Below are 105615 nucleotides of genomic sequence, written 5' to 3'. Positions count from 1 at the left end.
CGACGTGGTAATCGCCGAACTTCACGTGCATCAGGCCCGGGACCCGTACGTCCGGGTCGGCGTCCTTGTAATAGTGAACGCCCTGGACCAGCGACGACGCGCAGTTGCCGACACCGACAATGGCCACACGAACCGAACCCATGCGGTTCCTCCCATCAATGAACCGGAATGGTGACCATCCAAGTGCAGCGCAAAGGAGAATCGCCACACGCGTGTCGGGTATCCGACATTTCCCACCCTCTGCGTTCGGCGGTCAGGTATCTCTCCATCAGATCCATCAATGTCCGGGGACAGGTTGACTTGTGCGGGGCGTGAAATGCGCACGGCTGCGCGGCGAGAAAGACCGCACCCCTTTCGCGCCCGCCGGAGCGGCGTACGGACGGACCGGGCGGATGACAACATTCGTGGTGGCCGGTTGGTCTCGCGGCGACGGGAGCGGGTCAGCGGCCGAGCCGGGCGTCCAGCGTTCCCACGCCGTCCTCGTGCGAGATCCCGTGGAACAGTTCGCGAGCCTCTTCCCAGATGGCCTTGGCCGTGCGGTGGTCGCCGGCGGCGTCGTGGGCGTCGCCGAGGGCGCGCAGCGTCCGCGCCAGGTAGGGGATCGAGCCGCGGGTCCGCCAGACCCGGACCGAGCGTTCGAGGGCGGCGATGGCGGCGGGCAGGTCTCCTTCGGCCAGGTTCACCTGCCCGAGAACGCTGAGCGCGTCGGCGAGGTAATGTCCGAAGTTGCCGTCCTCGCTGTGGGCCAGCGTCAGCTCGGCGGTCGCCCTGGCCCGCTCGTCCCCGGTGACGAGGAACAACTTCGAGAGGTAGAGCAGCGAGAACGTCTCCAGATAGCGGTAGTTCAACCGCCGCGCCATGTCCAGGGACCTCTCCAGCAGTTCCTGGCCGCCCGCGAAGTCACCGCTGAACGCTTTCGCCGCCCCGAGGAACTGGGTGATCGTCGTGGTGTAGTGGGGGTTGCCGAGCGCCTCGGCGACCTTCGTCGCCTGCTCCAGGACCGTGTGCGCCGCCCGCGGGTCGTCCTCGCCGTAGATGATCGCCATCACGTGGTAGGCCCGCGCCTGGCCGCCGAGGTAGCCCGCGTCGGCGGCCGTCCGCAGGGCGCGCTCCGCCAGGGCGAGCGCCTGCGCACCGCCGTTCCCGTCGGCCGTCATGCTCCAGGCCAGGGTCGCCAGGGCGTCGGCCATTCCCACCGGATCGTCCAGCATGGTGAACAGGTCGAGGAGTTGCGAGGCGCCGGCCCGCATCCGCGTCATCGCCGGTCCGGGGCCCGCCGGCGAACTCCAGGTGGTGACCTCCAGGAGGCCGCGCATCAGCACGGCCTCGCCGCGCCTGTCGCCGGTCTCACGGCAGAGCGCGAGCGCCTGCTCGTGCATGCGCAGCCAGCCGTCGTACAGGCCGCGCACGTTGAGGTACGTCTCGGTGGACCCCGCGAGGTCCCACGCGAGCTGGCCCAGGCGCGCCTCGCACGCCTGGGCCACCCCCGCCATCAGCGCGGCGTGCTCCGCGCCGAACCAGGCCATCGGGTCGGCCAGCAGCGGGCGGGACACCGCCGCGGGCAGCCGCCAGCGCGGCGCACTGCTGTGCATGAGTGCGAAGCAGGGGCCCGGGACGTGCTCCGCCGCGACCTCCGCCAGGGCCAGCCACGCGCCCAGGGCCCGCCGGAGCGCGGCCTGGCGCTCGGGTTCGGAATCCTCGCGCTGCGCCCGCTCGCGCGCGTACAACCGGATCAGGTCGTGGAACCGGTACCTGAGCCTGCCCGTCTCGTCCGTCCCTGTGAGGTTCAGCAGATGGGCGTCGACCAGGGTCTCGATCTCGCGTTCCGCCTGCCGTACCGGCACGTCCAGGAGGGCGGCCACCGCCCAGGAGGCGAAGTCGGGCGCGTCGAGCAGCCCGGCAAGCCGGAAGGCCCGCTGCCCGCCCGCGGGAAGCGTCCGGTAGGTCATCTCGAATCCCGCGCGGATGTCGAGGTCGCCCGCCACGAGTTCGTCCAGCCGGTGGCGTTCCTCCCCGAGGACGCCGGCGAGGTGGGCCAGGCTCCACTGCCTCCTGCCGAGGAGCCTGGCCGCCGAGATGCGGACCGCCAGCGGGACGCGACCGCACAGCCGGGTGATCTCCAGAGCCGCGTCCGGATCGTCCTGGACGCGTTCGTCACCGATGATCCTTCTCAGCAGGTCCATGGCCTGGGCCGACGGCAGGACGTCGAGTTCCAGCAGGCTCGTGCCCTCGAGGCCGACCAGCCGGACACGCCCGGTGAGCAGCACGGCCGTGCCGGGGGCCCCGGGCAGGAGCGGCCGCACCTGCTCCTCCCCCGCGACGTTGTCCAGCAGGATGAGAGTTCTCCGTCCGGCCAGGCAGCTCCGGTAGAGCGCCACGCGTTCTTCCAGGGATTCGGGTATGCCGGTGGCGCTGATGCCCAGGGCGAACAGGAAGCGGCTGAGGACGTCCTCCGGGCGGGCGGGGTCGGCGGAGGCGCCGCGCAGGTCCGCGTAGAGCTGACCGTCGGGGAAGCGACCCGCGATCCGGTGCGCGACGTGCACGGCGAGCGTGGTCTTACCCAGGCCTCCCATACCCGCGACGCCGGCCATGGCGACGGTGCCCGGCCGCGGCTTGGTGAGGGCCTCGGTCAGCTCCGCCACCTCGCCGTCCCTGCCCGTGAACTCCGCGATGTCCGGGGGCAGCTCCGCGGGGATGGGGGCCGTTCGAAGCTCGGGCGTCAGGGCCGTGGCATGGACGCGACGGTAGGCGGGCAGGACACGCCCGGGCGCGTGCCGCGCCTTCTCGCCCGGCTCGGTGCTCACTCCGTCCGGCCGGCGCGCGGCCCGTTCACGGTGGGGCCGGGCCTCCGCCGGCCTGTACGGGCCCGGCCCTCCAGGCGAGCGCGTGATCTTCGCCTGGGCGCGAGGAACGAGGTCGAGTGACGGGTCCTCCGTGAGGATCCTCTGGTGCATGTCGTGCAGCTCTTCCGCCGGGTCCAGGCCGGTCTCCTCGACCAGGGTCCTGCGGGCACGCGTGTATTCGGCGAGCGCGTCCGCCCTCCGGCCGCAGCGGTACAGCGCCAGCATCAGCTGCGCGCGCAGCCGCTCCCGCAGGGGGTACTCGCCGGTGAGCGCGGTCAGCTCGCCCAGCAGCGCGGCGTGGCGACCCAGGCTCAGGTCCACGGCGATCCGCGACTGCAGGACCGACATGCGCACCTCGTCCAGCCGCGCGGCCTCCGTGGCCAGCATCGGGACATCGGCCATGCCGGCGAACGCGGGCCCGCGCCAGAGATCCAGCGCCTCCTGCAGAAGGCGGGTCGCCGCCTCCGGCTCACCGGCGGCCTCCGCCGCCTGCCCCGAGCTCGCCAGGTTCTCGAACCGCCCCGCATCGAGCTCGTCCGCGGAGACCGTCACCAGATAGCCGTAGCCCTGCCGCACGACGCGAGCCGGGTCGTCCAGGTGCCGCCGGAGCCGGTGGACGTAGGTCTGCACGTTCTTGGTGGCGCTCTTCGGAGGGGTGTCCCCCCACAGCGCCACAAGCAGTTGGTCTTCCGAAACAGGGTTGCCCGCCTGGCACAGCAAGACCGCCAACAGCACGCGCGCCTTGGGCGTGCCGAGATCGAGCGGCTCCTCCTCGCGCCACACCGTCAGTGGACCTAATATCCCAAACCTCATCGTGCTCCCTTGGATGGACGCACTGTAAACCTGGACGGCCCGTTCCGGCGGTCCACTGGGTGAAGAAACGGTTGCGAACTCTTCGATCCCCGGCGGCATTGGCGAGTTGGACGTCGGATGCCGGGGCGATGTCAAGAACGCTCCGGGCGCTCCGACCTTTCCGGTGAGGACGGCGTGACGCCCCCTTGAAGTGCGATATCCGACGTGAAGGAGCAGACATGTCACGGAACATCGAGACCGTCAACACCTATCTGGACGGTTTCCGCAAGAACGATCACGAGCAGATCCTGTCCTGCCTGACGGACGACATCGAGTGGACCGTCTTCGGCGCCTTCCATCTGACCGGCAAGGACGCCTACGACCGGGCCATCGACGGCCCGCCCGAGTTCGTCAACCCTCCTCACCTGGAGGTCGTGCGCATGGTCGAGCAGGGCGACGTCGTCATGGCGGAACTCACCGGGACGGTGAAGCGAGTCGCGGGCGGCGAGATGCGCATGTCCATGGCGGAGGTGTTCGTCATGCGCGACGGCAGGATCGCCGAGCGTCGTGCCTGGGTCATCGAACTGAAGGAGAACGGCCACCGCTGACGGCAGCCACCGGGGCGAGGGCCGGTCTGTCGAGGGCCGGCCCTCAGTCCTCGGCCAGGCACCGCTGCAGCAGCACGAAACCGGGCATGGTCTGCGCCGGCCGGATGGCGACGTCGAAGACCTCCGGGTCCGAGAACACCGGCTCCCCGTTCGGGCGGCGCACGTACGCGACCCGCCCGTAGTCCACGCCGTCGTCGCGGTCGAAGCTCATCCAGGTGATGGCCTCCTGCTCTCCCTCCTGGAGCGGCTGGGAGGAGACGGGCCGGACGGCGATCGTGCCCGGAGGCTTGAACAACCACACCTGCGGAACGCCCAGCACCCAGCGGACGACGTCGATCTCCAGGCCCTTCTCCGCCGCCCTGATCTCGAACGCCTCCGCCGTGACGGGATCGCGCAGGTAGTCGTACTCGCTCAGGACGACCTTGTCCGTGCCCTCCATGGCGACGATGGCCGGGCACTCCCGGGCCACGATGTTCTTCTCCAAGCGCTCCACCGCATCGAACAGCAGATGCGCGGTCGCCTCGTTCATGTCGCCTCCGAACCACCTCGCCCGCAGCGTCCTCCGCCACCAGCGTTCCAGAAACGACCGGGCACAGGCGCACAACGCGCGGAACCCCTCCGGCGGTGTGTCGTCAGGGACCGCAGGTCGGGCAGTCGGATCGCCGCGGGACGGGACGCGAACGGATCTCCAGCGGCCAGAAGTCCACCTCGCTCCACTTGCCGCTCAGCGCCGGCTCCAGCCCCGCCAGGACCCGGATCGCCTCCCAACCCAGAATGGTGCCGATCAGCCCGCACAACGCCCCGATGGCGCCCGCCCTCTGCCTCTTGCCGATCAGCGACTCCATCCGATGACGCCCGTGATCTGCGAACGTCTCGGCCCGCACACACGCCCAGCAGGCCGTTCTGCCCGGAAGAACCGTCGCGCCGAGCACCCCGATATGGTACGCGTAGCCGGTGCCCAGGATGTGCGGCACATCCGGCCAGCAGGCCTCGCTCACCCAGGCCGCCGTGTCATTGGGCGTGGGCAAATCCATCGCGTTGACCACGACACCCGCCCCGTCCACCAGGTCAGCCAGATCGGCGGACGACGTCACACGCCGGTCGAAGGTCTCGACCATGACATAAGGATTGGCCGCCCGCAGCCTGGCAGCGGCCGCCTCCACCTTGGACGCCCCCACGTCGGCGACGGCGAACAGGCTCTGCCGGGTCAAATTGGACGGCTCGACCCGGTCGAAATCGCACAGGCGGATCGTGCCCACACCCGCGCTCGCCAGACAGAGCGCGACCCAGCCCCCGAGCCCGCCAACGCCGCACACCACCGCCGTCGAGCGGTCCACACGCTCCTGCAACCGCACGCCGGAAACGACGTCGGCACGGCCCTGGTCACAGAAATCCTGGAGCAACCGCAACTGGCGGTCGTAGAACTCGGCACGCTCCTCCCCGAGCTTCGAAAAGGACGACGCCAAATCCCCGACACGACTCAGCAGCCTTTCTTCCGTGAGAATCTGCAGCACCTCACCGAGCGCCTGCGCATCACCGACGGAACGCTCGATCTCGGCATACGTGCGCGTGCCGTCGAGGAGCTTTATCACGTGTCTCACGAAATCGTCGGCGGCGAATCTCTTCACGGTCCTGTCCGCCGTGCACAGAAAGAGCAGCTCCCGGCCCTCGGCCTGGACGATCACGCTTTCCCGCAGCCGGGGGCGCCACTCCGTCACGCGCTCCTCCTCGCCGGGCTCCCTCGGGTGCATTCTGCCCAGCAGAGGTTTGTTCCACAAGCCGGCCGGTTCCTGATCGCCGGCTACGCCACGGTCGAACAGCCTGTCGCGAAGCTCGCCAGGGCTGCGGGGTCAGTCCTTGTCCGACAACCTGGAGACGTCGTCGGCCGTCAGCTTGATGGAGTTCGCCGGCAGCGCGACGTAGTCGCCCGTGCCGCTCACCGCGTACTGGGCCTGGTCGGAGTTGAGCATCGCGGCCGGGGAGTCCGCGTACGTCTCCAGGAAGAGCAGGTAGCTGCCGCCGCCCTTCAGCGGCGTGGCGTGCTCCACCTCGTACTTCACGCCGTCGATGGTGCCGCCGAGTTCCTTGACCTCGACGGTCTGCCCGGGCTTCGCCGACCCCTTGAACACCTTCAGCACCTTCGCGTCGTGGACGGTCACGACGTCGCCGGGCGGCGCGGCGGCCGAGGGATCCGCCTGCTGCGGGGCGCCCGCCATCGGGTTCGACAACGGGTCGGTGTCCGACGGATCAGGAACGGGCTCCGCCTCGCGCCGAACGCGTGACGTCGTCGACAACGTGGCCTCGACCACCAGCGTCGCCCGCGCGAAAAGCTCCTCCGCGCTTTTGTACTCGGGATATTCGGCCTCGATGACCATCGTGGCCGGTTCGGCCCCGGAGCATCCCGTCACGAGAAGGGCCGCCGTCGCGGAGGCCGCCAGCAGCCGGGTCAACGCCTTCATGTGATCTGCCTTTCCCACGCATCCGGTCATCAGTAATAGGCGTTGACGTCGCTGACGTCATGGGGCCGGGGTTTGGTGTAGGTCGTGGAGTTCCGGTTCCGGCTGCGGTTCATGATGGACGTCACTGTGTTGTGCGCCAGGTTCAGGGCATGGCCGAGCTCGTGCACGAGAACGCTGGTGATGAAGTTGGAGGTGTTGGACGCGTCCCTGGCGATGGTGCGGGAGTTGAGCTTGATGTAGAAGCAGCTGGGGCCGCACCGGGTGTAGGTGCCGTACCAGGTGTTGCTGTAGCTCTTCGCGGTGATCGTCGACCCGGAGTCGCTGTCCTTGTAGACCCGCACCGGGGTGCTGGTCGCGTTCCAGTTGGATCCCGCCTTGTTCATCGCGGGCTGCCAGACGTCGTTGTAGTTGTAGGGATAGACGCTGAGCTGGGGGGTCTGCAGGCCGTTGCCGCTCCTGTGGGCGATGACCGGGGTGGTGCTCACCGCCACCGCGACGATCCCGGTCGCTGCCACCGCCATGGTCCGGAGAACGCCTCTGCGCATGGTCATCCGGTTCCTCCTGTCCTGGTCCACGAACGATGATCGGTGGCCGGCGTACGAATGTCGTTACCACCGGATGCAGACCTTCTGTACCGCGCATCCGGGCCCTGTCACGGAGCCGGGACCCGTGATGACACAAGGGAAGGGCCGGACCCGTGACGGGCCCGGCCCTTCCCCTGTGAGAACGTGATGGACAGCGCGGAGATCGCCTTGAACGCGGTGTCAGTCCGCTCGAAGCACGATCACCGAGGGTGGCGTGACGTCAGGTGGTGCTGCGGGCCGACGCGGCCCAGGTGTTGCAGGCTCCGGGAGAGCCGCTGTTGTAGCCACGCGTCATCCAGGTCGCCTGCGTGGGCCCCCTGCCGTGGTCGTTCTGCGGCCACGCCTTGGCGCCGTTCTTCCTGAACCAGTCCACCGTGTAGTCCCACTGCCGGTCCGAGAACTGCGAACCGTCCCGCAGCGTCGACATGAAGGCGCCGGAGAAGCACTCGGCCTGGAGCTCGGACCTGCGCGACAGCGCCAGGCGCTGGGAGCGGCCGGCCGAGTTGCGGGCCGTCCAGTAGTAGCTCCAGATCCGCGAGGTCTGCTGCACGTGGTGGCCGTACTCGTGAGCCATGAGCCGCGCGATGCCCAGCGGGAACGGCTGGCGGAGCTGCTTCTTGGTGATCAGCATGTACATCGTGCGGTTGGCGGAGCAGTAGTAGCCGTCGGCGCCGGTGCTCCACCTGCCGCAGGGCGTGTTCACCTTGCTGGTGATGATGCGCAGCCGCGGCTTGGAGAAGGGCATCCGCGCCTTGCGGAACTGCGCGCCCCACGCCTTGTTCAGGCAGTTGGTCACGCGGGTCAGGAAGCGCTTGTACGCTGCCGTGCTCCCGGACGGCAGCGCACCGGGCCTGCAGTTCACGTCGGTGAGGCGGCCGGTCCGGTAGATCCGGTTCTTGGTGGCCAGCGACTTGTTCGCACTGGCGCTCCGGCTCAGCGTGCTCGCCGCGGCTCCCCCGAGCGGCTGGGCGGCCTGCTGGATCTGGTTGCTGGGTGCCACGGCCGCCGAAGCCACGCCGGGCGAGACGAACACCTGCGAGGTCACGGCCATCGTGAGGGCCACACCGGTGGATGCGAGCGCTGCGAATCTGTGAGAAACGTTCATAGACTGCACAAGACTAGGTCAAGATCGGGCATATTGCGTCGCAATTGGCACGATTGCTTCATGTGACGCGTGTGACGAGGGATACGAACACGCGTGAATCACGCGGCGCCGCCGGAGCGGTCATGATCGGCAGGACGTCCGTCGTGGGGCCGTCGAGAACGCGGGGACCCGGACAAGGCGATCGCGGCATGGCGGGATGTTTACCGTCGTCCCGTGTTGAAGGCGGCACTCCCGGTAAGGAGCTCAGCATCCGACTACCGGCTTCGGGGGGATCAGTGCCGGATACGCCGCACGGGCGCGCCCATGCCCGGAACGCGTCCGCTACGGGAAGCCGCCGGGCCGGACGGCCGAAGGCGACCGCGCCCCCCGGGCCGTTCCGCCCGGGTTTCTGGCGGAGCCCGCTGCGCGGTCCCTGGCTCACGTCGGTGCTCGGTCTCGTCCTGCTCGTCGGGCTCGCCGTCGTCGCGGTCACCGGGTTGGTGTCGTACGCCGCCTACGAGCCCCGGCTGCCGGGCAACGACACGACGCCGGGCAAGGGTCTGCTGGGTTTCTATCTCTTCGACTGGCCGACGCACCCGGCCTGGCTGTACCGGGTCACCCAGGGCACCCATGTCATCCTGGGGCTGACGCTGGTACCGGTGCTGCTGGCCAAGTTGTGGTCGGTGATCCCCAAGCTGTTCCAGTGGCCGCCGGTGCGCTCGATCGCGCAGGCCGTCGACCGCGCCAGCCTGGTGCTGCTGGTCGGCGGTGCGGGGTTCCAGTTCGCTACCGGGATCCTCAACATCCAGCTCTTCTACGTCTTCCCCTTCTCCTTCTATCCGGCGCATCTGTACGGTGCGTGGATCTTTCTGGCGGCGCTGGCCGTCCACGTCGCCATGCGGCTGCCCCGGGCGGTCCGCGCGGTGCGGTCCCGGGACCTGCGGCGCGAGCTGCGTACGCGCCTGGCCGACACGCGACCGGAACCTCCCGACCCCGACGGCCTGGTCCCGGCTGATCCGGCGCCGCCCACCATGTCCCGGCGCGGTCTGCTGGCGTTCGTCGGCGGTGGCTCGGCGCTGATGTTCGGCCTGTCGGCCGGCCAGACGCTGGACGGGCCGCTGCGCCGAACGGCCTTGCTGGCGCCGCACGGGCGCGAGTACGGGACGGGGCCCAACGACTTCCAGGTCAACAAGACGGCGGCCAGCCTCGGCGTCACCGCGGCGGAGACGGGCGATGGGTGGCGGCTGGCGGTCGTGGGGGCGAGCCCGGTGCACCTGTCCCGTGCGGACCTGCTGGCGATGCCGCTGCACACCTACGCGCTGCCGATCGCCTGCGTGGAGGGGTGGTCGACCGAGCAGGTCTGGACGGGTGTGCGGCTGGCGGACCTGGCCCGCCTGGCCGGCGTCCCGCCCGGCGCGGCGGCGGTCACGGCCAGATCGCTGCAACGCGTGGGCTATTTCGGCCAGGCCTCGCTCAGCGCCGGGCAGGTGGCCGACCCGCGTTCGCTGCTGGCGCTGCGGGTCAACGGCGCCGATCTCTCCCTCGACCACGGATTCCCCGCGCGCGTCATCGTGCCGAACGCCCCGGGCGTGCACAACACCAAGTGGGTGCGCGAACTCGAGTTCCGCCGGGAGGGACGGTGAACCGCCGCGGTCGCGGCGCGAGCCGGTGGGCGAGCGCCTACGGTGCCGGCCCGTGGCACCTTCTCGGGCTGGCGGCCTGCTTCGCGGTGGCCGGTTACGCCGCCACCCGGGTGGTGGAGGCCGGCATCTGGATGGGGTTCGCCGTGTGGTTCGTCGGCGCCGTCATCTTCCACGACCTGGTGTTGTGGCCGCTGTACTCGGCGGCCGACACCGCGATCCGATCCCTGCCGAAGCTTCCTGCGCGCCCCGGCCCGGCTCGGCCGGCCGGGCGGCGGCCCGCGGTGGTCAATCACGTACGGGTGCCGGCCGGGCTGTCCTGCCTGCTGCTGCTCGTGTGGTTCCCCCTCGTCCTGCGCGGTGCCGAGCGCAACTACCAGGCAGCGGTCGGGCTGAGCACCTCCCCCTACCTCGGGCGGTGGTTGTCGATCACCCTGGTGCTCTTCGGCGTCTCGGGCCTGCTCTACGCGGTGCGGCGCCGGGCCGCGGGACGGTCGAAGCGCTGACCGGCCCCGATCGGCGGTGACGCGGCGGCGGGCGCGCTTGTCCCCCGTGCGAGCTACCGGCGAATGTCCACCGTGCGGGGACGCTTCGGGGACGGCCTGATCCATAACGTTGAGGCGTGGTTACGGCGCTCCGCCGCTTTCCCACCACACCACCCTGCGAGTCACCGGAGGACCCCCATGTCCCGCAAGATCAAGGCAACCGTTCTCGCCGCGCTGTGCGGCACCGTGATCGGCGCGGGCGCCACCGGTTGCAACGGCGACGCGCTGGAGAACTGGGACCCCATCGCCTCCGCCGAGCAGCAGATCGAGGCCGACCTGATCTACGGGACCAAGAAGATCGAGGTCGCGGGCAGGTCGGTGAACGTGTCCTGCTCGGGTGCGGCGGCCGACGGTGCGCCGGTGATCGTGCTGATGCACGGCGGCGGTGACGACCTGACCAAGATGGCCGCGCTGCAGAAGACGCTGAGCGGGAAGAACCGGGTCTGCTCCTACGACCGGCTCGGCGCGGGCGCCAGCGACAAGCCGCAGGGCCCGCAGGACTTCGCGAGCACCGGCAAGATCCTCACCGGCGTGCTCGACCAGGTCGCCGGTGACCGCCCGGTCGTGCTGGCCGGCCACTCGCTCGGCGGGCTCATCGCCGCCCGCTACGCCCCCGACCACCAGGACCGCGTCAAGGGGCTGGTGCTGATGGACGCCACCCCCTCGACCATGGCCGGCGACGTCGCCAAGGTCATCCCGGCCTCGGCCAAGGGCCCGGCGGCCGAGGTGCGCGCGCAGAACCTGGCGATCTTCAAGGGGCAGAACCCGGAGCAGCTCGTCATGGCCGACGGCAAGGTCCGCTCCGCCGGCAAGATCCCGGTCGAGGTGATCAAGCACGGGCAGCCGTACCTGGCGGCCATCCCCACCTACGGCAAGCGCCTGGAGAAGGCGTGGAGCGCCGGCCAGCGCAAGTGGCTCGCGATCTCCAGCAGGAGCAGGCTGAGCACGGCCGCCAAGAGCGGCCACTACATCTACACCGACCAGCCCGACGCCGCCGTCAAGGCCGTCCAGCATGTCACCACGCAGGTCGCCGGCTAGTGCGGGCGTCCACCACGAGCACGCGCGTCAGCTGACCCCTACAGGCCGAAGGCGCCGCCCTCCACGAGAATGAGCACCCCGAGGCCGATCAGCACGGTCGGCAACAGGAGGTGACCCCACCGGCTCAGCGCGCGAGCGACGACCGGGCGGGTGGCACAAAATCGTCCCGCGACGCACCGGCTAGCGGTCGCGTACGCGCCCCCGGTCAGGGTGCCGAGACGAGCGTCTCAGTAAACTTCGAGACGCGTCACCGGTACGAATCAGACCTGAGCACACCCGTCAACCCGCCCCTTCGCGGGGTATGACGCCGACCCGCCGCGCCCAGCGGCGGTACGCGGCGGCCAGCTCGGCGACGCGGCCGGGGTGGCGTCCGGCGAGATCGGCCAGCTCGGAGCGGTCGGTGTCCATGTCGTAGAGCTCCCATGGCCCCGCGTGCTCGCGGACCAGCTTCCACCGCCCCCGGCGTACGGCGGCGTTGCCCAGGTGCTCCCAGAACAGCCACGTGTCCGGGACCGGCTCGCCGCGCAGGGCGGGCACCATGCTGCGCCCCTCCAGGGGCGGCGTATCCCGCCCCTGGAACTCGCGCGGGTACTCGACGCCGGCGGCGGCGAGCAGGGTGGGCAGCACGTCGGTGAGCTGGAAGGGGGTCCGGACGATCCGGCCCGCGGCCAGGCCTCCCGCGGGCCAGTGCACGATGAACGGGGTGGCGATGCCTCCCTCGTGGACCCACCGCTTGTAGAGACGGAACGGGGTGTTGGACAGGTTGGCCCACGCGGGGCCGTAACTTGCGTAGGTGTCCTCCGGGCCGGGATCGACACCCGGGAGGTTGCCGACACGCAACTCGGCGCCGTCCCGGGTGGCCGCCGGCACGATGTGCCGCCTGGCCCGGAATTCCTCCGGGTCGCCGAGCGGCAGGATCTCGGCGCAGCCGCCGTTGTCCGACAGGAACGCCACGACGGTGTCGTCGTAGACCCCGGAGGTCGCCAACTGGTCGAGGATCCGGCCGATGCCCCGGTCCATCCGCTCCACCTGGGCGGCGTACACCTGCATGCGGCGGGCCTCCCACGCCTGGTCCGGTGCCGCCGCCCACGGTGGTTGCGCCGGGTCGGGCCGGGACAGTGCCGACTCGGCGCCGAGCAGGCCCTCGGCGCGCAGCCGGTCGAGCCGGCGGGCGCGCAGTTCGTCCCAGCCCGCGGTGTAGACGCCGTCGTACCCGGCGACGTCCTCCTCGGGCGCGTGCAGCGGCCAGTGCGGCGCGGTGTAGGCCACGTACGCGAAGAACGGACGGCCGGCGGCGGCCTCCCGGCCGATGAACTCCACCGCGTGGTCGGTGATCGCATCGGTGTAGAAGAACCGCGGATCGCGGGTTTCGGCGCTCGCGTCCGCCTCGCCCCGGTACAGGGTCGCCGGGTCGTAGTAGCTCCCGCATCCGCTGAGGGTTCCGAAGAAGTCGCCGAATCCTCGCCGGGTGGGCCACGAGCCGACCGGCTCCCACAACGGCCCGCTCAGGTGCCATTTGCCCGACATGGCGGTGGCGTACCCGGCGGCTCCGAGCAGCTCGGCGACGGTCACGCAGCGGTCGTCGAGGCTGCCCGGATATCCTCCGGGTGCGCCGTTGCCGGCCAGGACGCCGACACCGGTCTGGTGCGGATGCAGCCCGGTCAGCAGGGACGCGCGCGACGGGCTGCACCGTGCCGTGTTGGCGAACTGCGACAGCCGCACCCCGGCCCGGCCGATCCGGTCGAGATTCGGCGTGCGGATCTCGCCGCCGTAACAGCCGATGTCCGAGTAGCCCAGGTCGTCGGCGAGGATCAGCACGATGTTGGGTCGGCTCATGTCGTACCGTCGCCCCGCACCCGCAGCCAGGCGGCGGTGTCCGGTCCGAGCGGGTCGCCCGCGGCGGCGTGGGCGTCGCTGCGCAGGAGGGTGACCGTGCCGGCGGGCAGCGGCACCTCCGTGTCACCGAGATTGACGACGCACTCGAAGTCCGGTCCGCGACGGAAGCGCAGGACCGAGCCGCCTCGGTCCACCCACTCGAGCTCCTGGGGGACGTCCAGCTCCCGCCGGATCCGCAGCGCCCGCGCCACGAGGTGGTAGGTGGAGGCCGGGTCGTCCACCTGGTTCGCCACCGAGAGCCGCCCCCATCCGGAAGGCTGCGGAAGCCACGGGTCCGCCGAACCGAACCCGGCGCCGTCCGGCGCCGGCGTCCAGGGCAGCGGTACGCGGCAGCCGTCGCGTCCCCGGCGGCGCCCGCCCGAACGGGTCCAGATCGGGTCCCGGAGACGATCGTCGGGGATGTCCATGTGGTCGGGCAGCCCGAGTTCCTCGCCCTGGTAGAGGTAGGCGACGCCGGGCAGCGCCAGCATCAGCAGCAGCGCGGCCCTGGCGCGACGGCGGCCCAGATCCTCGTCGACCGGGCCCAGCTCGTGACCGGATTTCCCCTGGTGCTTGCGGGTGTCGGCACGGCCGTAACGGGTCACCGTGCGTTCGACGTCGTGGTTGGACAGCACCCAGGTGGGCGGCGCGCCGGAGGGGGACCCGGAGAGAGACATCGTGCGGAGCGTGGAGTCGATCACCGTGAAGAGGTCGCCGGCGTCCCACGCGGACTGCAGGAAGGGGAAGTTGAAGGCGGTGTGGAGCTGGGCCGGCGCCACGTACCTGGCCAGCCGCTCGGGGTCCGCCACCCACGCCTCGGCCACGAAGATCCTCGGAGGGTCGTAGGCGTCGGCCACCTCGCGCCACTCCCGGTAGACGGCGTGCACCTCGTCGCGGTCCCGGTGCGGATGGTCGGGCACGTCGGTGAGAACGAGCAGGTCCTCCTCCCGGTAGCCGAGATCGGGGTAACCGGGGTGCTTGATCAGGCCGGTGGCGACGTCGACGCGGAACCCGTCGACCCCGCGGTCGAACCAGAAGCGCAGCAGGTCCAGGAACTCCGCGCGGACCTCGGGATGGGACCAGTTGAGGTCGGCCTGGGTGGGATCGAAGAGGTGCAGGTACCACTGCCCGTCGGGCACCCGGGTCCAGGCCGGGCCGCCGAACGTGCTGCGCCAGTCGTTGGGGACGACGTGCCCGTCCATGAAGTGGTACCGGGCGCGTTCCGGGGAGCCGGGCGGGGCGGCGAGCGCGGCCTGGAACCAGGGGTGATCGGTGGACGTGTGGTTCGGCACGATGTCCAGGATCACCTTCAGGCCATGCCGGTGCGCCTCCGCGACGAGTTGCTCGGCCCCGCGCACGTCGCCGTACTCGCGGGCGATGGCACGGTAGTCGGCCACGTCGTAGCCCCCGTCGTTGTTCGGCGACTCGTACCACGGCGTGATCCAGATGGCGTCGACACCGAGCCCGGCCAGGTAGCCCAGGCGGCTGCGGATCCCGGCGATGTCGCCGATCCCGTCGCCGTCGCCGTCCGCGAAGGACCGGATGTAGATCTGGTAGATCACCGCGGTACGCCACCACTCGACGTCAGCCATCGGCGGCTCCGATCAGATCAGGCTCGAATTCCGTCAGGAACTCGCGCAGTGCCGCCAGTTCGCCGTCGTCGAGGGTCCGCAGCGGTGGGGCGACCGTGGGGGCGCACAGGCCTCGCATGGCCAGGCTCGCCTTGACGACCGGGACTCCGGCCCGGATCCCGTGCACCCCGAGCAACGAGACGACCCGTTTCTGGGCCAGGGCGGCACGCTCCTGATCGCCTGCGTGGTGCGCGGCGACGAGTTCGAGCGCGACGCGCGGGGCGAGGTTGGCGATTCCGGGGGTGATCCCGTCCGCGCCCGCGGACAGCGCGTCGAGCATCTTGCCCTCCGCTCCCTGGCTCACGCCGAAGCCCGGCCGGTGGCGCTTGACGTCGAGCCACTGCCGCAGGATGTCCGAGTCGCCGGAGCTGTCCTTGACGCCGGCGACGTGCTCCATGTCGGCGACGGCTGCGATCGAGCCCGCCGAGAACGGCGGCGCGTACCGCGGGATGTTGTACGCGATCACCGGCACGGCCGCGGCACGGCTCGCCCGGTAGTGCTCGACGATGTCGTGCTCGTCATGGTGGAAGTAGCAGGGCGGGCTGAGGGCGACCGCGTCGCACCCGGCCGCCGCGGCGAGCTCGGCCCGCCTGAGCGATTCGCGGGTGCCGGCGGCGGAGACGTTGACGACGACGGTGCCGCCCGGCACCAGCCACCGCCAGCGGCCGACGGCATCGGCGAGGAACGCGCCGATCTCCGCCGTCTGGTGCAGCGGCCCTTCGCCGTTCGTGCCCAGGAGCATGATCTTCGTGATGCCCGCGGCGGCGAGCGCGCCGAAATATCCCAGGCCGGCCGCGAGGTCCGGACGCCCGCTCTCGCCGATCGGGGTCACGGCGGGGACGATCACACCTGACACAGGCATCAGTACCCCCGGATCTCCGGCCAGGACAGCTCGACGCCGTCGGCCTTCAGCGCGCCCTGGAACGCTCGCAGGTGCCCTTCCTTGCGCCGGACATCGTGCGGCTCCACCGTCTCCCCCAGGCAGTAGGCCACCAGTGAGGCGGCGGCCTCGCCGATGTTCCACTCCACGGGGTGCAGCCGGTAGCAGCCGTTGGTGATGTGCGTGCTGCCGATGTTCTTGCCGGCCGGCAACACGTTCCGCACGCGTACGGGCAGCAGGGCGCCGAGCGGGATCTGGAACGGGCAGCTGGGAACGTCGATGTAGTTGTCGCCGCCCGTCGAGGGGTGCAGGTCGATCCGGTACATGCCGATGCCGACCGTGTCGTCGTACGGCTTCGCGCCCGCCTCACCGCGTACGGCGAGGGACACGTCCTGTTCGACGACGGTGTACTCGGCCCTGATCCGCCGGGACTCGCGGATGTAGGGGGCGGCGGCGAAGCCGTCGGGGGTGTCCATGACGTCCGGCCGCAGCCGTAGTCCCGGCCAGCCGCGGCCGCCGTCCGGCCGTGGCGCCTCGGTCTGCAGCCAGTAGAGCATGCTCGCGGAGAGCTCACGCGCTCCGGCTAGGTGGCGTGCCTTCTCCTCCTCGCTCACGCCGATGAGGGCCCCCGCCACGTAGTCGATCATGGGCCAGTTCACCAGGGTGACGTCGCTGGTCACGAAGCCGGGTTCGTACAGCTCGCGGGCGACGGCCCGGCGGAACTCCCACAGCTCGCGATCCCCCGGGTCCTGGCTCTGGTCGGCGAGCACGGGCCCCGAGCGGATGTTCGGGGTGAACGTCCGCGTCAGCGGCTCCCTCGTCCGCGGGTCCGGCGCGGTCAGCCCGACCTGCGGTCCCGGCCAGTAGTCGGGACGGTACGCGCGCCAGTGGTCGTAGTTCGCCGGCCGGTCGATCACGTGGTCCTCGCCCTCGCGGTGATCGACGGCGAACACCCAGGAGAATGCCTGCATGTTGCCGGGCTGCGCCGCCTCCGGCGCGCTCGGCTCACCGGTCTCGTGCCTGGACTCGAACCCGGTGACGTGTTCCACGCCCGCGAGCGGCAGCAGGTCACCGAGCTCGGTGGCGTCCAGATAGTACGGGCTCGCGATGTGCACCAGGCCGGCGTCCGCGCGGTCCACTGTCACGCTGCTGACCCGGTCGCCGTCGGTCTCCGCCGCGACCGGCCGCGCACGGAGCAGGATGCGCAGCCGGCCGCTGCTCAGGTAGGGGTCGACGAGCGCGCGCAGCACCGCACCGCTGACCCGCGGCTCGTGGCACAGTGCACCGACCCGGCCCAGGCCGGGGTTGAGGTGTGGCTGGCTCCTGGCGGCCACGGTGAGGGGGTACCACGTCCGGTAGTGATCGCGGACCGCGTTGCGGTACCGGCGGTAGGAGGCGGTGCAGCCGAACTGCTCGATCCACCGGTGCTCGTCCGGGGGCACGCCCTGGCTGGTGAACTGCCCGCCGATGCGGTCGCCCTCCTCGGTCAGCACCACCCGCAGCCCGCGGCGCAGAGCTGCGAGCGCGGCGGCGACTCCGCCGACGCCACCGCCGATGATGGCCAGATCCGCATCAGTGATCCGCGATTCCAACGTTCCCCCTGGTTGCATGTGAATTCAGGCGCCCTCGAGGTCAAGGGCGGCGTCGAAAAGTTTCCTGGTGTACGGATGGCCGGGCCGCTCGAACAGGTCGTCGGCGGTCGCCGTCTCGACCAGGCTGCCCTGGTGCATGACCGCCACCCGGTCCGCGATCTGCCGGACCACCCCGAGGTCGTGGGTGATGAAGAGGATGGCGAGCCCGCGGGCGGCGCGCAGGCCGGCCAGCAGCCGCAGGATCTGCGACTGCACCGAGACGTCGAGCGCCGAGACGGCTTCGTCGCAGACGAGCAGCCGAGGACGCAGGGCGAGCGCGCGGGCGATGCTGACCCGCTGGCACTGCCCGCCGGACAGGGCCGTGGCCCGCCGGGTGGCGACGTCGGCGTCGAGGCCGACGTCCGCGAGCAGCTCGCCGATCGCGGCATCCCATGAGCGGCCGTCCGGAGCGGCCGATGGGTGGGTCCGCCAGGTCTCGGCGATGATGGACCGGACGCTCATCCTGGGATTGAGCGAGGCGGCGGGGTCCTGGAAGACCATCTGGATCGCCCGCCGGGTCGCCGGTGACCGCTTCGCCACCGGGCCGACCGGAGCCCCGTCGAACAGGACCGCGCCTTCCTGGTGTGCCTGGAGCCCGACGACGCAGCGGGCGACCGTGGTCTTGCCCGAGCCGGACTCCCCGACGATCGCCAGGGTCTCGTCAGGGCGGAGGGCGAAGGAGACGCCGTCGACGGCGTTCGGCGCGGTGCCGCGCCTGCGCTCTCGCCGGGTGTGGAAGTTGACCACGAGGTCGCTGACCTCGACCAGAGCCGATGCGCTCATGTCTCCTCCGGGAAGTGACAGGCGACCTGCCGGCCGGCGGCGACCTGCCGCATCCGCGGCACCTCGCTCGCGCACCGGGCCTGCGCCTTGGCGCACCGCGGGTGGAAGGGGCATCCGCTCGGGCGTTCCGCCGGGCTCGCCGGGCTGCCCGGCAGCGGCTCGGCGATGGCCGTCTTGCTGCGTACGGCCGGGACGCTCACCACGAGCGCCCGCGTGTACGGGTGCGCCGGGCTGTTGAGCACTTCCCGGCCGCTGCCGACCTCGCAGATGCGGCCGGCGTACATGACGACGACCTCGTCCGCCACGTGTGCCATCACCCGCAGGTCGTGGCTGACCAGCAGCATGGACATGCCCTCCTCGTCGCGGACGCGCCTCAGCAGGGCGAGGATGCGGGCCTGCACGGTGACGTCGAGCGCCGTCGTCGGTTCGTCGGCGAGGATGAGCTCCGGCGAGCCGGCGAGCGCCGTCGCCACCATGGCCCGCTGTCGCAGCCCGCCCGAATACTGGTGGGGATATTGCGCGTGCCGCTTCTCCGGGTCCGGGACGCCCACCCGGTCGAGCAGGTCGATCACGGTTCTGCGCACCTCCTTCGCGGGCATCCCGCCGCGCCGCAGGATCTCTCCGACCTGCCGGCCGATCGTCTGCGTCGGGTCCAGCGCCGCCTGGGGGTCCTGGAAGATCATGGCGATGCCGCGCCCGCGCAGCCGGCGGCGGTCCTGCTCCGCCATGGCGGCCATGTCCTCGCCGTGCCACAGCAGCCGGCCGGAGACCGCCGCGCCGGCCGGCAGCAGGCCGATGATCGCGCTCGCCGTCATCGTCTTGCCGCTGCCCGACTCGCCGATCAGGCCGGTGGTCCGGCCCGCGGCGACGGTGAACGAGACGTCGTCCACCACGCGGACCGGCCCGGACGGGCCGGGCAGGTCGATGGACAGGTGCTCGACCTGGAGCAGCGGCGCCTGCTCCGGGTCGAGCTCCGCCGGCACCGGATCGGTGACGTTCGAGGAGCGGTTCATGATGCGCCGTTGCCGATCCTGACGGTGGAGAAGTCCGGCGTGAGGTCCGGGGGAATGGCGAGGCCCTGCACGGACTTGTTCCGGACGTACAGGTTCCGCACGAACATGGGGTACATACCGACCGCGTCATCCCAGATGACCTTGTTGGCCTGCGCGTACAGCTCCTGGCGCTTGGCGGTGTCGCTGGTCGAGCCCGCCTGGGCCAGCAGCTTGTCGAGGTCGGGGTTGCAGTAGCCCGTGCGCTTGGCCGCGCAGGTGTACAACCGGCCGAGGCTGGTCGCCGCGTCGAAGCCGGCGGTGCCGAGCTGCTGGATGTTCAGGTCCCACTTCAGCGCCAGCAGATCCTGCAGGAAGACCGCCGCCTCCTTCTGGGTGGGCTCGGCCTTGACCCCGATCTTCGCGAGGTCGCTCGCCACCGCGTCGGCGAACTGCTGGAACTGCGGCTGGGAGAACTGCATCTGAATCGTCTGGTCGTAGTCCCAGCCGGCGTCGTCCAGCGCCTTCTTGGCCGCGGCCGGGTCGTACGTCACCGGAGTCTGCGGCGCGTAGCCGAGCACGTTGGGGGTCACCACGGAGTTCGCCGGCGAACCCGTCTCGGGGAAGAGCGACTTGATGATGGTGGCGAAGTCGACCGCCTGCCACAGCGCGCGCCGGACAGCGGCCTCCTTGAGGCCCTTCTCCGAGCCGTTCATCCACATGGTGATGACGCCGCTGCCCGAGTCCTTCTCGACCACGAGATCGGAGTCGCCCTTCAGACCGGGCAACTGGTCGTCGGGGACCGCCCACGTCAGGTCCACCTCGCCGGTCTTCAGCGCGGTCATCCGCGCCGCCATCTCCTGGATGCTGCGCAGCTCCAGGCGGTTCAGCGCCGGCTTGCCGCGCCAGTGGCCGGGGTTGGGGGCGAGCACCAGGCTCTGGCCCGGCGTGAACTTCTCGACGACGAACGGGCCGGAGCCGATCGGCTTGGCCCAATCGCCGTCCTGGTGCGCGGCGGGGGTGACGTAGAAGGTGATGAGCTTGCCGAGCAGCGCGGGATCAGGGTCCTCGGCCGTGATGACGACCTTGTTCGCACCGCTCTCCTTGGCCTTGTGGCCGGCATAGTTACTGGCCATCGCGCCTTTGAGCGCCAGCAGCCGCTCGAACGAGGCGACGACGTCGGCGCTGGTGACCGGCGTGCCGTCGGAGAACTTGACGTTGTTCCGCAGCGTGAACGTCCATTCCGTGGCGTCCTCGTTGGCCTGCCACGACTCGGCGAGCACGCCCTCGAACGAGCCCTTCCCCGCCGTGCGGACCAGCGCGCTGAAGATCGCCTTGGCCGCCACCTGGGTGCCGTTGTCCATCGCGGACGCGCCGTGCGGGTCGAGATTCTCGATCGGCGTCCAGACGGCGACGGCCAGATCCTGCTGCACGGCGCCACCGGTCGGCGAGCCGCCGGTGGTGGTGCTGCAAGCCACCAGCCCGACGATGGATGTTGTCGCGGCGGCGAGGGCCACCGCACGACGAAGCCGAACGGGCCTCATGGGAATCCTTCCTGACATTGGCTGAGCCGTCAGCGGCTGGCGCCGAGACGCTGGGTGAGATGGTCGCCGAGCAGGCCCGTGCTCACCACGAGGCCGGTCAGCGCCAGCCCCGGTAGCGCGGAGATCCACCAGGCGGTGTCCAGATAGTCCTTGCCGTGAGCGATGACCTGGCCCCAGGAGACCGTGGCCGAGGGCAGGCCGAGGCCCAGGAAGCTGAGTCCGGCCTCGGACAGCACCGCGCCGGCGAACTCCGTGGTCGCCAACGCGGTCACCGGGCCGATGACGAACGGGATGACGTGCCGGATGATCACGACCGGGGTGGCGACCCCGATCAGCCGCGCCGCGTCGACATAGGGCCGTTCGCGCAGCGAGAGGGTGAGGCCACGGGCGAGCCTGGCGAAGCCGACCCAGCCGGCCACCGACAACGCCAGGACCACGACCAGCATGCTGCGCTCGAAGAGGCCGGCGATCACGATCGCCAGCAGGATGCCGGGGAAGGCCATCAGGACGTCGATCAGCCGGGAGATCGCGACGTCGGTCCAGCCGGCGAGGTAACCGGCGAGCGTCCCGAAGGCCAGCCCCACCACCAGGCAGGCGGCCACCACGGAGATCCCGATGATGATCGACGTCCTGGCGCCGTAGACGAGCTGGCCGAGCATGTCGCGGCCGGCGCCGTCGGTGCCCAGCAGGGCGACCGTGCCATCCGCTCGCGCCGCCCCGATCGGCAGCAGCCGGTCCGCCACGCTGGTCGCCACCGGGTCGTACGCGATCAGCAACGGGCCGATCAGGCCGACGAGCAGGTAGCCGGCGAGCACCACGGTGGCGATCGTGGCGACGGTCGGCGTGGACCTCAGGCGGACGGGCCACAACCGCGGCCGGACGGTTATCGCACTCATGCGCGTGCCCCCAGCCGGACTCGCGGATCGAGCCGGGCGGCGATCAGGTCCGCCGCGACGTTGCAGCAGACCACGATGACCGCGATGAGGAGCACGGCGGCCTGCACGATCGAGTAGTCGCGGTTGGTGACCGCCGTCACCAGCAACGAGCCGAGACCGGGCCAGGTGAAGACGCTCTCCACGATCACCGCGCCGCCCAGCAGCGTGCTCACGTGCAGCGCCCCCACGGTCACCACGGGGGTCGCCGCGTTGCGTACCACGTGTCCGGTCACCACTTCGCGTGTGCTGAGCCCTTTGGCGTACGCCCGCTGCACGTAGGGCTCCGCCATGGTGTCGGCGACGCTGCTCCGGGTGATCCGGGTGAGGAGCGCGGTGAAGGGAGCCGCGAGCGTGAGCGCCGGGAGCACGATGTGCGCCGGGGTGCCGACGCCGGCGCTGGGGAGCAGCCGGAGCTGCAACGCCATCACCAGGATCAGCATGATCCCGATCCAGAACGGCGGCATGGAGTAGAGGGTCAGGGCGAAACCGGAGATCCCGCGGTCGATCCACCGGCCGCGATGGGCGCCGGCCAGGGCGCCGAGCACGACGCCCGCCATCGCTATGACGGTCGCGGTCAGGGTGAGCTCCACCGAGGCGGGCAGCCGGGACAGCACCAGCTCGACCGCCGGCTGCCCGAAGCGGTAGGACTCTCCGAAGTCGAGCGTCGCCAGCTGGGTCAGGTAATGCCAGTACTGGATCGGCAGCGGCTGGTCCAGGCCGAGCCGGGTCCGAGCGGCCGCCACCTCGGCCGCCGTGGCGTCCGGTCCGAGCAGCACCAGAGCCTGGTCCCCGGGGGCGGCCCGCATGATGAAGAACACCAGGGTGGCGGCCCCGAAGATGATCAGGACGCCGGTCGCCGCCGTGCGCAACGCGTACCTGGTCATCGCCGCACCACCCGGCTGATCGAGTTGCCGCGCACGTCCGTGCACGGCACGACCAGCTGGAGGGGCGGCTGCTCCGCGCCTTCGAGCAGGTTGACCAGCAGCTGCACCGCGGCCCGGCCGATCTCCACCCGTGGTATCTCGAACGACGTCCAGATCCTGGTCGCGGTCGGCGGCGGTGCGGAGCCGAGGAAGGCGACCGACAGGTGGTCCGGGATGCGCAGGCCGGCCGCCTCGGCGACGTCGGCCAGGGCGAGGCCGGTGGCGTTGTCCTCGGAGGGCTCGACCACGACCGCCGTGATCCCCTCCCGGACCCAGCCGGCGACCCGGTCCGTGCCGATGTCCTCGGCGCCGGAGGAGAACTCGACGACGAGGTCATCGGGGCGCAGGCCCGCGGCCTGCGCCCCCTGCCGCAGGCCGAGCTCGCGATCGTCGCCCGGTTCGGCGCCGTCGGTCTGCCGCAGGAGCAGGATCCGCTGGTGTCCGAGGGCGGCCAGCTCCTCCACGAGGGCCGCGGTCGGGGTGACGTAGTCGGGGGCGACGTAGGACAGCTCCGTCCCCTCTATGTCGCGCCGGCCGATGAAGACGAACGGGAAGTTCTCCTTGGCCAGGTTCGCCAGGTCGTCACGCGAGATGTGCCGGCCCAGCAGGACGCAGCCGTCGGCCTTCAGCAGCGCGTTGCGTCCTCTGGCGTAGACCCCGCCCTGAGCGGTGTTGGCCGAGGTGAACAGCAGCAGGTCGTAGCCGAGCCGCGCCGCCTCCTCCTCCACTCCGAGCAGGAACGGGTGGTAGAAGTCTCGCTGGTCGACCGGGAACACCGATTCGAACGTGTAGAGCCCGATGGTCTTGACGGTCATCCCGCGCAGCGCGCGGGCGGCGGGGTTGACGGCGTACCCCAGGTCTTCGATCGCCTGCTGGACCCGTCGGCGGGTCTCCTCGGCCACGGGCCCGCCCGGGCCCCCGTTGAGCACGAGGGAGACCGTGGCCTGGGAGACTCCGGCCCGCTGGGCGATCTCGACTTGGGTGGGGCGACGGGGCCCCGCTCGTTTGCGCATGGCGATCCACTTGACTAATACGTAACGACTCCGAGGCACTCTAGGGACCAAAAGGCGGTGTACACAAGGGGCAAATTTCCCCAAGATTACGTCGAGGTGTCGCAAAGCAGGCGTAGAACGGGCATCTTCCGCCTCTTGTAAGCCGCATATGACGTCTGTACGATCCACGATCTATACGTATCGACTCGCATCACAGGAGGTAGAGGCCATGCCCGAGGGCACCGATCGTCGAGCGCTTTTACGGATCGGCGGTGCGGCACTGGGCGCGGCCGCGGCCACCGCGTCATGGAGGGCCTCCCCCGTGGCCGCCGCGACCGCGGACCCGCCGGAGATCGTCACGCCCCAGCAGTTCGGCGCGCTGGCCGACGGGAAGCACGACGACACCGAGGCCATCGAGCAGGCCATCAACGCCCAGCGCACGCAGTACCGGATCGTCGTCTTCCCGCCGGGCACCTATCGGATCACCCGGACCATCGTCATCCCCGACCAGCCCGGCGAGAACTACAACCGCATCCAGCTGCGCGGTTACAGCACCATGACGAACCGCGCGTCCATCATCCAGGTGGAGCACGACGGCGTGGGCATCGACGTGCGGTGCTCGCTCGCCGCAATTCACGGCCTTGCCTTCGTCGCCCCCGCCAAGACCGAGAACAACCGGGCGCTGCGCTTCGCCGGCGAGGTCAACACCGACGACACCGACGCCGCCATCCTGGAGTGCACGTTCATCTCGTTCAAGCTCGCCGTCGAACACGTCGGCCGCGGGCTGTACTTCTCGCACAACCTCGTCGCCCTCTGCACCACCGGCATCAGCCTCGCCTGGCCCACCGAGGGCGTCGACGGCGGCGGCGTGCACGTCCCGCCGTACGGGTTGCGCAAGTGGCTCATCACCAACAACCACTTCCACAGCCCGTTCCAGGCCATCGTCACCGAGGGAGCCGAGGACGCCGACTTCCGCGGCGCGATCATCCAGGGCAACCTGCTCGACATCGGCCGGCGCCTGCTGATCGGCAGCCTCACCAACTCCACCATCAGCGGCAACATGGTGGAGAAGGGCGACAACGGGCCGATCATCGAGATCACCAGCGGGGGCCACAACCTGACCATCGCCGACAACGTCCTCGGCGGGCTCGAACCGCCGCTGAACGACGGCCCGAGCGCCATCCAGTTCTCCAGCGGCGTCAAGGCGCAGAACGTCACCATCAGCGGGAACACCTTCAACTGGCTCAACCACTCCCCGATCCGGTTCGAGAACGACGCCAGCAAGATCACCATCGCGAACAACTCGTTCGACCACTGGAACCTCGACGGCAAATCCGATGCCGCCGCGATCAGGGTGGCCGGGAAGGCGAGCGCGTTCAGCGTCATCGGCAACGTCATCTCGGCCGACCCCGCCGACCGCCCGCCGATCATGACCACGGGCGGGCTGCACGAGTCACACGTCATCGGCAACGCCTCCGCGCACGTGCCGCTGGTCGCGGGCCCGGTGGCGGCCGACTCGTTCGTGCAGGCCGAACCGGGCCGGTTCAACCGGATGGAGGTCGCCCAGCCGCTGGGAGCGGCGGCGAAGGTGGTCAGCACCTCGACCGAGAAGCCCACGGTGGGCGAGGACCACTACGGCTCGTTCGTCGTGGAGGGCAACAACGCCAACCCGGGCGTCAAGGGCGGGCTGCGGGTGGTCCCGGTCAACCAGTCGGGATCGGCCGCCACCGAGTTGCTCTGCTCGACCACGAACACCAACGGGCTGGTCTCCATGACCTCCAGCGCCACCGGGCTGGTCCCGCCCGCCGACAACGCACGCGATCTGGGCAGCGCGGACCGGCGGATGCGAACCGTGTACGCGCACCAGGTGGCCCTGGCCGAGCAGGCGCCCGACACGCTGCCGGACGCGGCCGGCCACACCGGAGGAATCATCATGATCCGCGATCCCAAGACCGGCAAGCGCGGCCTCGCACTCTCCGACGGTGAATCCTGGCGGAACGTCGTGCTCGGCGCCGAGGTCTGACCCGGCTCGCGTGGAGGCGATCCGGCTCGCTCCCGACGCCCGGCCGGACGTCTGGCGGGGCTGCCTGGCCTGGACCGAGGAGGGCGGCTCATGGCAACCATGGCGGCTGCCACCGGACCGGATCGCCACCGCCCACGCTCCAGGCCTGGTCACGCGTGCGCGGATGCCCGCCGGCGTCCGCGCGGTCGTCCGAACCGACGCGACCGCACTGGAACTGCGTACCCACGCGGTGGACGACGATGTGACGTCGCTGGACGTCGTCGTGGACGGCGCGCTGTGGCGGCGGACGGCGCTGACGGCGGGGGCGGCGACGAGCCACGTCGCGTTGCCGCCCGGACCCAAGGCCGTCGAGGTGTGGTTGCCCCAGTTCGGCGAGATCCGGACCGGGCCCCTCGTCCTGCACGGCGCGACGTACGCCACCGCCGCCGACGAGGGGTTGCGCTGGGTCACGTACGGAAGCTCGATCACGCAGTGCCGCTCGGCCGCCGGCCCCGGCGAGACATGGCCGGCTCTCGTCGCCCGGCGCCTCGGCTGGGACCTCACCTGCCTCGGCTTCGCCGGGGAGTGCCACCTCGATCCCATCGCCGCCAGGGCCATCGCGCGTACGCCCGCGGACCTGATCTCGCTGTGTCTTGGCATCAACGTCTACGGCAGCGCCGGTCTCGGCCCGCGGACGCTCACCGGCCAGGTGTCGGGGTTCATCCAGGCGGTTCGCGACGCGCATCCGCGGGCGCCCGTCGCCGTGATCTCGCCGATCGTCTCGCCGAGTCGTGAGCGGCTGCCCAACCAGGCGATGATGACCCTGGACGATGTCCGCGGCGCCGTCACGGACGCCGTGACCACGCTGCGCCGATGCGGCGAGAGCGACCTCCACCTCGTCGACGGGCCCGCCGTCTTCGGAGCCGGCGACGCTCACCTCCTGCTCCCCGACGGCCTGCATCCCAGCGCCGACGGATACCGCCTCATGGCCGGGCGGCTCGCCCCCCGCCTGGCGGCCCTCGCGCCCGAGCCCTAGCCGCCTGCCCGTCCCGGCTGCGCGCAGACGGCGAGGCTGTGGTGGGCGAACCGGCGTACGGACCGCACCTGGGAGTGGTCGCGGAGCCAGGCCAGGCGTAGCGGCACCGGCGGCCCGTCGCTGAGCGGGACGGCCCTGACGTCCGCCGATCCCGTCGCCGCCGCCGCGCGGGGCGTGCACAGGACGACGGCCTGCCCCAGGCGGACGACCGACAGCATCTGCATGCCGTCGCTCACCACCGGCCCCGGACGCCCCGGCAGCCCGTCCGGCCAGAGCTCGGCGGCCATGCGCTGGAGGTTGTTCCCCCGCCAGCGCACCACCTGCTCGTCCGCCAGGTCCGCCGTGACGATCGATTCCCTGCCGGCCAGCGGATGTGACGCCGCAAGCAGCACGTGCACCTGTTCCATGTGCAGGACCACGTTCTCCAGCGTCTCGTCGTCGAGCGACGCGCGCAGCAGCGCGAGGTCGGCCGCGCCGGAGCGCAACTGGTCGAACTGGTCGTCCGCGTTGCCGACCACCACACGTCCGGGCATCAGCGGCAGGGTCTCGTTGTACGCGTGCACGAGCTCGTCGAGCAGCCAGGCGTCGCAGCCGGGCCCTGTCACCGTCAGCGGAGACTGCGTCCCCGCCGCCCTGCGCGCCCGTGACATGGCGTGCCCGGCCTGGGAGACCAGGCCCCTGGCCTCGCCCAGCAGGACCTCCCCCGCGGAGGTCAGGCTCACGTCGCCGGGGGCTCGGACGAGCAGTGGAGCTCCGACGTCCCGCTCCAGGGCGCGGATGGCGCGTGAGAGCGCGGGCTGGGTCATGGCGAGCCGGGCGGCGGCTCTGGTGAAGTTGCGTTCCTCGGCCACCGCGATGAAGTAACGCAACTGGCGAATCTCCACATCAGCCACGCGCGCAGTCTCTCACGTGCGGCTATGCCGCTGCGACATGGCGGTCTGCCGCATCGGACCTTCCTTTCCCCGGCTGGCCGGTGTGTGCTGGACAGGCGCCGCGGCGCGGAGCCCCTTCGACCCGCGACCTCACCCGCGGCACCCGTTCACCCTCTTGATTGGATGACGCATGTCTGAGCATGCCCGCAAGGCGATCGTGACCGCGGGAACCGGCGGGATCGGCCTGGAGACGGCCGCAGGGCTGGCGGCACGGGGCTGGGACGTCACCGTCGTGGGCCGCGACGCCGACCGCGGCGCCGCCGCGACGGCCCGGCTGGAGGCGGCAGCGGGGCGCCCCGCGGGCCGTTTCCTCCGCGCCGACCTCTCCTCCCTGTCCGGCACCCGCGCGCTCGCGGATCGGCTGGCCGCGGAAGGACTCCTGCACCTGCTGGTCAACAACGTGGGCGGCATGTGGACCCGGCGCTGGGAGGGCGCCGACGGCATCGAGGCGAGCCTGATGCTCAACCACCTGTCGCCGTACGTGCTGACCGAGGCCCTTCTGGACGCGCTCAAGGCCGGCGCGCCCAGCCGCATCGTGAACGTGACCTCCTCCGCCATCATGGCCGCGGTGCCGGTGTTCGAGGAGGCGGAGCCGCCGGGGCCCTACTACGGCATGGCCGCGACGGGCCGGGCGAAGCTCGCCCACCTCGCCTACACGATGGACCTCGCCGAGCGGCTGGACGGCCAGGGCACGCAGGTCGTGGCCGTCGACCCGGGACCCGCCGCGACGCCCAACGCGGCGCAGATGACGATCGACATCCTGCCGCCTCAGATGCGACCACTCTGGGACCAGGTCCAGGAGTGGGTCACCCGCCCGGTGGCGGAGGCCGCGGCCGCCGTTCTCGCCGCCTGCACCGGCCCCTCGCACGGTACGGGTGCGCTGATCGGCCCGTCAGGCGCTCCCGACGACAGCCTGCGCCAGCACCTGACGGAGGACGTGGCGGCGGCCGTACGCCGGTGGACTCCCGGGCTCCTCGCCGGCTGACGACACCGTCGGCGGCTGAGCCGCTTCTCCCGGGTTGCGACGGGCCGCGCACCCTCCGTGGGTCACCGGGCCGAGGCGCGAAGGGCCGAGGCGATCCACGTGAAGATCGCCGGATCGTCCTCGCCCGTGCTTGGCGGGGTGTCGTTGATCAGCTCCACCAGGGACAGGTACCTGCCGTGGGTGGCGTCGTACCGCTCCTCCTCCTGGGAGTCCTCGCGCCGCAGTTGCTCGACGAGGAGGAAAGCCCTGGCGAGCCGCTCACGCTGCTCGGTCGTGGACTGCGCGTCCATGGCCTCGGCGGCGGCGCTCGCCATGCGGACGGCCAGCTCCCGCGCCCGTGGCGAGTCCGGCGCCATCCCCGATCGGTACGCCGCCACGAGCTCCTCCCCTATCTTCGCGCCGTCCTTGTGGATGAAGTCCCACACCGGCGCGGCGGCCAGGCTTCTCCCCGGGAAGGCGCCGTACGTGTCCTGGAGGTAGGAGCGGACCGCGCGGCGGAACTCCTCGCCCTGGACCAGGTCGGCCAGCTCGATCCAGGCTTCGAGCTGGGCGGCGCTGGGATCCTCCGGCAGCCGCGGCCGCATCGTCCGCAGGCGGTCGACGAAGCCGGACGGCACGTCGAGGCCCTCGCCGACCTCGTTCCAGAAGTCGTCGACGAGCCGCTCGCGCTCCTCGTCGGGCATCGAGACGAGCTTGTGCATCAGAGCCGCCTGCGCGGCCGTGCCGCCCTGCTTGACCAGCGTCCTCAACACCGCCCTTCTCGCCCGCAGGTCCCGCTCCTGGCGCTCGACCAGCTCCAGGTGCGTCACGACGAGGTCGTGCAGCGACGTCTCACCGCCGAGCAGCCGGCGGATGTCGTCCAGCCCGGCGTCCAGGTCGCGAAGGGTGCGGATGAGTTCCAGCCGCGCGATGGCGCGGACGTCGTAGAGGCGGTAGCCCGCCTCGCTCACACGTGTCGGGTCGATGACGCCGGCGTCGGAGTAGTAGCGGATGGTGCTGACGTTCAGCCCGGTCCTGCGGGCCACGTCCCCGATGGCGTACAGCTCGTCGTCGTCCATGCCGCAACTATGGAGTCTCAAGCGGCTTGAGACTCAAGCCCCGCCCTGCAGGCTCGTACGCGGGAGCGAAGCGCGGAGGGCCGCCGAGATCCAAGCGAAGGGCATGGCCTGCTCGTCCGTGGCGGAAGGTGTCCCGTTGATCGCGGACACCAGGGACAGGTACCTGCCATGGGTGTGGTCGAATCGGGAATCGTCGAGCGGCGGTTCCTCGCGGAGGAACTCGTCGATCTCGATGAACTTCGCGGCCATCTCGCGCCGGAGCTCGGCGGTGGCCTGGCGGCCGCCGAGCGGGGCGGCCGCCTCCACGAGGCGGACGGCCAGCTCCTGCGAACGCGGCGCGTCCGCGGGCAGCCCGGAACGGTACGCGTCCATGATCTCTCGCATGATCGTCGTCCCCGACCCGTAGATGAAGTCCTGCACCGGTGTGGCGGCCATCAGCCGTCCCGGGGGCGTGGAGAACGCGTCCTGGAGGTAGGAGCGGACCGCGCGGCGGAACTCCTCGTCCCGGACCAGGTCGGCCAGCTCGATCCAGGCTTCGAGCTGGGCGGCGCTGGGGTCCTCCGGCAGATGGGGCCGCACCTCCCGCAACCGGTCGACGAAGTCGGGGTTGACGTCGAGACCGTCGCCGACCTCGTTCCAGAAGTCGTCGACGAGCCGCTCGCGCTCCTCGTCGGGCATCGAGACGAGCTTGTGCATCAGAGCCGCCTGCGCGGCCGTGCCGCCCTGCTTGACCAGCGTCCTCAACACCGCCCTTCTCGCCCGCAGGTCCCGCTCCTGGCGCTCGACCAGCTCCAGGTGCGTCACGACGAGGTCGTGCAGGGTTGTCTCACCGCCGAGCAGCCGGCGGGCGTCGTCCAGCCCGGTGCCCAGGTCGCGGAGGGTGCGGACGAGTTCCAGCTGCGCGATGGCGCGGATGTCGTACAGCCGGTGGCCCGCCTCGGTCACGCGGGTGGGCGCGAGGATCCCGGCGTCGGAGTAGTAGCGGATGGCGCTGACGCTCAGCCCGGTCCTGCGGGCCACGTCCCCGATCGGGTACAGCTCGTTGTCGTCCATGCCGCCACTATGGGAGCTCAAGCGACTTGAGATGCAAGACCGCCGGAAAACCTGGTTGCCGTGCCGGTCCGACATGCGCAACCGTGAACAGATGGCCACATGTACGAAGTGCGGCGCCGCCGGCGACCGGTGTGAGGAGCTGTTCCACCGGCTGCTGATCCTCGACTTCTCGCGGCGCGAGCCGTGGTCGCCCCTCCACGCCGTCTCGGTGAGCTGCTACTTCTTCCAGCATCCCGGGCGGGCCGTGGACGGAGGCCCGTCGTTCTACTGGGCCCTGCTGCACATGTACCTGCGTGACGGGGTCGAGGCGATGCACCGCAGCACCCAGCGGGCCCGGCGGCTCAACTCGCACCGGTACGGAGGGCGCAAACCCGTCGTCGCGGACTTCCCGGGGGCGCCGCCGTTCCCCGAGGCCGGAGCGCCGCCCACGGGCTACGCCGTCACCATCGAGGACGTCGCCGTGGACGGCACCTTGATCGAAGTCGCGCGCCCGCTCGCCGCCTCCCCGGAAGGTGACAGGCACTGAGGGTGCTCCCCCGCCGCTACCCTCTCGATGTATGTCATCGTGGCGGATATACGCGGCGGCGGGCCTGCTGCTGCTGACCACCGGCTGCTCGCTCCTCGGCGAGGACGCCGAGGACGTCCCCGACGTCAGGCGGGAGCGGACGTTCGCCACGGCGGGCCCCCGGCAGCTCACCGGCGCGGGCCCGGCTCCCGGCGTCATGCGGGAGGCCTGGCGCGTCAAAGGGCTCGGGCAGGGGGATGATCGCCAGATCAGGCTGGAGGGCGGCCAGCTCTTCGTCGCCGGCGCCGACGGCTTCGACGTCTACGACGCGGGCACCGGCCGGAAGAGGTGGCACTACCGCGAGCCGGGCCGCGAGCTGACCGGGTTCGCCGTCACCAAGGATGACCTGGTCGTCGCCTCGCGATCCGAAGAAGGCAGCCACCTGACCGGGCTGGCGGCGGGCACCGGCCGGCTGCGGTGGGAGCGCGGCGATGACGAGGGCAAGCCGTTCACCGGCGGGCCCGGCCGGCGGCTGGCCGTGGGCGAGGGAGTCGTACCACTCCTGGTCAGAGCCGAGCCCTCCGGACGTGACGAGGAGGAGAAGCCGGACGAGTTCCTGGCCCTCGACGCCGCCACGGGCGAGGAACGCTGGCGCCGGCCGCACCACGCGCCGAACGGCTGTGACGTCGGCACCCGGTCGGCGGCCACCGACACCGACGGCAGCGTCCTGGTGTTCAGGGAGTCCTGCCGCGACGACCACTACCTGTACGCCTTCAACCCCTCGGACGGGAAGCCGCTCTGGTCGCGCACCGGCACGTCCGACGACTCCCTGGTGGGGATCTCCGTACGCGCCGGCGCCACCCTGATCGAACTCGACGAGCACACGCGCACCCTGGTCGGCCGCGACGACCGCGAGATCGCCAACCTGAACGGGATCGGCCGGTGCCTTGCTCCCTGCTCGCTGCGGAGCGTGGGAGACGACCTGGGGCTGATGCATCTCGACGAGTCGCGCGACGTGACCCTGTCGGTGATCGACGTGGCCGGCGGACAGCTACGCACCCTGACCACGCCCCACGACACCATGTCCGTCACGGCCGGCGGGCGGCTGTACGGCGTCAGCGCCAAACTCGGGGGCACCCTGCTGCCCGCCCGCCTGACCGTCCTCGACGCGGCGACGGAACAGGTCACCACGATGCCCCTGCCCCTCAGCCTCGACTCGGACGTCGGCGGCCTGCGGTGGCTCGGGACCGCCGGCGGTCACCTGCTGGTGGCCACGTCGAAGGGGGACGACCTCGTCGCGTACGCCTCCACCCCCACGGACGGCCCGCTGGAGCTGGGCGGCGTGGCCAAGGACGAGTGGCCTCAGGCGTGCGACCTGCTGAAGGACGTGCCGGGCAGGACGACAGCGCGCACGCCCATGGTGGAGGGGCCGGTCAGGATCGGCTCCCAGGAGCTGGCCAGGAGCCGGTGCCACGTGAACTACTCCGCGCACGGAAAGGACGGGCAGGCCATCGCCGAGGTGCTGTGGGTGGCCGCGACCGCCGCCGAGGCCGACGGCCTGGTCAACGGCGAGACGGGCCTCCACGGCGCCGACGAGGTGCAGAAGAGCAGCGACGAGGTCGTCCTCGTGCGCAAGGGCCGCTTCGTCGTCAAGGTGCAGTCGCGGCAGGAAGACGATCTCCAGCGGATCGTCGCGGGGGTGGTCAGCGGGTTGGGCTGAACGTCAGCCGGTACGGCTGAGGCTGAACGTCGTGGTCGTGCCGGAGGTCTCCCGGGTGGCGACCCAGCCGTCGCCGGCGCCGGCGTACTCACCGGCGGGCGCGGTGTCGAGAGGGCCCTTGGACAGGTCGTAGACGCGGACGTAGCAGTTGTCGCGGTAGCAGTCGGCGGGACGGACGAGGAGCCGGTCTCCGAGGAGAACGGCGCCGAGCCTGCCCCAGACCTTGAGCGGCTCGCCGTCGCTCCAGCGGGCCTTGCCCGAGGAGAGGTCGTAGAGGGTGAGCGTCTCCTTCTCGCCGACCAGTTCCTTGACCAGCACCGTCCTGGCGTCGCCGGTCAGGATCGTGCCCGGTTTGCCGCCCGTCCAGCGGGTCCGACCGGTGGCCAGGTCCACGACCCGCGGGTGGCCGCGCTCGTCGACCCCGAAGAGGCCGCCGCCGTCGGCCGAGACGTCGGGCAGGCCGTACCTGCACTGCCTGTCCCGCTCGGCGTCGGCCAGCCTGACGCGTCCCTTCCACTTCCTGGCCCCGGTTTTTGCGTTCAGCGCGACCAGGTCCAGCCGGCACATCTCCTTGAACGTCTTGACCTGGTCCTTCTTGCTGCTCATGATCAACAAACCGCCGGTGAGGTAGGTGGGCCCGGAGACCCGCTGCTGGCCGCGGGGGTAGAGCAGCTCTCCGCCGAACCGCTCCTTCTCGACGCGTACGCCGAGCCGCCCGCCCGACGAGGCGTCGAGTGTCATGAGCCAGTGTTTGCCCCGGTAGCCCTTCGGCCGGGTGGTCATGGTGAGCACGCCGCCGGCTCTGCCGGTCACGGTGGCGACGTGCTCGGCGAGGATCGTCCAGCGGACCTGCCCGGTGCGCGCGTCCCTGGCGCTGAGCCGGCAGTCGTCGTGCCGCTCGGTCTGCTCCCCGCGGCAGACAGGGGTGTACACCATCTCGCCGACCACCGACTCGTACGGCGAGGAGGTGGCCTTCCACAACGTCCTGCCGTTCGCGGGATCGAGGCCCATGACCACGTTGGGCGGCGGCCACGTGGACGCGCCGCCCTGCCGGTGGGTGACGATCACCACGCCGTCGGCGACCGAGACCTCCGCGTCACCGCGGAAGGTGCGCTTCCAGGCCTGCTTGCCCTTGTCCGTGATCGCGCGCAGCTGGGTGCCGGCGGCCACCATGAAGCGGCCACCCGCGGCGAAGAGCTGGGCGTCCCGCCATCGCGCCTCCCCGTCGTCCTCCATGGTGATCGACCAGTCGGTGTCGGTCGCGGGCGGGGGTGTGGGCGACGGTGGCGGGGTGCCGGGGACGATCGTGCGTACGGGGGCGCTGGGCGCCGTCTCCGCGGGAGTGCCGCCCCCGCTGCAGGCCGTCGCGAGGAGCGCGAGCATCCCACACGCGAGTTGCCGATGTGGTCGTCGATGCACCGTGCCTCCCCGGAATTTCGCACACCATATCGCCCGAAACCCGAAAGGAGACCTGGCAGGTTTCAGGGTGGTCGCACCGGGTTCATCACCATGAAACGACGGCGTCGTCACGCGCGCGGTAGGCGCTCGGCGGCGCTCCGAGCAGGCGGAGGAACGAGCGCCGCATGGTCTCGCCCGTGAGGAAGCCGTGGCGGCGCGCGATCACCTCCAGCGGATCGTTCCCCTCCTCGATGGCCGCCCGTGCCGCCTCGACCCGCGCGCGTTCCACGAACCGTCCCGGGCTCATTCCGACCTCGCGGGAGAAGCGGCGGCTGAAGTGCCGCACGCTCATCGACAGGCGGTCCGCCATGGCGGGCACGGTGAACTCGCCTTCCGGGCGCATCACGATGTCGCCGAGCAGGCTCCGCAGCGCGGGGTCACGCGCCAGGCGCGGCAGGCGCGCGACGCTGTCGGGCCGGCCGTCGGGGCGGCGTACGAGCCATTGGGCCACCCGGTGGGCGACGTCCCCGCCGTGGTCGTCCTCGACGAACGTGAGCGCGAGGTCGACGGCCGAGGCGATTCCCTGCGCGCTCCGCACCCTGCCGTCGCGGATCGGGTGCGGCACCACCTTGACGACCTGCCGGGATCCGCCCGGTTCCGCGGGCCGGCCGCCCTGGAGCGGGACGCCGTCGAGTGCCGGCGCCCCGGCGCCGATGGAGGCGACCCGGCGGGCCAGCCTGGCCAGGCGCCGTACGTGGCGGGCCGCGCCGGGTTCACCGGTCGCGGCTCCGGAACAGCCGATGAGCAGCAGCGTGTCGAACTCGTGCCGGATGTCCGCCGGATCGACGTCCGTACCCAGCCGTACGCCGCAGGACGTGCGGACGTACGTCCCGCCAGGAGAGGCGAGGCGTACGTGGTAACCGCCGGCCGTCAGCCGTGTCACCCCCTCGAACACGTCCATGGGACCTGCCACGTCCAGCAAACGAACCCCGTCGCCGACGGCCACCAGGACCTCCGCTGGTCCGGGCACGGCGGCGCCTCCGCGCGATCTCATCGAGCCTCCCCCGTTGATGACACCTTCGCGGCCAAGTGCAGCGCCAGCAGACGCTAGCCGTGCCGGTCCTCGAACCGTCCTCGAACGGTCCTTGCTCGACGGCGTCGCCGGCAGGTGCGGGGACCGGTGAGGTGTGCGTCCCCGCGGCGTGGGCAGCGGAGAACGGGAACGATCATCGATGGCGAGAATTCAAACCAATAGCACGCCATCTGTTATCACGATGAAACGTAGGGTGTGACTAATCTCTCAATAGTTTTCACCCAAATTGCACCGAACAAGCGGTACAAGCGATGTCCCCGGCGCTCCGGCGGGCGCCGGCGGCGTTCCTCACGAAGGCGCGCGAAAGGGTGCACTCGCTGCTCGGTTGCGACGATGGCGGAGCCGCCGGCCGGGCTTCCGCCACCCCGCCGACCAGCCAAAACGGGAAAGTCAACTGGTGTACCCCGGAACCTGGAGCTCAAACTGTCAGGCTGTGGCGGCCTGGTAATCCGTGTTACCTCTTCGCGTAAATTCGGAGTCCATGTCGTCAGCACACCCACGACCGCAAGCGGATTCTCCGCCCTCCACGGAGGAACTGGGACCACCCCGCCTCGAGGACGGCCGGGAGTTGTGGCGCATCACCCGTGAATCAAAGATCCTTGACCTCAATTCCCCTTACAGCTACGTCCTCTGGTGCCGGGACTTCGCGGACACCTCGGTCGTGGCGCGCGGCGAGAACGGCGTGCGGGGCTTCATCACCGGGTTCACCCGCCCCCAGGAGCCGCAGACGCTCTTCGTGTGGCAGGTCGCGGTGGACGAGAAGTGGCGAGGCCGCTCCTTGGCCAGCCGCATGCTCGGCTACCTGGCTGGCAGCGGGTGCCGGTTCATGGAGGCCACCGTCACGCCGGACAACCTCGCCTCGGACCGGCTGTTCACCGCCTTCGCCCGTGACCGAGGGGCGGATCTGGAGAGACGGCCGCTCCTCGGCGAGGAGTTGTTCCCCCTGGATCACCAAGCAGAGGTGCTCTATCGAATCGGGCCCCTCGATCAGCAAGCCCATTAGGAGACAGCTGAAATAATGGACGTTTTCGAAAGCACCGAGTCAGAGGTCCGCAGCTACTGCCGGGGCTGGCCCGCCACGTTCCGCAAGGCCACGGGAAGCCACCTCTACGACGAGGATGGGCGTCCGTTCCTCGACTTCTTCGCGGGTGCCGGCACGCTCAACTACGGCCACAACAACCCGCAGCTGAAAGAGGACCTGCTCCAGTACCTGAGCGGCGACAACATCGTCCACAGCCTCGACATGTACACCGTGGCCAAACGGGAGTTCCTGGAGACGTTCCGGGATGTGATCCTGAAACCTCGCGGCCTCGACTACCGCGTCCAGTTCCCCGGGCCCGGTGGCGCCAACGCCGTCGAGGCGGCGCTGAAGCTGGCCAGGAAATACACCGGCCGCAACACCATCGTGAGCTTCACCAACGCCTTCCACGGCATGTCGCTCGGGGCGCTGGCGGTGACGGGCAACTCGATGAAGCGCAAGAGCGCGGGGATCCCCCTGCAGACCCTCACGATGCCGTTCGACAACTATCTCGACGGCCGGACGCCCGACTTCCTGCTCTTCGAGCGGCTGCTCGCCGACAGCGGCAGCGGGCTGGACACCCCGGCCGCGGTCATCGTCGAGACCGTGCAAGGAGAGGGCGGCCTGAACGCGGCCAGCCCGGAATGGCTGGGTGGCCTCGCCGAACTCTGCAAGCAGCACGAGATCCTGCTCATCGTGGACGACATCCAGATGGGATGCGGGCGCACCGGGCCGTTCTTCAGTTTCGAGCAGGCCGGGATCACGCCCGACATCGTCTGCCTGTCGAAGTCCCTGAGCGGCTACGGGCTGCCGTTCGCCGTCACCCTGCTCAAGCCCGAGCTGGACGTATGGGACCCGGGCGAGCACAACGGAACGTTCCGCGGCCCGAACCCGGCCTTCGTCACGGCGACCGCTGCGATGCGGCACTTCTGGGCCGACGAGGGGATGGAGAAGGAGACCATCACCAAGGGCGAGCAGGTGCAGGAGTCGCTGGATCGGCTCGCGGCGGCCTACCCCGAGGGAGTGAGCGGCACCCGGGGCCGCGGGCTGGCGCAGGGGATCGCCTTCACCGAACCCGCGCACGCCTCCGCGGTCTGCGCGGCGGCCTTCGAGCGGAAACTCCTGCTGGAGACCTCCGGCCCGGAGAGCGAAGTGGTGAAGCTTCTGCCGCCGCTCACCTCGACCCCCGACGAACTCGCGCAAGGTCTGGACATCATCGCCGACTCGGTCGAAGCCGTCCTGGTCTGAGAATCCGAAACCGGCTGAAAGGAGAGAATATGATCGTTCGCTCGCTGAAGGACATCACCGGGACCGAACGCGACGTGGAGGCGCCGACCTGGCGCAGCAAGCGGCTGGTGCTGGCCCGGGAGAAGGTCGGCTTCTCGCTGCACGAGACCGTTCTGTACGCCGGCACCGAAACCTCGATGTGGTACGCGAACCACATCGAAGCCGTCTTCTGCGTCGAGGGCGAGGGCGAGCTCACCAACGAGGAGACGGGTGAGAAGCACCGGATCGAACCGGGCACCATGTACCTCCTCGACGGCCACGAGCGTCACACCCTCCGCGCGCACACCGACGTACGCACTGTCTGCGTCTTCAACCCGCCCTGCACCGGCAGGGAAGTGCACGACGAGAACGGCGTCTACCCATTGATCAAGGAGGAAGCATGACCTTGACCGAAGGACTCAACCCGACCCAGCGCGACCCGTACCCCACCAGGAGCGCCAAGGAGCCCGCCCTGCTGTACCGGCAGGACCCGGTGGTGTACGGCGGACCGGACGACGGGCCCATCGACGCCGAGACGCTGAACTCCTACGGGGAGAACGGCTTCCTGTCCGTCGACCGGCTCCTCGAGCCCGACGAGGTCGAGCTCTACCGCGCCGAGCTGCGCCGGCTGTCGGAGGACCAGAAGATCCTCTCGGACGAGCGCACGATCACCGAGCCCGGGTCGAACGAGATCCGGTCGATCTTCGAGGTGCACAAGACCAGTCAGGTCTTCGCCGACCTGGTGGCCAACCCGCGCGTGGTGGGCCGGGCCCGGCAGATCCTCGGCTCCGACGTCTACGTGCACCAGAGCCGGGTGAACTTCAAGCCCGGATTCAACGGCAAGGACTTCTACTGGCACTCCGACTTCGAGACCTGGCACGCCGAGGACGGCATGCCCAGGATGCGCGCGGTGAGCATCTCCATCGCGTTGACGGAGAACTTCCTGCACAACGGCGCGCTGATGATCATGCCGGGGTCGCACAAGAGCTTCGTGTCCTGCGTGGGGCAGACTCCTGACGACCACTACAAGGCGTCGCTGAAGCAGCAGGAGATCGGCACGCCCGACCCCAGCAGCCTGTCCGTCCTCGCCGACAAGCACGGCATCGAGGTGTTCACCGGAGCCGCCGGTTCGGCGACCATGTTCGACTGCAACTGCATGCACGGCTCCAACAGCAACATCACGCCGTTCCCGCGCTCGAACATCTTCGTCGTGTTCAACAGCGTCGAGAACACCTGCGTGGAGCCGTACGCAGCGTCCTCGCGCCGGCCCGACTTCATCGCCGCGCGCGACTTCACGCCCGTCGGCTGACAGCCGCGGCGCGACTCGTACGAGTCGGACGCCCAGGCCAGGCCCCCGCGCCGGCCTGGGCGTCCGCGCGTCGGGCGGCCCGTCAGGAAGCGGCCAGCGCCTTGCGCAGCGTCTGCGCGAACTCCCCCGGCTGGTACGTGAAGCCGCCGTGGTCGCCGGGGAAGACGACGGGCGCCGTGCCCAGCAGGCCGGCCAGCGCCACGGAGGTGCGGTAGGTGAGCAGCCGGCCCGAGTCGGCGCCGACGCCCACCACGACCCGGAGCGGGCCGGCCCTGAGCGCGCCGGCGTCGGGCACGTAACGGGTGGTGCCGCGCAGCTCGTGGGCGAAGAAGCGGGCGCTGTCGGCCAGGTCCTGCTCGCTCGGCTCCTCCGGAGCCCCGTCGGGAACCTCGTCGCCGTCGAAGCCGGCAGTGGCCATGAACTTCGCGAACGCCGGCCCGACACCCTCGCGGTGGAAGGTCTCGATGATGTCCTCGGTCGCGGCCCGCCGCTCGGCGGCGTCGGGCAGCAGTTCCAGGCAGGGAGGCTCGTGCGCGACAAGGGTGCGCACCCTCTTCGGGAGCCGGGCGGCCAGGGCCAGCCCCGTCACCGCGCCGCCGCTGCTGCCGAACACGTCGGCCGACTCGGCGCCGAGCACGTCCATGAGGGCAGCGGCGTCGTCGGCGCGCAGCTCGGGAGTGGAGTCCTCGGCGGGGTCGTCGAGCACGCTGCCCGCGATGCCGCGCGGATCGTGGGTGACCACGGTGTGGTCGCCGGCCAGCGCGTCGGCCAGCGGGGCGAAGTACGCGGCGGCCATCGGCGCACCCAGCAGGAGCAGCAGCGGTCCGGTGCCGCGCACCTCGTAACGCAGCCGCACGCCGGGGACTTCGAGGATGTGCGTGGTCGTCATGGCGAAGGTCCTTCCTCGGATGTCACGGTGACGGAGGGAAGACCGCCGCCGGCGGCGGAACTCATCGCCCGCCGGTCAGGTTCCCGACCTGATCGGCACCACGTTGCCGGGCGCGCCCTGGCGCGGCAGCGCGAACCAGGTGGCCTTGCCGACGAGGTCGGGATGGGTGATGTAGCGCTGAGGGTGGCAACCGTAGAAGCCGTCGGAGAGCCTGGCCACGATCCGCAGCCCGCGGCCGTGCTCGGCCGACACGTCGTCCGGCGACGGGGAGGGCAACAACGGGCTGCCGTCCACGACCACGATCATGATCTCTCTGGCGTCCACGTGCAGCGCGAGTTCGTAGGGGCCGTCGCCGTACATGAACGCATTGGTGATCAATTCGCTCACCATGAGAACGGCGTCGTCGATAAGATCGTCGGAAAGCGTCAGGGAGATTAATTCATCGCGAATGATCGACCGCGCCTGGCCGACCGTGCGCACGTCTTCGACCAGCGGCCACACGTACTGCACACGGCTCCGGCGAGCTGATCGCAGCGAGGTCATGACATCTCTTTCCGGTGCGGCGGGGCAACGAATGCACGTTTCACTCGACACGAGGGCCTGCCTATGGGTGGACGTTCGGCGCCGTCGAAACGTGTACGCACGAGAAGGCCGTTCGGGTCGAATCCTCGGCGATAAATCAGAATTCTTTTTCCGCCCGAGCGGAAACGGTGCGTGCGACACGGGGTACGGACTGTGCCATGAGCAGTCCAGACGAGAACGCACCGAAGACCGACACCGAACCGCGCCTCGACGCCGCCGAGCGGCCCGGCAGGCGCGCGGCGCGGCCGGAGGCGCCCAAGCCCGCCGGCCGGAAGGCCCTGGAGCAGGCACTTCTCGAAGCGGGCAAGGAGTTGAAAGACCTCACCTAAAGGCAGCGCCTACCACAACGACCACAGAGCGGCGGGCGTCAGGGGAACGTCCGTGATCTTGTCTGCGATCTCCGGCAGGGCGGCCGCGACGGCGTTGGCGATGGCGGCGGGCGGGCCGATCGTGCCCGACTCGCCCACGCCCTTCATGCCGCCGGGTGTCAGCGGCGACGGCGTCTGGGTCATCACGACCTCGATGTCCGGCACCTCGCGCGTGGTCGGCAGCAGATAGTCGGTGATCGGCTGGCCGTCCTCGGAGTAGACGATCTCCTCGGTCAGCGCCATGCCGATGCCCTGCGCCACGCCGCCCCTGATCTGCCCCTCCACCAGGGTGGGGTTGACCAGCACGCCGGAGTCGTTGACCACCCAGTAGCCTTCCAGCTCGACCTTCCCGGTCTCGGGGTCGACGGCCACCGCCGCGGCGTGCGCGCCGTACGCGAAGGTGTACGCCTTCGGGTCGTAGCTGACGCGCTCCTCGAGCCCGGGCGTGACGCCGTCCGGCAGGTCCCAGCCGCGCCAGGCCGCCGTGGCCAGCTCGCGCAGCGTCACCGACGACTGCGGGTCGCCCTTCACGCGCACCGCCTCGCCGGCGAGCTCCAGGTCGTCGGGCGCCGCCTCCAGCCGGTGCGCGGCGATGGCGACGAGTTTGTCGCGCAGGCGGGCGGCGGCCTGGGTGAGCGCCCCGCCGCCGATCGCCATCGACCGGCTGGCGACCGACCCGACCGACGAGTACGGTGTCGCCGCCGTGTCGCCCAGCACCACCCGCACCCGGTCGATGGGCACGCCCACGCGGTCGGCGGCGACCTGGGCCAGCGCCGTCTCGATGCCCTGGCCGATCGAGACCACCCCCGACGACACGACGACGGACGCGTCCTGTTCCATGCGTAGGATCGCCGTCTCGTAGCCGCCCGCCTGGATGCCGCTGGCCTTGAGATCCATCGAAGGGCCCATGCCGGTGGACTCGACGTGGCAGGAGAAGCCGATGCCGCGCCGCCGCCCGTCGTCCTTCTCCACCGGTGTGACCAGGTCGCGCAGGGTCGTCAGGGCGAGCGGGTAGTCGCCGGAGTCGTACGGCTGGTGGACGCGCGACGTGTACGGCAGCTCGTCCGGCCCCACCATGTTGCGCAACCGCAGCTCGACCCGGTCGATGCCCAGCCTGCGGGCGGCCTCGTCGATCAGGCGTTCCCTGGTGAGGGTGCCTTCCGGCTGGCCGAAGCCGCGGTAGGAGCCGGTCGGCGTGGTGTTGGTGACGACGCCGCGCACGCGCACCGCGGCCCGGTCGAACCGGTACGGGCCCGGCAGCGTCGTGGCCGTCACCGCGAACGTCGAGGCGCCGACGTTCGACGGGTGCGCGCCGATGTCGCCGAGCACGTCGACATAAAGGGCCACGAACCGCCCGTCGCCGTCGAGCGCCAGCCGCCCCCGGTGCACGGCCGCCCGCGCGGGCAGGGTGGCGAGCACCCGGTCGCCCGGTGTCTCCGACCAGCTCACGGGGCGGCCCAGGCGCATCGCGGCCAGGCAGACGATCGCCTCGTCGGGGTAGACGTGCTCCTTGCCGCCGAACCCGCCGCCCGTGTCGCCGCTGACGACGCGCACCCGATCGTGCGTGAGCCCGAACGCGTCCGCCAGGTGCTCGCGCACGTGGTGTGGGGCCTGGGAGGAGGTGTGCACGGTCAGCTCGTCGTCGGCGTACACCGCGACCACGCCACGCGGTTCGAGCGGGTACGGCGAGAGGCGGCCCATCCTGAAGGTCATCTCGACGACGTGCTCGGCCTGCTCGACGGCGGCGGCGCAGTCGTCGTCGCCGAGCGTGAAGTCGGTGAAGAGGTTGGTGCCCCAGTCGGGGTAGAGCAGAGGTGCGGGGTCCTCCAGGGCATGTTCGATCCCGACCGTCGCGGGCAGCTCGTCCAGCTCCAGGTCGATGAGGTCGGCGGCGTCCCTGGCGGCTTCCGCGGTGCGGGCGACGACGACGGCGAGGGGTTGTCCCGCGTATCGGATCGTGTCGTCCAGCGCCCGGTAGGACAGGAGGCGCTGGCCGGGCGACAGGCTCACGCAGGGAAGACGAAGATCGGGGGCGTCGGCGGGGGTGATGATGTCGAGCACGTCGTCGGCCGCCCAGGCCGCCTTCGCGTCGCAGCCGAGCAGCCTGCCGTGGGCGATGGGGCTGCGGATCACGTGGGCGTGGGCCATGCCGGGCAGACGAACCGCGCCGACGTACTTTCCTCTTCCGGTGAGCAGCCTGGCGTCTTCCCGTCGCGGCGTGCTGGCGCCGACATACGCGTCTCCCATGCCCCGATTGTGCGCGCCGCCCGCCGGACGGTCCATACCATCCGCGAGAAGGCGCACGTCAGCGGGGGTATAGATGCAAACGTTCCTGCCTTATGCGGACTTCTCCGCGACAGCGACGGTCCTCGACCCGCTCCGGCTCGGCAAGCAGCGCGTGGAGGCGCTCCAGGTCCTGCGCGCCCTCACCGTCCCCGGCTACGGCTGGCGCCACCACCCGGTCGTGAAGATGTGGTCCGGCTACGAGGAGGCGCTCGTCAGGTACGGCCTCGAGGTGTGCGCGCGCTGGTGCGCTCTCGGCCGGTCCGACACCTGCGCGGCCACCATCCAGGACGACCTGGCCCGGTCCCGCGGCACGACGACCGTACGCGGGCAGGACGAGCTCGGCGCGGCGGGCGAGTTGCCGCCCTGGCTGGGCGACCCGTCGCTGCACCTCAGCCACCGCTCCGCGCTCCTGCGCAAGGACCCGGGCTTCTACCGGCCCGTCTTCGGCGACGAGGAGCCCGACGACCTCGACTATGTCTGGCCGCGTTCGGACCGCCTGCCACCCTGATCACGCGACGGCCGAGTCCGGTCGCCTTCCAAAGTCCCGCCGGCCCCGAACGGCGAGGGTGCGGGACGCGGTCAACGACCCTCCCTGAGTGCGGGTGTGACGGTGATGAGGGCCTCGGCGCGTTCCGTGGCCGTCATGGCGCCGAACGCGCAGAGCCGTACCAGGTCCTCGTCCGTCGCCGAACCGCGCCAGGCGGCGACGTCGGCGTCGGTCACCCGGTACGGCGCGAGCGCGACGAGCAGCGCGAGCCTGGCCCCGGCCCGTTCCCCGGCGGGAAGACCGGCCAGCGGCCCGGCCAGCCAGGCGCCGCCCATCGGCGGATGTTCGCCGTCCCAGGCGGCGACGGCCCGGGTCACGGCGGAGCGGGCGGGCGGCCCGAGCAGCTCGCCGCCCGCCTGCGCCGCGGCGCGCAGCGCGGCGTACGCGGCGCCGACGGGCGTGCCCGCCGCCCAGGCCGGCTCGGGCCCCACGGGCAGGTCCGCCACCAGCGGCAGGCCTCCGCCCGCGGCCGGCGTGCGGCGCACCGCGCCGGACATCATCCGGCCGCCCATGCTCCGCACCAGGCGCGACCTCTGCAGATTCGCGGGCAGCAGGTTCTCGGTGAGCAGCGCCGAGGCGATGCGGTTGACGAAGTGGAACGTCAGCGCGGTGCCGATGTACTCGTGCGCGAGCACGACGGGGAAGGGCCCCGGGCCCCGGCTCCTGGTCCAGGCCAGCAGTCCGGCGAGTTCGGGATCGCGGGGCGTGCCACCGGCGGCGACGGTCTCAGCGAGGTGGTGGTCGCCGGTCGCGTGCAGCAGGGTCGTGTGCGCGGCCACGCAGAACGGGCATCGGTTGGCCAGCGACACCCCCAGCGCCACAACCTCCTTGGCGGTCCTCGGCGCGTCGCCCGCAAGCAGCGACTCGCGCAGCAGGGCCCAGGTCGCGGCGAGCACCTCCGGAGACGGCGACAACGTCAGGAACACCGCCATGCGGGCCATGCCGAAGTCCTCCGCGAGCTGCGCGTAGACCTCACCCACCCGCCCGGTGGCGCCCTTCGGCTCCACCGGGGTGACGTAACGGAACGAGCCGGCCATCATCAGCTCCTGTCTCTGATGGGATCCATGACACCCCATGGTGGTATCCGGCCGGTCATCGGTCGTCGTGGCTGCGGAGACTCCTGCGGCTACGCCCCGGGAAGCAGGATCGACGCCCCTACTTCCCCGGCAGTAGCGTCGAAGTGCGACCAGGCGCCGACGAACCGGCCGCGGCGAGGCCCTACTGTGCAGGAGTGAGCTCTGTGCCCCGATGGCGCCCCATGGCCATGGACGGCGCGCTCGCCGTGACCGTGGCCGCCATCCTGACGCCCACCGCACTGGTCGCCCCCGGCACCGGCGCGCTCGAACTGGCCGCGGTCCTGGCCGGCTCGCTGGCGCTGGTCGCCTGGCGCCGCGCGCCGCTGGTCGCGCTGCCCCTGACCACGGTCTGCATGCTCGTCTTCTCCGAGTACGCCGACCCGGGGCCGTCGGCCGCCTTCCCCGTGCTCGTGTCGGTCTTCGGTGCGGTCAGGGCCGGCCACCGGCTGCTCGCGGCGCTGGCCGGCGCGCTCTACCTGGGCGTCGACCTGGCTGCGAACCTGGCCACCGCCGCCCCGCAGGACGCCCAGGCCATCACCCAGTCGACGACGCTGCTGCTCGGCTGGTTCCTGGCGGCCGGGGTGGCGGCGACCGTGGCCAGGCACCGGCAGGCGTACCTGAAGCAGGTGGAGGAGCGCGCCGCCGAGGCCGAGCGGACCCGCGAGGAGGTGGCGCTCCGCCGCGCGAGCGAGGAGCGGCTGCGCATCGCCAGAGAGCTGCACGACTCGCTCACCCACAGCATCTCGATCATCAAGGTGCAGGCGGGCGTGGCCATCCACCTGGCGCGCAAGCGGGGCGAGGAGGTGCCCGCGGCGCTGCTGGCCATCCAGGAGGCGGGCGGCGACGCCATGCGCGAGCTGCGCGCCACGCTGGAAGTGTTGCGCGACGCCGGCGGCGAGCCCGCGGCCAGCGGCCTCGACCGGCTCGGAGACCTGGTGGAGCGGGCCCGCTCGACCGGCCTGCGCACCACGGTGACGATCTCCGGCGAGCGGCACGAGCTGCCCCGCGAGGTCGACAGGGCGGCGTACCGGATCGTGCAGGAGGCGCTGACGAACGTCTCACGGCACGCGGGCGGGGCCGCGGCGGCGGTGCGCATCGACTACGGCGGCGGCGAGCTGGTCGTGCAGGTGGACGACGACGGCACGGCCGGCCCCGGCACGGCGCCCACGCCCGGCGTGGGGCTGCGCGGCATGCGCGAGCGCGTCACGGCGCTCGGCGGCCGGCTGCGGGCAGGCCCGCGCCCCGAGGGCGGATTCACCGTACGCGCAGAACTACCGCTGGGGGAACCATCGTGATCCGCGTGCTGCTCGTGGACGACCAGGCGCTCATCAGGGGCGGCTTCCGGGCCCTGCTGGAGGCGGAGGACGACATCGAGGTGGTGGCCGAGGCCGCAGACGGCCGGCAGGCCGTGGCCCTGGCCCTGGAGCACCGGCCGGACGTCGCGCTCATCGACATCCAGATGCCGGTCATGGACGGCATCGAGGCGACCCGCCAGATCGCCTCCGACGAGCGGCTGAGCGACGTCCACGTCGTGATCCTCACCAACTACGGCCTCGACGAGTACGTCTACGACGCGCTCAGGGCGGGTGCCGGCGGCTTCCTGGTCAAGGACACCGAGCCCGCCGACCTGCTGCAGGGTGTCAGGGTGGCGGCCCGCGGCGACGCCCTGCTCTCCCCCGCCATCACCCGCCGGCTGATCGGCGAGTACGTCGCCCGCCGCCCCGAGCCGCGGCCGGAGGGCCTCGGCGCGCTCACCAACCGCGAGCGCGAGGTGACCGCCCTGGTGGCCCGCGGCCTGTCCAACGACGAGATCGCCGCCCACATGGTGATCAGCCCGACCACCGCCAAGACGCACGTCAGCAGGGCGATGACCAAGTTGCGCGCCCGCGACCGCGCCCAGCTCGTGGTGTTCGCCTACGAGTCGGGGCTGGTGACCCCGCGAAGGAACGTTCCCGACTGAGCCCCGGAGCGTGTTCGTCTGAGTACACTCAGGCACGTCCAACCGGCCGAGATCTGAACGGCGAGGTTCTTGGCCATGGGCGGCGCCCCTCGGCCCCGTCCCTCTGGAGTCACGTGAGCGATGTGCCGCCCTCCCACCGGAGCAAACGATCGCACCGCCGGCGGCGCCGTCCCTGGCTGCGCGGGGCGATCACCATCACCGCGGCGGTCGTCCTGCTGGTGGTCGGCGTGGTCGTGGGCGTCTGGGCCAGGCTGACCGGCAACGTCAAGCACGTCGACGTGACCGCCGACGACCTCGGCACCGCCCGGCCGGCCAAGGTGGCCGGCACCGCGCTCAACGTCCTGGTCGTCGGCTCGGACCAGCGCGACGGCGCCAACGCGAAATACGGCCGCGTCGCGGGTGAGCGCACCGACACGATCATGCTGGTTCACGTGTCGTCCCGGCGCGACCAGGCGATGGTCGTCAGCTTCCCGCGCGACTCGCTCGTGCAGCTGCCCGCCTGCCGGGCCACCGGCGACCTGCCGGGGCAGCGGCCGCACCTCGGCATGATCAACGAGTCGTTCAACTCCGGCGGCATCGGCTGCACCTGGAAGACGATCGAGGCGCTCACCCGCATCCACATCGACCACTTCGTGAAGGTCGACTTCTCCGGCTTCAAGAGCCTGGTCGACGCCGTCGGCGGCGTGGAGGTGTGCCTGCCCGAGCCCGTGCGCGACAAGAAGGCCCTTCTGCACCTGCCCGCGGGCCGGCAGACCCTCAACGGCGAGCAGGCGCTCGGCTACGTGCGCGCCCGCTACAGCATGGGTGACGGCTCCGACATCGGACGGATCCAGCGGCAGCAGATGTTCATCGCCTCGATGGTCAAGAAGGTGATGAGCGGCGAGACGCTGACCGACCCGGCCAGGTTGTTCGCCGTCCTCGACGCCGGCACCAGGGCGGTGACGACGGACCGCGGCCTGACCCCGTCCGTCATGAAGGATCTCGCGCTCAGCCTGCGCGGGCTGGACGCCGGGCGCATCCGTTTCATCACCACGCCGTGGCACTACTCCGTCACCCAGCCGGGCCGGGTCGAGTGGGTGCAGCCCCAGGCCGACAGCTTGTTCCGGGTGGTGGCCAGAGACCAGAGCGTGGAGGGCGTCAAGGGCGGCCAGGCCAAGGTCGCCCGGTCGAAGGTGCAGGTCGAGCTCCGCAACGGCACCTGGCGCAGCGGGCTGGCCCGTGAGGTGGCAGCCTCCCTCGAACAGCGCGGCTACCACATCGCCAAGATCGGCGACACGGCCCGCAAGCCGCAGGCGAGGACCACGATCCTCTACGGCCCGAACGGCGAGACCCGCGTGCCCACCCTCGCCCGCGACCTCGTGACGGCCGCGCCCAGGCACGTGCCCGCCGCCGAGACCAACCGGCTGGTGCTGGTGATCGGCGACGACTGGAAGGGGGTCAAGCCGCTGCGCGTCGACGACCACGAGGCGATCAAGGGCTTCGACGCGACCCACGACTCCTGCGCCGCCTGATTGTCACGCCACGCTAGCCGGTCCGCGCGGGCCGCCGGAACCAGTGCCGGTGACTGCGAAGGAACGTCACCAGGTACAACAGCTGCAGGCCGCCCTCGACGAGGAGGAACATGGCCGCGTCCACCGCCGTCAGCAGAGGACCGCCCTGGAAACCGGCGGCGAGCGCCGTGACCGCCCGCACAAGCGAGGAGACCACGATCGGTACGCCGTAGAACGCGTACATGGCCAGAGCCACGCCGGCGCCCCCGGCGAGGAAGACGCTGTACAGCCGGGTTGCCCGCCGCTCGTGAGGGGGCAGGACGGTCGACGGGTCCGCCGGGCGGCCTCTCCCTCGCACCGCGGACACGGCCCGGGCAAGCAGGTACCGCGCGTACGCCAACCCCTGGTCGAACAGGTTGCGGCAGCGAAGCAGATCGCGCAGCACGAAATACAGGTCCGATCGCATGTACACGTGCGCCTGGAGGGCGACGCTCAGCAGCACGGCCAGCATGAGCGCGCGCAGCAGGGCGGCCACCGGCTCGGGTGGCGGGGCGTGCGCGAGGAGCAGGACCAGCGCGGCGATGAGCAGGACGTCCCACGCCATGCCGGCGAGGTACACGCGGTAGCGCGCCCGCCGCGGCACGCCCCAGATCGCCGTGACGTCCGTCTGCATGACCAGATGGTGCAGCCGGGTGCCGAAGCTGATGCGCGCCGGCGCGTCGAGCGAGCGCGCCGCGAAAAGATGCATGAGCTCGTGGACGGTGACGACGACCGAGAACATCGCGGTGTTGACCAGCACCACAAATCCCACGTGCTCGTTCCAGAAGAAGTCCTCGTAGCCGGGGAACACATCAGGACGGGTGAGCAGGGTGAGCACGGCCGCGGCGACGATCGCCCACCACAGCAGCACGACCGGCCTGCTGAACAGCCAGGACACGCTCGTCCGGGAGAGCGAGCCAAGATGAGGGCGTGGCGCACCCTGCGCCGGGTCGGGCAGCGGCTGCCCGTCGATCGACGCGACGAATCCCATCTCCCGCATGGTGTCCACGACGCCGGCCACGCCCACGCCGACCCCGTGTCTCCTGGCGATCTCCTCCTCCACGGCGGCGACCGTCAACCCGTCGCCGAGCAACCGGATGATCTCACCACACAGGGCGGGCATCTCGGCGAACTCACCGATCTCGGGCCGTCCGGCCACGATGTACTGAGGGTCGTCGTCATCGGGCCGGACAAGCAGGGGATGCAGTCCGACGACGCTCCGATCACCGACGGCGGCCGCCGGTGTCACCTCGCCGACCCGCAGTCAGGGCAATCCGCGTCGAAAGGGACTTCGATGGCGTAGGAGTGGTCCCAGCGAGCGTAGTTCCAGTGGAAAACCTGCCCACGGGTTTGGCGGGGCAGCCCACCGAGGTGATACAGCACGTCAAGGGCGCAGAGGTGCCCGCCGATATTGGCGCTGGCAGCGACCACCGCGTTGGGCTGGTCCTCCCGCATCAGAGAACGGCCGTCGCGTTTGTGCTCACGCTGCGCCTCGCTGCGGTCCAGGCACGTCCAGCAGCCGGTCTCGCCGGGGTGGAAGGAGCCGACCACGGCCATCGGTCCTGCGTACAAGCTGAAGAACCACGGCGTGCCTGTCCGGAGCGCGGCCACGTTGGTCCACCGCATGATGTCGGGGAACGGCTTGTCGGCGCAGAGCACGAACACGTCGCGGCCTGTCATCAGCTCGGCGATGTCGTCGGGGCCGGTCGCCTTCACGTCGCTTCCCGTGACTTCGACCAGCCGGTTCATCGAGGATAGGGAGGCGACCGCGGTGTCCACCTTGGAGCGGCCGATGTCGCTCTCGGAGTAGAGCAGCTGGCGGGTGAGGTTGGACTCCTCGATCAGGTCGTAGTCGGCGAGATGCAGCGCTCCGACACCGCCCGCGACCAGCCCGGAAGCCACCGCCGACCCCGTGCCGCCGACGCCGAGCAGGGCGATTTCCGCTTCCTTGATGGCGGACTGCACCGCGTACGGCGACTCGCGCGGGACGAGATCGATCCAGGAGAAGAAGTCGCGGGCCGTCCTGTAGCGCGCCGCTTCCTCGACGGTGAGGTTGGCCGGCAGCGGCGCGTCGGCCTCCTCTGCGAAGCCGCCGTCGATGACGGAGTTGATGACGTCGCCGACGCTCTGCCGATCCATGGAGGGAAACGCCGCGGTGAACTCGTCGATGATCTCCTCGACGGTTCTCGTGCCGTCCATCAGAGCGAGTAGCCGCTCGATCCGGCCATCCGCATGATCCTGTATCTCCGCGCCCACGCCGAACTGCTTGGTCCCGATGAGAATCCGGTTGCCGGGCAGCGCCATCGGCCGGTGAACCTGTTTGATCGCTGGCATCCGCATCGTGACGTCCTTTCTTCGGCGTTACGGAGACGAGGGAGCCGGCCGGACAATTCCGGTCGGCTCCCGTAGCGCTCAGATTCAGCCGCCGCTGATGTCACGCCAGATCGTGGTCTCAAGCTTCTCGAGCCGGCGGATGCGCAGCTCGAGCTTCTCGCCCTCGGCCTCCGGTCGTACCTCTTCGGGCATTTCCTTCTTCATTCGTCCTCCAAGATCACCATGAGTGCGTGTGCGCCCTGGCAACGCGCTTCGGCCTGTTGCCTGCGGCCACCGGCCAGAACGAACCGTCAGCACACGCTAGCCACGCCGGTCCTCGAACCGTCCTCTAACCGTCCTTATGCGGTGCAACCGGGCCAGCAGGTCATCCCAGGCCCTGGCCCCGGAACGGAACGTTCGGGACGTCAAGGCCGGCCAGGCCAAGGCGGGCCGGCCGGCGCCCCCCAAGCGGTGGAGCGATCCGCGCCACACGCGGCTCCCGCGCCGTCCGAGCGCCACGGGCACGGACGGCGCGGGCGTCAGGTGATGATGGTGGAGAGCGCGGCGAGGGCGTCGACGACCTGGTGGGCGTCGGGGGTGGCCGATGGGTCGAGCAGCCACTGGAGCATCAGCCCGTCGGCGATCGCCACCACCACCGACACGAATACCTCGGGGTTCATCGGCAGCTCGACCCCGAGCTCGCCGGCGGCCCTGCGCAGCATGCCGGCCCCGGCGGTGCGGGCGCGGGCGTAGGCCTGGGCCAGCTTCTCCCGCAGCACGGGCTCGCGCAGCGCCGCGGGATAGCCCTCGACGAGGAGCACGAGCTGCGGCCCGAGCTCCTCGAAGACGTCGATCAGCTCCCTCATGGCGCGTTCGAGCATCTCCCTGCCGGTGCCGGGCTCGGTGCCGAACATGGATCGCTCGACCCGCTCCGTCCACTGCTCGAAGATCTCGGCGATGGCCTCGTTGAGCAGCGCGTCCTTGCCGCCGAAGTGGTAGCCGATGGAGGCCAGGTTGGTGCCGGAGGCGGCGACCAGGTCTCGTGCGGTCGTGCGGGCGTAGCCCTTCTCCTGCAGGCAGCTCACGGCTCCCGCCAGCAGTCTCTCCCGGTATCCACCGGCCTCTGTTCGCGCCACGCGATCCATGGTATCCAGATATACGTTCGTATATGACGTACGTATATCTAGATGGAGGACGAACAGTGATCCCTCCGGGACCGAGAGTTCCCGCGCTGGCGCAGACCGCGCGTTTCATGGCCGCGGCGCCGAGCGCGTTCGAGGCCTATCACCGCAGGTACGGCCCGATCTTCACGGTTCGCTACGCCGGCTTCCCCCCGGAGGTCTACGTGACGACCGCGGAGCTGGCGGAGCAGGTCTACCGGACCGACCAGGGCGGCGGGCACGCCGGCGCGGCGCGCCGCGACTTCCTCGCGCATCTGGTCGGCGAGCATTCCGTGCTCACGCTGGACGGTGACCCGTGGTGGCGGCACCGCAAGACGCTCAACCCGCCGCTCCGCGCCAGGCAGGTCGCCGGCTACCACGACGACATCGCCACGATCGCGGCGGAGAAGATCGCGACGTGGCCGCTGGGCAGGCCCTTCGCGCTGCGCGATCGCATGCAGGAGATCACGCTGGAGATCATCATCCGGCTGATCTTCGGGATCAGCGACGCCGAGCGCGTCGGCAGGCTGCGGGCGCTGCTGCCGGCGCTGATCCAGACCGGCGGCTCCATGCAGGTGGCGATGCTGCCCGACCGGTTGCGCGGCCCCGCCGCACGGGTGCCGATCACGCCGTACGCGCGCTTCCTGCGGCTGCGCGCCGCCGTGGACACGATCCTGTTCGACGAGATCGGCCGCCGGCGCGGCACTTCCGGCGGCACCGACGTGCTCGGCCGGCTGCTGGACACCGGGCTGGACGACCAGGAGATCCGCGACGAGCTGATCACCATGCTGATCGCCGGTCATGAGACGACCGCGACCGGCCTGGCCTGGGCGTTCGAGCGGATCCTGCGGATGCCCGAGGTGCTGGAACGCCTGCCGGACGACGAGCCCTACCTCGACGCGGTGGTCAAGGAGGTGCTGCGCGTCCGGCCCGTCGTCTATGAGGCGCCACGGCTGCTCGACTCACCCCTGCGGCTGGGCGACTACGAGATCCCGGCCGGGTGGTACGCGGGACCGTACATCCCGCTCGTGCACCGCGATCCCGCCGCCTTCGCCGAGCCCGGGGCGTTTCGCCCGGAACGTTTCCTGGCGGGGCACCAGAACAGGGGCTGGATGCCCTTCGGCGGCGGGCGGCGCTTTTGCGTTGGAGCGCAGCTGGCGCTCCTGGAGATGCGCGTCATCATCCGGGAGGTGCTGCGCCGCCTGGAACTCGCGGCGCCCGATCAGGCGCCGGAGGCCAGGCGGCTGGCGAACGTGACGCTCGCGCCCGCGCGGCTGACCCGGGTCATCGCCCGCGCTCGGACTCCTGCTCGGACGGAGTAGGAGAGTCCTCGCGTCGCGGGTCGGCGCCCAGCTCCTCGCGGAGCCGGTCGTAGTCGATGTGATGGTTGGTGTACTTCAGCTGGCGAGCGACCTTCGTCTGCTTCGCCTTGGCTCTACCTCGGCCCATGGCTACTCTCCCTCGTCCCCGCTGCCATGCTATCCAACAACGTTACGACTTGAAGAATTATGCAACTGAACTCGATTACTCTGGCAACATGCACGTGGAGGTCCATCAGGCCAAGGCCGACTTCTTCCGAACGCTCGGCCACCCCGCTCGCATCCGAGTGTTGGAGCTGCTCCAGGAAGGGCCACTTCCCGTCAGGGACCTGCTGGCCCAGATCGACATCGAGGCTTCGAGCCTCTCACAACAGCTCGCTGTCCTGCGCCGGGCGGGGATCGTGAGCGCCATCCGCGAAGGCAGCACGGTGGTCTACACCCTGGCCACTCCAGAGCTCGCCGACCTGCTCGGCGCCGCCCGGCGCATCCTCACCGACATGCTGGCCGACCAGGGCGAGCTCCTCGCGGAGCTGAGAGCCGAGGTCACCTAGCCGGCCCAGGATCGACAAGGCGGGCGGAAAGGACAGATCCGTTAGGCTGCGGGCATGGTCTCCGAGCTGTTCGATCCCAAGGCGTGGCAGGCGGTCGAGGGATTCGAGTTCACCGACATCACCTACCACCGAGCCGTCGACCAGGGCACCGTGCGCATCGCGTTCGACCGCCCCGACGTGCGCAACGCCTTCCGCCCGCAGACGGTCGACGAGCTCTACCGCGCGCTCGATCACGCCCGGCAGACCACCGACGTCGGCTGCGTGCTGCTCACCGGCAACGGCCCGTCGCCCAAGGACGGCGGCTGGGCCTTCTGCTCGGGCGGCGACCAGCGCATCAGGGGCAAGGACGGCTACCAGTACGCCGACGGCACGCCGGCCACCGGGCGCCTGCACATCCTCGAGGTGCAGCGGCTGATCCGCTTCATGCCCAAGGTCGTGATCTGCGTGGTGCCTGGCTGGGCCGCGGGCGGCGGCCACAGCCTGCACGTTGTGGCCGATCTCACACTGGCCAGCGCTGAGCACGCCCGGTTCAAGCAGACCGACGCCGACGTGGCCAGCTTCGACGGCGGATTCGGCTCGGCCTACCTCGCGAGGCAGGTCGGACAGAAGTTCGCCCGCGAGATCTTCTTCCTCGGCGACACCTACTCCGCGGCCGACGCCCACCGCATGGGCATGGTCAACGCCGTGGTCCCGCACGCCGAGCTGGAGGCCACGGCCCTGGAGTGGGGCCGGAAGATCAACGGAAAGTCGCCGACGGCGCAGCGGATGCTCAAGTTCGCCTTCAACGCGATCGACGACGGCATGGTGGGGCAGCAGGTGTTCGCCGGCGAGGCCACGCGGCTGGCCTACATGACGGACGAGGCGGCCGAGGGGCGCGACTCGTTCCTGCAGAAGCGCGAGCCCGACTGGTCGCCGTTCCCCTGGCACTACTGAGCCGATGCGGATCACGGTGCCGGAGGCGCTGACCGCCTCTCATGTGAAGTACGACGGGGAGGCCGGGCGTGCCTGGTCGGCCGGGCTGCCCGCGCTCGCCGATCGTTACCTGGAGGAGTGGCGGCTGCGGCTCGACGGCGGGCCCAGGCACGGCGTGGTGTCGCTCGTGCTGCCCGTCGTCCGTGACGACGGCACGAAGGCAGCCCTCAAGCTGCAGCCCGTCACCGACGAGAACGCCACCGAAGCCATGGGGCTGGCCGCGTGGGCGGGCGACGCGTCGGTGTTGCTGCTCGAATCCGACCCGGCGACCGGCACCATGCTGCTCGAACGGCTGGAGGCCGACCGGTCGTTGTCCGCGGTGCCGGACGACATGGAGGCGCTGGGCATCCTCACCGACCTGCTGGCCCGTCTGGTGGCCCATCCCGCCCCCGCGGGGATGCGCCGGCTGGGCGACATCGCGCAGGCCATGCTCGACGACGTGGACAAGGCGCTCACGCGGCTGACGGACGAGCACCACCGCCACTGGATGACGTGGTGCGCCTCGGCGGTCGCCGAGCTCGTCCACGAGCCCGGCGACCGCCTGCTGCACTGGGACCTGCACTACGACAACGTGCTGGCGGCCGGGCGGGAGCCGTGGCTGAGCATCGACCCCAAGCCGCTGGCCGGCGACCCCGGGTTCGACCTGATGCCCGCCCTGGACAACCGGTGGGACGACGTGGTCGCGTCGGGTGACGTGACGCGGACGGTGCTCAGGCGCTTCGACCTGATGGTCGACCGGCTCGGGCTCGACCCCCGGCGGGCGGCGGGCTGGACCCTGGGCCGGGTGCTGCAGAACTTCCTCTGGGAGGTCGAGGACGGCACCCATGCCGAGAGCGAGTGGATGCGCATCCAGCTCGCGGTGGCCGAGGCCGTACGGCACCGGCAGTGACTCACAGGGTCAGCACGACCTTCCCGCGGCCGTGGCCGGTCTCGATCTCCCGGTGGGCGTCCGCGGCCTCCTCCAGCCGGTACGCCCGCCGCACCGGGAACGCGAACTCGCCCGCGGCGTACAGCGCGGCGTAGCGCCCGAGCCGTTCGGCCGTGCGCTCCCCCTGGACGACCTGCACTCCCAGCTCGGCAGCCTTGCCGTGCTCGACCAGCGTGACGATGCGGGTGCGGTCTTCGACCAGCTCGATCGACACCTCCAGCGCGTGGCCTCCTGCCCCGTCCAGGCCGGCGTCGATCCCGCCGGGCGCGAGCTCGCGCACCCGATCGAACAGCCCCTCCCCGTAGGCGACGGGGATGGCGCCGACTTCGCGTAGATGGTCGTGGTTGACCTCGCGGGCGGTGCCGATCACGGTGGCCCCGCGCCTCCTGGCGATCTGCACGGCCGCGGTGCCCACCGATCCGGCCGCGCCGTGCACGAGCAGCGTCTCGCCCGCCGTGACACGCAGGCCGTCGAGGGCCAGCTCGGCGGTCTGCACGCCCGCGGTCATCCCGCCGGCCACCTCCCAGGGCACTTTCGCGGGTTTGGGGGCCACGTCCGCGGCGGGCACGACGATGTATTCGGCGTAGGCGTGCAGCCGCGAGAACCCGAGCACCTCGCTGCCCGGCGCCACCCCCGTCACGCCGGGTCCCACCTGGTCCACCACGCCGGCGAACTCGTTGCCGGGGATGCGGGGGTAGCCGACGTCCGCACGTCAGGGCCGCCGGGCTCGGCGAAGGCCGCGGCCCTCATCAGTTCGCTCACGGGACAGAGCCTGCTACCTCAACCGAAGTTGAGGTCAAGTCACATACTGTTATGGGAACTTTTCCATTTACTCGGTCTTTATCTAGATATAGTGCGACAGGGACACACACGGGGACGGGGCACCTAGGTGGGATGACCGAGTTCACAGACGCCGCATTCAGCTTTCCAACTGTCATTTTCAGCATCCTTCTCATCGTGGTCGTGGGGTATTGGCTGGCTGTCATCACCGGCCTGTTCCACGTGGACGACGACGCGGCCTGGCTGGGGCTCGGGGGAGTTCCCGCAGGGATCACGCTCTCGGTGCTGATCGCGGTGGCATGGACGCTGTGCTTGATCGGCAGCCAGACGGTGGAGGGCGACCTGCTGTTCGCCGTGCCGGTCGTCGCCGTGGCCGGCGGCTGGTTCGCCGCCCGTGGCCTGCTGCTTCCGCTGCGGCCGCTCTTCCGCGAAGGGGACAGGTCCTCGCGGAAGGACTTCATCGGCCAGATGTGCGTGATCCGCACCGGCGAGGCCACGCCCGACTTCGGCCAGGCCGAGGTCAGCGCCGCGGACGGCGCGTCCGCGATCGTGCAGGTGCGCACGACCGGGCTGGACCGCCTCGACCGCGGCGCCACCGCACTCATCTTCGACTACGACAAAGACGGCGAATTCTTCTTGGTCATGCCGTATGAAAGTGAGCATTGATGGACGTCATCTCTACCGGACTCGGCATACTCATAGCGGTTATCGCGATCATTGCCATCGGGCTGCTCGTCCTCATCGGCCGCCTTTTCCGTAAGGTCGAACAGGGCAAGGCACTGATCGTTTCCAAGATCAACAAGGTCGACGTGACGTTCACCGGCAAGATCGTCCTGCCCGTCGTCCACAAGGCCGAGGTCATGGACATCTCGGTGAAGACGATCGAGATCCACCGCACCGGTCGCGAGGGCCTGATCTGCCGCGACAACATCAGGGCCGACATCAAGATCACGTTCTTCGTACGCGTGAACAAGACCACGGAAGACGTCATCAAGGTCGCCCAGGCCATCGGCACGGCCAGGGCCAGCGACGAGCAGACGCTGCAGGAGCTGTTCAACGCGAAGTTCTCAGAAGCGCTGAAGACGGCCGGCAAGCACCTGGACTTCGTCGACCTCTACACCAAGCGCGACGAATTCCGCGACGAGATCATCCGGCTCATCGGCACGGACCTCAACGGCTACAGCCTCGAAGACGCCGCCATCGACTACCTGGAGCAGACCTCCCTGGCCCAGCTCGACAAGAGCAACATCCTCGACGCGCAGGGCATCCGCAAGATCACCGAGCTGACGGCCCTCGAGCACGTGCGGACGAACGAGTTCCGGCGCAACGAGGAGAAGGAGATCACCCGCCAGAACGTGGACGCCCGCGAGGCCATCCTCGAACTGGAGCGCCGCCAGGCCGACGCCGAGCTCAAGCAGCACCGCGAGATCGAGACCGTCAAGGCCCGCGAGGAGGCGGAGATCGCCCGCGTGCAGGCCGAGGAGCGGCTGCGCGCCCAGACCGCCGGCATCAAGACCGACGAGCAGATCGGCGTGCAGCGGGAGAACCAGCACCGCGAGATCGCGGTCGCCGAGAAGAACCGCGAGCGCGTGATCGCCATCGAGACCGAGCGGATCGAGAAGGACCGCCTGCTCGAGGTCATCGCCAAGGAGCGTGAGACCGAGCTGTCCCGCATCGCGAAGGACAAGGAGGTCGAGACCGAGAAGCGCTCGATCGCCGAGGTCATCCGCGAGCGCATCGCGGTCGACAGGACCGTGGCCGAGCAGGAGGAGAGCATCAAGCGGCTGCGCGTGGTCGAGGAGGCCGAGCGCACCCGCCAGCAGGTGATCATCGCCGCCGAGGCCGAGGCGCAGGAGAACCTGGTCAAGGACATCAAGGCCGCCGAGGCCGCGGAGGCCGCCAGCAAGTTCAAGGCCCGCGAGGAGCTCGTGCTGGCCGAGGCCAGGCAGCAGGCCGCCGATCTGGACGCGCGGGCCAAGATCCGGCTGGCCGAGGGCATCCAGGCCGAGTCCGCCGCCGACGGCCTGGCGCAGGTCCAGGTCAAGGAGCGCGACGCGGACGCCATCGAGAAGATCGGCCGCGCCGAGGCGCTGGCGCTGAAGGAGAAGCTGGCCGCCGAGGCCGACGGCGCCAGGGCCATGGCGCTGGTCGAGGGCGACCGGCTCAAGGCGCGGGCAGAGGGCGAGCAGGCGATGGCGCTGGCCGGCGCCGCCGCGGTCGGCGAGAAGCTCAAGGCCGAGGCCGAGGGTCTCACCGAGAAGGCGGCCGCGATGGCCGCGCTCGACGAGGCCAGCAGGGAGCACGAGGAGTACCGCCTGCGTCTGGAGGCCGACAAGGAGATCCGTCTCAAGCACATCGACGTGTCGCGGCACGTGGCCGAGTCGCAGGCGAGCGTCCTGGCCGCCGGGCTGGCCAAGGCCAACATCGACATCGTCGGCGGCGACACGATGTTCTTCGACAAGGTGGTCGGCTCGATCACCGCGGGCAAGGCGGTCGACGGGTTCATCGGGCACTCCCAGGTCGCGGGCGCCCTGGCCGAGCCGTACGTCAACGGGACGGCCAGCCTGGCGGCCGACCTCGCCGACGTGGTGAGGGGCGTGCGTACCGAGGATCTGAAGAACCTGACCGTGTCCGCACTGCTCATGCAGCTCATCAACAACGGCGGCCCGCAGTCGTCGGCGCTCGGCGAGTTGCTGGAGACGGCCCGCCGGCTGGGGGTGGCCGACTCGCCGGTGGCCGCGCTCGCCGGGGCGAGGGGCTGACCGTCTGTGACTGCGCTCGAAGCCGGGCCTGAGCTGGAGGCGGGGACCTACGAAGTCCTCAGGAACCGGCTCCAGGCCCAGGCCAAGGCCCTCGCGGCGAAGGCCGAGGCGGTCAACCAGGAGCGGCTGCGCGTGTTCGGCGGCGCGGAGCTGCGCCTGCTGGGCACCGAGCGGATCCGTACGGAGAACAACTGCGTCCCCAGGGACATCGTCTCCCTGGGTGACGTGATGTTGTTCGGCTACAACGTCTTCATCGGGCTCAAGCCGGAGACGACGGTGGCCGACGTGTTCGCGGTGCACCGGTTCTCCAGGGACGGCGACGCCTTCCGGTTCGACGCCGACAAGCTGGAGGCGCTGGAGGATCCGGCATTCAGGAAGGACTTCGCCGAGCTCTACCGCTACTACAAGGAGACGCGGCTGCAGCAGCTGCGGCGGGTGGAGGGCAAGCTGCTGGCGGTGTTCCAGACGGGTCCCGCGGATCTGCGGGTGCTCCGCTGGGCAGTCAGCACCGGCGGAGCCCCGAAATATCTGGACAACAGGGGTGAGCGTGACCACGTCTTCCCCCCGTCCCACGACTTCGAGTGGACCCCCACCACCCGCGACGACCACGTGCTCGGCCGCCACCCGCACATCGCCATCGACGGCGAGGTGTTCGTCGAGACCGTCGGCGGCGACCTCACCATCAAGATCGAGGACAACACGGAGACCGGCGCGGGCATCTACTCCGAGCCGGTCACCGAACCCCTGCAGAGTCTCGCCGACGCCGACGTCGAGTACTCCCGGGTCGGGCCCCTCATCCTCATGCGGATCAAGCCGTACAAGGAGACCGACTGGCGGCACCTCGTCTTCAACGTGCGCACCAGATCCGTCGTGCGGCTCGACGGCATCGGGCAGGCCTGCCAGCGGCTGCCCGAGGACCAGGGACTGATCTTCCCCGGCGGCTACTACCTGGCGACCGGGGTCAGCAAGACGTTCGACACGGACGTGACCGACCTGGAGTTCGAGCGGGTGGTCCGCTCCCCCAACGGCGAGGACGTCCTGTACGTCTTCCACGCCAGGGGCGACGGGCGCTCGCTGCTGCTGCCGTACAACGTGATCAGGAAGGAGGTGGCCACGCCCATCGTCTGCCACGGATACTCGTTGTTCGAGGACGGCACGATGGTGGTCTTCCGCGCCACCTCCGAGGAGCCGACCCGGGTCCACCCCATGCAGGTCTGGCAGACCCCGTACGTCTCCGACACCTACGCCGCCGCCCAGCCCGCCGGCACCGGGCCGCTGGAGCGCATCGGCAACGCCGAGCTGGTGCGCGGCATCTCCGACTGCCTGTCGGTGTCCCGCATGGTCGAGGAGATGGCGCCGTCCGCCGGGACGTTCGAGGGGCTCATCGCCGCGTGCACGCGGGCGTTCGACTCCTACCACTGGCTCGGCGACCACGGCCTGCGCGGCCCGCTCTCCGACGTACGCGCCACCGCCGAGCAGGTCCTCGACGAGTACGAGAACGTCGAGCAGCTCACCAGGCAGGCCGAGCAGACGCTCGCCACCGCGACGGAGGAGACCACCCGCCTGGTCCGCCGTGCCCAGGCCGACGACCCGGTCACCGCCGACGCCTGGGTGAGCCTGCTGGCCACGTTGCGCAGGGCCCAAGGCCACCTGGTGACGCTGCGCGAGGTCCGCTACGTCGACCTGGCCGCGCTCGACACGCTGGCCACGTCGGTGGCGGAGGAACTGGACTCGGTGGGCCGGCGGGCGGTCGCGTTCCTGGAGGGCGCGGACGCGTTCACCGCCTACCACGCCGCCGTCGAGCAGCTGGCCGCCGAAGCCGCCGCGATCACCACGGCCGCCGAGGCCGAGCCCGTCGCCGACCGGCTGGCCGAGCAGTCGGAGGGGCTGGAGGTGGTGACGGAGGTCGTCGGCTCGCTGGAGATCGCCGACGCCACCGTGCGCACCTCCATCCTGGGCCGCATCGCCGAGGTCCTCGGCGGTGTCAACCGCGCCAGGGCCGTGCTGGACGGCCGCCGCCGCGAGCTGCTGGGGGCCGAGGGGCGGGCCGCGTTCGCCGCCGAGTTCGCCCTGCTGGGGCAGGCCATCACGGGTGCGCTGGCGATCGCCGACAACCCGGAGAAGTGCGACGAGCAGCTCGGCCGGCTGATGCTCCAGCTGGAGAACCTGGAGTCGCGCTTCGGCGAGTTCGACGACTTCGCCGCGCAGCTGTCGGCCAAGCGGGACGACGTCTATGAGGCGTTCTCGTCCCGCAAGCAGGCGCAGCTGGACGAGCTGGCCCGGCGCGCCGACCGCATCTTCGCCTCCGCCGAGCGGGTCCTCGCCAGCGTCACCCGCCGCCTCGGCTCGTTGTCGTCGCTCGACGAGGTGAACACCTACTTCGCGACCGACCCGATGGTGGCCAAGATCCGCTCGGCCGCCGGCGAGCTGCGCGCGCTGGGGGACGCCGTACGCGCGGAGGAGCTGGACGGGCGGATCAAGTCGGCCCAGCAGGAGGCCGCGCGTTCCCTGCGGGACCGGCTGGACCTGTTCTCGGACGGCGGCGAGACCCTGCGACTCGGCCACCACCGGTTCGCCGTCAACACCCAGCCGATCGATCTGACGCTGGTGCCGCACGTGGAGCGCGACGACGACCGCACCTCCATGTACTTCGCGATCACCGGCACCGACTACCGCGCGCCCGTACCCGAGTCGTTCGCCGACACCCGGCCCTTCTGGGACCAGTTGCTGGTCTCGGAGACTCCCGACGTCTACCGGGCCGAGCACCTGGCCGCCTCGCTGCTCGACTCGGTCACGGCCGGCGCGCCCCTGGCCGACCTGGTCAGGCAGGCGGCCGAGTCGCGGTACGACGAGGGCTACGAGCGGGGCGTGCACGACCACGACGCCACGATCATCCTGGACGCGCTCGTACGGCTGCGCGACGGAGCCGGGCTGCTGCGCTACCCGGCCGACGTCCGCGCGGCCGCCCAGCTGTTCTGGGCGTTCGGGCTGGACGAGGTTTCACGTAAAACATCGACGACCCGGGCGCTGTCGCTGGTGCGGGCGCGCACGGTCTTCGGCGACACCTCCGCCCTGGGCGCGCTGGCCGCCGAGCTGGGCGCCGCGATCGCGGAGTTCATGTCCGGTCTCCGTACGGACGCCGCGCCGGATGCGGGCCTGGCCGGCGAATATCTCGTCGAGGAGCTGGGCGGCGGCCCGGCCGGGTTCGTGACCAGCAAGGGCGCGCGTGACCTGCTCGACGCGTTCCGCCACGAGCTGGGCCCGGCCAAGGCGCGCGAGTTCGACGAGGACCTCCAGGCGGTCGCCCTGCCCGAACGCCTCCAGCTCGCGCAGGCGTGGATGTCCGCCTTCCGCGATGGCCCCGAGGTCACCGAGGCCATCGCCGTACAGCTGTGCGACCTGCCCCGCCATGACTCGAGCGCCGCCACGACCGAGACCGTGAACGGGCTGCTGGGATCCCACCCCCGCGTCGCCGGGCGCAGGCTGGAGATCAGGCTCGACGAGCTGCTCACCAGGGCGCGCCGGTTCCGGCAGGAGCGGGTGCCCGCCTACCGCGCCTTCCAGCGCCGCAGGAGCGAGCTGGTCGAGGCGGAACGGCGGCGGCTGCGCCTGGACGAGTACCGCCCCAAGGTCATGAGCGCCTTCGTCCGCAACCGCCTGCTGGACGAGGTGTACCTCCCGCTGATCGGCGACAACCTGGCCAAGCAGCTCGGCGCGACCGGCGCGGGCAGGCGCACCGACCAGATGGGCCTGCTGCTGCTCATCTCGCCGCCCGGCTACGGCAAGACCACCCTCATGGAATACGTCGCCAGCCGGCTCGGCCTGGTGTTCGTCAAGGTCAACGGCCCGGCGCTGGGCCACGGCGTCACCTCGCTCGACCCGGCCGACGCGCCCGACGCCACGGCCAGGCAGGAGGTGGAGAAGATCTCGTTCGCGCTGGAGACGGGCAACAACACGCTGCTCTACCTCGACGACATCCAGCACACCTCGCCGGAACTGCTGCAGAAGTTCATCTCGCTCTGCGACGCCCAGCGCCGCATCGAGGGCGTGTGGAACGGCCGCACCCGCACGTACGACCTGCGCGGCAAGCGGTTCGCCGTGTGCATGGCGGGAAACCCGTACACCGAGTCGGGCCAGCGGTTCCGCATCCCCGACATGCTGGCCAACCGGGCCGACGTGTGGAACCTGGGCGACGTGCTGTCCGGCAAGGATCACCTGTTCGCGCTCAGCTACATCGACAACGCCCTCACCTCCAACCCCGTGCTCGCGCCGCTCGCCGGCCGCGACCGCGCGGACGTGGAGCTGCTGGTGCGGCTGGCCAGAGGCGACACGACGGTACGGCCCGACCAGCTCGGCCACCCGTACACCAAGCCGGAGCTCGACCAGATCCTCAGCGTGCTGGCCAAGCTGGTGCGGGTGCAGGAGGTGGTCCTGGCCAACAACCAGGCCTACATCGCCTCGGCCGCCCAGTCCGACGCCGCCCGCACCGAGCCGCCGTACCGGCTGCAGGGGTCGTACCGAAACATGAACAAGCTGGCCGAGCGCATCGTGCCCGCGATGAACGACGACGAGCTCGAAGCGCTGATCGACGACCACTATCTGGGCGAGGCCCAGACCCTGACCTCGGACGCCGAGGCCAACCTGCTCAAGCTGGCCGAGCTCCGTGGCCGCCTGACACCCGCCCAGGCCGAACGGTGGGCGGCGATCAAGGCGGCCTACCTCAGGGCCAAGGCGCTCGGGGGAGCCGAGGACGACCCGATGACCAGGGCCGTCGGCGCGATCGGGCTGCTGGCCGACCGTGTCGGCGACGTCGGCACGGCCATCAGGGAGTCCGAACGCTGACCGGCGCCCGCGCGGGGCGGACCCGTGCGGCGCCGGGTCATCCGGTGAGCGCCTCCGTGGCCTCCCGCTGCAGGGCCGTCGACCGTTTCAGGTAGTCGAGGATCAGCGCCAGCTCGTCGTCGGTGTACCGCTCGTACAGGTGCGACAGCGCCGCGACGAACGGCTCGAACAGCTCCGCGAACCCGGCCAGCTGCTCCGGGTTGATCTCGACGATGACCCGGCGCCGGTCCTTGGTGTCGCGTACCCGCCGCACCAGCCACCTGGACTCCAGCCGGTCGACCAGCCCGCTGACCGTCGCCGGCGCCAGCCCTGTGTGCTGCGCGAGCTCCCCCGCGGTCAGGGGCCCGAGTCGTTGCAGCAGGTCGAGGGTCTTCTCTTCGGTCATGCCGAGGCCCAACCGCGCGCCCATGGCGCTGTGGTACATCACGGCGGCGTTGCTGCTCTCCCGCCCCGCCGTGCTGAGCGCCTCCAGCAAATCATTTCGTTGCTCCGAAATATTTCTGGACACGAGATCTTCTTCCTGCCTATATTTCGTTCGACCGAACGAAAGGATATCACCATGAAAGCGTTGATCGTAGGGTGCGGCATCGGCGGCCCCACCACCGCGATGGCCCTGCGCGAGGTGGGCATCGACGCCGAGATCTTCGAGGCGTACGAACGGGGCGCCGACACCGTGGGTTCGTTCCTGAACATCGCCTCCAACGGCCTGGCCGCCCTGCGCACGCTCGGCGCCCACACGAGGGTGATGTCGTCGGCCATCCCCACTCCCCGGTTGGTCATGTGGAGCGGCTCCGGCAAACGGCTCGGCGGGGTGGCCAACGGCCTGCGGCTCGACGACGGCACGGTGAGCCACACCATCCTGCGGTCCGACCTCTACCGGGCCGTCCGCGACGAGGCCGCCCGGCGCGGCGTCCCGATCTCGTACGGCAGGCGCCTGGTCTCGTACGACGACCGGGGAGACCAGGTGACGGCCAGGTTCGCGGACGGCACGGAGGCCACCGGCGACCTGCTGATCGCGTGCGACGGCCTGCACTCGCGCACCCGCGACATCCTCGACCCGCGCGCCGTGCGGCCCCGCTACAGCGGCCTGTACAGCTTCGGCGGCATCGTCGAGGACTCCGGGCTCACCGGCGAGCCCGAGACTTACAACATGGTCTTCGGCAAGCGCGCGTTCTTCGGCTACACGGTGGCCGAGTCGGGCGAGACCTGGTGGTTCGCGAACCTGCCCAGGCAGCTCGGCGACATCCCGGACGACTGGAAGCCGGTGCTGGCCGAAGCGTTCGAGCACGACGCGAACGCCTCGGCCGACCTGATCCGGCACGCCGACGTCGGGCCGGGGCTGCCCGTCCACGACCTGCCGCCGGTGTCCGTGTGGCACCGCGGCCGGGTCCTGCTCACCGGCGACGCCGCGCACGCGACCTCGCCGAGCTCCGGCCAGGGCGCCTCGCTGGCCGTCGAGGACGCGATCGTGCTGGCCCGGTGCCTGCGCGAGAGCGGCGACCACAGGAAGGCGTTCGAGCGTTTCGAGGCCGCGCGGCGGCCCCGGGTGGAGCGGGTCGTGGCCTACTCAAGGACGATCAGCAACAGCAAGGCCGCGGGCCCGGTCGCCCGGGTCTTCCGCGACCTGATGTTGCCGGTCTTCTTGAAGAAGAGCGCGAGCCAGGAATCACTCGCCTGGATGTACCGCTACGAGCCGAGCCTGTGACACCGCGCCGGCGCTCGCGGGCACGAGCGGCAACCGCACGTCCGGGGTCGGGATCATGCCCTGGGCGTGCAGCACGCCCTTGAGCACGGTGGGGTTGGGCTCGGCGAAGAGCGTCGCCGAGAGCTTGGCCAGGCGGTGCCCGAGCGTCCTGGCCCGGGTGACGTCCCCGGCGTGCCAGGCGCTGGCCAGCTCGGCGAAGCTCGCGGTCTCCAGATGCGCTGAGGCCAGGATCCCGCCGGCCGCGCCCAGCGCCAGCAGCGGCGAGATGAACGCGTCGTCGCCGCCGAGCACCTCGAACCCGCCGGGCGGGTCCCCGAGCAGCGCCACGGCGTCCTGGTCGAGGCCCGCCGCGTACTTCACGCCGGCGATCATCGGATGAGCGCCCAGGCGGCGCAGCGTGGCGGCCCCGACCGCCTGCCCGGTCCTGTAGGGGATGTGGTAGATCACCAGCGGCACCGGCGTCTCCTCCGCCAGCGCCTCGAAGTGCGCGACCACGCCGCGCTCTCCCGGCCGCAGGAAGTACGGCACGGTCACCAGCGCCGCCCCCACCCCCTCCGGGAGGCGCCGCAGCGCCCCGGCCGTCGATCGGGTGTCGTTCCCCGTCACCCCCACCGTCAGCAGCGCCTGCCGCTCGGCGCAGACCCGCGCGCAGACGTCGATCACCAGCGCCCGCTCCTCCGGATCGAGCGCGGCCACCTCTCCGGTGGTGCCCAGCGCGACCAGGCCGGCCGCGCCCTGGTCGAGCACGTGGCCCGCGAGCTTCTCGACCGCGTCCGCGGCCACCTCTCCCGAGGTGGTGAACGGGGTGATCAGCGGTACGTGGATTCCTCTCAGCATGCTTCGAGGGTGACGCGCGCGAACCCGTTAGGTCCAGCACTGATTTCTTGGCCAGAGGTTAAGCTGAACTTATGCTCGACCCGCGCAAGCTCCTCCTGCTCCGCGAGCTCGCCAGGCGCGGCACGATCGCCGCGGTGGCGCAGGCCGTGACGTTCACGCCCTCGGCCGTCTCCCAGCAGCTCTCCGCCCTGGAGCGGGAGGCGGGCGTGCCGCTGCTCGAACGCACGGGCCGCACGGTGACGCTGACGCCCGCGGGCCACCTCCTCGTCGAGCACGCGCAGGCCGTGCTCGAACAGCTCGAACGCGCGTCGGCCGCGCTCGCCGCCGCCCGCGCCGGGCCCTCGGGGCCGCTGCGCGTCGGCGCGTTCCCCACGGCGGCCCGCGTGCTCCTGCCGCCCGCGCTCGCCGCCCTGACCGGCGCCCACCCGGGTCTCGAGCCGAGGGTCTCGGAGATCGACCCGGCCGACGTCTCGGCCGCGCTGCGGGCGGGCGAGCTGGACGTGGCGCTCGTGCACGAATACGACTTCGTGCCGCCGGTCACGGACGCGTCCATCGAGACCGAGCCGCTGTTCAGCGAGCCGATCTACCTCACCGACCGCCCCTCGATCGCCGCCGCCCGCGCCGACGCGTGGATCACCAACAAACCGGGCACCCTCTGCCACACGATGGCGATCAGGGCATGCCAGGCGGCCGGGTTCGAGCCGATGGTGCGCCACCACATCGACGACTTCGACACCGTGCTCGCCTTCGTGGCGGCCGGCCAGGGGGTGGCGCTCGTGCCCCGCCTGGCGGCGATCGATCCGCCGCCTGACGTGTCCCTCACCCGTCTGCCGCTCAGCCGCCGCACGCTGGCGGCCTTCAGGCGAGGGTACGGCGGGCACCCGGCGGTCAGAGCGGCCGTCTCCGCCTTCCGCACAGCCGTCACCCACCTCGCCGACCAGGTCAGTTCATGATCGATGAGCGGCCCCGGCCGATCCGGCGGGCCTTCAGTGCCAGGTGGAGGTGCGAGCGCACCAATCCGTCGCGTAGGTCCGTGTCGAGGATCATGGCGATGCGGCCGAGCCGGTAGTACACCGTGGTCCGGTGCAGGTGCAGTGACGCTGCCGTGCGCTGAACGTCGCAGCCCAGGTCGAGATACGTCTCCAGGGTGCGCAGCATGGCTGCCGAGTCTCCGGCGTGCTCCAGCGGGTCGAGCACGGAATCAGGTCCCGGCGGCGACATCCGCGACAACATGCGGTACGGGCCGGCACCTGACCAGGGCAGGATCCGAGGCAGCGCCGGATCCAGCGCGGCGACCTCGGCCGCTGCCCTGGCCTGGCGGTACGCCTCGCGTACCGCGTCCACCTCGAAGCTCGCCGGGTCGCTGACGCCGATGGCGAAAGGGCGGCGGGCTGCCGTGCGCAACGCGCGGTCGAGGGCGCCGGGACCGCCGGTGTGCAGGCAGGACAGCGCGGTCACGTGCGTGGGGTTGACGAAACCGCCGGCGCACGCGGGGTCGGCCTGGATCGCCCGTGGCAGGGCGCTGCCCAGGCGCTGGAACTCGGTGGCGGACAGGGTGGGTATCCGCTCGCGGTCGCGGCCGATCGGCACGGCGGCGCGGACGACGATCTCGGCGTCGAGAAGCGACGGGGCGAGCCCGGCCAGCCGATCGCGCGCGCTCGCGCCGGGGCGGCCCGGTTCGAGCAGGCGGCGGATCAACTCGTCACGCCCTTCGGCCTGCCCGTCGAGGTAGCGGGCCAGCTCGGCGGCGGCGTCGATGACCGCGTCGAGAGCGGCGCCCTCGAGCGCCTCGCCGTCCTCCTGAACCCACAGATGGCCGAGACACTGCCCGCCGTGCCTGATGGGGACGCACAAGCGGGCCTGCATGCCCAGCTCGGCGTTCTCAGGAAGGCGGACCGGGGCGGTGGCCCTGGCGATGCCGTGGCGGTTCTGCCACGCCCGGATCTCCGGGGCGACCCGGCGCGAAAGGATCGAGGCGACCCGGGCCGGGTCGGCGTGCGCGTCATGCGCGCTGTAGCCGATCACCCGCCCGTCCACCGAGTCGACGGTCAATCCGTGGCCGAGCCGCTCGGCGAGTTCTTCGAGCATGTACTGGAAAGTGCCGTCCCCGCGATCCATGCGCGACTCCTTCAGGCAAGCCCGTTCTTGCGACAAATGTAGAAGCCGGGGTGGGCGCGGTCTCGTCGCTGATCCGATGCGCCCGCCGCCGGCCTCCGCCTACCGTCGAAGCACGGAAGTCCTGAACCCGGAGATGACACCGTGATGCGTGCCGGCTTTCCCCGCCCATGGGTTTCCACCGCAACCGAGCGGCTGACGCGCGAGGTCGCAGGCCGCCTGGCCGGGCAGCCGCCCGCCGCCACGCTCGAAGAGATCACCCGGCTGGCGTTGTGGAACAAGCGCATCCACGGCGTCGAGGCGGTCAATCTGAACCCGGCGACTAACGTCATGAATCCCCACGCCGAGGCCCTGTTGTCGGCCGGGCTCGGCTCGCGTGCCTCGCTCGGCCATCCGGGCGAGAAGTACGAGACAGGGCTGGAGGCCGTCGAGCGGATCGAGATCATCGCCGCCGAGCTTGCCGCGCAGGTCTTCGACGCGGACTTCGCCGAGGTCCGCGTCGGGTCTGGCGCCCTGGCCAACCTGTACGCCTTCATGGCGGTCTGCCGTCCCGGCGACACGATCATCGCCCCACCCGCGAGCATCGGCGGCCACGTCACCCACCACGCCGAAGGAGCCGCCGGTCTGTACGGGCTCACCACCGTCCCCGCTCCCGCCGCCCACGACGGCTACACGGTGGACCTGCCCGCGCTGCGCGAGCTGGCCGTACGCCTGCGCCCCGCGCTGATCACCATCGGCGGGAGCCTCAACCTCTTCCCGCACCCGATCGCCGCCGTCCGCGAGATCGCCGACTCCGTCGGAGCGCGCGTGCTCTGCGACGCCGCCCACATGTGCGGCCTGATCGCCGGTCGCCTCTGGCCGAACCCGCTGCGCGAGGGCGCGCACGTGGTCACGATGAGCACCTACAAGAGCCTCGGCGGGCCGCCGGGCGGGCTGATCGTCACCGATGACGAGGAACTGGCGGGACGCCTGGACGCCATCGCCTACCCGGGCCTGACGGCGAACTCCGACGCGGGCCGCATCGCCGCGCTGGCGGTCACGATGCTCGACTGGAAGGCCGAGGGGTTCGCCTATGCGCGGGCGATGGTGGCGAACGCGGCCAGGCTCGCGGCCGAGTTGCAGGCGCTGAACGTGCCGGTGTTCGCCGCGGAACGTGGCGGGACGAGCTCGCACCAATTCGCGCTGCCGGCCCACTCGTACGGCGGCGGGCAGCGCGCCGCACGCCGGCTGCGCGCCGCCAACCTGCTCGCATGTGGCATCGGTCTGCCGATGGAGCCGGTGGCCGGCGACATGAACGGCCTGCGGCTCGGCACCCCGGAGATCACCCGCATCGGCATGGACGAGGACGACATGCCCGTGCTGGCCGCGTTCCTCGCCCGCGCCCTGGAGCCGAGCGCGACGCCGGCCGCGCTCGCGGCCGAGGTCACCGCCTGGCGCGCGCCGTTCACCGGCGTGCGCTTCACCGCCACCCCCGATCAGGGAGGAACATGAACGTCGAGCCCTTCTCCCGCTTCAGCGACCGCTACCTGGACGTGCCCCGCGTCACCTGCCAGGTCGGAATCCCACTGGCGGCCCAGCCCGAGATCGGGCACAACCGATGGCACCCCGAGATTCCACCGGCCGTGGCGGTGGATCCGGGCGGCGAGGTGATCCTGGAGTCGGCCGCCTACGACGACTACCAGATCCACGACAACGGCAGCCTGGACGAGCTGCGGCGTGTCGACCTGTCCCGCATGCACCCGCTGACCGGGCCGGTCCACGTCAAGGGCGCGCGGCCCGGCGATGTGCTGGTGGCTGAGGTGATGGGCGTCGAGCCGCTGAGCGGCATCGCCTTCTCCAACATCTTGCCCGGTACGCCAGGCCTGCTCGGCGAGATCTTTCCCGATGGCTATCGCTCGACCTGGCACGCCCGCGGCGGCATGGCCGAGTCGCCCGAGGTGCCCGGCGTCAGGATCCCCGCCCAGCCGCACGTCGGAACCATCGGGGTGGCGCCGTCCTTCGAGCTCATGCGCCTGTGGCACGAGCGGGAGCAGCCGCTGTACGCCGACGGCCGGGCCTTCGCCCCCGACCCGCGCAACGCGCTGCTGCGCGGCCTCGGGGAGCAGGCCCAGCGGGTGGCGGCCCGCACCCAGCCACCGCGGGAGAACGGGGGCAACATGGACATCAACCGGCTCGGGCCGGGAGCCAAGATCTACTTCCCCGTCTTCGTGGAGGGGGCGCTGCTGTCGCTTGGAGACCACCACCTGTCGGCGGGGGACGGCGAGTGCAATTTCAACGCCATGGAGATGGACGGCCGGACGTGGTTGCGGCTGCACCTGATCAAGGACGGCATGGCCCGCCACCGCATCACCACGCCGCTCGTCCAGCCCACGCCGCTGGTCGCCCACTTCGGCGCCGACCGCTACCTCGGTTTCAACGGCTTCTGCTGCAACGGCACGGAACAGGGCTACCAGGACGCGACCTTCGCCGCGCAGGAAGCGATGCGCCGGGCCGTGGACTACCTCATGGGGCTGGGATACAGCGGTGAGCAGGCGTACGTGATTCTCAGCGTCGCACCCGTCGAGATCCGCATCAGCTGCATCGTCACGATCCCGAACCCGACGGTGACGCTCTACCTCCCGATCGACATCTTCGACCGGGACATCCTGCCCCGCTGAGCCCGGCGGGTCATGCCCGTTCCCTGCCCCCTCACCTGCCGAGCACGGCGTCGAGCACGGTCGTGGCGCTGACCATGTCCCGGTCGTACTCGCCGGCCGTCACCGCCACGACCAGGTCCTCCTCCGGCACCGCGAGCAGTCGCTGGCCGCCGTTGCCGATGCCCTCGTACTGGCGGCGCTCGCCGGTGCCGATGTACCACTGGTAGCCGTAGCGGAACTCGCCCTCGATCACGACCCGGGGCGTGAGCATTTCCGTGATCCACCCGCCGGGCACGATGTCGCGGCCGCCGTCGAGCACCAGCCGGCCGACGGCGGCCAGGTCGAGCGGGCGCAACCGCAGCCCGGCCGCGGCCATGGCCAGCCCGTCGTCGCCCTTGGACCAGTGGAAGTCGCCGATGCCGAGCGGCCGGAACAGCGCGGTCTCGGCGTACTCCTCCAGCGGCTTGCCCGTGCCGCGCGCGATGACGCCCCCGAGCAGCGCCGTCGCGCCCCCGCAGTACAGCCACCGCCTTCCGGCCTCCTCGACGACGGGCCGCTCCAGCACGTAGCGATACCGGTCGGGCGCCAGCTCCATGGCGATCTCGCTGTTGGCCGGGGACGTGTAGGGGGCGTCCTCGTTCCATTCGAGGCCGAGGGTCATGGTGAGCGCGTGCTCAATGGTGAGGTGCGCCCGCTCGGGATCGGCCACCAGATCCGGATATTCGGCGAACTGCCGCACCAGCCCCTCGCCGGGCTCCGGCACCAGCCCTTCACCCAGCGCGATCCCGTACAGCAGCCCCACGACGCTCTTGGACACCGAGCGCACGTCGTGCAGCGTGTCCCGGTCGAACACGACGTGCCCCAGGTCCTCGCCGAGCCGGTGATCCGGCCCGGCTCCGTAACGTTCGAGGACGACCTCCCCGCCCCGCATCACCACGAGACCGTGGAAGTTGGGCGCCTTGCCCGCGCGCAGGACCTCGTCGACCCGCTCAGCCATCGCCATGGTATGTCTCCCTGAAGTCGGCACATACTGGCATACCGCCTCACACGGTGTCAGGCACAAGAAGGACGATTCACGGCTCCGGGCATCGCCGCCCCCGCGGTGGGTCAGACACGGCGGGTTTCAGCAGGCGCCGACCCACGTGACCGAGTTGATGTTGACGCTCTTCTTCTTGGTGAATTTCTTGATCGTCGTGCCGTCGCCAGGCGGATGCAGGCATCCGGTCTTCTTCGCCTCGCCGAAATAGTGGTAGGTGAAGCGGATGTGGTCGGCGCCGGCGACTCTATACCCGTTGTTCCTGATCCACGACGACCCTCCGTCGAAGGTGTGGGTGTGGCTGATGTTCCCGCTGTACTGCCAGAGGGGGTACCTGGGGGGATCGTAAATGCAGAAATTTCCTCTCTTGCACCTGTCGACGGGGATGTCGGCGGCCGAGGCCGCCTGGGCGGGGGCGGCTGCCGTTGCCAGGGTCAGAAAGGCCACGGCGCCGAGTGTGCTGACGGTTTTCTTGATGTTTTCGACCATGGCCACCGTTCTACAGAACAGCGATTTCATTCGGCTTTACGCGGCCTAAACCGATCGGCGGCGGGCGGAAATCAGGCGGCCTTGGTCACCTCGGCCGCGGAGAGCGGCGTCGCGATGTCCTCCAGCCCCTTTCGTTCGGCCTTGACCCCCAGGAACAGCTCCACCAACCCTCCGGCGATCATCACCAGCGCGCCGATGGCGAACGCGAGCGCCGTGTCCCCCGGCACGCCGCTCTCGACCAGGTTGGCGAAGACCAGCGGCCCGGCGATGCCGCCGCAGGCGGTGCCGACCGCGAAGAAGAACGCGATCGCCATCGCCCTGGTCTCCATCGGGAAGATCTCGCTGACGGTCAGGTACGCCGAACTCGCCCCCGCCGAGGCCACGAAGAGCACCACCGACCAGCAGGCGGTCAGCGTCACCGCGGTGAGAGCCCCCTGGGCGAACAGCCAGGCGGTGCCGAGCAGCAGCAGCCCCGACCCGATGTACGTCGCCGAGATCATCGGAATTCGGCCCACGGTGTCGAAGAGGTGGCCGAGCAGCAACGGGCCGAGGAAGTTGCCGACCGCGATCACGGCGAAGTAGTAGCCGGTGCTCGTGGTGATGCCGAAGAAGGTGGACAGGATCTGGGCGTACCCGAAGGTGATGGCGTTGTAGAGGAACGCCTGCCCGACGAAGAGCGACAGGCCGAGTACGGTCCGCCTGGGATAGAGCGCGACCATGGTGTGCGCGATGCGGACGAACCCGATGGACTTGCGCTGGTGGATGGTCATCGACCGCGACGGCTCCGGCAGCTCCTCGCCGACCTGGTGCTCGACGTCCTCGACGATCCTCTCCGCCTCGTCGCCCCTGCCGTGGATGAACAGCCAGCGCGGGCTCTCCGGCACGTGCCGGCGGACGAGCAGGATCGCCAGGCCCAGCACCACGCCGAGACCGAACGCGACGCGCCAGCCGATGTTCACCGGGAGGTCGTTCAGCAGCGGCACGGTCAGCAGGGCCCCGCCGGCCGCGCCGAGCCAGTAGCTGCCGTTGATGATGATGTCGATGCGGCCGCGGTGCCGGCTCGGGATGAGCTCGTCGATGGCCGAGTTGATGGCGGCGTACTCGCCTCCGATGCCGAAACCCGTCACGAACCTGAACAGGAAGAACCACCACACGCTGAACGAGAACGCGGTCAGCAGCGTCGCCGCCAGGTAGACCAGCAGCGTGATGATGAACAACTTCTTCCTGCCGAACCTGTCGGTCAGCCAGCCGAAGAACAGCGCCCCCGAGCAGGCCCCCGCCACGTAGAGCGCCGCGGCCGTGCCCGCCACCTGCGCCTGGGTGATGTCCAGGCCGCTGCCCGGCTTGGCGAGCTGCGCGGAGAGGTTGCCGACGATGGTGACCTCGAGCCCGTCGAGGATCCACACGGTGCCCAGGCCGATGACGATCATCCAGTGCCAGCGTGACCACGGCAGCCGGTCCAGCCGCGCGGGCACCTTCGTGGTGATGGTGCCGGTTTCCACGTCGCTCATAAGGTCATCTCGATACCCGGCGAGCGAACGGCAAACGTTTCCCTATGCGGCGGGGCTTCTGGCCTCGAGGATCTCCGTGCGGGACCACGGCCCGCCGTACCAGAACCGCCAGCCGGCGTCGCGCCGCTGTACGTCGACGACGCCGAGCGAGCGCAGCGTGTCCTCGTACGCGCGGGTGTGGTGCGGGTCGGCGATCAACATCAGCCCGCCGGGCCGCAACACCCGCAGCGCCTCGCGCACGGCCTGTTCGCGCCCGCCGGGGCGCGCGATGGTGTGGATGGCCTGGTCGGTGACGACCACGTCGAACGCGCCGTCCTCGAACGGCAGGTCACGCAGGTCGCCCACCACCAGCGACACCCGGTCGGCGACGCCCTCCCGCTCGGCGTTCGCCCTGGCCCGCGGCGCTTCCTTGGAGCGCTGGTCGAGGCCGGTCGCGTGGCCCCCGTCCAGCCGCCGTGCGGCCAGCGTGAGGACGGCGCCGCGCCCGCAGCCCAGATCCAGCAGGCGCTCGCCGCCCTCCAGGCGGTCCAGCTCCGCCGCCCAGACGGCCGGCTTGCCGCGCCGCGTCGTGTAGAGGTGGCTGCCCGCGCTGGCCAGCGTGTAGGTGCCGCCGAGCAGGAAGGCGACCCCCGCCTCGGGGACGTCGTACACGAACGACAACACCGTGAGCGCCGCCAGCATGATCACTCCGAGGAGCAGACCCGCCAGCGCCCAGGGTGCGTCGAACCCGTATCTACCGTGTCGCTTGCCCACATTCACGTTATATCTCAAGCTGGTCTTGACCGGGAATTGACCGGACCCCGCCCTGACGCACCATCACAGCGCATTGCTCATTACTAGGGTGACCTGGATGGGCACACATTGGGGGTTTGACCAGGCATGACGGAGAGAGAACGAGGATTCGGCCTGGGAGCGAGCATCGCCCTGACCATGGGCGCGGCGATGTTGTGGGGAGTGGCACACCTGGCGGTCGAGCGCCGCCGGTCCGGTCTGGCACTCATGGCGGCGTACGTGCTGATGCTGGCCGGCGTGCTCACCGTCTTCACCGCGTACAGCGCCAACCTCCTGTCTCTGGCCGTCCAGCCCCGCTGGCTGACCGTGCTCACCGTAGCGCTGGTGGCGATCGCCCTGGCCTGGACCGGCGTGATCGTCTGGTCGTTCGTCCTCGTACGCCCCCCGCGCACGGACCGGATCGGCCGCTTCCTGACCACGACGCTGACCGTCGCCCTCTGTGCTCTCATCCTGGCTCCCACCGCCTACGCCGCCAGGATCGCCTACCTGTCGCGGGACGTCGTGAACACGTTGTTCCCGTCCAGCGCCGACAGCACGCCCATCATGGCCCATGATCCGTGGAACGGCGCGGCGCGCGTGCAGTTCCTGCTCATCGGCGGCGACTCGGCGCCCGGCAGGCCCGGCGTGCGCACCGACAGCATGACCGTGGCCAGCGTGGACACCACGACCGGCGCCACCACGCTGTTCGGCCTGCCGCGCAACCTCCAGCGCGTGCCGCTCCCCCACGGCCCGGCCGGCAGCCGCTTCCCGTTCGGCTTCACCGGCGCAGGCCCCGACACGCCCGGCCTGCTCAACGAGATCTTCCAGTACGCCGAGGAGCACCCGGACATGGTGCCGGGCGTGCCGAAGGGCGAGCGCGGCCCCACCCTGCTCAAGCAGACGATCAGCGGCATCATCGGCCTTCCCGTGCAGTATCACGTCCTGGTCGACATGAAGGGCTTCGCGGAGCTCGTCGACGCCATGGGCGGCGTACGGGTCACCATCAAGGACCCCATCGTGTACGGCCGCAACCGCGAGGGCCTGCTGCCGCCCGGCACGCGCAGGCTGTCCGGCGAGGAGGCCCTGTGGTACGGCCGCTCGCGCACCGACAGCGACGACTATGTCCGCATGGGTCGGCAGAAGTGCCTGCTCAACGCGGTCGTCAAGCAGGCCGAGCCGATGACCGTAATCAACAGTTTCGAGCGGCTGGCCGCGGCCGCCAAGCGGACCATCTCCACCGACCTGCCCCAGGACCTCCTGCCGGCCGTCGTGGACCTGTCGCAGAAGGTGAAGAACGCCAGGATCCGCAGCCTCAGCTTCGTGCCGCCGCTGATCGACACGGCGAACCCCGACTGGCGCCTCATCCGCGACAAAGTCTCCGACGCCCTGAGGGAGCGCCCGTCCACCAGGACCGTGCCGACGCGCGAGAAGCCGCCCGCGACGCCGAAGCCGGACAGCCCGATCAACCTCGACGCCACCTGCGGTTAGACCGTCTCGTCCAGGTGGTCGGCGTAGTAGGCGATGGCGCGGGCGTACCCGCCGGCCCGGTCTGACCCGGCGACCACCTGGAGCAGCGTCGTGACCGCCTCGGCGGAGCGCCCGGCGTTGTGCAGCGCCATCGCCATGAACGTGCGCAACGCCCCGTCGCCGGGGAATTCCTTCAGCCCTCGCTCGAACGTCTCCAGCGCCTCGGCGTGCCTGCCGAGCACCCGCAGGGTGCTGCCGTACCCCGTGAAGGCGCCCAGCCGGTCGGCGTCGCTCAGCCCCTCGCCCGCCAGCGCGCGTTCGTAGTAGGGGACCGCCTCGGCCTCCAACCCGAGCGCGTCGTGCGCCCACGCCGCCTGGTAGGCCACCTCGGCGTCGTCAGGGTGCCGCCGGGCCAGCTCGACGAGGAGCTGCCGGGCCTGCTCGCCCTGGCCTTCCTCACGCAGGCATACGGCGCGTGCCAAATCGTCGTTCCGCATGGAGCGAGTGTGGCATGATGAGGCTCGACAGAAACGGTAACGATTTTCATCCCCAAGAGGAGGCGCCGTGAGAGTGGCGTTCGTCGGAAAGGGCGGCAGCGGCAAGACGACGATGTCGGCGCTGTTCGCGAGGCATGTGGCGAGCCAGGGCGGCCCCGTGGTCGCCATCGACGCCGACATCAACCAGCACCTCGCCCTCGTGCTCGGCCTCGACCGGCAGCCCGAGCCGCTCGGCGCCCACCTCACCGAGATCAAGGAGCGCCTGCGCGGCGCCAACCCGCGCATCCCCTCGGCCGAGTCCATGGTCAAGACCACCCCGCCTGGCCGCGGATCCACGCTGCTGAGCTTCGACGACCTCGCCGCCGACCCGCTCGGGCTCACCACACCCGACGGCCTGCGCCTGCTCGCGACCGGCCCGTTCAGCGAGGACGATCTCGGCGTGGCCTGCTACCACTCGAAGGTCGGCGCGGTCGAGCTGCTGCTCAACCACCTGGTCGACGGCGCCGGCTCCTACGTCGTGGTCGACATGACCGCCGGCGCCGACTCCTTCGCCTCCGGCCTGTTCACCCGGTTCGACCTGACGTTCCTCGTGGCCGAGCCGACCAGGCAGGGCGTGAGCGTCTACCGGCAATATCGCGACTACGCCGCCCAGTACGACGTGGCGCTCGCCGTGGTCGGCAACAAGGTGCACGGCGAGTCCGACGTCGAGTTCCTGCGCGAGCACGTGGGTGACGATCTGCTCACCTGGATGGAGCACTCATCAGCCGTCCGCGCCATGGAGCAGGGCCGCCACTTCACGCTCGACGACCTCGAGCCGGCCAACGCCGACGCGCTCGCCCTGCTCCGCAAAACCCTCGATGAGCAGGAGAAAGACTGGGAGCGCTTCGGCCGGCAGACCGTGGAGTTCCACCTGCGCAACGCCCGCGCGTGGGGCAACGAGCGCACCGGCACCGACCTGGCCGAGCAGATAGATCCGGGCTTCGTCTACGGGCCCTGATCACACGACTGTCCCCCTCCAGGCATCTGGAGGCTCCCCCCATCCCCGCCTAGCGTCACATTTGATCCCTTTCGAGAGGAGACAGCATGTCGCTGACCGTTCCGAACGATCTGCTCGACCAGGCCAGGGCCGGTGACGTGGACGACGCGGCCTTCGTCGCGTGCGTCCGCGACTCGCTGCCGTACGCGTGGTCGCTGATCAGCGACCTGGCGAGCCGGCGCGAGCAGACCGGGGCCGAGTTCGCGGACAACACGGTGCCACCGCCGTCCGAGGAGGCCCGCGGCCAGCTCCTGCGCTGCCTGGCGAGCGACGCGATGCGCGGTGCGCTGGAGCGCCACTTCGGGGTCCGCCTGGCCTTCCAGAACTGCCACCGGGTCGCCGTCTTCGACCCGACGGCCACGAAGGCCCTGCACGAGTTCGTCACTCCGCGCGCCCAGATCCTCAACCAGAAGCCGGAGCTGGTGGACTGCTGATCCCTCCCGGTGACCCGGCACCCCGCCGGGTCACCGGGGCAGCAGCGGCAGCACCTCGTCGCCGAAGCGCCTGATGTTCTCCAGCGTCCGGCGATGCTCCCCCAGACCCTCCACCATCAGGATGAAGTGCTCAATTCCGGTCCTCTCCGCGGTGCGCAGCAGGGTCTCCGCACAGTGTCCGGCCGACCCGACCGGATGGATGCGCGTCAGCAGATCCGCATATGCCGGGATGTCTCGTGAAGGGCGCGGCCGGCCGTCCACCGGCACATAGCCCGCCAGCCCCGGCCCCAGCCACCGCGGCAACGACTCCCCGAGTTCCCGCACCGCCTGGGCCGTCGAGTCCGCCACGTACGCGACCCCCGCCGCCACGTGCCCGGCCGCCGTCCCCCCGCGCGCAGCGTAGTCCGCGACCAGCGCCGCCTTCTCCGCGTCCCCGATGTGCATGCCGAGCAACATGGGCAGGCCGCGCGCCGCCGCCAGCCCCACCGTCGGCTCCGAGGTGCACGCGACGACCGGCCGCAGCACCGCCTCCGGCACCACCCCGACCTCCCTGAACCGGAAGAACTCCCCGCCGGCCGCCACCCGGCCACAGGAAAGGGCGTCGAGCAGCACGTCCAGCGACTCCCCGAAGCCCCGCTCGAACCGTTCGGCCCCCGTGCCGAACACCTCCAGGTCCACCCACGGCCCGCCCCTGCCCACGCCCAGCGTGAACCGCCCGCGGGAAAGATGGTGCAACATCGCCGCCTGCTCGGCCAACGCCACGGGATGCTGCGTGGACAACACGCTCACGGCCGTGCCCAGCCCGATGCGCGTGGTCCTGCCGGCGGCGACCGCCGCCAGGGTGGTCGCCGACGGGCACACGCCGTAGGACATGAAATGGTGCTCGGCGATCCACGCGTCGTCGAACCCCGCCTCCTCCGCCGCCACGACCAGCTCGACGGCGTCGGACAGCACGCGCCCGGCTTCCTGGCCGGGAAACTGCGCCGCGATCAGAAAAATGCCGATTCGCACCTGATCCATCATGGCGGTCATCCGGAGAGAGCCGCCACCCGGAAGGCCTCACTCCCAGCGAGCCCGCTGCGCCCGCTCACCCGAAGAGCGTCGCCTGCCCCTCCCCCGCCAGCGGATCACGGTGCTGCTTCAGATGCCGCCACTGCGGCAGATCGTCCAGGTAGGACCACGAAAGACGATGGTGCGGGGTGGGCCCCAGCCGGGCGAGGGCCTCCTGGTGCGGCGGCGACGGGTAGCCGGCGTTCTCGGCGAAACCGTACTCGTCGCAGCCGATCGTCCCCATGTAGGCGTCGCGCCGCACCTTGGCCAGCACGGACGCCGCCGCGACCGAGATGCTCGCGGCGTCCCCCTTGATCTCCAGCCGCACCGGCCAGGGCGGGCCGATGTAGTCGTGCTTGCCGTCGAGGATCACCGCGTCGGGGCGTACGGGCAGCGCCTCCAGCGCCCGGCGGGCGGCCCTGCGCAGGGCCTGCGTCATGCCGAGCCTGTCGATCTCCTCGTGGGTGGCCTCGCCGTAGCCCACTCCGGCCGCCCACGCGGCCAGCTCGGCGGCGAGCGGCGCACGCCTGGCGGCGGAGACCTGCTTGGAGTCCGTCAGGCCCGCCGGCGGCTCGGACAGGTCGGTGACCACGGCGCAGACGGTGACCGGTCCCGCCCACGCGCCCCTGCCCACCTCGTCGACGCCCGCGACCGTGCGGACGCTGTGCTGGAAGAGCAGGAGGTGCTCGATGTCGTACGTCGGCGCCATGGACGCAGACGCTATCGCCTCCACGACCGGCCGGGGGGCGGTCGTGGCCGAAGCCCGGCGCCTCACTCGCCGAACGACCGGCCGACCACGTCCTTGGTCGAGCGGACCGGCCCGTCGGGCCAGTCGGCGAGCATGTCGTCCTCGGGGCGCCGCCGCTCCGCCGGGCGTACCGGCTCGAGGTCGGCCGCGATGTAGCGGGCGGCCACGTGGATGGCCCGCAGCGTCACCGACACCGACGGCCGGTTGACGCTGGAGCTTCTGGCGACGGCGTGCACGTCGCGGCCCACCGGGTTGCCGGGGAACTGCCGCACGGCCAGCCCTCGCACCCCGGCGGCCAGCGCCAGCGCGGGCACGGCGGCGATGCCGATGCCCTTGGCGACGAGCGACAGGATGGTCCCCAGCCCTTCGAACTCCCACGGCGTCGGCCGGGTGCCGCCCACGTCCACCAGCAGGCGGTCCACGGCCAGCCGCGACGGCTCGCCGTCGGGCGTGGCCATCCACGCCTCGTCCCGCAGCTCGCGCAGGTCCAGCGGCACCTCCGGGTCGGCCAGGCGGTGCTTGCGCGGCACGACGAGCACGAGGGGGTCGCGCAGCAGGGGGAACACCCGCAGGCTGTCGCTGTCACGTACCCGGCCGTACCAGTCGTCCACGAGCGCGATGTCCACCTCGCCCGACTGCACCTCGCGCAGCCCGCGCCCCGACCGGCTCTGCCCCAGCCGCAGCGTGAGCTCCGTGTGGCGGCGCAACGAGCGCGCGAGCGCGGGCGCGAACGCCACCGCCGCCGTCGGGAACGCGGTGACGACCACCCGTCCCGCCGGTTTGCCCGCGTGCGCGGACAGGTCGGACTCGGCCTCCTCGACCATGGACAGGATGCGCTCCGCGTGCATGACGAGCCGGCGGCCCGCGTCGGTGAGCTCGGCGCTGCGCGCGGTCCTGTCGATCAGCGCCGTGCCGGTCTCGCGTTCGAGCGCGACGAGTTGTTGCGAGACGGCCGAAGGACTGTACCCCAGCGACTCGGCAGTCGCCGAGATACTTCCTCGGCGTGCGAACTCGCAGATCAGCACCAAACGTCGCAATTCCAGCATCAGACTTCCTTATGCCTACCCACGAAAAGCCTCGCTTGTCCTGATGCCTGTTGGCAACCACCCTGGGAACGTGACAAACATGACGGTAACTCTGTCCGCCACTCTGGCGGCGAATGAGGACATCGAACGAAGACGACGCGCCGGGGAACGTGTGCTGCACCTGGCCTTCGGTGAGGCCGGTCTGCCCGTCCACCCGGCGCTGCGCGAGAGGCTGGCCGCCGCATCGGAGCACAACGGCTACGGACCGGTCGCGGGGGCGCCCGGACTGCGGGTCGCGGCGGCGGGCTACTGGACACGACGGGGGCTCATCACCGACCCCGAGCTGATCGTCTGCGGACCTGGCAGCAAGTCACTGCTGTACGGCCTGCTCCTGGCTATCGGCGGAGACATCGTCTTGCCCATGCCCAGCTGGGTCAGCTACGCCGCGCAGGCCGATCTCGTGGGCTCACGCCCCATCCTGGTGCCCGCACCTCCAGGAGAGGGCGGAGTGCCCGACCCCGACCTGGTGGCCGCCCAGGTGCGGCTGGCCAGGGCGCAGGGCAGGACGGTGCGCTCGGTGCTGGTCACGCTGCCCGACAACCCGACGGGACGACTGGCCACGCCGGCGACCGTGGGCCGCCTGGTGGAGGTCGCCCGCGAGCTCGACCTGATGATCATCTCGGACGAGATCTACCGCGACCTGCTGCACGACCCCGCCCTGCCGTACACCTCCCCGGCCGACCTCGCACCCGAGCGCACGATCGTCACCACCGGCCTCAGCAAGAGCCTGGCCCTGGGCGGCTGGCGGATCGGCGTCGCCCGGCTCCCCGACGACGGTCACGCACTGCGGGCCCGCCTGCTCGCGGTGGCCAGCGAGATCTGGTCGGCGCCCGCAGCACCCGTACAGGAGGCCGCGGCCTACGCCTTCAGCGATCCACGCGAGCTGACCGAGCGCATCACCCGCAGCCGCCGGCTGCACGGCCTGGTCGCGCGGGCCGTGCGTGACAGGTTCCTGGAAATCGGCGCCGACGTGCCCGCCCCGCAGGGCGGCTTCTACCTCTACCCCGACCTCAGCCACCTGAGACTCGGCGGCTCCGCCGAGATCACCAAACTTCTGCTGGAGAACCACGGCATCGGCGTCCTGCCGGGGCACGCCTTCGGCGACGACCCCGCCGCGGCCCGGATGCGCGTGGCGGTGAGCCTGCTCTACGGCGAGTCCGCGCAGGAGCGGCTGACCGCTCTGACCAGCCCCGACCCGCTCCAGCTCCCGTGGATCGCGGCCAACCTCAACCATCTGTCGATGGGACTGAAAGAGCTCTCGCTCGTACGCTCCGCGCAGGCGCCCGCGCTCGTACCCGCCCCCTGCAGCGGTTAGGCGATCCTCTTCCCGACAGCCCCATAAATCCCGTGAGCCGGTTGCCCCACCCCCCACAAAGGGTCGTCATCCTGCGGAGACACCCCGTCCGCAGCCGCCGGCGAAAGAGTTTCCCGCGTATGAACACCCGCTCATCGTGTGCCCATGCCCGCTCCGGGCTCCTGGCGGATCGCCATGAGGCCGGCAGCGGCGGAGGCGTCCTGATCATCCGTCCGTCACGGCCCCGCCCGAACTTTCTGGGCGGGGCCGGTATTTTTGCCTGCCTGCCGGCGCTCTGTATGACACGCCCCCGCGTGTGCTCGGTGCCGATCTGAGTGTCATACCCAGCCGGCCACCAGCATCCAGGGGCGAGCTCAACGCCTGATCAACGGCGGATCAACGGCCCGGTGAACGATCAGCCGGCATCTAGGTGACGAGCAACGATGGATCTATCATTCGGTAGCAAATCGTTCCATTGGCTTGGAGACAGACGGCATGGCTGGTCAGAGCGTTCCAGGCGAGCTGCGGTTCGCCGTGCTCGGTCCTGTCCGCGCGTGGCGTGATGGCCGGGAACTCGACCTCGGCACCCCGCTCCAGCGTTCCATTCTCGGCATGCTGCTGCTGCGGGAAGGGCACGCGGTCACCCCCAACGAGATGATCGACGCGGTCTGGGGTGAGGACGCGCCGCCGCGGGCCCTGGGCGCCCTGCGCACCTACGTCTCCAGGCTCCGTACGGTGCTCGAACCCGACCGGCCCGCCCGCTCCCGCCCGGAGCTGCTGACGTCGATCGGCAGGGGCTACGCGCTGCGGCTGGCCGGCGACGCGCTCGACCTGACCCGCTTCGAACGCGGCATCCGCGAGGCCGAGTCCGCGCGCAAGGCGGGCAGGCTGTCCGAGGCCGCCAGGGCGCTGCGGGCGGCGCTGTCGTTGTTCGAGGGCGAGCCGCTGGCCGGGGCCGTCGGGCCGTACGCCGAGCACCAGCGCGACCGGCTGGTCGAGCGCCGCATCAGCGTGGTCGAGACGCTCATGGACGTCGACCTGGAGCTGGGCAACCACGCGAAGGTCGTCTCCGAGCTGATCGCGCTGACCGCCGACCACCCGCTGCGCGAGCGGCTGCGGGCCCAGCTCATGCTCGCCTACTACCGCTGCGGCCGGCAGGGTGACGCGCTCAACGTGTTCACCGAGACGCGCGAGGCGCTCGTCGACGAGCTGGGCATCGAGCCCGGCCCCGAGCTGACCGCGCTGCACCAGCGCATCCTGGCCGCCGACCCCACCCTGGCCGCCGCGCCCGTCCCCGACGACGAGGCGTACGCCGCAGAGCCGCGGGACGAAGAGGAGCCGCAGGCGCTCGACCTGCCGCGCCCGGCGCAACTGCCCGCCGCCGTCAGCGACTTCACCGGCCGCAAGGAGATCGCGGTACGCCTGCGCACGATGGTGTCGGCCGGCTCGCCCGCCCAGTCGTCGCCCGAGGGCGTGCCGGTGGTCGCTATCTCCGGCATCGGCGGCGTCGGCAAGACAGCGCTGGCCGTGCACGTCGCCCACCAGGTCGACGAGGTCTTCCCCGACGGCCAGCTCTACGCCGACCTGCGCGGCTACTCCGGCGAGGCCACCGCGCCCGAGTCGGCGCTCGGAGCCTTCCTGCGCGCGCTCGGCGTCCCGCCGGACGTCATCCCGGAGGGCCTCGCGGAACGCTCCGCCCTCTACCGGTCGATCCTCGCCGAGCGCCGCATCCTCGTGCTGCTCGACAACGCCCGCGACGCAGAGCAGGTCAGCCCGTTGCTGCCCGGCTCCGCGGGGTGCGCGGCCGTCGTCACCAGCCGGGGCAAGCTGGCCGACCTGCCGTCGGCGCGGCTGGTCGACCTCGACGTGATGGAGCCGGACGAGGCCCTGGCGTTGTTCACCGCCGTGGCCGGGGCCGAGCGCGTCTCGGCCGAGCGCGGCGCGGCCATGGACGTGGTGGCCGCCTGCGGGTTCCTGCCGCTGGCGGTGCGGATCGTGGCCGCCAGGCTGGCCGCGCGCCCGTCGTGGACGGTCGCCTCGCTGGTGCCCAGGCTGGCCGACGAGCAGCGCCGCCTCGACGAGCTGCGGGTGGGCAACCTGGCCGTCGAGGCCACGTTCGCGCTCGGCTACGGGCAGCTGGACGCCCCGCAGGCCCGCGCGTTCCGGCTGCTCGCGCTGCCCAACGGCCCCGACATCTCCTTGGGGGCCGCGGCGGCCGTGCTGTCGATGAGCGCGTTCGAGGCCGAGGAGGTGCTGGAGTCGCTCGTGGACGCCAGCCTGCTGGAGGCGCCCGCGCCGGGCCGCTACCGCTTCCACGACCTGCTCAAGCTGTTCGCCAGGCGGGAGCTGGAGAAGACGGAGCGGCCCCAGGCCAGGACGATGACGCTGCGCCGGCTGCTGGGCTTCTACCTGGCCTCCGCCCAGTCCGCGCACCGGCTGGCGTACGAGGGCAGCATGATCTCGGCCAACCTGGTCGTGGTGGGGAGCGGGCGCACGTTCACGAGCGTGGACGAGGCCGTGGCGTGGCTGATCGCCGAGGGCGACTCGTTGTTCGCCGCCATCAACCAGGCCGCCGCGTCCGCGCGTGCCGCCGAGCACCTCCTGCCCGCCGCCGACCTGCTGGTGGCGATGGAGCCGCTGCTGGAGTCGGGCACGCACACGCGCGAGTTCGACCAGAGCACGCGGGCGGTGCTGGCGGCCGCGCTGGCCATGGACGACACCGCGGGCGAGCTGCGTGCCCGTTACGTGCTCGGCCGGGTGTTGTTCGCGGGCAACCGGCTGAGGGCGGCCGAGGAGCACTTCAGGCGCGTGGACGAGCTGTCGCGCGAGCGCGGCGAGATGGTCGTCACCGGTGAGGTGCTGAACGCCCTGGCCGTCGTGGTCGGCAGGCAGCGCCGCCACACGGAGGCGCTGTCCTTGTTCGACTCCGCGATGCGCTTCTACCGCGAGAACGGCGTGCCGGCCGGCGAGGCCCTGGTGCTCAGCTACTCGGCCCGCGACCACCTGGGCCTGGGCCGCCCTGACGACGCGATCGCGGCCGCGGAGAAGGGCCTGGCCATCTTCACCGAGATCGGCAGCGGCGCCGGCACCGCACGCGCCCGCTACCACCTCGGCATCGTGCTCTCCCGGGTCGGCCGGCTCACCGAGGCCGTGCACCACCACGCCGAGTGCCTGGCCTTCTTCCGGGCCAGCAGGCAACGGGTCTGGGAGCAGCGCGTGTGCTCCAGGCTGGCCGAGACCTTCATCGCCGCCGAGCGTTACCCCGAGGCCGTGCGCCACGCCGAGCAGGCCCTCGTGGTCTCCCGCGAGATCGGCCACCCCTACGGCGAGGCGCTCTCGCTCACCGTCCTCGGCAAGGCGCTGCGCGGCCTCGATCACGGGCCCGGCAGCGTGGGGAGGAGTCTCGACTGCCTACGGCAGGCCTTCGAGATCTTCTCCCGGCTCGGCGCTCCCGAGGCCGGCGATCTCAAGGTCCTGCTCGACGGCGCCCCCACCGACGAGCCCGCCGGCATCTCCACTGGCATCTCCACTGGAGCCCCCACTGGCGAGCCCGTCGCCGGGACCGACGGCGAGACCGTCGTCGAGTCCTGAGTACAGCTCGTCGTCCAGACGTGTCATCCACACATGGTTGATCAAGGCTGTCCTTCGGGAGTCACGATGTGCTCGTGATCGACTGAAGTTCGGCCCGGCCGGTCATCCTTCGCCGCCACGCGTCGCTAGGGGGCCCGGTCATCGGGATGCTCCGCGAGGCGGCAGCCGCCTCACATAGACGACCGGCCGGACCTGACACGGCCCTCGAACCCCCCAAGGCCGTGCCTGGCCTCGAGCCTCCACCCGCGGTGTCAACGTCCGATCAATGCCGGATCAAAGCAGGAAGTATCCCTCGGCGATGAGGGGCCTGACCGCGTCGGCGTTGGGGATCTCGCCGTCGCCGACCAGCTCGGCGATCACGTTGAGCAGCGGCCCGAGCGCCAGCTCGCCGTCGCAGACGCCGGCCAGCGCGGCCTCCACCGTGCCGACCTCCCTGGTGCGGCGCAGCCCCTGCGTCTGCCGCAGCACGATGCGGATCGGGTCTTCCGCGCCCGGCAGGCCGATCCGCTCGTCGAGCAGGCCTTCGACGGTACGCGGCCGCGCGGCGTCGAGGTCGCCGGCCCGGTGGGCGGCCGCGACGGCGTCGATCACCGAGTCGACGTAGTCGCCGACCGGAAGGCTGACCTGGTGGGTGAGCTGCTCCACGCGCACGACCGGGTCGAGCGTGCCCGAGTTGCGCATCGTGATCCAGCCGAATCCGATGGCCTCGACCTTGCGCTCCTCGAACCAGGACAACCAGCGGTCGTAGTGTTCCGCGTAGCTCCTGGTGCCCTGCTCGGCGGCGTCCCTGAGCCAGAGCTCGACATATTCGGCGGGGTCCTGCACGTCGCGCTGCGCCACCCAGGCGTCGCAGCCGGTCTCGCGCAGCCAGCCGCCGACGCGGTCGTGCCAGTCCTCGCCCTCGACGTGCAGCCAGTTGGCCAGGAAGTGGGCCTGTCCGCCGGGGCTGAGATGGCGGGGCGTCCCGCGGAGCAGGTCGCGGCAGAAGCCGTCGCCTTCGGCGCCCGACTCGCGGTAGGTCAGCCTCCCCTCCGGGCCGATCACGAACGGCGGATTGCTCACGACGAGGTCGAACAACTCGTCCTCGACCGGCTCGAACATCGACCCGGTGCGCGCGTCCACCTTTGCGACGCCGGACAACTCCCAGCTCAGCCTGGCCAGCTCAAGGGCCCGCGGGTTGAGGTCGGTGGCCACGATGTGCTCGGCCCGCCCGTCCAGATGCAGCACCTGCACCCCGCACCCGGTGCCGAGGTCGAGCGCGCGCCCGACCGGGCGGCGGGTGACGAGCTGGGCCAGGTTGGCCGAGGCGCCGCCGGCCCCCACGACGTGGTCGGGCCGCAGCGCGGGATCGCCCGGCCGGACCTTGCGGTCGGAGACGAGGTAGCCGCCGGTCTCCCAGGGTTGCAGGTGGACCGTCGCGCGGACCTCGTCGCCGTCGGTCTCGACCAGCCCGGACCGCGTGACGGCGGGCGGGAGCGCGCTCGCAGGCACGGGAACGCCGAGCCACCACAACCTGATCAGCGTCGCCAGCGGATCACCGTCGGCGGTGGCGCGCAGCGCCGGGACCAGCTCCTCCCGGGACAGCGCGGAGGCGGCCATCGCGCCGAGGCGCTCGCGTACGCCGTCGATCGTGTAACCGGTCTCCAGGAGGTGATCACGCAGTCGTTCCACAAGTCCATCCTTTCATCGCGGACTCCTACGCATGATCCGATACCGAGAGTGTTCATACTGTTACCGATCCGCCCCGGCATTCTGCCTGCGCCGGTCATCCGGGACGCGATATGTCTAGAGAAGCCAGCGCGTCATCCGGAGGAGCGGACTCATGCTGATCCCCTGTTTGGCCTGCGATTCCCGGTTTGTTCCAGACGACTACTTCCGCGCCTGCTCCAGCTACCACCGCGGCATGGACCTGGTCTCGTGGACCTGCCCGCGCTGCGGCAACCGCGACGACCTGCGCGTGCTGCCGGGCGAGCTCGGATTCGGCTATCCGCATCAGGGCAGGTACGCCGTGCTCGCCCGCGTACGCGTGCCCGGCCTGCGCAGGCACCGCGGCGACCTGCGGCTCGACATCTCGCTCGGCAGGGGCAGCTGGAGGGTGCCCGCTATTCGGGTCGCTGGCGCAGGCTCTGCCAGGCCGCCTCGCCCAGTCCCCTGATCTCCTCGTCGGTCGGCGTGTGGGCGCCCGCGAACCACAGGCGGCACATCTCCTGTGCGGGCCCCAGCCACAACACGTAGCACATGGTCGGATGGACGGGCTGGAGCAGCCCGTTCTTCATGTGCGGGCGCCACCAGTCGGAGACCTTGCGGAAGAACGCGCGGCGCTCCTCGGCCACCTCGGCGCCGCCGGGCTCGTTCTTGCGGGGCGGCCGCTCGCTGACCAGCAACCTGGCCCGCTCGGGGTGCTCGCCCGCCCAGCGCATGTGGAAGGCCACCACGGCCTCGATGCCGTCGCGGGCGTCCTCGTGGCTGACCAGCTCGGCGAGGAAGGCGCTCTGGTAGGCCGTGAGGATCTCGGCGTACAGCACGCCGAAGACATGTTCCTTGCTGGCGAAGTGGTGGTAGAAGCTGCCGACGCTCACGCCGCTTTCCTCGCGAAGGCTGGCCAGCGTGGTGGCGGAGACCCCGTCCTGGCTGAACCGGCGGAGGGCACCCTCGATGATGCGGGTCCGGCCGTCGCGTCCGTTCTTGACACTCTTCACGCTGTCAATGGTGTGCCACCAGAACGTTATTCCGCAAATGGCCCGGCCTGATTGATCATAGCGGTCACCGCCACGGACCCGGAGGTGACCGTCATCTGGGCGTCCGGCCAGAGCCTGCGGATGAGCCTGAGCACCCGCCGGTTCTCGCCCAGGACGTCCATCGCCACGGTCTTCGCCCCGCGCACGGCGGCCCGCATCAGCAGCATGTCGACCAGCCGCGGGCCGAGCCCGAACCCCTGCCACCGGTCGGCCACCACCACGGCGATCTCCACGTCGCTGCACTCGCCCCGATAGCTCATGGCGTGGCCGACGATCTCCCCGTCGGCGGTGGTGGCGATGAGGGCGTCGCGGCGTTCGTCCACCGCGAGCAGCGCGCGCACCAGCCCGGCGGCGGGGCTGGCGACGCCGGTGAAGAAGCGGAGCGTCTGCGTGTGCAGCGACAAACCCGCCAGGAAGCGTCTGATCCGCTCCTCGTCGTCAGAGCAGGCCTGGCGGATCTGAGTTCCGTGCATGAACTCAGCCTGCCCTGTCGCTCCTGAGTCTGTCAATTGAACTCAGGTATGATAGGGAGATGAACGTGCCGTCTCGTATGGGTCTCCGAGCGGACAACTGCTCGATCGAGCGCACCCTGGACATCGTCGGGGAGAAGTGGACCTTCCTCGTGCTGCGCGAGGCGTTCAGCGGCGTGCGGCGCTTCGCCGACATGCAGGCGATCACCGGCGCCCCCCGCCAGGTGCTCAGCGCCCGCCTGGCCCGGCTGGTCGACGAGGGCCTGCTGCGCAAGGAGCCTTACCGCGAGCCCGGGCAGCGCCAGCGCGACGAATACCGGCTCACCGACAAGGGCCGCGACCTCTATCCGCTGATGGTCGCGCTCATGCACTGGGGCGACAAATACCTGACAGGCGAAGAAGGACCGCCCGTCCGGCTCACCCACCGCGGGTGCGGCGCCCCCGTCGAGCTGCAGTTCCGCTGCGAGGACGGCCACGAGGTGAGCGGCCCGCGCGAGGTCACGCCCGTCCCCGGCGAGAGCGCCGAACTCAGGAGCGCGTGAGCGGCCCGCCGCAGGTGGCGCCCCTCCTTGCGCCTAGTCTTGAGAGCGTGTACCGGTTCCTGCTGACGCCTCGATGGCTCGCGCTCCACGTGGTGGTGCTGCTGGTCATCCCCGCCTTCGTGTTCCTCGGGCGGTGGCAGTTCGGGCGGTTCGAAGAACGGTCCGCCAACAGCGAGCGGGTCACCGCCAACATCGAGGCCGCGCCCGTGCCGCTGGAGCGGCTGGCGGCCCCCGGCCGGCCGGTCCGCGAGGACAACCGGTTCAGGAAGGTGACGGTGGCGGGCACGTACGACCCGTCCCACGCCCTGGTCGTCCGCCGGCGCCCCCAGGAGGGCAGGCCCGGCTACTACGTCCTGACCCCGCTCGTCACCGGCCCCGGCACGGCGGTGATCGTCAACAGGGGCTGGGTCAAGGCGGGCGCCACCGCCGACACCCCGCCCGAGGTCCCGCCGCCTCCCGCCGGGCAGGTGACGGTCACCGGCCGGCTGCGCCCGGGCGAGACCGAGGAGTCCAGCGGCATCCGCGAGCGCTCAGGGCTGCCTCCTGGCCAGGTGCTGCTGATCGACGTCGACAGGATCGGGAAAGGGCTGCCGTACACGCTGGTGGGCGGCTACGTGGAGCTGACGGAACAGCAGCCGCGGCCGGCAGCGGCTCCCGCCCCGGTGCCGGAGCCCGACGTGGGCGCCGGCGGCGGGCTCAACCTGGCCTACGGCGTCCAGTGGTGGTTGTTCATCGGCATCGCCGTCGGCGGGTGGATCCTGCTGATCCGCCGCGAGGTGGCCGAGCGGAGGGCGGCGGCCGCGAAGGGCTCGGAGGGGGCGTCGCAGGCCGAGGAAGCGGAGAGCGCACCCCGCTAAGGTGGTGAAGTGCGGCATATCAAGTTCACCAACCTCTGCAATTTCCGCGACGTAGGCGGATATTTCACGAAAGATGGGCGTGTCGTCCGGTGGCAGCGGCTCTACCGGGCCGACTCCCTCGGCTGGCTGGCGGGCGACGATCTCACGACCTTCCGCGACCTGGGCGTACGCGCCGTCATCGACCTGCGGCACGCGTTCGAGATCGAGAGGTACGGCCGCGTACCCCAGTCCGACGGCCTGCTCTACCAGAACCTGCCCGTCGAGGGCCGCCGCTGGGACACCGCCACCACCTACGACGAGGAGATCGGCATCGAGCGTTACCTCGCCGACCGCTACCTGGAGGTGACCGAGGACGGCGTGGCGAACCTCAGGACCGCGCTGGAGACCATCGCGCGGGCCGACAACGCCCCCACCGTCATCCACTGCGCCGCCGGCAAGGACCGCACCGGCGTGCTCACCGCGCTGGTCCTGTCGCTGGCGGGGGTCGGCGAGGACGACATCGTGGCCGACTACGCGCTCACCGGGCTGGCCACCGACCGCTTCATCGCCGACTGGGGCAGGAGACACCCGGGCACTTCTCCGTGGCCCGGGTTCGGTCTGGCCCCCGCCGAGACCATGCGGCTCTTCCTGACCGACCTCGTGCACCGGCACGGCTCGGTCGAGGCGTACGCCGACCAGGTGCTCGGCCTGGCCCAGGACACCGTCGACGAGCTGCGCGACCACCTGTTGACGGAGGCGCCTTGACACGAGTCGGCTCCCGATGTGTTGATCTCGGAGACCCAACGGATACGTCGCAGCTTGTTCGACGTTATCCCCTCGTCGTACGGTTACGTGCGTGACTACGCCGCTGCTCCCCGACCCAGACCCGAGGCGGCGCGACTACGTGATCATCTCCGCCGACGATCACCTGATCGAGCCTCCCGACCTGTTCGATGACCGGTTGCCGGAGAAATACGCCGAAGTCGCGCCCAAGGTCGTGGAGACGGAGGCGGGTCACCAGGTCTGGCGCTACGGCGGGGCCACCTACCCGTGCGCCGGCATCGACGTCGGCGCGGGGCTGCCGCGCGAGCAGTGGACCCTCGACCCCGTCAGGTTCGACAGCATGCGCCCGGGCTGCCACGACATCGAGGCACGCATCAAGGACATGGACGTCGCGGGCATCTGGGCCGCGCTCTGCTTCCCCGGCATGCTGGCCGGCCAGTCGGGCATGCCGTTCGCCAGGACCCGCGACCAGGAGCTCGGCCTGGCCCTGGTCAAGGCGTGGAACGAGTGGCACATCGATGTCTGGGCCGGCACCTACCCCGAGCGCGTCATCGGCCTGCAGCTCCCGTGGCTGCCCGATCCCGACCTCGCCGCCAAGGAGATCCGCGCCAACGCCGCCAAGGGCTTCAAGGCCGTGGTGTTCCCCGAGTTCCCGACCAGGCTGCGGCTGCCGTCGATCCACTCCGGCCACTGGGATCCGTTCTTCGCGGCCTGCGAGGAGACCGGCACCGTCGTCGCCCTGCACACTGGCGACGCGTCGTGGTCGCCCGTGCCCTCCCCCGACACGCCCCTCGAGGCCATCACCACGCTGATGCCGACCAGCGCCATGTTCGCCTGCGCCGACTGGCTCTGGTCGGGGCTGCCGCTGCGCTTCCCCGCGCTGCGCATCCTCATCGTGGAGGGCGGCGTCGGGTGGCTGCCGATGCTGGCCGAGCGGGCCGACTACGCCCTCGACCACCCGGTCGCCGGTGAGGCGTCATGGGAGGGCGGGCTCAAGCCGAGCGAGGTGCTGCGCCGCAACTTCTTCTTCGGCACGCGCGACGACCACGCGCTGTCGGGAGTGCGGCTCGCCGTCGGCCTCGACCACGTGCTCCAGGAGAGCGGCTATCCCCACTCCGACTCGACCTGGCCCGACACCCAGAAGTCGGTCGCGCACAACCTCGGCACGCTGCCGCCCGCCGACATCGCACGGGTCGCGTACGGCAACGCGGCCCGCCTCTTCGGCCACCCGCTGCCGTCGCGCGCCTGGTTGCGGATGGAGGAGATCTAGGCCTGTTCGAGGCCCTCGACGCGGCCCTGGATGACGCTGCGCTCGTGCTGGACGTAGCGCCCGCTCTCGCCCAGCAAGGAGGCGAGCAGCCACAGGAAGACGCCGAAGTCGTCGGCGACGCCGATCAGCATGAGGAAGTCGGGCAGGACGTCGACCGGCGACAGGATGTAGACCACGCCGAGCGCGAGCAGGCCCAGCTTGCCCTTGCCCATGCCGTCGTACTGGCCGCGCATGACGGCGCCGATCATCCGCGGGATCGCGCGGACCCTGGTCATCAAGGCGGGGGACCCGGGTCTGGTCACCTCGCGATAGGTCCGCCACGCCGCCGCCGCGCGTGCTGCCTTTGCCATCATGACAACCCCCTACCCGTGGCTCTTCACGACATAACGCGTCGCCGCCGCCACGAGTTCCTGCCGATCAGGCCAGCGCCGCATGCTCGAACGGGCGAGCACGCTCGACCTGCGCGGCCACCCTGACGAGCAGGTCCTCCCGTCCGGCCGCCGCCACCAGCTGCACGCCCACCGGCAACCCCGCCGCGGTCCTGTGCAGGGGCAGCGAGACGGCGGGCTGCCCGGTCGCGTTGACCGGCGAGGTGTAGGCCACGGCGTGCATCGTCCTGCCGAGGCTCACGCTGAGGTCGTTCGGCGGGATCCAGCCCAGCGGGAACGGCGCGACCCCGAGCGACGGCATCAGCAGCAGATCGTGCCCGGCGGCCCACCAGGCGGACATGCGCCGGCGGAAGCCGTCGATCCACTGCGTGGCCAGGATGTGGTCGGCCGCGCTGTGCCCCTGGGCCGTGCCGACCATGGCGGCGTTGCGCGGCTCCAGCTCCTCCACGTCCACGGGCCTGCCGCGCGCCGCGCCCAGGCCCGCCACCTGCGCGGCCAGGTGGTCGGCCACGATGGCGCCGAAGTGCCGGGTGAAGTCCGGCTCCGCGAGCGCCTCGGGGCCTCCTGGCGCGACGTCGTGGCCCAGCGACTCCAGCAGCTGCGCGGCCCTCGTGACGGCCTCCGCGACCTCGGGCTCCTCCGGCACGTCGCCCCGGGGATGCGTGGCGAGGAACCCGATCCGCAACCGCCCGGGATCCGCCCCCACCTCCGCGGCCAGCGGGCCCGGCAACGGCGGGGCGTCGTACGGGTCGCCGGGACGCATGCCCGCGACGACGTCCAGCGCCGCCGCCGTGTCACGCACGCTCCTGCTGACGAACCCCGGGCACGAGAACCCGCTCCACCCCTCCCCCATGGCCGGGCCCAGGCTGACCCGCCCGCGCGTCGGCTTGAGCCCCACCAGGCCGCACATGGACGCCGGGATGCGGATCGAGCCGCCCCCGTCGCTGGCGGTGGCCAGCGCCACCATCCCGGCCGCCACCGCCGCGGCCGAGCCGCCGCTCGACCCGCCCGCGGAGTACGCCGGATCGTACGGGTTGCGCGTGGGCCCGAACGCCAGCGGCTCCGTGGTGATCGTGGAGCCGAACTCCGGGGTGTTGGTCCGCCCGAGCACGACGAACCCGGCCTCGCGCAGGCTGACGACGCCGTACCCGTCGGGGGCGTCCACGGCGCCGTCGAGCACCGAGGAGCCCGCGCTGTACGGCTCCCCCGCCTGCCGCCAGCCCAGGTCCTTGAGCAGGATCGGCACCCCTCTGAAGGGCGCTTGCGCAGGAATGGCGTCGATCTCGGCCAGCGCGCGTTCGAAACGGCGGTGGATGACCGCGTTCAGCTCGCCGTCGCGGGCCTCGATGCGGGCGATCGCGGCCTCGGCCAGCTCGCGCGCCGAGACCTGTCCCTCCCTGACCGCCCGGGCCTGGGCGACCGCGTCCAGCCTCAGTACGTCGTCCATGTCGCCTCCTACGCCCGGGGAGCCAGGTCGCGCACCGCCTGGTCGATGGAGACCTCGCCGCCGGGGATGGGGGCGAGGACGGGGGTGTCGAGCCCGTTGTCCACGTACTGCTGGATCCTGGCGCGGCAGGTGGCCGCGTCGCCGTGCACGACGAGGTCGTCGACCACCTCGTCGGGGATGGCCTTCAGCGCGGCCTGCCGGTCGCCGGCCGCCCAGGCCTCGTGCATCGGCCGCAGCGTCTCGCCGCGCCCCAGCCAGTCGTGGAAGGCGGCGTAGACCGGGACGGTCAGGTAGCCGGCCAGCATCCGCCTGGCCATCTCGCGCACCTGGGCGGCGTCCTCGCTCACGCAGACGAACAGGCGGGCGATCAGCTCGGTGCCGGGGCCGATCTCGGCGCGCACGCGGCGTACGTCCTGTGGGGAGAGCCAGTTGGTGATGGCGCCGTCGGCCTCGGCTGCGGCCAGCCGCAACATGCCCGGCCGCAGCGCCGCCAGCACGATTCTCGGCGGCGCCTTCGGGGCCCGCTCCAGCCGGAACCCCTTGATCTCGAACGTCTCGTACTCCTCCGAGACCTTCTCACCGGCCAGCGCCCTCTTGAGGAACCGCAGGGTGTCGCGGGTGCGCGCGTACGGCTTGTCGAAGGTGCCGGCGTTCCACCGCTCGACGATGGCCGGGGAGGACGCCCCGATGCCCAGCACGAACCGTTCGGGCGCGAGATCGGCCAGCGTGGCCGCGGACATGGCCAGCAGCCCGGGACCGCGCGTCGAGACGGGCACGATGGCGCTGCCCAGCCTGATCCCCGGCGCCCACTGCGCGGCCAGCGCCAGCGGCGTGAACCCGTCGACGCCGTTGACCTCGGCCGACCAGGCGTCGGTGTAGCCGAGACCGGGCAGCTGCGCGATCAGCTCCTGCGACCGCGCGAGCGAGCGGTCGTAGAAGGGAATGGTCATGCCCCACTTCTGCGTCATGCACGGCCTCCGGCTCGGTTCCGCCCGCGGTTGGACGCTGGCCGGTCAACCCTACCAACCGCTCGGTATGGGAGGCTAGGCGCGGAGTTCGTGGACCGCCGCGATGAAGTCCTTCGTGATCCCCCGCAGCCCCGGCAGGTGCGACAGCCCGACCAGCCGGTCCACCAGCGGCACCGTGACCTCGATCAGCCGGTACGTACGCGCGCACCCCGGCGAGGTGTCGTGCACCCAGAACAGCACCATCCCCATGGACAACAACCACAGCAGCTCGGGCAGCTCCTCACGCAGCTCCGCGTTCATGCGGTCGCGCGACCCCTCGACGACCTGGCGGTAGATCGCGATGGACGCCTCCCGCGCCGGGGACGACTGCTCGCTGAACGGGCTCAGCGGGTTGGTCGGCTCGGCCGCGTGCTTGAAGAACTTCACGGCGAACTCGTGGTAGGGCTCGGAGACGCGTACCCACTCGCGCAGCACCCCGCTCAACCGGGCCGCGAACGTGTCCTCGGTCTCCAGGAACGCCCTGCATGCCTCCTCGTGCTCGGCCTGGGCGCGGTCGTAGTACGCCTGGATCAACGCCTCCTTGCTCTCGAAGTAGTAGTAGGCGTTGCCCACGGAAACCCCGGCCTCCGCGGCGATGGCGCGCATGGTGGTCGCGTCGAAGCCGCGCTCCCTGAACAGCCGCAACGCCGTCTCGACGATGAGCTCCCGGGTGCTCTCCGATCCGCGGTTTCGGGCTTCGGACACGTTCGTCACTGTACGTCGGGAAAGCTGGTTAGGTCATGAAGCCGCACGGTGATCGCCGATCCACGGCAAAGTTGCATCCGCGGCATGAGTTATCTCCTGTGAATGGTGGGATTGTCGTTTCAGGCGGAAGGGCTATTTCCGCGAAAAGGCATCGACATGTGGATACGTGGAACAGTGCGCCTCATCGTAGTCGCGCTCCTCGGCATAGAGATCACCATCATCGCGCTGGCCTCGGCCGCCTCCGCCGCCACCCACCCCGATGGGGAGCGGACAGGAAGCGGCCCCAACGAGGCCGTGCCCGGCGGGTGGGAGGATCCCCTCCCGCAACCGCTGGGGGCAGCCATGGCGGAGACGCAGTCCAGCGCCTCCGAGAACTGGCCGCTTCCCGCCGGCCCCTGGGCGCGCGAGAACATGATGAACCGTGAGGATCTGGCGGCCCTGCGAAACTGGCCGCTGGACGACCTGCGGTGGCTCACGGAAGGCAGGCAGGCGCCGGACACCACACACGCGCAGCCGTGGCCGGCCCAGCCGCGGGCGAACCTGTCGCCCGCCGAACGCCGGCCACAGGCCGCCAAGGCACGAAAACGCACCAAGGTGGCCAAGAAGCGCCACACACGGCGGCACAAGGCTCACAAGCGCGCCAGCGTGGACCTGGCACGCGTGATGCCCCGGCAGGCGGCCGCACAGCTGACCCACGCCACCGCCGCCGGCTGGCTGCGGAGCTCGGGCCTGCGTACGAAGTCGACCGGCAACTGCACCAGCAAGCACCGGCACCACTGCACCTCGTTCGACTCCGTGCGTGCCGGGACCGTCGCCGGCATCATCCAGCTGAAGCGCGAGAGCGGCTGCCCGATCATGGTGACGGGTGGCACGGAGACCGGCCACGCGCCGGGCCAGTACAGCCACGGCAACGGCTACAAGCTGGATATCTCACACAACTCTTGCATCGACCGGCACATCAAGAAGGTCAGCGACCGGGCCGGAGTCCGCAGCGACGGCGCCCGGCTCTATCGATCCGGATCAGGCACCGTCTTCGCCGACGAAGGCGACCACTGGGACATCCTTTTCCGGTGACGTGCCCTGCGGCGGACGCCGTGCGGCACCCACGGCGTCACACCACACCATCCGGTCACTTCTCGGACGCGACCAGCTCGGCGATCTCCGCCGCGTTCAGCGCCGCCCCCTTGCGCAGGTTGTCTCCGCACACGAACAGGTCGAGCGTGTTGGGGAAGTCGACCGCCTGGCGGACACGGCCGACGTAGGTCGGGTCGTTGCCCACCACGTCGAGCGGCGTCGGGAACACCCCGCCCGCCGGGTCGTCCATGAGGACCACCGTCGGCGCCGCCTCCAGCACGCGATGCGCGTCGGCGACCGTGATCTCGCGCTCGAACCGCGCGTGCACGGCCAGCGAGTGGGTCGTGACCACCGGCACGCGCACGCAGGTCGCGGAGACCTTGAGCTCCGGAATGCCGAGAATCTTGCGGGACTCGTTGCGGAGCTTGAGCTCCTCGGAGGCCCAGCCGCCCTCCTTGTAGGAGCCGGCCCACGGAACCACGTTGAACGCGATCGGCGCCGGGAACGGCGACTCGCCGGGCAGCTTGTCGGCCAGCACCCTGCTCACGTCACCGGCCACCTGGCCGAGGCTGCGGTCGCCCGCCAGGGCCTCGACCTCGTCGTAGAGCCGCGCGGAACCGGCCACGCCGGCGCCCGACACCGCCTGGTAGGAGGCGACGACCAGCTCGGTGAGCGTGAACTCGGCGTGCAGCGCGCCCATGGCCGCCATCATCGACAACGTCGTGCAGTTGGGCGTGGAGATGATGTTGCGCGGCCGGTTGCGCGCGTCGAGCGGATTGACCTCGGGCACCACCAGCGGCACGTCGGGCTCCATGCGGAACGTGCCCGACTTGTCGATCACGACGGGACCGCGGGCGGCCGCGATCGGCACCCACTCGGCCGACACCTCGTCGGGCACGTCGAAGATGGCCACGTCGATGCCGTCGAAGACCTCGGGCGCGAGCGCCTGGACCACGACGTCCTCGCCGCGCACGCGCAGGACCTTGCCCGCCGAACGGGGAGAGGCGACGAGACGGATCTCGCCCCAGATGTCCTCACGCGACGACACGATGTCGCGCATCACGGTGCCCACGGCGCCGGTCGCGCCGATCAGGGCCAGGTTGGGCCTGCTGCTCATCGTCCGGTTCCTCCATACACCACGGCTTCGACCTGGTCGGCGTCGAGATCGAAGGCACGGTGGGCGGCGCCCACGGCCGCGTCGACACCGTCCTCCCCGACCACGACAGAGATGCGGATCTCCGACGTGGAGATCATCTCGATGTTGACCCCCGCGTCGGCGAGGGCCGCGAAGAACGTCGCCGTGACGCCGGGGTGCGAGCGCATGCCCGCTCCGATCAGCGACACCTTTCCGATCTGGTCGTCGAAGAGCAGCGACTCGTAACCGATCCGCTCCTGGATCTTCTTCAGCGCCGTCAGCGCGGCCTGGCTGTCGGCCGTGGGCAGCGTGAAGGAGATGTCGGTGCGACCGGTGGCCGCGGCCGAGACGTTCTGCACGATCATGTCGATGTTGATCTCGGCGTCGGCCAGCGTTTTGAAGATCGAGGCAGCCTCGCCGACCTTGTCGGGCACCCCGACAACAGTGATCTTGGCCTCGCTCCGGTCGTGCGCGACGCCGGAGATGATCGGCTGCTCCATCTCGGTTCCTTCGTTGTAAGGGTCGGAGACGACCCACGTGCCTTCCTTGGTGCTGAACGAGCTGCGTACGTGGATCGGCAGGTTGAAGCGGCGAGCATACTCGACGCAGCGCAGGTGCAGGATCTTCGTCCCGCAGGCGGCCATCTCCATCATCTCGTCGTAGGAGATCCTGGGGATCTGCCGCGCCGCGGGCACGATGCGCGGGTCGGCGGTGTAGACCCCGTCGACGTCGGTGTAGATCTCGCACACGTCGGCCTCGAGCGCCGCCGCCAGCGCCACCGCCGTGGTGTCGGAGCCGCCGCGACCGAGCGTCGTTATGTCCTTCGTGTCCTGCGAGACACCCTGGAAGCCGGCCACGATCGCGATGTGGCCCTGGGCGATCGCCTCGCTTATGCGGCTCGGCGTCACGTCGATGATGCGCGCCTTGCCGTGGACCGAATTGGTGATCAGACCCGCCTGCGAGCCGGTGAACGAGCGGGCCTCGTGGCCGAGGTTGGCGATCGCCATCGCCAGCAGGGCCATCGAGATGCGCTCGCCCGAGGTCAGCAGCATGTCGAGCTCGCGGCCAGGAGGCAGCGGCGACACCTGCTCGGCCAGGTCGAGCAGCTCGTCCGTCGTGTCGCCCATCGCGGAGACGATCACGGCCACGTCGTTGCCGGCTTTTTTCGTCGCGACGATCCGTTGCGCGACCCGCTTGATGCAGGACGCGTCGGCGACGGACGAACCACCGTACTTTTGCACAACGAGGGCCACAAGAAGTCTCCCGGTCTGGACTATGAGCTGCCAGTCTACTGAAGCCGTCTCATGCGCCCGATGGGCCATACCCCTCTGTGGATGTTCCTCAGACCGCGGTGGTCTCCTCCGCCACGTCGAGCCGCGAGTGCGCGGCCAGCGCCTGCAGCGCCCTCATGGCGGCGCCCGCGTGGTTGCCCCAGGTGTTGAAATATGAGTATTGCCACCACCAGAGCGCCTCGTGCGGGCGGCCCGCGTGGTAGTGGCGCAACCCGTGGATGAGGTCGGCGGCGACCGCGGTCAGGTCATCGGAAAGCCGGTAGGGGGTGACCACCGTGTCCTTGTAAGGGTCGAACACCTCGGCGTAGTCGTCGACCGCCTCAAGCCGCTCGGCCAGCGCCGTGCGCACGCCGTCTATGTCGGGGTCCTCGCTCATCGGCGGCTCGTAGTTGCCGGAAAGGATCACGTCACGGTTGGCGCCGAGCTTGGCTCCCGCGAGGCTCACCTGGGCGACCTCCACCAGCAGCAGCGACCAGATGGCGTCACCGCCCTCGCCGCCCGCCACCCTCGTCAGCCCGTCGACGTAGTCTTGTGCGTGCCCGGAGATCTCTTGCGCCAGCACGCTCCACTCGTCAGACATCCAGCAGCCTCCGTCCTTCGAACGCGCGGCCCAAGGTGACCTCGTCGGCATATTCGAGGTCACCGCCCACAGGCAGACCGCTGGCCAGTCGTGTCACTTTCACACCCATCGGCTTGACCAGACGGGCGAGGTAGGTCGCCGTCGCCTCCCCCTCCAGGTTGGGGTCGGTGGCGAGGATGAGCTCGGTGACGCGACCGTCGGCCAGGCGCGTCATGAGCTCACGAATGCGCAGGTCGTCGGGGCCGACACCGTCGATCGGGCTGATCGCGCCCCCGAGCACGTGGTAGGTGCCGCGGAACTCGCGCGTCTTCTCGATCGCCACGACGTCCTTGGGCTCCTCGACCACGCAGATCACGTGGGTGTCGCGGCGCGCGTCGCGGCAGATGCGGCACTCCTCCTCGGAGGCCACGTTTCCGCACGTGCGGCAGAAACGGACCTTCTCCTTGACCTCCAGCAACGCGTGCGCCAGCCGTTTGACATCGGCCGGGTCGGCCGCCAGCAGGTGGAACGCGATCCGCTGCGCGCTCTTGGGACCGACACCGGGCAACAGCCCCAGCTCGTCGATCAGATTCTGGACGACCCCTTCGTACATGCCTAGAACCCTGGCAACTGTCCGAGGCCGCCGCCGCCCAGCCCCTGGGCGAGCGGGCCGAGCTTTTCCTGCTGCAGATCGGCGGCCGCGCGCACGGCGTCGCGGACGGCCGCGATCACCAGGTCGGCGATCGTGTCAGCGGTGTCCTGCGCGTCGCCGGCGTCGATCACGCTCGGGTCGATCTTGAGCTCGAGCAGCTCGCCCGAGCCGTTGACGACGGCGGTGACCATGCCGCCGCCTGCTGAGCCCTCGATCTGCGCATCGTTGAGCTCCTGCTGGGCGCTCACAAGCTGCTGCTGCATGAGCTGTGCCTGCTCCAGCAGCTGCTGCAGGTTGACATCCCCTGGGTTCACCGTCGTGCGCTCCTCGTGGCTCCGCGTTCTTGACTGCCACGAGCCTACGGTGTTTGGGCGGCGTCATGTACTGGTGGCGGCCCCATGTTTCGTCCCGGGGCCCCTGCCCGGATGATCCGCTCGCTGTCCGGCGTGTCCCCTGACGGGCGTTCATTGATGCTTCCGGCGAGTCCGGCCGGGTCTCAGGCCCCCCTCCAGCGTCCGAGACCCGGCCTCACGCCGGCGAACCGACGCGCTGGCGGGGACGCTACTGAGGCGAACGTTGCGTACAGGTTGCGTCTATTTGATCACTCTGTGCAATCCTCGCGAACGGCTTGCGCGAAGGGCCTTCAAGACGGATAGTCAAGCTGACTACTTGGAGTGACCGATGAGTTACGCCTATCTTGACGAATACTCCCGCGCCCTACGCGGGGCACACGAAGCGGTGGCGACCGGCCAGGACTGGCCGGAGTCTCCACGCCGTCTGATCGCGGCATCGTGGCGTCGCTCCCTCGAAGCCCACATCGACCCGGAGAGGTTGAACGCGCCCTCCGTCTTAGACCCCTCCCACATCGAGGACGTCCGCCAGGCCCACCCGCTGCGGCCCCTCCTCCCCCTCCTCGTCCAAACCCTGTCCAGCCTGGCCGACGAGATCGACCACGTGATGGTCGTCACCGACGACAACGGGCGCGTGCTGTGGCGACGAGGCAACCCGGCCGTCATCCGTCGCGCGGACCAGATCGGCCTCGCCGACGGCCACCAGTGGGCCGAGCACAACGTCGGCACCAACGGCATCGGCACCGCCCTCGCGATCCGCCGGCCCATGCACGTCTACTCCGAGGAGCACCTCATGCGCGTGCTCCACGTCTGGTCGTGCAGCGCCGCCCCGATCAGCGATCCCGACTCCGGCCAGATCATCGGCTGCGTCGACGTCAGCGGCACCGCCAGCACCCTTCACCCCGCCACCGTCGCCATGGTCGCCGTCACGGCCAAGCTCGCCGAATCCCAGCTCGCCCTGCGCATGTACGAACGCGACGAACACCTCCGGCGCCGTTACGAAGCACTGCGCGGGCGGCCCGGCATCCTTCTGTCGTCCACCGGCCGCGTCATCTCCGGCGACCCGTCGGGCTGCCTGGGCAAGCGCGTCCCCCTCGGCAGCCAGACCCAGCGCATGCTCCTCAAAGACGGCTCCGTCGCCCTGTTGGAGCCCTTCTCGAGCGGATTCCTCCTGCGTCCCTCGCCGGCCACCACGCCGCCGCCCCTGACCATGACGTTCCTCGGCGCGGGCACGCCCACCGCCACCTTCGACGACCACGAACGCCCCCTGTCGCTCCGGCACGCCGAGCTCCTCGCCCTCCTCGCGCTCCACCCCCACGGGCTGACGGCCGAGCAACTGTCGTTCCTGCTCTACGGCGACGACGGCAACCCCGTGACGATCAGGGCGGAGATCCACCGGCTGCGGGCCCAGTTCGGGAACGCGATCGCGGCCAAACCGTACCGGCTGACCTGCCCGATCGAGGCCGACTTCCTGGAGTTGCGCCGCCACCTCGCCGCAGGTGACCCGACCTCGCTGGCCCGTGCCTACAACGGCCCCCTGCTGCTGCGCTCGGAGTCACCGGAGATCCGCAGGGAACGAGACGAGCTGGAGGCCCAGGTACGGGCCTGCCTGCTTCGGCGCGGCACACCCGACGACCTTTGGACATACGCGCAGACCTGCAACGGGCGCGACGACTACGAGGTGCTCGAACGCCTCGCCGCCCTGCCCCCCACCGACTCCCGCTCCGCCGCCGCCCGCGCCCGCCTCCTCCTCTGACCCCCTGCGTCTGCCCCGCCCTCCGTGCCGCGGGTCAGCCATCCGTGCGCCGAGGTGTGCTCAGAGGTCAGGTGTGGTCGATCTCACCGATCACCTGGGCGCCGAGCTCGCGCTGCAGCAGCGCCATGCCCGAGACCGAGTCCACATCGGCGTCCGCGTCGTTGAGCGGGTCGACCTCGTCGGCGTCCGGGCCCTTGGAGCGGCCGGGGACCGCGTCCGGCCACGCCGCGGCGCCGCCACGGGGGGAAGGGACGCGAGGACCGGCCTGCGCGGCGGCCTTGGCCGCTGACCGAGCCGCCGCCAGCCCGGTTCCTGCCGCCCCACCAGGTGAACCCGCCGGCCGGACGGCCGCGACCGTACGAGTGGGGTCGGGGGTCGGAGGCGCGCCGGGGGCGAGGTCGTCAGGGGCGTCCGGCCACGACTCGTCGGTGGTCGGGGGGCCGGGAAGGGCGGACGAAGGGCCGGCCGGAGGTTGGCCGGGATCCTGCGCCGCGGCTCCCTGGTCGTCGTGGGAGGCGCCGTCGGACGAGCCGTGAGAGGCGCCGTGTGATGACGTACGGCCCTGGGAGCCCGGCGTGCCGTGGGACGCGGCAGGTGCGGCCGGCGCCCCCTGCGGACCGGCCGGCCCCTGGCCACCGCCATGAGAGGGCTGCTGCGGACGTGCGGGACCGCGCGGGGCGGACGGGGCAGGAGACCCGCCGACGACCGCCTCGACCCGCCACGTGCCACCCAGCACGTCGCCGAGCGCGGCGGCCACGACGGCGTCCTTGCCGCCGCCCGTGAAGTTCTTCATCGCACCGACCTGGGTGAAGCCGAGCGTCACCAGGTTGCCCTCCACGCCGACCACCTGGGCGTTGGTGCTCACGTTGGCCCAGACGACGATGCTGCGCTGCTTGAGAGCGGCCAGCACGCCGGCCCACTGCGCCTGGATCGCGCCCGGTCCCCCTGCGGCGGGAGCGCCCTGGGACCCGCCCGAGGCCGGAGCGTCCTGGGAACCGTCCCCGGCACCGGCTGACGGCTGGGCGGCGTACGCATCGCTCCCTGCCTGTTGCCCTCCGCCCGCACCGGGACGAACGGGCGTGGGCCAGTCATCCCCGGCGTTCGGCGAGGGGGCGGATGGCTGGGCCGCCTCTATACCGCCCGGCCCTGCGCCCTCGCCGACCGGCGAAGCAGCGACCCGACCATGGCCCGCGACCTCGGGGACACCGGGACCCGCCGGCGTAGCAGGACCCGCGGGCGTACCGGAACCTCCGGAGATGCCGCGCCCCGCCGGCGGAGCCGATGCGGCTCGGGCGGCCATCTGGGCGACCGCGCCGCCGCGTTCGAGGCGTTCGAGGCGGGCGAGCAGCGCCTCCTCGCCCTGCGCCGCGCCAGGCAGCAGGACCCGCGCGCACATCAGCTCAAGCAGCAGGCGCGGCGAGGTGGCGCCACGCATCTCGGTGAGACCGGCGTTGAACACCTCGGCGGCGCGCGTCAGCTCGGCCGGCCCCATCGAGGCGGCCTGCTGGACGAGACGCTCCAGCTCGTCGGCCGGCCGGTCGAGCAACCCGCTCGACGCCGCCTCGGGAACGTTGGCCAGAATCACCAGGTCGCGGAAGCGTTCGAGCAGGTCGGAAGCGAAGCGGCGCGGATCGTGGCCACCCTCGATGACCCGGTTGACCGTGTGGAACACCTGGCCGCCGTCACGGGCCGCGAACGCGTTGACGACCTCGTCGAGCAGATCGCCGTCGGTGTAGCCGAGCAGGGAGACGGCCTTGGCGTAGGTGATGCCGTCGTCGTCGGCCCCGGCGAGAAGCTGGTCGAGGATCGACAGCGAGTCACGCGCCGACCCAGCGCCCGCCCTGACGACCAGCGGCAGCGCCGTCGGCTCGAACGGCACGCTCTCCGAGGTGAGGATCTCCTCCAGCAACGCGCGCAACGTCGCGGGCGGCATCAGCCGGAACGGGTAGTGGTGCGTGCGCGACTTGATCGTCCCGATGACCTTTTCCGGCTCGGTCGTCGCGAAGATGAACTTCAGGTGCGGCGGAGGCTCCTCGACGAGCTTGAGCAGCGCATTGAACCCCTCGCGGGTCACCATGTGCGCCTCGTCGATGATGTAAATCTTGTAGCGCGCGGAGACGGGGGCGAAGAACGCCCGCTCACGCAGGTCGCGCGCGTCGTCGACGCCACCGTGCGAGGCCGCGTCGATCTCGATGACGTCGAGGTGGCCCGGGCCCGTGGGGGCGAGCGCGACACACGACTCGCAGGCGCCACAGGGGTCGGGCGTCGGACCCTGCTCGCAGTTGAGAGAGCG

95 protein-coding genes and 1 pseudogene (1 of these 96 running past the window's edge) are annotated in these 105615 nt (G+C 70.9%); 41 read left to right on the top strand and 55 right to left on the bottom strand.

From position 1 onward, the window contains the following. A pseudogene (locus tag ACTWPV_RS41980) lies at window positions 1-142 on the bottom strand (inositol-3-phosphate synthase); the annotation flags it as partial. A gap of 298 nt (window positions 143-440) precedes the next feature. After that, window positions 441-3656: an AfsR/SARP family transcriptional regulator gene (locus ACTWPV_RS41975; protein ID WP_443156049.1), complete on the bottom strand. Its 3216-nt coding sequence runs from the start codon at window positions 3654-3656 to the stop codon at window positions 441-443. Between the two features lie 218 nt (window positions 3657-3874). Between ACTWPV_RS41975 and ACTWPV_RS41970 the strand changes: the two genes are divergently transcribed. Beyond that, entirely contained in the window at window positions 3875-4243 is a 369-nt protein-coding gene (locus tag ACTWPV_RS41970; protein WP_347647655.1) for a nuclear transport factor 2 family protein, read from the top strand. A gap of 43 nt (window positions 4244-4286) precedes the next feature. Here ACTWPV_RS41970 and ACTWPV_RS41965 read toward each other — a convergent pair whose 3' ends face one another. From ACTWPV_RS41965 to ACTWPV_RS41945, 5 genes are all read right to left on the bottom strand, one after another. Next, complete coding sequence (locus tag ACTWPV_RS41965; protein WP_347647654.1) at window positions 4287-4772, bottom strand: hypothetical protein; 486 nt, start codon at window positions 4770-4772, stop codon at window positions 4287-4289. Window positions 4773-4875: 103 nt separating this feature from the next. Then, on the bottom strand, window positions 4876-5961 hold the full coding sequence (locus ACTWPV_RS41960) for a ThiF family adenylyltransferase (protein ID WP_347647653.1): 1086 nt from the start codon (window positions 5959-5961) through the stop codon (window positions 4876-4878). Window positions 5962-6093: 132 nt separating this feature from the next. Beyond that, window positions 6094-6702, bottom strand: coding sequence for a hypothetical protein (locus tag ACTWPV_RS41955; RefSeq protein ID WP_443156048.1), 609 nt, complete (start codon window positions 6700-6702; stop codon window positions 6094-6096). A gap of 29 nt (window positions 6703-6731) precedes the next feature. Next, window positions 6732-7253: a matrixin family metalloprotease gene (locus tag ACTWPV_RS41950; RefSeq protein WP_347647651.1), complete on the bottom strand. Its 522-nt coding sequence runs from the start codon at window positions 7251-7253 to the stop codon at window positions 6732-6734. A gap of 253 nt (window positions 7254-7506) precedes the next feature. After that, window positions 7507-8349 (bottom strand): neutral zinc metallopeptidase, encoded by an 843-nt coding sequence (locus ACTWPV_RS41945; RefSeq protein WP_443156047.1) that lies wholly within the window; start codon window positions 8347-8349, stop codon window positions 7507-7509. A 467-nt stretch (window positions 8350-8816) separates the two neighbouring features. Between ACTWPV_RS41945 and ACTWPV_RS41940 the strand changes: the two genes are divergently transcribed. The 3 genes from ACTWPV_RS41940 (at window position 8817) to ACTWPV_RS41930 (ending at window position 11593) form a co-directional block, all read left to right on the top strand. Then, the gene (locus tag ACTWPV_RS41940) at window positions 8817-10013 is read left to right on the top strand and encodes a molybdopterin-dependent oxidoreductase (protein WP_443156046.1); all 1197 of its coding nucleotides are present in this window, start codon (window positions 8817-8819) and stop codon (window positions 10011-10013) included. Beyond that, window positions 10010-10516, top strand: a complete 507-nt coding sequence (locus ACTWPV_RS41935) for a hypothetical protein (protein ID WP_443156045.1) — start codon at window positions 10010-10012, stop codon at window positions 10514-10516. Before ACTWPV_RS41940 ends, ACTWPV_RS41935 begins: the two co-directional genes overlap by 4 nt. A 177-nt stretch (window positions 10517-10693) precedes the next feature. After that, window positions 10694-11593: an alpha/beta fold hydrolase gene (locus ACTWPV_RS41930; protein WP_443156044.1), complete on the top strand. Its 900-nt coding sequence runs from the start codon at window positions 10694-10696 to the stop codon at window positions 11591-11593. Between the two features lie 279 nt (window positions 11594-11872). Here ACTWPV_RS41930 and ACTWPV_RS41925 read toward each other — a convergent pair whose 3' ends face one another. From ACTWPV_RS41925 to ACTWPV_RS41880, 10 genes are read right to left on the bottom strand one after another with little or no spacing between them, the layout of a single operon-like run. Then, on the bottom strand, window positions 11873-13429 hold the full coding sequence (locus tag ACTWPV_RS41925; RefSeq protein WP_443156043.1) for an arylsulfatase: 1557 nt from the start codon (window positions 13427-13429) through the stop codon (window positions 11873-11875). After that, a complete protein-coding gene (locus ACTWPV_RS41920) occupies window positions 13426-15060 on the bottom strand; it encodes an alpha-amylase family glycosyl hydrolase (protein WP_443156042.1) in 1635 nt (544 codons plus the stop codon). Before ACTWPV_RS41920 ends, ACTWPV_RS41925 begins: the two co-directional genes overlap by 4 nt. Next, window positions 15053-15961 carry a dihydrodipicolinate synthase family protein gene (locus tag ACTWPV_RS41915; protein ID WP_443156041.1) on the bottom strand — a complete coding sequence of 303 codons (909 nt, stop codon included), beginning with the start codon at window positions 15959-15961 and terminating at the stop codon, window positions 15053-15055. The genes ACTWPV_RS41920 and ACTWPV_RS41915 overlap by 8 nt, the downstream gene beginning before the upstream one ends. Then, window positions 15961-17571: an FAD-dependent oxidoreductase gene (locus ACTWPV_RS41910; RefSeq protein ID WP_443156040.1), complete on the bottom strand. Its 1611-nt coding sequence runs from the start codon at window positions 17569-17571 to the stop codon at window positions 15961-15963. Before ACTWPV_RS41910 ends, ACTWPV_RS41915 begins: the two co-directional genes overlap by 1 nt. Window positions 17572-17595: 24 nt before the next feature. Beyond that, window positions 17596-18393 (bottom strand): ATP-binding cassette domain-containing protein, encoded by a 798-nt coding sequence (locus tag ACTWPV_RS41905; RefSeq protein ID WP_443156039.1) that lies wholly within the window; start codon window positions 18391-18393, stop codon window positions 17596-17598. After that, complete coding sequence (locus ACTWPV_RS41900) at window positions 18390-19406, bottom strand: ABC transporter ATP-binding protein (RefSeq protein WP_443156038.1); 1017 nt, start codon at window positions 19404-19406, stop codon at window positions 18390-18392. Before ACTWPV_RS41900 ends, ACTWPV_RS41905 begins: the two co-directional genes overlap by 4 nt. Next, window positions 19403-20926, bottom strand: coding sequence for an ABC transporter substrate-binding protein (locus ACTWPV_RS41895; protein ID WP_443156037.1), 1524 nt, complete (start codon window positions 20924-20926; stop codon window positions 19403-19405). The genes ACTWPV_RS41900 and ACTWPV_RS41895 overlap by 4 nt, the downstream gene beginning before the upstream one ends. Before the next feature lie 29 nt (window positions 20927-20955). Continuing rightward, the gene (locus tag ACTWPV_RS41890; protein WP_347647639.1) at window positions 20956-21822 is read right to left on the bottom strand and encodes an ABC transporter permease; all 867 of its coding nucleotides are present in this window, start codon (window positions 21820-21822) and stop codon (window positions 20956-20958) included. Continuing rightward, complete coding sequence (locus ACTWPV_RS41885; protein ID WP_347647638.1) at window positions 21819-22745, bottom strand: ABC transporter permease; 927 nt, start codon at window positions 22743-22745, stop codon at window positions 21819-21821. Before ACTWPV_RS41885 ends, ACTWPV_RS41890 begins: the two co-directional genes overlap by 4 nt. Then, on the bottom strand, window positions 22742-23797 hold the full coding sequence (locus ACTWPV_RS41880; protein ID WP_443156036.1) for a LacI family DNA-binding transcriptional regulator: 1056 nt from the start codon (window positions 23795-23797) through the stop codon (window positions 22742-22744). Before ACTWPV_RS41880 ends, ACTWPV_RS41885 begins: the two co-directional genes overlap by 4 nt. 208 nt (window positions 23798-24005) lie before the next feature. Here ACTWPV_RS41880 and ACTWPV_RS41875 point away from each other — a divergent pair, with 208 nt between their 5' ends. Both ACTWPV_RS41875 and ACTWPV_RS41870 read left to right on the top strand, forming a co-directional pair. Beyond that, on the top strand, window positions 24006-25799 hold the full coding sequence (locus ACTWPV_RS41875; RefSeq protein ID WP_443156035.1) for a glycosyl hydrolase family 28-related protein: 1794 nt from the start codon (window positions 24006-24008) through the stop codon (window positions 25797-25799). A 10-nt stretch (window positions 25800-25809) separates the two neighbouring features. After that, window positions 25810-26814: a GDSL-type esterase/lipase family protein gene (locus tag ACTWPV_RS41870; protein ID WP_443156034.1), complete on the top strand. Its 1005-nt coding sequence runs from the start codon at window positions 25810-25812 to the stop codon at window positions 26812-26814. On the opposite strand, the gene ACTWPV_RS41865 is transcribed toward ACTWPV_RS41870, so the two are convergent. Continuing rightward, window positions 26811-27707, bottom strand: a complete 897-nt coding sequence (locus ACTWPV_RS41865) for a LysR family transcriptional regulator (RefSeq protein WP_443156033.1) — start codon at window positions 27705-27707, stop codon at window positions 26811-26813. The two genes, ACTWPV_RS41870 and ACTWPV_RS41865, sit on opposite strands and share 4 nt — an antisense overlap. 169 nt (window positions 27708-27876) lie before the next feature. On the opposite strand from ACTWPV_RS41865, the gene ACTWPV_RS41860 reads away from it, so the two are divergent. Further along, window positions 27877-28731 (top strand): SDR family NAD(P)-dependent oxidoreductase, encoded by an 855-nt coding sequence (locus ACTWPV_RS41860; RefSeq protein WP_443156032.1) that lies wholly within the window; start codon window positions 27877-27879, stop codon window positions 28729-28731. Window positions 28732-28793: 62 nt separating this feature from the next. On the opposite strand, the gene ACTWPV_RS41855 is transcribed toward ACTWPV_RS41860, so the two are convergent. Then, window positions 28794-29789: a MerR family transcriptional regulator gene (locus ACTWPV_RS41855; protein WP_443156031.1), complete on the bottom strand. Its 996-nt coding sequence runs from the start codon at window positions 29787-29789 to the stop codon at window positions 28794-28796. 33 nt (window positions 29790-29822) lie between these two features. Beyond that, a complete protein-coding gene (locus ACTWPV_RS41850) occupies window positions 29823-30842 on the bottom strand; it encodes a helix-turn-helix domain-containing protein (protein WP_443156030.1) in 1020 nt (339 codons plus the stop codon). A gap of 91 nt (window positions 30843-30933) precedes the next feature. On the opposite strand from ACTWPV_RS41850, the gene ACTWPV_RS41845 reads away from it, so the two are divergent. Together ACTWPV_RS41845 and ACTWPV_RS41840 are read left to right on the top strand one after the other, a co-directional pair. After that, window positions 30934-31368, top strand: coding sequence for a DUF5946 family protein (locus tag ACTWPV_RS41845; RefSeq protein ID WP_443156029.1), 435 nt, complete (start codon window positions 30934-30936; stop codon window positions 31366-31368). A 31-nt stretch (window positions 31369-31399) separates the two neighbouring features. Next, window positions 31400-33067: an outer membrane protein assembly factor BamB family protein gene (locus ACTWPV_RS41840; RefSeq protein WP_443156028.1), complete on the top strand. Its 1668-nt coding sequence runs from the start codon at window positions 31400-31402 to the stop codon at window positions 33065-33067. 3 nt (window positions 33068-33070) lie between these two features. Here ACTWPV_RS41840 and ACTWPV_RS41835 read toward each other — a convergent pair whose 3' ends face one another. Beyond that, window positions 33071-34450, bottom strand: a complete 1380-nt coding sequence (locus ACTWPV_RS41835; protein WP_443156027.1) for an outer membrane protein assembly factor BamB family protein — start codon at window positions 34448-34450, stop codon at window positions 33071-33073. A gap of 121 nt (window positions 34451-34571) precedes the next feature. Then, the gene (locus ACTWPV_RS41830; protein WP_443156026.1) at window positions 34572-35519 is read right to left on the bottom strand and encodes a GlxA family transcriptional regulator; all 948 of its coding nucleotides are present in this window, start codon (window positions 35517-35519) and stop codon (window positions 34572-34574) included. A 520-nt stretch (window positions 35520-36039) separates the two neighbouring features. Between ACTWPV_RS41830 and ectA the strand changes: the two genes are divergently transcribed. Genes ectA through thpD form a run of 4 tightly spaced genes read left to right on the top strand, consistent with a single transcriptional unit; the run spans window position 36040 to window position 39151 of the window. Then, complete coding sequence (ectA, locus tag ACTWPV_RS41825; RefSeq protein WP_347647623.1) at window positions 36040-36561, top strand: diaminobutyrate acetyltransferase; 522 nt, start codon at window positions 36040-36042, stop codon at window positions 36559-36561. A 15-nt stretch (window positions 36562-36576) separates the two neighbouring features. Then, on the top strand, window positions 36577-37824 hold the full coding sequence (ectB, locus tag ACTWPV_RS41820) for a diaminobutyrate--2-oxoglutarate transaminase (RefSeq protein WP_443156025.1): 1248 nt from the start codon (window positions 36577-36579) through the stop codon (window positions 37822-37824). A 29-nt stretch (window positions 37825-37853) separates the two neighbouring features. Then, window positions 37854-38246, top strand: coding sequence for an ectoine synthase (locus ACTWPV_RS41815; protein ID WP_347647621.1), 393 nt, complete (start codon window positions 37854-37856; stop codon window positions 38244-38246). After that, window positions 38243-39151: an ectoine hydroxylase gene (gene thpD, locus ACTWPV_RS41810; RefSeq protein WP_347647620.1), complete on the top strand. Its 909-nt coding sequence runs from the start codon at window positions 38243-38245 to the stop codon at window positions 39149-39151. Before ACTWPV_RS41815 ends, thpD begins: the two co-directional genes overlap by 4 nt. Window positions 39152-39233: 82 nt before the next feature. Here the strand turns inward: thpD and ACTWPV_RS41805 are convergent, their stop codons facing one another. Both ACTWPV_RS41805 and ACTWPV_RS41800 read right to left on the bottom strand, forming a co-directional pair. Further along, window positions 39234-40040 (bottom strand): alpha/beta fold hydrolase, encoded by an 807-nt coding sequence (locus ACTWPV_RS41805; protein ID WP_443156024.1) that lies wholly within the window; start codon window positions 40038-40040, stop codon window positions 39234-39236. Between the two features lie 75 nt (window positions 40041-40115). Then, window positions 40116-40583 carry an ATP-binding protein gene (locus tag ACTWPV_RS41800; RefSeq protein ID WP_443156023.1) on the bottom strand — a complete coding sequence of 156 codons (468 nt, stop codon included), beginning with the start codon at window positions 40581-40583 and terminating at the stop codon, window positions 40116-40118. Between the two features lie 197 nt (window positions 40584-40780). Here ACTWPV_RS41800 and ACTWPV_RS41795 point away from each other — a divergent pair, with 197 nt between their 5' ends. After that, window positions 40781-40951 carry a hypothetical protein gene (locus ACTWPV_RS41795; protein WP_443156022.1) on the top strand — a complete coding sequence of 57 codons (171 nt, stop codon included), beginning with the start codon at window positions 40781-40783 and terminating at the stop codon, window positions 40949-40951. 9 nt (window positions 40952-40960) lie between these two features. Here ACTWPV_RS41795 and ACTWPV_RS41790 read toward each other — a convergent pair whose 3' ends face one another. Continuing rightward, window positions 40961-43237: a xanthine dehydrogenase family protein molybdopterin-binding subunit gene (locus ACTWPV_RS41790; RefSeq protein WP_443156021.1), complete on the bottom strand. Its 2277-nt coding sequence runs from the start codon at window positions 43235-43237 to the stop codon at window positions 40961-40963. Between the two features lie 73 nt (window positions 43238-43310). On the opposite strand from ACTWPV_RS41790, the gene ACTWPV_RS41785 reads away from it, so the two are divergent. Next, window positions 43311-43784 (top strand): MSMEG_6728 family protein, encoded by a 474-nt coding sequence (locus ACTWPV_RS41785; RefSeq protein WP_443156020.1) that lies wholly within the window; start codon window positions 43311-43313, stop codon window positions 43782-43784. 71 nt (window positions 43785-43855) lie between these two features. On the opposite strand, the gene ACTWPV_RS41780 is transcribed toward ACTWPV_RS41785, so the two are convergent. Continuing rightward, the gene (locus ACTWPV_RS41780; protein WP_443156019.1) at window positions 43856-44860 is read right to left on the bottom strand and encodes a carboxymuconolactone decarboxylase family protein; all 1005 of its coding nucleotides are present in this window, start codon (window positions 44858-44860) and stop codon (window positions 43856-43858) included. A 194-nt stretch (window positions 44861-45054) separates the two neighbouring features. On the opposite strand from ACTWPV_RS41780, the gene ACTWPV_RS41775 reads away from it, so the two are divergent. The 3 genes from ACTWPV_RS41775 (at window position 45055) to ACTWPV_RS41765 (ending at window position 48370) form a co-directional block, all read left to right on the top strand. Beyond that, window positions 45055-46194, top strand: coding sequence for a sensor histidine kinase (locus ACTWPV_RS41775; RefSeq protein WP_443156018.1), 1140 nt, complete (start codon window positions 45055-45057; stop codon window positions 46192-46194). Continuing rightward, window positions 46191-46859, top strand: a complete 669-nt coding sequence (locus ACTWPV_RS41770) for a response regulator (RefSeq protein WP_443156017.1) — start codon at window positions 46191-46193, stop codon at window positions 46857-46859. Before ACTWPV_RS41775 ends, ACTWPV_RS41770 begins: the two co-directional genes overlap by 4 nt. A 113-nt stretch (window positions 46860-46972) precedes the next feature. Further along, entirely contained in the window at window positions 46973-48370 is a 1398-nt protein-coding gene (locus tag ACTWPV_RS41765) for an LCP family protein (protein WP_443156016.1), read from the top strand. Window positions 48371-48383: 13 nt separating this feature from the next. Here ACTWPV_RS41765 and ACTWPV_RS41760 read toward each other — a convergent pair whose 3' ends face one another. The 3 genes from ACTWPV_RS41760 to ACTWPV_RS41750 form a co-directional block, all read right to left on the bottom strand. Further along, on the bottom strand, window positions 48384-49637 hold the full coding sequence (locus ACTWPV_RS41760) for a hypothetical protein (RefSeq protein ID WP_443156015.1): 1254 nt from the start codon (window positions 49635-49637) through the stop codon (window positions 48384-48386). Then, on the bottom strand, window positions 49634-50692 hold the full coding sequence (locus tag ACTWPV_RS41755) for a HesA/MoeB/ThiF family protein (protein ID WP_347647609.1): 1059 nt from the start codon (window positions 50690-50692) through the stop codon (window positions 49634-49636). Before ACTWPV_RS41755 ends, ACTWPV_RS41760 begins: the two co-directional genes overlap by 4 nt. A gap of 548 nt (window positions 50693-51240) precedes the next feature. Beyond that, entirely contained in the window at window positions 51241-51837 is a 597-nt protein-coding gene (locus ACTWPV_RS41750; RefSeq protein WP_347647608.1) for a TetR/AcrR family transcriptional regulator, read from the bottom strand. 65 nt (window positions 51838-51902) lie between these two features. Here ACTWPV_RS41750 and ACTWPV_RS41745 point away from each other — a divergent pair, with 65 nt between their 5' ends. After that, window positions 51903-53183 carry a cytochrome P450 gene (locus tag ACTWPV_RS41745; protein ID WP_347647607.1) on the top strand — a complete coding sequence of 427 codons (1281 nt, stop codon included), beginning with the start codon at window positions 51903-51905 and terminating at the stop codon, window positions 53181-53183. Here the strand turns inward: ACTWPV_RS41745 and ACTWPV_RS41740 are convergent. Continuing rightward, window positions 53146-53310 (bottom strand): DUF3073 domain-containing protein, encoded by a 165-nt coding sequence (locus ACTWPV_RS41740; protein ID WP_132515731.1) that lies wholly within the window; start codon window positions 53308-53310, stop codon window positions 53146-53148. The two genes, ACTWPV_RS41745 and ACTWPV_RS41740, sit on opposite strands and share 38 nt — an antisense overlap. A gap of 88 nt (window positions 53311-53398) precedes the next feature. On the opposite strand from ACTWPV_RS41740, the gene ACTWPV_RS41735 reads away from it, so the two are divergent. The 3 genes from ACTWPV_RS41735 to ACTWPV_RS41725 are packed head-to-tail and all read left to right on the top strand — an operon-like array spanning window position 53399 to window position 55592. Further along, entirely contained in the window at window positions 53399-53731 is a 333-nt protein-coding gene (locus ACTWPV_RS41735) for an ArsR/SmtB family transcription factor (RefSeq protein ID WP_090938046.1), read from the top strand. Window positions 53732-53785: 54 nt separating this feature from the next. Continuing rightward, window positions 53786-54664: a 1,4-dihydroxy-2-naphthoyl-CoA synthase gene (locus ACTWPV_RS41730; RefSeq protein WP_347647606.1), complete on the top strand. Its 879-nt coding sequence runs from the start codon at window positions 53786-53788 to the stop codon at window positions 54662-54664. Window positions 54665-54668: 4 nt separating this feature from the next. After that, window positions 54669-55592: an aminoglycoside phosphotransferase family protein gene (locus ACTWPV_RS41725; RefSeq protein WP_443156014.1), complete on the top strand. Its 924-nt coding sequence runs from the start codon at window positions 54669-54671 to the stop codon at window positions 55590-55592. A gap of 1 nt (window position 55593) precedes the next feature. Here ACTWPV_RS41725 and ACTWPV_RS41720 read toward each other — a convergent pair whose 3' ends face one another. Further along, window positions 55594-56319, bottom strand: a complete 726-nt coding sequence (locus tag ACTWPV_RS41720) for an NADP-dependent oxidoreductase (protein ID WP_443156054.1) — start codon at window positions 56317-56319, stop codon at window positions 55594-55596. A 269-nt stretch (window positions 56320-56588) separates the two neighbouring features. On the opposite strand from ACTWPV_RS41720, the gene ACTWPV_RS41715 reads away from it, so the two are divergent. Genes ACTWPV_RS41715 through ACTWPV_RS41705 form a run of 3 tightly spaced genes read left to right on the top strand, consistent with a single transcriptional unit; the run spans window position 56589 to window position 64015 of the window. Continuing rightward, entirely contained in the window at window positions 56589-57077 is a 489-nt protein-coding gene (locus tag ACTWPV_RS41715) for a hypothetical protein (protein ID WP_443156013.1), read from the top strand. Continuing rightward, on the top strand, window positions 57077-59173 hold the full coding sequence (locus ACTWPV_RS41710; RefSeq protein ID WP_443156012.1) for an SPFH domain-containing protein: 2097 nt from the start codon (window positions 57077-57079) through the stop codon (window positions 59171-59173). The genes ACTWPV_RS41715 and ACTWPV_RS41710 overlap by 1 nt, the downstream gene beginning before the upstream one ends. A 6-nt stretch (window positions 59174-59179) precedes the next feature. Continuing rightward, entirely contained in the window at window positions 59180-64015 is a 4836-nt protein-coding gene (locus ACTWPV_RS41705) for a DNA repair ATPase (protein WP_443156011.1), read from the top strand. Between the two features lie 37 nt (window positions 64016-64052). On the opposite strand, the gene ACTWPV_RS41700 is transcribed toward ACTWPV_RS41705, so the two are convergent. Beyond that, the gene (locus tag ACTWPV_RS41700; protein ID WP_443156010.1) at window positions 64053-64523 is read right to left on the bottom strand and encodes a MarR family winged helix-turn-helix transcriptional regulator; all 471 of its coding nucleotides are present in this window, start codon (window positions 64521-64523) and stop codon (window positions 64053-64055) included. A 51-nt stretch (window positions 64524-64574) separates the two neighbouring features. Here ACTWPV_RS41700 and ACTWPV_RS41695 point away from each other — a divergent pair, with 51 nt between their 5' ends. After that, window positions 64575-65720: an FAD-dependent oxidoreductase gene (locus ACTWPV_RS41695; protein WP_443156009.1), complete on the top strand. Its 1146-nt coding sequence runs from the start codon at window positions 64575-64577 to the stop codon at window positions 65718-65720. Here ACTWPV_RS41695 and ACTWPV_RS41690 read toward each other — a convergent pair. Continuing rightward, window positions 65682-66557: a 4-hydroxy-tetrahydrodipicolinate synthase family protein gene (locus ACTWPV_RS41690; RefSeq protein WP_443156008.1), complete on the bottom strand. Its 876-nt coding sequence runs from the start codon at window positions 66555-66557 to the stop codon at window positions 65682-65684. The two genes, ACTWPV_RS41695 and ACTWPV_RS41690, sit on opposite strands and share 39 nt — an antisense overlap. 71 nt (window positions 66558-66628) lie before the next feature. On the opposite strand from ACTWPV_RS41690, the gene ACTWPV_RS41685 reads away from it, so the two are divergent. Beyond that, window positions 66629-67510: a LysR family transcriptional regulator gene (locus ACTWPV_RS41685; RefSeq protein ID WP_347647597.1), complete on the top strand. Its 882-nt coding sequence runs from the start codon at window positions 66629-66631 to the stop codon at window positions 67508-67510. Here the strand turns inward: ACTWPV_RS41685 and ACTWPV_RS41680 are convergent. Then, window positions 67500-68675: a PucR family transcriptional regulator gene (locus ACTWPV_RS41680; protein ID WP_443156007.1), complete on the bottom strand. Its 1176-nt coding sequence runs from the start codon at window positions 68673-68675 to the stop codon at window positions 67500-67502. The genes ACTWPV_RS41685 and ACTWPV_RS41680 overlap by 11 nt on opposite strands. A 144-nt stretch (window positions 68676-68819) precedes the next feature. Between ACTWPV_RS41680 and glyA the strand changes: the two genes are divergently transcribed. Both glyA and ACTWPV_RS41670 read left to right on the top strand, forming a co-directional pair. Then, complete coding sequence (gene glyA, locus ACTWPV_RS41675) at window positions 68820-70163, top strand: serine hydroxymethyltransferase (protein WP_443156053.1); 1344 nt, start codon at window positions 68820-68822, stop codon at window positions 70161-70163. Continuing rightward, window positions 70160-71329, top strand: coding sequence for an acetamidase/formamidase family protein (locus ACTWPV_RS41670; protein ID WP_443156006.1), 1170 nt, complete (start codon window positions 70160-70162; stop codon window positions 71327-71329). The genes glyA and ACTWPV_RS41670 overlap by 4 nt, the downstream gene beginning before the upstream one ends. Window positions 71330-71360: 31 nt before the next feature. Here the strand turns inward: ACTWPV_RS41670 and ACTWPV_RS41665 are convergent, their stop codons facing one another. The 4 genes from ACTWPV_RS41665 to ACTWPV_RS41650 form a co-directional block, all read right to left on the bottom strand. Beyond that, window positions 71361-72311 carry a serine hydrolase domain-containing protein gene (locus ACTWPV_RS41665; protein WP_443156005.1) on the bottom strand — a complete coding sequence of 317 codons (951 nt, stop codon included), beginning with the start codon at window positions 72309-72311 and terminating at the stop codon, window positions 71361-71363. A gap of 120 nt (window positions 72312-72431) precedes the next feature. After that, window positions 72432-72791, bottom strand: a complete 360-nt coding sequence (locus ACTWPV_RS41660; RefSeq protein WP_443156004.1) for a hypothetical protein — start codon at window positions 72789-72791, stop codon at window positions 72432-72434. Window positions 72792-72904: 113 nt separating this feature from the next. After that, window positions 72905-74344 carry an MFS transporter gene (locus ACTWPV_RS41655; RefSeq protein WP_443156003.1) on the bottom strand — a complete coding sequence of 480 codons (1440 nt, stop codon included), beginning with the start codon at window positions 74342-74344 and terminating at the stop codon, window positions 72905-72907. 42 nt (window positions 74345-74386) lie between these two features. Continuing rightward, window positions 74387-75097 carry a class I SAM-dependent methyltransferase gene (locus ACTWPV_RS41650; protein ID WP_443156002.1) on the bottom strand — a complete coding sequence of 237 codons (711 nt, stop codon included), beginning with the start codon at window positions 75095-75097 and terminating at the stop codon, window positions 74387-74389. Between the two features lie 126 nt (window positions 75098-75223). Here ACTWPV_RS41650 and ACTWPV_RS41645 point away from each other — a divergent pair, with 126 nt between their 5' ends. Then, window positions 75224-76603 carry an LCP family protein gene (locus tag ACTWPV_RS41645; RefSeq protein ID WP_443156001.1) on the top strand — a complete coding sequence of 460 codons (1380 nt, stop codon included), beginning with the start codon at window positions 75224-75226 and terminating at the stop codon, window positions 76601-76603. On the opposite strand, the gene ACTWPV_RS41640 is transcribed toward ACTWPV_RS41645, so the two are convergent. Next, a complete protein-coding gene (locus tag ACTWPV_RS41640) occupies window positions 76600-77079 on the bottom strand; it encodes a tetratricopeptide repeat protein (protein ID WP_443156000.1) in 480 nt (159 codons plus the stop codon). The genes ACTWPV_RS41645 and ACTWPV_RS41640 overlap by 4 nt on opposite strands. A gap of 67 nt (window positions 77080-77146) precedes the next feature. On the opposite strand from ACTWPV_RS41640, the gene ACTWPV_RS41635 reads away from it, so the two are divergent. Then, on the top strand, window positions 77147-78076 hold the full coding sequence (locus tag ACTWPV_RS41635; protein WP_443155999.1) for a nucleotide-binding protein: 930 nt from the start codon (window positions 77147-77149) through the stop codon (window positions 78074-78076). A gap of 86 nt (window positions 78077-78162) precedes the next feature. Next, window positions 78163-78549: an SCO5389 family protein gene (locus ACTWPV_RS41630; protein WP_132606396.1), complete on the top strand. Its 387-nt coding sequence runs from the start codon at window positions 78163-78165 to the stop codon at window positions 78547-78549. A gap of 30 nt (window positions 78550-78579) precedes the next feature. Here ACTWPV_RS41630 and ACTWPV_RS41625 read toward each other — a convergent pair whose 3' ends face one another. The 3 genes from ACTWPV_RS41625 to ACTWPV_RS41615 all read right to left on the bottom strand — a co-directional run bounded on the left by ACTWPV_RS41625 (window position 78580) and on the right by ACTWPV_RS41615 (window position 81393). Then, window positions 78580-79560 (bottom strand): LLM class flavin-dependent oxidoreductase, encoded by a 981-nt coding sequence (locus tag ACTWPV_RS41625; RefSeq protein ID WP_443155998.1) that lies wholly within the window; start codon window positions 79558-79560, stop codon window positions 78580-78582. 76 nt (window positions 79561-79636) lie between these two features. Continuing rightward, entirely contained in the window at window positions 79637-80308 is a 672-nt protein-coding gene (locus tag ACTWPV_RS41620; RefSeq protein WP_443155997.1) for a ribonuclease HII, read from the bottom strand. A gap of 62 nt (window positions 80309-80370) precedes the next feature. Continuing rightward, window positions 80371-81393 carry a LysR family transcriptional regulator gene (locus ACTWPV_RS41615; protein ID WP_347623018.1) on the bottom strand — a complete coding sequence of 341 codons (1023 nt, stop codon included), beginning with the start codon at window positions 81391-81393 and terminating at the stop codon, window positions 80371-80373. Window positions 81394-81472: 79 nt separating this feature from the next. Here ACTWPV_RS41615 and ACTWPV_RS41610 point away from each other — a divergent pair, with 79 nt between their 5' ends. Together ACTWPV_RS41610 and ACTWPV_RS41605 are read left to right on the top strand one after the other, a co-directional pair. Continuing rightward, entirely contained in the window at window positions 81473-82747 is a 1275-nt protein-coding gene (locus tag ACTWPV_RS41610; protein ID WP_347647586.1) for a pyridoxal phosphate-dependent aminotransferase, read from the top strand. A 474-nt stretch (window positions 82748-83221) separates the two neighbouring features. Beyond that, on the top strand, window positions 83222-86317 hold the full coding sequence (locus tag ACTWPV_RS41605) for an AfsR/SARP family transcriptional regulator (protein ID WP_443155996.1): 3096 nt from the start codon (window positions 83222-83224) through the stop codon (window positions 86315-86317). Window positions 86318-86590: 273 nt separating this feature from the next. On the opposite strand, the gene ACTWPV_RS41600 is transcribed toward ACTWPV_RS41605, so the two are convergent. Beyond that, complete coding sequence (locus tag ACTWPV_RS41600; protein ID WP_443155995.1) at window positions 86591-87988, bottom strand: DUF7059 domain-containing protein; 1398 nt, start codon at window positions 87986-87988, stop codon at window positions 86591-86593. 151 nt (window positions 87989-88139) lie between these two features. On the opposite strand from ACTWPV_RS41600, the gene ACTWPV_RS41595 reads away from it, so the two are divergent. Further along, on the top strand, window positions 88140-88472 hold the full coding sequence (locus ACTWPV_RS41595; RefSeq protein ID WP_443155994.1) for a hypothetical protein: 333 nt from the start codon (window positions 88140-88142) through the stop codon (window positions 88470-88472). Here the strand turns inward: ACTWPV_RS41595 and ACTWPV_RS41590 are convergent. Both ACTWPV_RS41590 and ACTWPV_RS41585 read right to left on the bottom strand, forming a co-directional pair. Next, window positions 88420-89016 carry a TetR/AcrR family transcriptional regulator gene (locus ACTWPV_RS41590; protein WP_347647582.1) on the bottom strand — a complete coding sequence of 199 codons (597 nt, stop codon included), beginning with the start codon at window positions 89014-89016 and terminating at the stop codon, window positions 88420-88422. The two genes, ACTWPV_RS41595 and ACTWPV_RS41590, sit on opposite strands and share 53 nt — an antisense overlap. A 26-nt stretch (window positions 89017-89042) precedes the next feature. Next, window positions 89043-89528 carry a GNAT family N-acetyltransferase gene (locus ACTWPV_RS41585; RefSeq protein WP_347647581.1) on the bottom strand — a complete coding sequence of 162 codons (486 nt, stop codon included), beginning with the start codon at window positions 89526-89528 and terminating at the stop codon, window positions 89043-89045. Window positions 89529-89587: 59 nt separating this feature from the next. Here ACTWPV_RS41585 and ACTWPV_RS41580 point away from each other — a divergent pair, with 59 nt between their 5' ends. The 4 genes from ACTWPV_RS41580 (at window position 89588) to ACTWPV_RS41565 (ending at window position 92956) form a co-directional block, all read left to right on the top strand. Then, window positions 89588-90067: a winged helix-turn-helix transcriptional regulator gene (locus ACTWPV_RS41580; protein ID WP_347647580.1), complete on the top strand. Its 480-nt coding sequence runs from the start codon at window positions 89588-89590 to the stop codon at window positions 90065-90067. Between the two features lie 47 nt (window positions 90068-90114). Further along, window positions 90115-90924, top strand: a complete 810-nt coding sequence (locus tag ACTWPV_RS41575; protein WP_443155993.1) for an SURF1 family cytochrome oxidase biogenesis protein — start codon at window positions 90115-90117, stop codon at window positions 90922-90924. A 9-nt stretch (window positions 90925-90933) separates the two neighbouring features. Next, a complete protein-coding gene (locus ACTWPV_RS41570) occupies window positions 90934-91668 on the top strand; it encodes a tyrosine-protein phosphatase (protein ID WP_443155992.1) in 735 nt (244 codons plus the stop codon). A gap of 91 nt (window positions 91669-91759) precedes the next feature. After that, window positions 91760-92956 (top strand): amidohydrolase family protein, encoded by a 1197-nt coding sequence (locus tag ACTWPV_RS41565; protein ID WP_347647577.1) that lies wholly within the window; start codon window positions 91760-91762, stop codon window positions 92954-92956. Here the strand turns inward: ACTWPV_RS41565 and ACTWPV_RS41560 are convergent. From ACTWPV_RS41560 to ACTWPV_RS41545, 4 genes are all read right to left on the bottom strand, one after another. Continuing rightward, window positions 92953-93309: a YkvA family protein gene (locus tag ACTWPV_RS41560; RefSeq protein ID WP_443155991.1), complete on the bottom strand. Its 357-nt coding sequence runs from the start codon at window positions 93307-93309 to the stop codon at window positions 92953-92955. The two genes, ACTWPV_RS41565 and ACTWPV_RS41560, sit on opposite strands and share 4 nt — an antisense overlap. Window positions 93310-93373: 64 nt before the next feature. Next, a complete protein-coding gene (locus ACTWPV_RS41555; protein WP_443155990.1) occupies window positions 93374-94792 on the bottom strand; it encodes an amidase in 1419 nt (472 codons plus the stop codon). 8 nt (window positions 94793-94800) lie between these two features. Continuing rightward, window positions 94801-95760 carry an LLM class F420-dependent oxidoreductase gene (locus ACTWPV_RS41550; protein ID WP_443155989.1) on the bottom strand — a complete coding sequence of 320 codons (960 nt, stop codon included), beginning with the start codon at window positions 95758-95760 and terminating at the stop codon, window positions 94801-94803. Window positions 95761-95835: 75 nt separating this feature from the next. Continuing rightward, on the bottom strand, window positions 95836-96504 hold the full coding sequence (locus ACTWPV_RS41545; protein ID WP_443155988.1) for a TetR family transcriptional regulator: 669 nt from the start codon (window positions 96502-96504) through the stop codon (window positions 95836-95838). A gap of 174 nt (window positions 96505-96678) precedes the next feature. Between ACTWPV_RS41545 and ACTWPV_RS41540 the strand changes: the two genes are divergently transcribed. After that, the gene (locus ACTWPV_RS41540; RefSeq protein WP_443155987.1) at window positions 96679-97578 is read left to right on the top strand and encodes a hypothetical protein; all 900 of its coding nucleotides are present in this window, start codon (window positions 96679-96681) and stop codon (window positions 97576-97578) included. Between the two features lie 55 nt (window positions 97579-97633). Here the strand turns inward: ACTWPV_RS41540 and ACTWPV_RS41535 are convergent, their stop codons facing one another. The 5 genes from ACTWPV_RS41535 to ACTWPV_RS41515 all read right to left on the bottom strand — a co-directional run bounded on the left by ACTWPV_RS41535 (window position 97634) and on the right by ACTWPV_RS41515 (window position 101530). Continuing rightward, the gene (locus ACTWPV_RS41535) at window positions 97634-98695 is read right to left on the bottom strand and encodes an aspartate-semialdehyde dehydrogenase (protein WP_443155986.1); all 1062 of its coding nucleotides are present in this window, start codon (window positions 98693-98695) and stop codon (window positions 97634-97636) included. Next, window positions 98692-99966: an aspartate kinase gene (locus tag ACTWPV_RS41530; RefSeq protein WP_443155985.1), complete on the bottom strand. Its 1275-nt coding sequence runs from the start codon at window positions 99964-99966 to the stop codon at window positions 98692-98694. The genes ACTWPV_RS41535 and ACTWPV_RS41530 overlap by 4 nt, the downstream gene beginning before the upstream one ends. A gap of 88 nt (window positions 99967-100054) precedes the next feature. Continuing rightward, complete coding sequence (locus ACTWPV_RS41525) at window positions 100055-100585, bottom strand: DUF5063 domain-containing protein (RefSeq protein WP_347647569.1); 531 nt, start codon at window positions 100583-100585, stop codon at window positions 100055-100057. Next, entirely contained in the window at window positions 100578-101177 is a 600-nt protein-coding gene (gene recR / locus ACTWPV_RS41520) for a recombination mediator RecR (RefSeq protein WP_347622999.1), read from the bottom strand. Before recR ends, ACTWPV_RS41525 begins: the two co-directional genes overlap by 8 nt. A 2-nt stretch (window positions 101178-101179) precedes the next feature. Further along, a complete protein-coding gene (locus ACTWPV_RS41515; RefSeq protein ID WP_171055572.1) occupies window positions 101180-101530 on the bottom strand; it encodes a YbaB/EbfC family nucleoid-associated protein in 351 nt (116 codons plus the stop codon). A gap of 367 nt (window positions 101531-101897) precedes the next feature. Here ACTWPV_RS41515 and ACTWPV_RS41510 point away from each other — a divergent pair, with 367 nt between their 5' ends. Further along, window positions 101898-103322 (top strand): GAF domain-containing protein, encoded by a 1425-nt coding sequence (locus ACTWPV_RS41510; RefSeq protein ID WP_443155984.1) that lies wholly within the window; start codon window positions 101898-101900, stop codon window positions 103320-103322. A gap of 67 nt (window positions 103323-103389) precedes the next feature. Here ACTWPV_RS41510 and ACTWPV_RS41505 read toward each other — a convergent pair whose 3' ends face one another. Beyond that, on the bottom strand, window positions 103390-105615 hold the 3' portion of the coding sequence (locus ACTWPV_RS41505; RefSeq protein ID WP_443155983.1) for a DNA polymerase III subunit gamma and tau. It continues 174 nt past the right edge of the window; 2226 of the gene's 2400 nt are visible here — the last part of the coding sequence; the start codon falls outside the window, past its right edge; its stop codon occupies window positions 103390-103392.

Source organism: Nonomuraea sp. KM88 (assembly GCF_052245635.1).
In the GTDB taxonomy this organism is placed as follows: Bacteria; Actinomycetota; Actinomycetes; order Streptosporangiales; family Streptosporangiaceae; genus Nonomuraea.
This window is presented reverse-complemented; position numbering and strand designations above follow the sequence as displayed.

Excerpts from the sequence above, each read along its gene's own strand:
- ACTWPV_RS41585 (WP_347647581.1), bottom strand. The coding sequence starts at position 89,528 with ATGCACGGAACTCAGATCCGCCAGGCCTGCTCTGACGACGAGGAGCGG.
- ACTWPV_RS41695 (WP_443156009.1), top strand. The coding sequence starts at position 64,575 with ATGAAAGCGTTGATCGTAGGGTGCGGCATCGGCGGCCCCACCACCGCG.
- ACTWPV_RS41655 (WP_443156003.1), bottom strand. The coding sequence starts at position 74,344 with ATGAGCGACGTGGAAACCGGCACCATCACCACGAAGGTGCCCGCGCGG.
- ACTWPV_RS41920 (WP_443156042.1), bottom strand. The coding sequence starts at position 15,060 with ATGGCTGACGTCGAGTGGTGGCGTACCGCGGTGATCTACCAGATCTAC.
- ACTWPV_RS41640 (WP_443156000.1), bottom strand. The coding sequence starts at position 77,079 with ATGCGGAACGACGATTTGGCACGCGCCGTATGCCTGCGTGAGGAAGGC.
- ACTWPV_RS41535 (WP_443155986.1), bottom strand. The coding sequence starts at position 98,695 with ATGAGCAGCAGGCCCAACCTGGCCCTGATCGGCGCGACCGGCGCCGTG.
- ACTWPV_RS41815 (WP_347647621.1), top strand. The coding sequence starts at position 37,854 with ATGATCGTTCGCTCGCTGAAGGACATCACCGGGACCGAACGCGACGTG.
- ACTWPV_RS41970 (WP_347647655.1), top strand. The coding sequence starts at position 3,875 with ATGTCACGGAACATCGAGACCGTCAACACCTATCTGGACGGTTTCCGC.
- ACTWPV_RS41665 (WP_443156005.1), bottom strand. The coding sequence starts at position 72,311 with ATGGCGATGGCTGAGCGGGTCGACGAGGTCCTGCGCGCGGGCAAGGCG.
- ACTWPV_RS41880 (WP_443156036.1), bottom strand. The coding sequence starts at position 23,797 with ATGCGCAAACGAGCGGGGCCCCGTCGCCCCACCCAAGTCGAGATCGCC.
- ACTWPV_RS41835 (WP_443156027.1), bottom strand. The coding sequence starts at position 34,450 with ATGCTCGCGCTCCTCGCGACGGCCTGCAGCGGGGGCGGCACTCCCGCG.
- ACTWPV_RS41680 (WP_443156007.1), bottom strand. The coding sequence starts at position 68,675 with ATGGATCGCGGGGACGGCACTTTCCAGTACATGCTCGAAGAACTCGCC.
- ACTWPV_RS41925 (WP_443156043.1), bottom strand. The coding sequence starts at position 13,429 with ATGAGCCGACCCAACATCGTGCTGATCCTCGCCGACGACCTGGGCTAC.
- ACTWPV_RS41755 (WP_347647609.1), bottom strand. The coding sequence starts at position 50,692 with ATGGCGCTGCCCGGCAACCGGATTCTCATCGGGACCAAGCAGTTCGGC.
- ACTWPV_RS41915 (WP_443156041.1), bottom strand. The coding sequence starts at position 15,961 with ATGCCTGTGTCAGGTGTGATCGTCCCCGCCGTGACCCCGATCGGCGAG.
- ACTWPV_RS41790 (WP_443156021.1), bottom strand. The coding sequence starts at position 43,237 with ATGGGAGACGCGTATGTCGGCGCCAGCACGCCGCGACGGGAAGACGCC.
- recR (WP_347622999.1), bottom strand. The coding sequence starts at position 101,177 with ATGTACGAAGGGGTCGTCCAGAATCTGATCGACGAGCTGGGGCTGTTG.
- ACTWPV_RS41890 (WP_347647639.1), bottom strand. The coding sequence starts at position 21,822 with ATGAGTGCGATAACCGTCCGGCCGCGGTTGTGGCCCGTCCGCCTGAGG.
- ACTWPV_RS41630 (WP_132606396.1), top strand. The coding sequence starts at position 78,163 with ATGTCGCTGACCGTTCCGAACGATCTGCTCGACCAGGCCAGGGCCGGT.
- ACTWPV_RS41905 (WP_443156039.1), bottom strand. The coding sequence starts at position 18,393 with ATGAGCGCATCGGCTCTGGTCGAGGTCAGCGACCTCGTGGTCAACTTC.
- ACTWPV_RS41860 (WP_443156032.1), top strand. The coding sequence starts at position 27,877 with ATGTCTGAGCATGCCCGCAAGGCGATCGTGACCGCGGGAACCGGCGGG.
- ACTWPV_RS41690 (WP_443156008.1), bottom strand. The coding sequence starts at position 66,557 with ATGCTGAGAGGAATCCACGTACCGCTGATCACCCCGTTCACCACCTCG.
- ectA (WP_347647623.1), top strand. The coding sequence starts at position 36,040 with ATGTCGTCAGCACACCCACGACCGCAAGCGGATTCTCCGCCCTCCACG.
- ACTWPV_RS41670 (WP_443156006.1), top strand. The coding sequence starts at position 70,160 with ATGAACGTCGAGCCCTTCTCCCGCTTCAGCGACCGCTACCTGGACGTG.
- ACTWPV_RS41805 (WP_443156024.1), bottom strand. The coding sequence starts at position 40,040 with ATGACGACCACGCACATCCTCGAAGTCCCCGGCGTGCGGCTGCGTTAC.
- ACTWPV_RS41885 (WP_347647638.1), bottom strand. The coding sequence starts at position 22,745 with ATGACCAGGTACGCGTTGCGCACGGCGGCGACCGGCGTCCTGATCATC.
- ACTWPV_RS41605 (WP_443155996.1), top strand. The coding sequence starts at position 83,222 with ATGGCTGGTCAGAGCGTTCCAGGCGAGCTGCGGTTCGCCGTGCTCGGT.
- ACTWPV_RS41620 (WP_443155997.1), bottom strand. The coding sequence starts at position 80,308 with ATGGCGCCGACGTACGACATCGAGCACCTCCTGCTCTTCCAGCACAGC.
- ACTWPV_RS41975 (WP_443156049.1), bottom strand. The coding sequence starts at position 3,656 with ATGAGGTTTGGGATATTAGGTCCACTGACGGTGTGGCGCGAGGAGGAG.
- ACTWPV_RS41845 (WP_443156029.1), top strand. The coding sequence starts at position 30,934 with ATGGCCACATGTACGAAGTGCGGCGCCGCCGGCGACCGGTGTGAGGAG.
- ACTWPV_RS41855 (WP_443156031.1), bottom strand. The coding sequence starts at position 29,789 with ATGGACGACGACGAGCTGTACGCCATCGGGGACGTGGCCCGCAGGACC.
- ACTWPV_RS41710 (WP_443156012.1), top strand. The coding sequence starts at position 57,077 with ATGGACGTCATCTCTACCGGACTCGGCATACTCATAGCGGTTATCGCG.
- ACTWPV_RS41730 (WP_347647606.1), top strand. The coding sequence starts at position 53,786 with ATGGTCTCCGAGCTGTTCGATCCCAAGGCGTGGCAGGCGGTCGAGGGA.
- ACTWPV_RS41840 (WP_443156028.1), top strand. The coding sequence starts at position 31,400 with ATGTCATCGTGGCGGATATACGCGGCGGCGGGCCTGCTGCTGCTGACC.
- ACTWPV_RS41510 (WP_443155984.1), top strand. The coding sequence starts at position 101,898 with ATGAGTTACGCCTATCTTGACGAATACTCCCGCGCCCTACGCGGGGCA.
- ACTWPV_RS41735 (WP_090938046.1), top strand. The coding sequence starts at position 53,399 with ATGCACGTGGAGGTCCATCAGGCCAAGGCCGACTTCTTCCGAACGCTC.
- ACTWPV_RS41560 (WP_443155991.1), bottom strand. The coding sequence starts at position 93,309 with ATGATGGCAAAGGCAGCACGCGCGGCGGCGGCGTGGCGGACCTATCGC.
- ACTWPV_RS41830 (WP_443156026.1), bottom strand. The coding sequence starts at position 35,519 with ATGAGATCGCGCGGAGGCGCCGCCGTGCCCGGACCAGCGGAGGTCCTG.
- ACTWPV_RS41950 (WP_347647651.1), bottom strand. The coding sequence starts at position 7,253 with ATGACCATGCGCAGAGGCGTTCTCCGGACCATGGCGGTGGCAGCGACC.
- ACTWPV_RS41740 (WP_132515731.1), bottom strand. The coding sequence starts at position 53,310 with ATGGGCCGAGGTAGAGCCAAGGCGAAGCAGACGAAGGTCGCTCGCCAG.
- ACTWPV_RS41610 (WP_347647586.1), top strand. The coding sequence starts at position 81,473 with ATGACGGTAACTCTGTCCGCCACTCTGGCGGCGAATGAGGACATCGAA.
- ACTWPV_RS41795 (WP_443156022.1), top strand. The coding sequence starts at position 40,781 with ATGAGCAGTCCAGACGAGAACGCACCGAAGACCGACACCGAACCGCGC.
- thpD (WP_347647620.1), top strand. The coding sequence starts at position 38,243 with ATGACCTTGACCGAAGGACTCAACCCGACCCAGCGCGACCCGTACCCC.
- ACTWPV_RS41615 (WP_347623018.1), bottom strand. The coding sequence starts at position 81,393 with ATGCTGGAATTGCGACGTTTGGTGCTGATCTGCGAGTTCGCACGCCGA.
- ACTWPV_RS41800 (WP_443156023.1), bottom strand. The coding sequence starts at position 40,583 with ATGACCTCGCTGCGATCAGCTCGCCGGAGCCGTGTGCAGTACGTGTGG.
- ACTWPV_RS41595 (WP_443155994.1), top strand. The coding sequence starts at position 88,140 with ATGCTGATCCCCTGTTTGGCCTGCGATTCCCGGTTTGTTCCAGACGAC.
- ACTWPV_RS41780 (WP_443156019.1), bottom strand. The coding sequence starts at position 44,860 with ATGGCCGGCTCGTTCCGTTACGTCACCCCGGTGGAGCCGAAGGGCGCC.
- ACTWPV_RS41955 (WP_443156048.1), bottom strand. The coding sequence starts at position 6,702 with ATGAAGGCGTTGACCCGGCTGCTGGCGGCCTCCGCGACGGCGGCCCTT.
- ACTWPV_RS41555 (WP_443155990.1), bottom strand. The coding sequence starts at position 94,792 with ATGGACGACGTACTGAGGCTGGACGCGGTCGCCCAGGCCCGGGCGGTC.
- ACTWPV_RS41965 (WP_347647654.1), bottom strand. The coding sequence starts at position 4,772 with ATGAACGAGGCGACCGCGCATCTGCTGTTCGATGCGGTGGAGCGCTTG.
- ACTWPV_RS41645 (WP_443156001.1), top strand. The coding sequence starts at position 75,224 with ATGACGGAGAGAGAACGAGGATTCGGCCTGGGAGCGAGCATCGCCCTG.
- ACTWPV_RS41525 (WP_347647569.1), bottom strand. The coding sequence starts at position 100,585 with ATGTCTGACGAGTGGAGCGTGCTGGCGCAAGAGATCTCCGGGCACGCA.
- ACTWPV_RS41850 (WP_443156030.1), bottom strand. The coding sequence starts at position 30,842 with ATGGACGACAACGAGCTGTACCCGATCGGGGACGTGGCCCGCAGGACC.
- ACTWPV_RS41580 (WP_347647580.1), top strand. The coding sequence starts at position 89,588 with ATGAACGTGCCGTCTCGTATGGGTCTCCGAGCGGACAACTGCTCGATC.
- ACTWPV_RS41685 (WP_347647597.1), top strand. The coding sequence starts at position 66,629 with ATGCTCGACCCGCGCAAGCTCCTCCTGCTCCGCGAGCTCGCCAGGCGC.
- ACTWPV_RS41725 (WP_443156014.1), top strand. The coding sequence starts at position 54,669 with ATGCGGATCACGGTGCCGGAGGCGCTGACCGCCTCTCATGTGAAGTAC.
- ACTWPV_RS41895 (WP_443156037.1), bottom strand. The coding sequence starts at position 20,926 with ATGAGGCCCGTTCGGCTTCGTCGTGCGGTGGCCCTCGCCGCCGCGACA.
- ACTWPV_RS41785 (WP_443156020.1), top strand. The coding sequence starts at position 43,311 with ATGCAAACGTTCCTGCCTTATGCGGACTTCTCCGCGACAGCGACGGTC.
- ACTWPV_RS41930 (WP_443156044.1), top strand. The coding sequence starts at position 10,694 with ATGTCCCGCAAGATCAAGGCAACCGTTCTCGCCGCGCTGTGCGGCACC.
- ACTWPV_RS41550 (WP_443155989.1), bottom strand. The coding sequence starts at position 95,760 with ATGACGCAGAAGTGGGGCATGACCATTCCCTTCTACGACCGCTCGCTC.
- ectB (WP_443156025.1), top strand. The coding sequence starts at position 36,577 with ATGGACGTTTTCGAAAGCACCGAGTCAGAGGTCCGCAGCTACTGCCGG.
- glyA (WP_443156053.1), top strand. The coding sequence starts at position 68,820 with ATGCGTGCCGGCTTTCCCCGCCCATGGGTTTCCACCGCAACCGAGCGG.
- ACTWPV_RS41875 (WP_443156035.1), top strand. The coding sequence starts at position 24,006 with ATGCCCGAGGGCACCGATCGTCGAGCGCTTTTACGGATCGGCGGTGCG.
- ACTWPV_RS41900 (WP_443156038.1), bottom strand. The coding sequence starts at position 19,406 with ATGAACCGCTCCTCGAACGTCACCGATCCGGTGCCGGCGGAGCTCGAC.